Origin of the sequence: Streptomyces decoyicus, assembly GCF_019880305.1 — a bacterium.
Classification (GTDB): domain Bacteria; phylum Actinomycetota; class Actinomycetes; order Streptomycetales; family Streptomycetaceae; genus Streptomyces; species Streptomyces decoyicus.
In genome coordinates this window covers 2,399,488-2,514,269 of the sequence record NZ_CP082301.1, presented here as the reverse complement: position 1 = coordinate 2,514,269, position 114,782 = coordinate 2,399,488, and the positions used below count along the sequence as shown (strand labels likewise).

Annotated in this window: 94 protein-coding genes, 1 other RNA gene and 2 pseudogenes (2 of these 97 only partly in view); 43 read left to right on the top strand and 54 right to left on the bottom strand. The window is 71.9% G+C overall.

Annotation, left to right across the window (positions count from 1 at the left end; all coding sequences use genetic code 11):
* A protein-coding gene (locus K7C20_RS10995; protein WP_030077029.1) for a MerR family transcriptional regulator crosses the window boundary here: on the bottom strand, positions 1–3 show its beginning. The gene continues 810 nt to the left of window position 1, outside the view; only the first 3 of its 813 coding nucleotides appear in the window; it begins with the start codon at positions 1–3; the stop codon falls past the left edge of the window.
* A 138-nt stretch (positions 4–141) separates the two neighbouring features.
* Here K7C20_RS10995 and rnpB point away from each other — a divergent pair.
* An RNA gene (gene rnpB / locus K7C20_RS10990) (RNase P RNA component class A) lies at positions 142–542 on the top strand.
* Between the two features lie 830 nt (positions 543–1,372).
* Positions 1,373–2,059: a helix-turn-helix domain-containing protein gene (locus K7C20_RS10985; protein ID WP_222892585.1), complete on the top strand. Its 687-nt coding sequence runs from the start codon at positions 1,373–1,375 to the stop codon at positions 2,057–2,059.
* Positions 2,060–2,121: 62 nt separating this feature from the next.
* On the opposite strand, the gene K7C20_RS10980 is transcribed toward K7C20_RS10985, so the two are convergent.
* The 4 genes from K7C20_RS10980 to K7C20_RS10965 form a co-directional block, all read right to left on the bottom strand.
* Entirely contained in the window at positions 2,122–3,030 is a 909-nt protein-coding gene (locus K7C20_RS10980; RefSeq protein ID WP_030077032.1) for a phytoene/squalene synthase family protein, read from the bottom strand.
* Positions 3,031–3,160: 130 nt separating this feature from the next.
* On the bottom strand, positions 3,161–4,489 hold the full coding sequence (locus tag K7C20_RS10975) for an NAD(P)/FAD-dependent oxidoreductase (protein ID WP_053210454.1): 1,329 nt from the start codon (positions 4,487–4,489) through the stop codon (positions 3,161–3,163).
* Positions 4,490–4,641: 152 nt separating this feature from the next.
* Positions 4,642–5,928: an MAB_1171c family putative transporter gene (locus K7C20_RS10970; protein ID WP_048828866.1), complete on the bottom strand. Its 1,287-nt coding sequence runs from the start codon at positions 5,926–5,928 to the stop codon at positions 4,642–4,644.
* Positions 5,921–6,538 (bottom strand): hypothetical protein, encoded by a 618-nt coding sequence (locus tag K7C20_RS10965; RefSeq protein WP_048828867.1) that lies wholly within the window; start codon positions 6,536–6,538, stop codon positions 5,921–5,923. Before K7C20_RS10965 ends, K7C20_RS10970 begins: the two co-directional genes overlap by 8 nt.
* A gap of 705 nt (positions 6,539–7,243) precedes the next feature.
* Here K7C20_RS10965 and K7C20_RS10960 point away from each other — a divergent pair.
* Positions 7,244–8,968 (top strand): CocE/NonD family hydrolase, encoded by a 1,725-nt coding sequence (locus K7C20_RS10960; protein WP_053210456.1) that lies wholly within the window; start codon positions 7,244–7,246, stop codon positions 8,966–8,968.
* A 53-nt stretch (positions 8,969–9,021) separates the two neighbouring features.
* Here K7C20_RS10960 and K7C20_RS10955 read toward each other — a convergent pair whose 3' ends face one another.
* The 3 genes from K7C20_RS10955 to K7C20_RS10945 form a co-directional block, all read right to left on the bottom strand.
* Positions 9,022–10,062, bottom strand: a complete 1,041-nt coding sequence (locus K7C20_RS10955; RefSeq protein ID WP_107083539.1) for a trypsin-like serine peptidase — start codon at positions 10,060–10,062, stop codon at positions 9,022–9,024.
* A gap of 218 nt (positions 10,063–10,280) precedes the next feature.
* Positions 10,281–11,213 carry an SDR family oxidoreductase gene (locus K7C20_RS10950; RefSeq protein WP_078953629.1) on the bottom strand — a complete coding sequence of 311 codons (933 nt, stop codon included), beginning with the start codon at positions 11,211–11,213 and terminating at the stop codon, positions 10,281–10,283.
* A gap of 52 nt (positions 11,214–11,265) precedes the next feature.
* Positions 11,266–12,207 carry a DUF4429 domain-containing protein gene (locus K7C20_RS10945; RefSeq protein WP_222892584.1) on the bottom strand — a complete coding sequence of 314 codons (942 nt, stop codon included), beginning with the start codon at positions 12,205–12,207 and terminating at the stop codon, positions 11,266–11,268.
* A 165-nt stretch (positions 12,208–12,372) separates the two neighbouring features.
* Between K7C20_RS10945 and K7C20_RS10940 the strand changes: the two genes are divergently transcribed.
* On the top strand, positions 12,373–14,004 hold the full coding sequence (locus K7C20_RS10940) for an alkaline phosphatase D family protein (RefSeq protein WP_030084429.1): 1,632 nt from the start codon (positions 12,373–12,375) through the stop codon (positions 14,002–14,004).
* Between the two features lie 74 nt (positions 14,005–14,078).
* On the opposite strand, the gene K7C20_RS10935 is transcribed toward K7C20_RS10940, so the two are convergent.
* Complete coding sequence (locus tag K7C20_RS10935; protein ID WP_048829790.1) at positions 14,079–14,771, bottom strand: TetR/AcrR family transcriptional regulator; 693 nt, start codon at positions 14,769–14,771, stop codon at positions 14,079–14,081.
* 173 nt (positions 14,772–14,944) lie between these two features.
* Between K7C20_RS10935 and K7C20_RS10930 the strand changes: the two genes are divergently transcribed.
* Positions 14,945–16,228: an MFS transporter gene (locus tag K7C20_RS10930; RefSeq protein WP_078953540.1), complete on the top strand. Its 1,284-nt coding sequence runs from the start codon at positions 14,945–14,947 to the stop codon at positions 16,226–16,228.
* A gap of 76 nt (positions 16,229–16,304) precedes the next feature.
* Here the strand turns inward: K7C20_RS10930 and K7C20_RS10925 are convergent, their stop codons facing one another.
* From K7C20_RS10925 to K7C20_RS10855, 16 genes are all read right to left on the bottom strand, one after another.
* Positions 16,305–17,330 (bottom strand): Gfo/Idh/MocA family protein, encoded by a 1,026-nt coding sequence (locus K7C20_RS10925; protein WP_053210241.1) that lies wholly within the window; start codon positions 17,328–17,330, stop codon positions 16,305–16,307.
* Positions 17,331–17,374: 44 nt separating this feature from the next.
* Positions 17,375–18,973, bottom strand: coding sequence for a carboxylesterase/lipase family protein (locus K7C20_RS10920; protein ID WP_053210240.1), 1,599 nt, complete (start codon positions 18,971–18,973; stop codon positions 17,375–17,377).
* Positions 18,970–19,953, bottom strand: a complete 984-nt coding sequence (locus K7C20_RS10915; protein ID WP_063781311.1) for an LLM class flavin-dependent oxidoreductase — start codon at positions 19,951–19,953, stop codon at positions 18,970–18,972. Before K7C20_RS10915 ends, K7C20_RS10920 begins: the two co-directional genes overlap by 4 nt.
* Positions 19,954–19,959: 6 nt before the next feature.
* Positions 19,960–21,540 carry an FAD-dependent monooxygenase gene (locus K7C20_RS10910; protein WP_053210239.1) on the bottom strand — a complete coding sequence of 527 codons (1,581 nt, stop codon included), beginning with the start codon at positions 21,538–21,540 and terminating at the stop codon, positions 19,960–19,962.
* Positions 21,541–21,625: 85 nt separating this feature from the next.
* Entirely contained in the window at positions 21,626–22,423 is a 798-nt protein-coding gene (locus K7C20_RS10905) for an arylamine N-acetyltransferase family protein (protein WP_030084448.1), read from the bottom strand.
* 149 nt (positions 22,424–22,572) lie between these two features.
* Positions 22,573–23,589, bottom strand: coding sequence for a 3-oxoacyl-ACP synthase III family protein (locus K7C20_RS10900; RefSeq protein ID WP_053210238.1), 1,017 nt, complete (start codon positions 23,587–23,589; stop codon positions 22,573–22,575).
* A 125-nt stretch (positions 23,590–23,714) separates the two neighbouring features.
* Entirely contained in the window at positions 23,715–23,993 is a 279-nt protein-coding gene (locus K7C20_RS10895) for a hypothetical protein (RefSeq protein ID WP_048829791.1), read from the bottom strand.
* Positions 23,994–24,042: 49 nt separating this feature from the next.
* Complete coding sequence (locus K7C20_RS38145) at positions 24,043–24,609, bottom strand: NADPH-dependent FMN reductase (protein ID WP_030084456.1); 567 nt, start codon at positions 24,607–24,609, stop codon at positions 24,043–24,045.
* 38 nt (positions 24,610–24,647) lie between these two features.
* On the bottom strand, positions 24,648–25,871 hold the full coding sequence (locus K7C20_RS10890; RefSeq protein WP_048829792.1) for an FAD-dependent monooxygenase: 1,224 nt from the start codon (positions 25,869–25,871) through the stop codon (positions 24,648–24,650).
* Between the two features lie 68 nt (positions 25,872–25,939).
* Positions 25,940–27,328 (bottom strand): dihydroorotase, encoded by a 1,389-nt coding sequence (locus K7C20_RS10885; RefSeq protein ID WP_053210237.1) that lies wholly within the window; start codon positions 27,326–27,328, stop codon positions 25,940–25,942.
* On the bottom strand, positions 27,316–28,446 hold the full coding sequence (locus K7C20_RS10880; RefSeq protein WP_245171761.1) for an acyl-CoA dehydrogenase family protein: 1,131 nt from the start codon (positions 28,444–28,446) through the stop codon (positions 27,316–27,318). The genes K7C20_RS10885 and K7C20_RS10880 overlap by 13 nt, the downstream gene beginning before the upstream one ends.
* Entirely contained in the window at positions 28,416–29,423 is a 1,008-nt protein-coding gene (locus K7C20_RS10875) for a PrpF domain-containing protein (protein ID WP_245171757.1), read from the bottom strand. The genes K7C20_RS10880 and K7C20_RS10875 overlap by 31 nt, the downstream gene beginning before the upstream one ends.
* 44 nt (positions 29,424–29,467) lie before the next feature.
* Entirely contained in the window at positions 29,468–31,282 is a 1,815-nt protein-coding gene (gene asnB / locus K7C20_RS10870) for an asparagine synthase (glutamine-hydrolyzing) (protein WP_053210236.1), read from the bottom strand.
* Positions 31,283–31,315: 33 nt separating this feature from the next.
* Entirely contained in the window at positions 31,316–32,215 is a 900-nt protein-coding gene (locus K7C20_RS10865) for a PLP-dependent cysteine synthase family protein (protein ID WP_107083511.1), read from the bottom strand.
* A gap of 177 nt (positions 32,216–32,392) precedes the next feature.
* Positions 32,393–33,208: an HpcH/HpaI aldolase family protein gene (locus K7C20_RS10860; protein WP_409351304.1), complete on the bottom strand. Its 816-nt coding sequence runs from the start codon at positions 33,206–33,208 to the stop codon at positions 32,393–32,395.
* Positions 33,205–34,065, bottom strand: coding sequence for a TauD/TfdA dioxygenase family protein (locus K7C20_RS10855; RefSeq protein ID WP_030084476.1), 861 nt, complete (start codon positions 34,063–34,065; stop codon positions 33,205–33,207). The genes K7C20_RS10860 and K7C20_RS10855 overlap by 4 nt, the downstream gene beginning before the upstream one ends.
* 377 nt (positions 34,066–34,442) lie before the next feature.
* Here K7C20_RS10855 and K7C20_RS10850 point away from each other — a divergent pair, with 377 nt between their 5' ends.
* The 5 genes from K7C20_RS10850 (at position 34,443) to K7C20_RS10830 (ending at position 38,855) form a co-directional block, all read left to right on the top strand.
* Positions 34,443–34,997: an NADPH-dependent FMN reductase gene (locus K7C20_RS10850; RefSeq protein ID WP_048829793.1), complete on the top strand. Its 555-nt coding sequence runs from the start codon at positions 34,443–34,445 to the stop codon at positions 34,995–34,997.
* A gap of 439 nt (positions 34,998–35,436) precedes the next feature.
* On the top strand, positions 35,437–36,045 hold the full coding sequence (gene epsC / locus K7C20_RS10845) for a serine O-acetyltransferase EpsC (protein WP_030084480.1): 609 nt from the start codon (positions 35,437–35,439) through the stop codon (positions 36,043–36,045).
* A gap of 161 nt (positions 36,046–36,206) precedes the next feature.
* The gene (locus tag K7C20_RS10840; protein WP_030084482.1) at positions 36,207–37,157 is read left to right on the top strand and encodes a PLP-dependent cysteine synthase family protein; all 951 of its coding nucleotides are present in this window, start codon (positions 36,207–36,209) and stop codon (positions 37,155–37,157) included.
* Positions 37,158–37,272: 115 nt separating this feature from the next.
* Positions 37,273–37,896, top strand: a complete 624-nt coding sequence (locus tag K7C20_RS10835) for a ScbR family autoregulator-binding transcription factor (RefSeq protein ID WP_030084484.1) — start codon at positions 37,273–37,275, stop codon at positions 37,894–37,896.
* Positions 37,893–38,855, top strand: coding sequence for an NAD-dependent epimerase/dehydratase family protein (locus K7C20_RS10830; protein WP_030084486.1), 963 nt, complete (start codon positions 37,893–37,895; stop codon positions 38,853–38,855). The genes K7C20_RS10835 and K7C20_RS10830 overlap by 4 nt, the downstream gene beginning before the upstream one ends.
* 125 nt (positions 38,856–38,980) lie before the next feature.
* Here the strand turns inward: K7C20_RS10830 and K7C20_RS10825 are convergent, their stop codons facing one another.
* Entirely contained in the window at positions 38,981–39,922 is a 942-nt protein-coding gene (locus K7C20_RS10825; protein ID WP_048829794.1) for a ScbA/BarX family gamma-butyrolactone biosynthesis protein, read from the bottom strand.
* Between the two features lie 308 nt (positions 39,923–40,230).
* Entirely contained in the window at positions 40,231–41,454 is a 1,224-nt protein-coding gene (locus tag K7C20_RS10820; RefSeq protein ID WP_053210243.1) for an IS701 family transposase, read from the bottom strand.
* A 373-nt stretch (positions 41,455–41,827) separates the two neighbouring features.
* Here K7C20_RS10820 and K7C20_RS10815 point away from each other — a divergent pair, with 373 nt between their 5' ends.
* From K7C20_RS10815 to K7C20_RS10800, 4 genes are all read left to right on the top strand, one after another.
* Entirely contained in the window at positions 41,828–42,457 is a 630-nt protein-coding gene (locus tag K7C20_RS10815; protein ID WP_048829795.1) for a TetR/AcrR family transcriptional regulator, read from the top strand.
* Positions 42,458–42,601: 144 nt separating this feature from the next.
* The gene (locus K7C20_RS10810; RefSeq protein WP_048829796.1) at positions 42,602–43,936 is read left to right on the top strand and encodes a multidrug effflux MFS transporter; all 1,335 of its coding nucleotides are present in this window, start codon (positions 42,602–42,604) and stop codon (positions 43,934–43,936) included.
* A gap of 56 nt (positions 43,937–43,992) precedes the next feature.
* Positions 43,993–45,069 carry a serine hydrolase domain-containing protein gene (locus K7C20_RS10805; protein WP_053210235.1) on the top strand — a complete coding sequence of 359 codons (1,077 nt, stop codon included), beginning with the start codon at positions 43,993–43,995 and terminating at the stop codon, positions 45,067–45,069.
* A 40-nt stretch (positions 45,070–45,109) separates the two neighbouring features.
* Positions 45,110–46,063, top strand: a complete 954-nt coding sequence (locus K7C20_RS10800; protein ID WP_053210234.1) for a small ribosomal subunit Rsm22 family protein — start codon at positions 45,110–45,112, stop codon at positions 46,061–46,063.
* Between the two features lie 39 nt (positions 46,064–46,102).
* Here K7C20_RS10800 and ddaH read toward each other — a convergent pair whose 3' ends face one another.
* Positions 46,103–46,951 (bottom strand): dimethylargininase, encoded by an 849-nt coding sequence (gene ddaH, locus K7C20_RS10795; protein ID WP_030084499.1) that lies wholly within the window; start codon positions 46,949–46,951, stop codon positions 46,103–46,105.
* Between the two features lie 120 nt (positions 46,952–47,071).
* Positions 47,072–47,245, bottom strand: coding sequence for a DUF6243 family protein (locus K7C20_RS10790; protein ID WP_167352546.1), 174 nt, complete (start codon positions 47,243–47,245; stop codon positions 47,072–47,074).
* A gap of 120 nt (positions 47,246–47,365) precedes the next feature.
* On the opposite strand from K7C20_RS10790, the gene K7C20_RS10785 reads away from it, so the two are divergent.
* Positions 47,366–47,965: a TetR/AcrR family transcriptional regulator gene (locus K7C20_RS10785; RefSeq protein WP_030084501.1), complete on the top strand. Its 600-nt coding sequence runs from the start codon at positions 47,366–47,368 to the stop codon at positions 47,963–47,965.
* Between the two features lie 163 nt (positions 47,966–48,128).
* Positions 48,129–48,875 (top strand): bifunctional DNA primase/polymerase, encoded by a 747-nt coding sequence (locus K7C20_RS10780; protein ID WP_030084503.1) that lies wholly within the window; start codon positions 48,129–48,131, stop codon positions 48,873–48,875.
* 97 nt (positions 48,876–48,972) lie between these two features.
* Here K7C20_RS10780 and K7C20_RS10775 read toward each other — a convergent pair whose 3' ends face one another.
* Genes K7C20_RS10775 through efeO form a run of 4 tightly spaced genes read right to left on the bottom strand, consistent with a single transcriptional unit; the run spans position 48,973 to position 53,377 of the window.
* Positions 48,973–49,848, bottom strand: coding sequence for a hypothetical protein (locus K7C20_RS10775; protein WP_245171755.1), 876 nt, complete (start codon positions 49,846–49,848; stop codon positions 48,973–48,975).
* Positions 49,835–50,827 carry an iron uptake transporter permease EfeU gene (gene efeU / locus K7C20_RS10770; RefSeq protein WP_030084509.1) on the bottom strand — a complete coding sequence of 331 codons (993 nt, stop codon included), beginning with the start codon at positions 50,825–50,827 and terminating at the stop codon, positions 49,835–49,837. The genes K7C20_RS10775 and efeU overlap by 14 nt, the downstream gene beginning before the upstream one ends.
* A gap of 57 nt (positions 50,828–50,884) precedes the next feature.
* Positions 50,885–52,198: an iron uptake transporter deferrochelatase/peroxidase subunit gene (gene efeB, locus K7C20_RS10765; protein ID WP_053210233.1), complete on the bottom strand. Its 1,314-nt coding sequence runs from the start codon at positions 52,196–52,198 to the stop codon at positions 50,885–50,887.
* A 24-nt stretch (positions 52,199–52,222) separates the two neighbouring features.
* Positions 52,223–53,377 (bottom strand): iron uptake system protein EfeO, encoded by a 1,155-nt coding sequence (gene efeO, locus K7C20_RS10760; protein ID WP_030084514.1) that lies wholly within the window; start codon positions 53,375–53,377, stop codon positions 52,223–52,225.
* Positions 53,378–53,680: 303 nt separating this feature from the next.
* Between efeO and K7C20_RS10755 the strand changes: the two genes are divergently transcribed.
* Complete coding sequence (locus tag K7C20_RS10755) at positions 53,681–54,346, top strand: PhzF family phenazine biosynthesis protein (RefSeq protein WP_030084516.1); 666 nt, start codon at positions 53,681–53,683, stop codon at positions 54,344–54,346.
* Between the two features lie 81 nt (positions 54,347–54,427).
* Here the strand turns inward: K7C20_RS10755 and K7C20_RS10750 are convergent, their stop codons facing one another.
* Both K7C20_RS10750 and map read right to left on the bottom strand, forming a co-directional pair.
* Positions 54,428–55,108, bottom strand: coding sequence for a biliverdin-producing heme oxygenase (locus K7C20_RS10750; protein ID WP_053208739.1), 681 nt, complete (start codon positions 55,106–55,108; stop codon positions 54,428–54,430).
* Positions 55,109–55,311: 203 nt separating this feature from the next.
* Complete coding sequence (gene map / locus K7C20_RS10745; protein ID WP_030084523.1) at positions 55,312–56,169, bottom strand: type I methionyl aminopeptidase; 858 nt, start codon at positions 56,167–56,169, stop codon at positions 55,312–55,314.
* Positions 56,170–56,235: 66 nt separating this feature from the next.
* Here map and K7C20_RS10740 point away from each other — a divergent pair, with 66 nt between their 5' ends.
* A complete protein-coding gene (locus tag K7C20_RS10740) occupies positions 56,236–56,475 on the top strand; it encodes a hypothetical protein (RefSeq protein ID WP_030084525.1) in 240 nt (79 codons plus the stop codon).
* A 100-nt stretch (positions 56,476–56,575) separates the two neighbouring features.
* Here the strand turns inward: K7C20_RS10740 and K7C20_RS10735 are convergent, their stop codons facing one another.
* From K7C20_RS10735 to K7C20_RS10725, 3 genes are all read right to left on the bottom strand, one after another.
* A complete protein-coding gene (locus K7C20_RS10735) occupies positions 56,576–57,913 on the bottom strand; it encodes an MFS transporter (RefSeq protein ID WP_078952953.1) in 1,338 nt (445 codons plus the stop codon).
* Positions 57,914–58,118: 205 nt separating this feature from the next.
* The gene (locus tag K7C20_RS10730) at positions 58,119–58,748 is read right to left on the bottom strand and encodes a hypothetical protein (RefSeq protein WP_053208740.1); all 630 of its coding nucleotides are present in this window, start codon (positions 58,746–58,748) and stop codon (positions 58,119–58,121) included.
* Between the two features lie 141 nt (positions 58,749–58,889).
* The gene (locus tag K7C20_RS10725) at positions 58,890–59,849 is read right to left on the bottom strand and encodes a dihydrodipicolinate synthase family protein (protein ID WP_053208741.1); all 960 of its coding nucleotides are present in this window, start codon (positions 59,847–59,849) and stop codon (positions 58,890–58,892) included.
* A 164-nt stretch (positions 59,850–60,013) separates the two neighbouring features.
* Between K7C20_RS10725 and K7C20_RS10720 the strand changes: the two genes are divergently transcribed.
* The 7 genes from K7C20_RS10720 (at position 60,014) to K7C20_RS10690 (ending at position 65,638) form a co-directional block, all read left to right on the top strand.
* Positions 60,014–60,697 (top strand): FadR/GntR family transcriptional regulator, encoded by a 684-nt coding sequence (locus K7C20_RS10720; RefSeq protein WP_030084535.1) that lies wholly within the window; start codon positions 60,014–60,016, stop codon positions 60,695–60,697.
* 297 nt (positions 60,698–60,994) lie between these two features.
* Entirely contained in the window at positions 60,995–61,279 is a 285-nt protein-coding gene (locus K7C20_RS10715; protein WP_053208742.1) for a hypothetical protein, read from the top strand.
* Positions 61,276–62,610, top strand: a complete 1,335-nt coding sequence (locus K7C20_RS10710; protein ID WP_053208743.1) for an ABC transporter substrate-binding protein — start codon at positions 61,276–61,278, stop codon at positions 62,608–62,610. The genes K7C20_RS10715 and K7C20_RS10710 overlap by 4 nt, the downstream gene beginning before the upstream one ends.
* On the top strand, positions 62,607–63,593 hold the full coding sequence (locus K7C20_RS10705) for a carbohydrate ABC transporter permease (RefSeq protein WP_030084542.1): 987 nt from the start codon (positions 62,607–62,609) through the stop codon (positions 63,591–63,593). The genes K7C20_RS10710 and K7C20_RS10705 overlap by 4 nt, the downstream gene beginning before the upstream one ends.
* Entirely contained in the window at positions 63,590–64,438 is an 849-nt protein-coding gene (locus tag K7C20_RS10700; RefSeq protein ID WP_030084544.1) for a carbohydrate ABC transporter permease, read from the top strand. Before K7C20_RS10705 ends, K7C20_RS10700 begins: the two co-directional genes overlap by 4 nt.
* A 145-nt stretch (positions 64,439–64,583) precedes the next feature.
* A complete protein-coding gene (gene npdG / locus K7C20_RS10695) occupies positions 64,584–65,318 on the top strand; it encodes an NADPH-dependent F420 reductase (RefSeq protein WP_053208744.1) in 735 nt (244 codons plus the stop codon).
* Positions 65,319–65,428: 110 nt separating this feature from the next.
* Positions 65,429–65,638, top strand: coding sequence for a hypothetical protein (locus tag K7C20_RS10690; protein WP_030084550.1), 210 nt, complete (start codon positions 65,429–65,431; stop codon positions 65,636–65,638).
* A 10-nt stretch (positions 65,639–65,648) separates the two neighbouring features.
* On the opposite strand, the pseudogene K7C20_RS10685 reads toward K7C20_RS10690, so the two are convergent.
* Positions 65,649–66,453, bottom strand: a pseudogene (locus tag K7C20_RS10685) (site-2 protease family protein).
* A 155-nt stretch (positions 66,454–66,608) separates the two neighbouring features.
* On the opposite strand from K7C20_RS10685, the gene K7C20_RS10680 reads away from it, so the two are divergent.
* Positions 66,609–70,256, top strand: a complete 3,648-nt coding sequence (locus tag K7C20_RS10680) for a BTAD domain-containing putative transcriptional regulator (protein ID WP_246655294.1) — start codon at positions 66,609–66,611, stop codon at positions 70,254–70,256.
* Positions 70,257–70,308: 52 nt separating this feature from the next.
* Here the strand turns inward: K7C20_RS10680 and K7C20_RS10675 are convergent, their stop codons facing one another.
* The 3 genes from K7C20_RS10675 to panB all read right to left on the bottom strand — a co-directional run bounded on the left by K7C20_RS10675 (position 70,309) and on the right by panB (position 73,655).
* A complete protein-coding gene (locus tag K7C20_RS10675) occupies positions 70,309–71,139 on the bottom strand; it encodes an ABC transporter permease (protein WP_030088389.1) in 831 nt (276 codons plus the stop codon).
* A gap of 73 nt (positions 71,140–71,212) precedes the next feature.
* Positions 71,213–72,241 carry an ATP-binding cassette domain-containing protein gene (locus K7C20_RS10670; RefSeq protein ID WP_030088391.1) on the bottom strand — a complete coding sequence of 343 codons (1,029 nt, stop codon included), beginning with the start codon at positions 72,239–72,241 and terminating at the stop codon, positions 71,213–71,215.
* A gap of 553 nt (positions 72,242–72,794) precedes the next feature.
* The gene (gene panB / locus K7C20_RS10665) at positions 72,795–73,655 is read right to left on the bottom strand and encodes a 3-methyl-2-oxobutanoate hydroxymethyltransferase (RefSeq protein WP_030088393.1); all 861 of its coding nucleotides are present in this window, start codon (positions 73,653–73,655) and stop codon (positions 72,795–72,797) included.
* A gap of 191 nt (positions 73,656–73,846) precedes the next feature.
* Here panB and K7C20_RS10660 point away from each other — a divergent pair, with 191 nt between their 5' ends.
* The 4 genes from K7C20_RS10660 to K7C20_RS10645 all read left to right on the top strand — a co-directional run bounded on the left by K7C20_RS10660 (position 73,847) and on the right by K7C20_RS10645 (position 78,781).
* Positions 73,847–75,466 (top strand): MFS transporter, encoded by a 1,620-nt coding sequence (locus K7C20_RS10660; RefSeq protein WP_030088395.1) that lies wholly within the window; start codon positions 73,847–73,849, stop codon positions 75,464–75,466.
* Positions 75,463–76,122 (top strand): TetR/AcrR family transcriptional regulator, encoded by a 660-nt coding sequence (locus K7C20_RS10655; RefSeq protein WP_030088396.1) that lies wholly within the window; start codon positions 75,463–75,465, stop codon positions 76,120–76,122. Before K7C20_RS10660 ends, K7C20_RS10655 begins: the two co-directional genes overlap by 4 nt.
* Before the next feature lie 255 nt (positions 76,123–76,377).
* Complete coding sequence (locus K7C20_RS10650; RefSeq protein WP_063754069.1) at positions 76,378–77,382, top strand: endonuclease/exonuclease/phosphatase family protein; 1,005 nt, start codon at positions 76,378–76,380, stop codon at positions 77,380–77,382.
* Between the two features lie 163 nt (positions 77,383–77,545).
* The gene (locus K7C20_RS10645) at positions 77,546–78,781 is read left to right on the top strand and encodes an MFS transporter (RefSeq protein WP_053208851.1); all 1,236 of its coding nucleotides are present in this window, start codon (positions 77,546–77,548) and stop codon (positions 78,779–78,781) included.
* 187 nt (positions 78,782–78,968) lie between these two features.
* Here K7C20_RS10645 and K7C20_RS10640 read toward each other — a convergent pair whose 3' ends face one another.
* From K7C20_RS10640 to K7C20_RS10630, 3 genes are all read right to left on the bottom strand, one after another.
* Positions 78,969–80,723: an NAD+ synthase gene (locus tag K7C20_RS10640; protein ID WP_030088399.1), complete on the bottom strand. Its 1,755-nt coding sequence runs from the start codon at positions 80,721–80,723 to the stop codon at positions 78,969–78,971.
* Positions 80,724–80,844: 121 nt separating this feature from the next.
* Positions 80,845–82,479, bottom strand: coding sequence for a multicopper oxidase family protein (locus tag K7C20_RS10635; protein ID WP_030088400.1), 1,635 nt, complete (start codon positions 82,477–82,479; stop codon positions 80,845–80,847).
* Between the two features lie 131 nt (positions 82,480–82,610).
* On the bottom strand, positions 82,611–82,943 hold the full coding sequence (locus K7C20_RS10630) for a hypothetical protein (RefSeq protein ID WP_030088401.1): 333 nt from the start codon (positions 82,941–82,943) through the stop codon (positions 82,611–82,613).
* A 326-nt stretch (positions 82,944–83,269) separates the two neighbouring features.
* Between K7C20_RS10630 and K7C20_RS10625 the strand changes: the two genes are divergently transcribed.
* From K7C20_RS10625 to K7C20_RS10615, 3 genes are all read left to right on the top strand, one after another.
* Positions 83,270–84,187, top strand: coding sequence for an alpha/beta fold hydrolase (locus K7C20_RS10625; RefSeq protein ID WP_053208850.1), 918 nt, complete (start codon positions 83,270–83,272; stop codon positions 84,185–84,187).
* Between the two features lie 344 nt (positions 84,188–84,531).
* Positions 84,532–85,893, top strand: a complete 1,362-nt coding sequence (gene glnA, locus K7C20_RS10620; RefSeq protein ID WP_018090204.1) for a type I glutamate--ammonia ligase — start codon at positions 84,532–84,534, stop codon at positions 85,891–85,893.
* 28 nt (positions 85,894–85,921) lie between these two features.
* Complete coding sequence (locus K7C20_RS10615) at positions 85,922–88,945, top strand: bifunctional [glutamine synthetase] adenylyltransferase/[glutamine synthetase]-adenylyl-L-tyrosine phosphorylase (protein WP_053208849.1); 3,024 nt, start codon at positions 85,922–85,924, stop codon at positions 88,943–88,945.
* A gap of 628 nt (positions 88,946–89,573) precedes the next feature.
* Here K7C20_RS10615 and K7C20_RS10610 read toward each other — a convergent pair.
* From K7C20_RS10610 to K7C20_RS10600, 3 genes are all read right to left on the bottom strand, one after another.
* Positions 89,574–90,317, bottom strand: a complete 744-nt coding sequence (locus tag K7C20_RS10610; RefSeq protein WP_030080215.1) for a phosphatase PAP2 family protein — start codon at positions 90,315–90,317, stop codon at positions 89,574–89,576.
* Between the two features lie 211 nt (positions 90,318–90,528).
* Entirely contained in the window at positions 90,529–91,578 is a 1,050-nt protein-coding gene (locus tag K7C20_RS10605) for a LacI family DNA-binding transcriptional regulator (protein WP_030080217.1), read from the bottom strand.
* 24 nt (positions 91,579–91,602) lie between these two features.
* The gene (locus K7C20_RS10600; RefSeq protein WP_053208848.1) at positions 91,603–93,276 is read right to left on the bottom strand and encodes a glycoside hydrolase family 13 protein; all 1,674 of its coding nucleotides are present in this window, start codon (positions 93,274–93,276) and stop codon (positions 91,603–91,605) included.
* A gap of 224 nt (positions 93,277–93,500) precedes the next feature.
* Between K7C20_RS10600 and K7C20_RS10595 the strand changes: the two genes are divergently transcribed.
* The 5 genes from K7C20_RS10595 to K7C20_RS10575 are packed head-to-tail and all read left to right on the top strand — an operon-like array spanning position 93,501 to position 99,291.
* Positions 93,501–94,778 (top strand): extracellular solute-binding protein, encoded by a 1,278-nt coding sequence (locus K7C20_RS10595; RefSeq protein WP_030080221.1) that lies wholly within the window; start codon positions 93,501–93,503, stop codon positions 94,776–94,778.
* A gap of 53 nt (positions 94,779–94,831) precedes the next feature.
* On the top strand, positions 94,832–95,710 hold the full coding sequence (locus tag K7C20_RS10590) for a carbohydrate ABC transporter permease (RefSeq protein WP_380916056.1): 879 nt from the start codon (positions 94,832–94,834) through the stop codon (positions 95,708–95,710).
* 2 nt (positions 95,711–95,712) lie between these two features.
* The gene (locus tag K7C20_RS10585; RefSeq protein WP_245171009.1) at positions 95,713–96,642 is read left to right on the top strand and encodes a sugar ABC transporter permease; all 930 of its coding nucleotides are present in this window, start codon (positions 95,713–95,715) and stop codon (positions 96,640–96,642) included.
* Between the two features lies 1 nt (position 96,643).
* Positions 96,644–98,230: a glycoside hydrolase family 13 protein gene (locus tag K7C20_RS10580; protein WP_053208847.1), complete on the top strand. Its 1,587-nt coding sequence runs from the start codon at positions 96,644–96,646 to the stop codon at positions 98,228–98,230.
* Positions 98,215–99,291, top strand: coding sequence for a LacI family DNA-binding transcriptional regulator (locus K7C20_RS10575; protein WP_409351344.1), 1,077 nt, complete (start codon positions 98,215–98,217; stop codon positions 99,289–99,291). Before K7C20_RS10580 ends, K7C20_RS10575 begins: the two co-directional genes overlap by 16 nt.
* 15 nt (positions 99,292–99,306) lie before the next feature.
* On the opposite strand, the gene K7C20_RS10570 is transcribed toward K7C20_RS10575, so the two are convergent.
* A complete protein-coding gene (locus K7C20_RS10570; RefSeq protein WP_048829293.1) occupies positions 99,307–99,660 on the bottom strand; it encodes a DUF1266 domain-containing protein in 354 nt (117 codons plus the stop codon).
* A 206-nt stretch (positions 99,661–99,866) separates the two neighbouring features.
* On the opposite strand from K7C20_RS10570, the gene K7C20_RS10565 reads away from it, so the two are divergent.
* The 5 genes and pseudogenes from K7C20_RS10565 (at position 99,867) to pulA (ending at position 108,725) form a co-directional block, all read left to right on the top strand.
* The gene (locus tag K7C20_RS10565) at positions 99,867–100,166 is read left to right on the top strand and encodes a trypco2 family protein (RefSeq protein ID WP_030080235.1); all 300 of its coding nucleotides are present in this window, start codon (positions 99,867–99,869) and stop codon (positions 100,164–100,166) included.
* Between the two features lie 5 nt (positions 100,167–100,171).
* Positions 100,172–103,162, top strand: a complete 2,991-nt coding sequence (locus tag K7C20_RS10560) for an NACHT domain-containing protein (RefSeq protein ID WP_048829294.1) — start codon at positions 100,172–100,174, stop codon at positions 103,160–103,162.
* Complete coding sequence (locus tag K7C20_RS10555) at positions 103,126–104,064, top strand: DUF6801 domain-containing protein (RefSeq protein WP_342452557.1); 939 nt, start codon at positions 103,126–103,128, stop codon at positions 104,062–104,064. The genes K7C20_RS10560 and K7C20_RS10555 overlap by 37 nt, the downstream gene beginning before the upstream one ends.
* Before the next feature lie 491 nt (positions 104,065–104,555).
* Positions 104,556–105,956 (top strand): annotated as a pseudogene (locus K7C20_RS10550) (alpha-amylase); the annotation flags it as partial.
* 132 nt (positions 105,957–106,088) lie between these two features.
* The gene (pulA, locus tag K7C20_RS10545; protein WP_245171008.1) at positions 106,089–108,725 is read left to right on the top strand and encodes a pullulanase-type alpha-1,6-glucosidase; all 2,637 of its coding nucleotides are present in this window, start codon (positions 106,089–106,091) and stop codon (positions 108,723–108,725) included.
* A gap of 469 nt (positions 108,726–109,194) precedes the next feature.
* Here the strand turns inward: pulA and K7C20_RS10540 are convergent, their stop codons facing one another.
* The 5 genes from K7C20_RS10540 to K7C20_RS10520 all read right to left on the bottom strand — a co-directional run.
* Complete coding sequence (locus K7C20_RS10540; protein WP_030083625.1) at positions 109,195–109,710, bottom strand: GNAT family N-acetyltransferase; 516 nt, start codon at positions 109,708–109,710, stop codon at positions 109,195–109,197.
* A gap of 587 nt (positions 109,711–110,297) precedes the next feature.
* Entirely contained in the window at positions 110,298–110,984 is a 687-nt protein-coding gene (locus tag K7C20_RS10535) for a TetR/AcrR family transcriptional regulator (protein WP_053208843.1), read from the bottom strand.
* A 209-nt stretch (positions 110,985–111,193) separates the two neighbouring features.
* Positions 111,194–113,164, bottom strand: coding sequence for a hypothetical protein (locus K7C20_RS10530; protein WP_053208842.1), 1,971 nt, complete (start codon positions 113,162–113,164; stop codon positions 111,194–111,196).
* 170 nt (positions 113,165–113,334) lie between these two features.
* Positions 113,335–113,565, bottom strand: a complete 231-nt coding sequence (locus tag K7C20_RS10525; protein WP_030083635.1) for a DUF397 domain-containing protein — start codon at positions 113,563–113,565, stop codon at positions 113,335–113,337.
* Between the two features lie 49 nt (positions 113,566–113,614).
* Positions 113,615–114,782, bottom strand: partial view of an alpha-N-acetylglucosaminidase gene (locus K7C20_RS10520; protein WP_053208841.1) — the end only. The gene runs 1,994 nt beyond the window's last position; 1,168 of the gene's 3,162 nt are visible here — the last part of the coding sequence; its start codon lies beyond the right edge, outside the window — the gene reads right to left on this strand; the stop codon is at positions 113,615–113,617.

The following is a 114,782-nucleotide window of genomic DNA, read 5'->3' as shown; positions in this document are numbered from 1 at the left end:
CATGTGCCCAGTACAAACGTTGCCGCTGCGACAAGGTCAAGGGCGAATCCGGGGGAGCGCCGGAAAGAGCTTCGGGAGGGAACCGGGGGCAGCCCGGCGAGGGGCGGTGCCCCCTACGGGTAGCATGGTCGGCACGGCGGACGAGCCGGCCGGACGGCCGCGTGGGGATCTACGGTCCCCCCGAGGAACGTCCGGGCTCCACAGGGCAAGGTGGTGGGTAACGCCCACCCGGGGTGACCCGCGGGACAGTGCCACAGAAAACAGACCGCCCGGACCGCAAGGACCGGGTAAGGGTGAAACGGTGGTGTAAGAGACCACCAGCCTCCGAGGTGACTCGGAGGGCTAGGTAAACCCCACCTGGAGCAAGGTCAAGAGGAGACATCGGCTGATGTCTCTGCGCGGACGACTGAGGGCTGCCCGCCCGAGTCCGCGGGTAGACCGCACGAGGCTGCCGGCAACGGCAGCCCTAGATGGATGGCCGTCTCCCCTCGGCCCGCAAGGACCGGGGGCGACAGAACCCGGCGTACAGGCCGACTCGTCCGCCGCCACCACGGCCCTGAACAGGAAAACTCCCTGGGCAGGGCCGTCGGCACGTCCTGACGGCTGCCACCGTCGATACCGCGAGCCAGGGGGCTCTCCGCCGCCCCGTCAGGCCCCGTGAGCGGCCGGCTGCCACTCCGCCTACGGTCCCACCGTGCGCAACGCACGGGCATCCGGGAGGAGCCCGCGTCGAGTACCTGCAAGTTCACGCGAGTTCACGCGAGTGCACGCGAGTGACGAGGACAGGGTGAAGGCCACGTGGTCCATGTCGCCCACGAAGAGGCCGGCGTGCGTCGCCTCGTGGGCGAGGCCGCCGTGTCGCGTGGTCGATGACGCCCCGAAGAAGAATGTGGTGCCGGGCTCTCCCCTGTGGAGCCCGGCACCACCGCTGGGAGGGACGGCAGTTGCGGTGCCGTCGACCGGGTGCGGTGACGTATGCGGTGTCAGCGGGCCGTGGCGGGCCACGACATGAAGGGCACTCCTGTGACTCATGAACGACTCGTGCTCGGGTGCAGTCGGCACGAGACCGGTGCGATCGGCCCCGCGCAGACGTGAACGCCCCGTCGCGCGGCGCCACCGTCCTGGCGAGGATCCTTCAACCAAACCACCGTTGTCAACAATCGTTTAATCCAGGAGCGTCAGCGACGGTTATCCGGGGCGCCGGTAGACTGCTCTGACACAATTGTTGTGACGCTCATGGCGTAACGTACTTGCGACCGTTAACCTCGGAGCGGCGGCGAGTGCGCGGCCGCCCGCCTGTCTACCGACCAGGAGTCCACCCATCGCCATGGATGCCTCAGACGCGCACCCGGCGGATGGTCTCCAAGCCGTCGTGGCATCGATCGACGAGCTTCTGAGGGACCTGGACCTCGGACGCGACGTCATCGACCTGGACCACATCTCGCACCGGACGGGCATCGCGGTCCCTCGCGTACAGGCGTTGCTCGATCACGATGGCAACGAGTCCGAGAGCGTGCAGGACTCCTTCCAGGAGCGCCTGGTCTTCCTGCGGGAGACCCGCCGCAAGCCCGACGGGAAGATGTACACCCTCGACGAGATCGGCGCGGGGGCCGGTATCTCCCACGGTCAGGTCGGCTACCTCCTGAACGGAAAGCGCAAGAGCCCCGGACTGGACGTCACCCGGAAGCTGGAGAAGTTCTTCGACGTGGAGCCCGGCTTCTTCACCGCCACCGAACGTCAGGCGCTCTACCGGGCGTTGCAGTCGACGCACGAGCAACTGACCCATCTCGCGCTGCTCAGGGGCAAGGGGATCAACCGGCTGGCGATGCGGAGCGGCACCAGCGGCGACAGCAAGATCGACCGGGAACTCCGGGAGGCGCTTTCCGAGGCGCTGAGCCAGCCGGAGCGCGAGGATCCCGAAGTGCGGGAGCTCACGGACAGAATGCGCTCCCTGCCGTCCAAGAGCAGAAGACGGGTCTTTCCGCTGATCCAGGGGCTGTTGGGCCTGGCGCGGCCCGAGAGCGACGACCGTCCGCCCCCCGGCCGGCGCGGCAACTGAACGGGCCGGGAAATCCTGCCGTCGGCCCCGGACCTTCCCGCCCGTTCCCGGCGAGGTGCCCGCTACCGCTGCCGACGCGCTGCCACGTATTCCCGGACGAGAATCCGCAGCGCCGCATCCACACTCGGCCGGGCGGACCCCTGGAGCAGCGCGGTGCCCTTCCTTGCCGCGGCTCGCAGCGTGAGGCCCTGGATGCCGATCAGAGCGCGCACGAACGGCCGGCTGTGAGCCTGCACCAGATCCACGAGCCCGTACGAGGCTGCCAGCCCTGAACGGGCCTGCTGGGCCTGGTCACGGAGGAGTGCCCGGAACCCGTCGGGGGCGCCGTCGTTGTTGCTCAAGTCGCTGCGGGTCAGGCCACACCGGGCGAGGTGCTCTTCCGGGATGCCGAGGCGCCCGTTGCTCAGGTCTTCGGCGACATCGTTCAGGAAGTCGAGGCGCTGACTCGCCTCGATGAAGGTCCGGCAGCCGGCCACGTACTTCTCCGCGGGCGCTCCGCCGAGCAGGCAGGCGATGAGCAGGAACGCGGGCAGCGAATAGCCGTCGACGTAGTGCTGGAAGTCGCTCTCCGACGCAAAACCTTCCGTCCGCACCTCCAGGGGCGCGCCGGCGAGGAAGTCTTCGACGTGCTGCCGGAGTTGCGGCTGCCGGGCGATGGTGTCGACGAGTGTCCGCAGGACGGGCTGGTCGGCTTTGCCGCTCTCCAGGGCGGCGTGCACCTGGCGTTCCCAGTCGCCGAGCGCCGCGATCCGCGTATCGACCGGCCCTTGGTCGATGAGGTTGTCGCTGTGGTGCATGAACGCGGTCGCGGCGATGATGTCGGGCACGAGCCGTGCGGGGAGCAGCAGGCGCACGGCTGTGTACTCGGGGCGGGCGTACCGTGCCACCAGCCGGCGCTGCTCGTCGTAGTCGCGACGCAGTGCGGGGTCCGTGATCTCTGCCTGGTCGAGAGCCTTCGGCCATGTGGCCATCGTGGTGCTCCCCTCCTTCTTGACGGTCCAGCCTTACCTTAGGGGGTGTCACCCCCTGGGTACCCGCGCCCGAGGGCCCGGTCCGTCCCGGCATCGCCGCACCGGACCAGGGCCGGTGCGACGCGGGGCCTCAGCGAGTGGACAGCACCCGTGCCGCTCTGGCCAGCAGACGAGGGTGGGTCAGCGTTTTCGGGTGCCGGCGCATGTGTACGACGTCCATGAATGCCTGGTTGACGCGGGAGTCGATGACGGAGGCTTCCATGATCTTGTCGCCGGCCCAGCGGACGAGCCGGTAGCCACGGGGGTAAGGGCCCGTCACATGCGGCTGGGCGAGGTCCGCGGTCGCCGACACCTGCCAGGCCGCCTCGACCACCACACCGGCTCGGCGGAAGTACTCCCAGGCCGGCTCGTGCGGAGCGGCCCCGGCGCGCAGAGAGGCGGCGAGGCACGAGGCCTGGAGGGCGGCGAGTGTCAGGCCCTGCCCGTAGATCGGGTTCACCGAGGCGACGGAGTCTCCCACCGCCACCAGCCCCCCGGGGAACCGGCTCAGCCGGGTGAAGTCGCGGCGTCGGCTCTCCTGGAAGTGGAAGGTCCGGACGTCGCCGTCCAGGGCGCAGCGGTCTGCTATCTCGCGCAACGGGCCGACACAGCGCCGCATCCGGGTCAGGAACTCGCCCGGATCGCGCCCCGGGCGGTGGCCGGTGTAGCCGGCCAGTACCACCATCCAGCGGTTGTCCTCCACCGCGACCATCGCGCCTGGTTCGCTGAGCGTGGGCTGGTACCCGCTGGCGGGCCCCGGGGACGCGTGGGCGACGACCGTGTCGGGGAGTTCGTCACCGCGCCGGAAGTCGGCGGTGGCGTAGCCGAGGTCGATCCTCATCCGGTCCAGCGGGGCATGGTCCCACCCGCCGCCCAGCAGCCAGGTGCCCAGGCGGCTGGAGCGCCCCATGGCGTCGACCACCAGGTCCGCGTCCAGTTCGCTCTCGTGGCCGGCATGGGCCGAGGTGTCCTCAGCCGTCGAGTAACGCACGCCCCGGACCCGGCCGGCGCCGAACAGGAGGCCACGGGCCCGCCCCGGCAGGACGTGGACGTTCGGCAGGGCCGCCACCCGCCGGCGGACGTGGCTTTCGATGAACGGCCGAGTGGCGCCCAGCATCCGGATGTCGGCCACGGGCGCCTTGAGCGCTCCGTCCACGTAGAACTGCACCTCGGGGCCGGTCCCCAGGCGTGCCCCGCCGGCGACGAGTTCGCCGGTGATGCCCGGGAACCAGCGCTCGAGTTGGGTGTGTCCCATGGACAGCAGCGCATGCAGTTGCTGTCGCTGCGGAGCGCCGCGGCCCGTGCCGTCTTCCCCCGTGGCGTCCGCGTCGAGAACGACGACGTCGTCGGCGTGGTCGCCCAGAACGCGAGCGGCGAACAGCCCCGCAATGCTCCCGCCCAGGACAACAGCGCGTCTCACAAGATCCCCCAGTTGACTCGGTGATTCCCCGCGCTCAAGGGCGCCGGGCCTGGTCCGGGCACCGGCGCCGGCACGGGGCGGGCCCATTCTGCCGTAGCCGTCCGGCGGGGGCGGCGGCACCGGGTTCCGTCCGAACTCCGCGCTCCGGCCGGCTACTTCCGCTCGGCCACCTCGGTGCGGGAACGCTGTTCCTGCACGTCCTGAAGTGCCGTGGCGACCAGTGGGGCCGTGAGCGCCTGGGCGACGCGCAGCAGCCGTTGGCGTTCGCCGGAGGCAGGGGTGTCCTCGCCCGGCAGGGCCACCTGCGGGCCCGCGGGCGCCTGGGGGTGACCGGTGCTGTGCAGCGCCGCCGCACGCCGGGCGGCTTGCAGGCGCTGTGCCGCGTCCCGCAGGGCAGCGGCCGTGGCGGCCGCCTGGAGTTCCTGATCCGTGAGGCGCCGGGCGTCACCGGCGCCCTGGGACGTGCCCTGCTCGTGCAGGGCGTACACCGCGGCCGCGGGCAGCGGCGACAGCCAGGGCCGTAGCGCTCGCATCCCGTCGAGAATCTCGATCACGCGGCGGTGCAGGTTGAATCCCACGTTCCATGCCAGGCGATGGCTCCGTGCGCTGTCCACGCTGAACGCGAGGTCTTCGTCGACTCCTTCGACGACGAGGTCCCACAACGGCTGCAAGGCCTTGATGTCACGACGTTCGCGCAGCCATGCGCCCACAGCGGCTCCCGAGAGGCCGTAGCTGGTGATCAGGGCGCCGATCGAGCCGAAGGTGGAGCCGAGCACCCCCACCGCGTCCAGGGCGTGGTTGCCGAGGGCGGCCAGAATGATCGCCGGGACCGAGCACACCACATAGCCGAAGACGAACAGCATGGCGGTGCCGAAGGAGCGCAGCGCATGCTGGAACCGGGGGTCCTCGAACTTCAGCTTGCGGCACTGCCGGTAGGTGCTCAGGGTTCCGCAGGCCAGCGTGGTGAGGAAGACCCCCAGGAACACCTGGATCAGCGGGTCGCCCGCGAAGTTCGTGTTGAATTCGAGGGGGTCCGTCGGCCCCGACAGGTCGGCGGAGCAGAACGTGACGACCATGACGGCCGGTGCCACCAGGTACGTCGCGGACCACGTCGTGACCTTGCGGCGCAGCACCGCCGGGCTCTCGCGCAGCCGGGGGTCCCACAGCATCGTGAGCAGGTGGAGAAGCGAGAAGCAGCTCAGGATGCCGATGTATACGGGAAGGGTGGCGAAGCTGGGGCTGCCGGTGAGGTCCCCCAGCATCCGGTACCCCGCCGGAGCGGCCATCGCGAACACCAGGCCGGACGCCACGAAGTTCACGGTGATCAAGGACAGGGTGGGTGTGGGGTCGCGCAGAAGTGCCAGGCACTTCCAGCCGGCGATCACGAAGTCGATGATCGCGATGGCCAGGTAGACGAAGTTCGAGGTGCTCTCAGACACCAGACCTCCTGTGGGAGAGAGCCGATGAGAGAAACCCGTTGTTGCTCTGGTCGCGCCGCAGCTCCAGGTGGCGTTGGAGCATCACGGTGGCGAAGGCCTCGGCCCGTCGCTCATGAGCGCTGTCGTAGTGCGACCGGTTCAGGATCTGGAGCACCGGCCCCGCCTTGAGACCGGGAAGGAGTTGCCGCACGGTTTCCTCGGTCATGGGCTGGTCGGAGGAGCCGCTGTCGGTCGGGTGCTCCTCCCACAGGTGGAACAGCTCGTGGAGGCTGGCGTGGAGGCGGGTCAGCTCGTTCGCGGTGGAGTCCACCACGATGAAGTCACGGTCCTTGCCCCGGGCGCAGAAGCCGGACACCTGCTGAGGCAGCGGCACCTCGGTGATCGTGATCGGCTTGTTGCGCCGCACGGCCACCGCGTCGACGAGGCCCTGCATGTCCCGTACGCCGGAGAGCCCGAGATCGCGGTGGACGAGACGGGTCACGGACCAGGTGGCGAAGAAGACCGCCGACTGCTCGCGGAGCGAGGTCCACGGGGAGCTGGGAGCCCGGCGACGAGCGGGCTGCGGCAGCTCTGCTTGCTGCGCTGAACCATTGCGGCGGGGCCACCACATGAACGGATACTCCTACGGCTGTTGCTGCGCGCGGGGCGAGGACAAAACGGTACGGGGCCCGGAACGGCGTCGAGCTCGGTGGGTGTCGGGTGGTCGGTATGCCATGGCACGGCCGGCCTCCCCGGCCGGCACTGCCGCCGGCCTGCCGCCTCGCCGGCGACGAGGGCCGGTGACGAGAACTGGGCGCGCCACGGCCCCTCCTCTGATCGGGCGTCGTGCAGGTGCGTACCACCTCAGCCGCAGTGACTGTAAGGCTACAGAGGGATACCGTGCGGAATGTTCCTTGCGGGCCGGGAAAGAGGAAGCCCCTCGCAAGCCAAAGATGGTGCCGACTCGCACAAGGCCCTTCCTCCTCGCCGAGGGCCTTGGGGATGTCCGTTGGCCGCCGAAACGCCCGGATCACCCCGCAATTCGCTGCATGTCAAGCGCATTTCGCCTCGCGCGAGTGTAGTGCAGCTCTCCTGTTCCTCCGTGATGGAAAAGTTACCCGGCGGTTGGGTGAGTTTGCCGTGGTCAGAGCGGTGCGTCGGCCGAGCGCGCACCGGCCGGACCGTCCGCCGCCGTCGCCGTGCCCGCTCCGCGCCGTTCACGCCGTGGCGCCGCCACGGATACCCGCGGACAATGGGAGGAGGGAACGGCGGCCGACCGTCGGCGGGACGGCTGCTGCCGCGGTAGTGCTTCGGGGGATGCTCCGAGGGCGGTGTGATGCTCGTCGACTGGGATGCGCCGATCACGATGGACGACGGGGTCGAGCTCCGCGCCGACGTCTTCCTGCCGGACGACGGCGAGACCCATCCCGTGATCATGAGTCTGGGGCCGTACGCCAAGGGGCTTGCCTTTCAAGAGGGGTTCGCCCCCATGTGGCGCACTCTGGAGGCCGAGCACCCGGATGCGGTCGCAGGGTCCTCGAACCGCTACCAGAACTGGGAAACGGCCGATCCGGAGAAGTGGGTGCCCGACGGCTACGTCGTGATCCGGGTGGACTCGCGCGGCGCCGGACGGTCGCCCGGATACCTGGACATCTTTTCGCCGCGCGAGACGCAGGACTACTACGCATGCATCGAGTGGGCGGCGGCCCAGCCCTGGAGCAACGGCAAGGTGGGGCTGCTCGGCATCTCGTACTACGCGGTCAACCAGTGGCAGGTCGCGGCGCTGCGGCCGCCGCACCTCGCCGCCATCTGCCCCTGGGAGGGGGCCACCGACTTCTACCGTGAACTCACCCATCACGGCGGGATCCTGCACGTCTTCCTCCCGCAGTGGTATCCGGTCCAGGTCGCCTCGATGCAGCACGGTGCCGCCGACAGCCCGCGGCACCGGGTCACGGGGGTCCCGGTCACCGGCCCGGGGGTCCTGAGCGAGGAGGAGCGGGCCAAGAACGCCGCCGACACCGTCGCCGCGTTGCACGACCATGCGCTGCTCGACGCGTACTACCGGGAGCGGAGCGCGGACCTGGCGCGGATCACCGTCCCCGTGCTGTCCGCGGCCAACTGGGCGCATCATCTGCACACCCGGGGCGGGTTCGAGGGGTATGCGGGCGTCGCGAGCGAGCAGAAGTGGCTGGAAGTGCACGGGCTTCAGCACTGGGTGGAGTTCTACACGGACTACGGGGTCGCGCTCCAGAAGCGCTTCTTCGGGCACTTCCTCAAGGGGCAGGACACCGGCTGGGACAAGCAGCCGCCGGTCTTCCTCAATGTGCGGCACGCCGACGGAAGCTTCGAGCAACGCGCCGAGCAGGAGTGGCCGTTGGCGCGGACGCAGTGGACGGCGTTCCACCTCGAACTCGACCGTCGCGCGCTCGCGCCGGCGGCGGACCCCGGTGAGCGGAGCGCCGATTTCGAGGCGCTCGGGGACGGTCTGACCTTCTGGACGGAGCCGCTGGCCGAGGAGCTGGAGCTGACCGGGCCCGCGTCCGCGTCGCTGCGGGTGGCCTCGTCGACCACGGACGCCGATCTCTTCCTCACCCTCCGGGTGCAGGACCCCGACGGCCGTGATGTCACCTTCGTCAGCGCGATGGACCCGCACGGGGCGGTCGGACTGGGCTGGCTGCGGGCCTCGCTCCGCAAGCTCGACCCCGCGCGCAGCGAGCCGTACCGGCCCTGGCACACCTTCGACGAGCGGCAGCCGCTCACCCCCGGCGAACCCGTCGATCTGGAGATCGAGATCTGGCCGACGTCGGTGGTCGTCCCGGCGGGCCACCGCCTCGGCGTATCGGTGCTGGGCCGGGACTTCGAGTTCCCGGGCGCGGGGCCGTGGCCGTCGGCGTTCGGGGTGGCCATGCGGGGCAACGGCGCCTTCGTCCACACCGATCCCGAGGACCGGGGCTCGGACGTCTACGCGGGCCGGACGACGCTGCTCAGCGGCGGGGAGCACCCGTCCTTCCTGCTGCTGCCGGTCGTGCCGGCCGGTGCGGGGCAGGCGGGTTCCGGCTGAGGGCATGCCCGAGGGGCCGCACGGATGGCACCGTACGGCCCCCGGGGAGCGGGTCAGGACGACTGGGCCGTGGTGTAGAGGTTCTTGGCGTCGTCGCCGAAGTACGGGCCGAACATGGTGTTGGGCCAGAACTGGTAGCCGAAGCTGTTCACCGAGGACTGGAGGCCGGTGCCGGTCTTCTCGTCGAACGTGGTGAACCAGGGGCCGCCGCTGGAGCCGCCGGTCATGTTGCAGGCCAGACCGTGGTCGGTGGAGAACAGCGGGTCCTTGATGGTGGTGCCGCTGCAGTAGATCAGCTTGCTGCCGTCGTACGGGGCGGCCGCGGGGAAGCCGAAGGCGTACATCGCCTTGCTGTAGCCCGAGTTGAAGGACAGGCCCTGGCCGCCGACGACATCGGTGAGCTTCTTGCCGTCGAGCGGGGCGACCACCGCCGCGCCGACGTCGTAGTTGATGTCCTCACTCGCCGTCCACTGGGGAGTGGAGAGCGTCTTGGCCGCCGGCCACTTGCCGTACGGGGCCTCGCCGTCGTGATAGCCGGGGACGAAGACCCAGTTGGTGTGCCAGGCGCCGCCCAGCTTCACACAGTGCCCCGCGGTGATCACGGTGCTCTTGTTGCTGCTGGTCACCGCGTCGCCGGAGCAGGAGGCGGTGCGGCCCTGGTAGGTGAAGAACACCCGTCCTGTGGTCTTGGTGACCGCGCCGCCGCCGGTCCAGGGCCCGCCGGCCTGGGGGAGGGTGCCGGGGAGCAACGAGGCGGCGGGCACCGTCGGGAGCTGCGGGAGGGTGGGGGCCACCTTGAGCGGGGCGCTGCGCGGGACCGCGGTGGTGTTCGCCTTCTTCGCGGGTGCGGCGAGGTCCGGGGGAGCGGCGGCGCGCATCCGGTCCGCGGTCCAGAAGGCGCCGGAGGTGGTCTGCGGGGTGGGGGAGTGGTGGGAGTGCTGCGGGGTGGCGGCGCCGGCCGAGCCGGTGGGGAGCAGCAGGGCGAGCAGCGTACCGGCGGCCGTCAGAGTGCCGAGGGCGACCCGGGACCTGCGCACGGGGTGCGGCGCGGATATGCCGTGAACTGCCGGTATGCCACGAACGGTTCGTCTCACGCGTGACTCCTTCTGCGGGGCCGCGCACGGCAGGGCGCACGCGGTCGCGGGGGAACGGGGCCGCGCGCGGGCGGCCCCGGCAGACGAGTGGTGCGGATCCGAGGTAAGGGTGCCACCGGAAGCGGCAGGAGGGCAGGGGTCGTACGGGGATTCGATGTCCGGGCCGGGCGCCGGGTCACCCTCGTCCGGTGAGTGCCGCCGTCCGGCCCGGTGCGGTTTCAACCGCGCCCGATGTAGGGCATGTTGGTCGCCATCACCGTCGCGAACTGCACATTGGCGGCCAGCGGCAGCCCCGCCATGTGGACCACCGTGCGGGCGACGTCCGCCGCGTCCATCACGGGCTCCACCGCCAGTTGGCCGTTCGCCTGGAGAATGCCGGTCTGCATCCGGCCGGTCATCTCGGTCGCCGCATTGCCGATGTCGATCTGGCCGCAGGCGATGCCGTACGGGCGGCCGTCCAGGGAGAGCGACTTGGTCAGTCCGGTCATCGCGTGCTTGGTGGCGGTGTACGCGACGGAGTGCGGGCGCGGGGCGTGCGCGGAGACCGAGCCGTTGTTGATGATGCGTCCGCCCTGGGGGTCCTGGTTCTGCATGGCGCGGAACGCGGCCTGGGCGCAGAGGAAGGAGCCGGTGAGGTTGACGTCGACGACCGTGCGCCAGTCGTCGTACGTCAGCTCCTCAAGCGGCGCCGCCCGGCCGAACGTGCCCGCGTTGTTGAAGAGCAGATCGACCCGGCCGAACCGTTCGCGGACGGTGGCGAAGAGGGCGTCGACCTCGTCGGGGCGGGTGACATCGGTCGGCACCGTCAGGATCGCGGGGCCGTCGGCGTCCACCGGGCCCGCCAGCCGGGAGGTCTCCGTCAGGGCCTCGGCGCGCCGCCCGGCAAGGGCCACCGTCCAGCCGTCGGCGACCAGCGCATGGGCGACCGCCCGCCCGATGCCGGAGCCTGCGCCGGTGACCACGGCCACCTTCCGGGGCGGCGTACCGCCCTGCCGTGCCTCCTGTGCCGCCGGTGCCGTCTGCGCGCTCTGCCCGCCCCGGGAGGTGGGCGCCGGCAGTGTGGGCCGCGCCGCGGTCGCCGTGCCGCCCACCTGCCCGGCCCGCGCCACCGGTGTCGTCCGCGCTGCCCGTCCCGCTGTGTTCTCTGCCATGGCGGCAGCGTAAACGGCGTACGGGGAGCGGACCGGCCGCAGCCGCCGCGACTCAGCCCGTGGTGTGGAAGCGCCGGAGGACCGCCGCCTTCGTGGCGGTGAACTCCTCCTCGGTGAGGATGCCCTCGCGGCGCAGCCCGCCCAGTTCGCGCAGCCGGCGCAGCAGCGCGTCATGGTCGTCGGCAGCGGCGGTGCTTCCGGTGCCCGCCGGCTGCGGGGACGCCTCGGGGGCGGGCGGGGCGAGCGCCGCCGAGGCGGGGGTGCCCGCCGTGAGGGTCTTGTCGGGGCCGGCCGAGGGATGCGGCAGCCGTGCCGCGACGGCGGCCGCCAGCAGCGCGGTCGTGCCGCTCTCCTTCTTGAAGCCCCACAGCTCGATGGAGTTGGGGTCGTTCTCCGGTGCGAACCGCTCGGTCGTGCCGTGCGTCCGGAAGCGGAGATAGCCGGACTCCAGCCCGGCGGCGGCCCGCCACTCCACCGCTTCCAGGTCGGCCAGCGCAAAGTCCCTGGGGCCCCAGTGGCGCTTGGTCTCGCTGGTGTTCCAGCGCCATTCGAGATGCACCCGCTCCCCGTCGAAGGAGGCGATGCCGTCCACCCCGGCGGCCGACAGCGGGACGGACGGGCCGGGCAGCAGATAGCGGTCGGCGGGCCCGTCCGGTATCTGCTCCAGCATCAGGGCCTGCCGCACCGCGTCCACGAAGTACTCCGCGACATCGACCCGGGCGGCGTCCACGGCCATCTGGTACGGGTTCGCCTCGTCCGGCAGGCCGCCGCCGGTGACCTGGAGCAGCGGATCCGCGCCGTCTCGCAGCCGCAGTCGCAGCCGGCCGCCCTTGCGGGCCGGTTCGTAGGCGATCCCGGCCATCGCGGCCAGCGGCACCGTGAACTCCCCCAGATCCTGGCGCAGTTTGTGCACCCCGCGTTCACGCCCCGGAACGATGCGTACAACCTCGTCGTCGAAGGTCCAGGTGCCGTCGCGCCCCATCAGTTCAGCCATGCCCCGAATCCTACGGAGGCACCTGGGGTGCCGCGATTGTCCGGCAGCGTCCGGTGCGGGCCCAGTCCTCATCCACCTGTCATGCATGTGTCGTGCACGGGACAGCGCCACGCCGTCCCGCGCCCCTCCAATCGCTGGGGACAACCACCGCCAGGGGAGGGCCAGATGACGCATCACGCACCGCACGAGCAGGAGATCCGGGCCGCTGCCGCGCACTTCGGCCGCCGTCGCTTTCTCACCGCCACCGGGGCCGCCGCCGCGCTCGCCTTCGCGACCAACCTTCCGGCCGCGGGCGCCGCGTACGCCGCCGAGGCCGATGCGCGGAAGATCACCGAGAACCCCTTCACGCTGGGCGTCGCCTCCGGGGACCCGCAGCCCGGCTCCGTTGTGCTGTGGACCCGGCTCGCCCCGCGTCCGTTCGAGCCCGGATCGGGGATGCCGAACGCCCGCGTCACGGTCCGCTGGGAAGTCGCCTACGACGAGCACTTCAAGCGGCTGGCCGGCCAGGGCCGTGCCGACGCGCACCCGGAGTTCAACCACTCCGTGCACATCGAACCCACCGGCCTCGCGCCCGACCGCGTCTACTACTACCGCTTCCGCGCCGGCAGCTGGATCAGCCCGGTCGGCCGCACTCGCACCGCGCCCGCCCGCAGCGCCCGGATCTCCGCCCTGAAGCTCGCCGCGGTCTCCTGCCAGGCCTACCACGACGGCTACTTCACGGCCTACGAGCACCTGGCCGAGGAGGACCTCGACGTCGTCTTCCACCTCGGCGACTACCTCTACGAGTACCCCGTCAGCGCGGCCGGCGGGGCCCGCAACTACACCGACCGCAAGCTGCCCGCGGTCTTCAACCGTGAGACGGTCACGCTGGAGGACTACCGGCTGCGCTACGCCCTCTACAAGTCCGACCCGGACCTCCAGGCCGCGCACGCCGCGCACCCCTTCATCGTCACCTGGGACGACCACGAGGTGGAGAACAACTACGCCTCCGACATCAGCGAGGACCACCTCCCGCCCGCCGAGTTCCTCGTCCGCCGCGCCGCCGCCTACCGGGCGTACTGGGAGAACCAGCCGCTGCGCCGCCCGCAGCGGCCCCAGGGCGCCGACGCCCGGCTCTACCGCCGCCTCCAGTACGGGCAGCTCGCCCAGTTCGACATCCTCGACACCCGCCAGTACCGCTCCGACCAGGCCTACGGCGACGGCTGGCACGCCCCGGGCCCGCAGTCCCTGGACCCCGGGCGCACCCTGACCGGCGCCGCGCAGGAGCGGTGGCTGATCGACGGCTGGCGGCAGTCCTCCGCACGCTGGAACGTGCTGCCGCAGCAGGTCACCTTCTCCGAGCGGCGCAATGCCACCGGCGCCGGCTACCAGCTCAGCATGGACGCCTGGGACGGCTACGCGGCCTCCCGTGACCGGGTCCTGGCGGGCGCGGAGTCGGCGGGCGTGGACAACCTCGTCGTCCTCACCGGCGATGTGCACGTCCACTACGCCTTCGACATCAAGAAGGACTTCCAGGACCCCGGTTCGCGCACCGCCGGGGTCGAGTTCGTCACCACCTCGATCGCCAGCGGCGAGGACGGCGCGGACAAGCCCGCCAATTGGGCCACGTACCTGGCCGCCAACCCGCACCTGAAGTTCTACAACGGCCGGCGCGGCTACCTCACCGTCGCCCTGGACCAGGACACCGCCCGCGCCGACTACCGCACGGTGTCCGCCGTCACCACCCCCGGGGCGCCGGTCCGCACCGCCGCCTCCTTCGTCACCGAAGCGGGCGATCCGGGGCTCAAGCCCGCCTGAACGGGGCGTCCGCACCGGGGCCCCGGGACGTCCGTCCCAGGCCCCCGGGGTGTCCGTCCTCATCTGACGACGTCTTACGGGCTGCCGGGCCCGTCCCGGTGCGTCGGCGCGGCGGGATGCGTCCCGTACAGGCGCAGGAAGGTGTCCACGCCGCTCGTCACGATGCCGGCCGTCTCGGACTCCGGCATCGGAAGGGCGCCGTAGAACGTCCGCTGGTTGACGTCCGTGATCGTCAGCAGATTGAAGTGGTTCGCGGCGCTGTCGGCGTCGTCGAACGCGAGCAGGCCCCGGTCGGCGATGCGCTGGAGATACGGCGCGAGCCGGAGGTGGCCGGACAGCGGTCCGGCCTCCTTCCAGTCCTCCAGCAGTGCGGGCGGAATCCGCGTGACCTCCGCCTCGATCGTCCGGACCAGTGCGAAGTGGTCCGGGAATTCCGTCACCGCGGCCGCCCGCTCCATGGCGAAGGCGACGAGATCGTCCCGCAGGTTCACGATCTTCCGCAGGTGCCGTTCCATGATCTCCGCGATGGCCTCGGTCACCTGGTGCGCGCCCTCCAGGGCCACCGAGTGGAACAGGTGCTCCTTGTCGGTGAAGTGGTTGTAGATCGTCCGCTTGGAGACACCGGCCTCGACGGCGATGGCGTCGACGCCGGCGCGGGAGTAGCCCTCGCGCCCGAAGACCACGCGGGCCGCCTGCGCGATCGCCCTGCGCTTCTCCGGCATCCCGCGCCGCTCTCCCGGTTTCCCGTCCCGCACGTGCTGCTTCACTCTCTCCCTTTCCGCCGCGGTGGGGGCCTGGGCACGGCGCCAGGACTGCGCGTCCTCGGTTCCGGACCCCGGCTCAAACTTACACTATGCGGTTTACTGGCTACACTGCACGGTGTAGTTTCATGTGTCATCCGGCCAGGCGCACACGCCCTGGCACGCCAAAGGAGGCACCGATGACACATGCGGCCGGCCACGACACGTTCACCGCCCCGGACTCTCCGGACCCCGAGCGCAGTTCACCGCCCCCGGGCGGCACGGCCCCGGCCCCGCCCCGTGCGCGCCGGCATCCCTACGAGGTGCCCGCGCTCTTACTCGGCCTGCTGGCCACGCCCGCCGCCCTGAGCGCCAACAGCGCCACGACGACGCTCCCGGACATCGGCGCGGACCTCGGCGTGTCGGTGAGCTCGGCGACGTGGATCGCCACCACCTTCGGCCTGCTGATGGCCGTGTGCACCCCGCTGATGGCCGCGCTGCTCAAGCGCCGCGGGGTACGAACCGTCGTCCTGGCCTGCGCCGCCCTCGTGGCCGCCGGCACCCTCCTGGTCATCGTGGCCGAGTCGATGCCACTGCTGATACTCGGCCGCGGCGCCCAGGCCATCGGCGGAAGCGGACTGGTCACCACGGCCATCAACCTCGCGGGCACCCCTCGCCGCATGGGCGTGGTGACCGCCGGCAGCGGCATCCTCGGCGCCCTCGGCCCCCTCGCGGGCTCCCTGCTCACCCAGTACGTGTCCTGGCACGCGGCGCTGTCGCTGTCCGCCCTCGCCCTGCTGGCCGCGCCCGGCGTCATGCGCACCGCGCCTGCGCTCCCCGCGGAGGGCTCGCGCACCCCCTTCGACGCCATCGGCGCCGTCGTCCTGATGGCACTGGTCAGCGCGCTGGTGTTCATCCCCCGCTTCCCGCTCCCGGCGCTCGTCTGCGCCGCGGTCATCGCCGCGGTTCTGGTGGTGCGCGTGCGCACCCGCCCGGACGGCTTCGTCCCCGTGGCGGTCCTGCGCACGCCGGTCTTCCTGATCGCGAGCGCCGTCGTGTGCGCCCTGTCGACCTCGTACTTCTCGCTGCTCTACATCGTTCCCCGGGCCCTGAAGGACAGCGAGGGCTGGGACGCCGGCCTCGTCGGCACGGGAACCCTCGTCGCGCTGCTGATCGGCTCGGCCGCGTCCTGGCTCCTGGCGGCGTTCTCGACGCGCATGAGCCGCGCCGCGGTCCTCGCCGTCCTCCTCGTCCTCGGCGTACTCGCCCCCGTCACGGCGGCCGTCGCGCCCTGGGCGGCGCTGATGCTGGTCGCGTCCGGCGTGTCGGTCTTCGTCAGCTCCTCGGGACAGGCGACGCTCTCGGTGTACGCCGCCGACTCCGTCCCCGCCGGCCAACGCCCCACCGCCATCGGCCTGTTCACCCTCTGCTACCAACTCGGCGGCGCCTTCGGCCCGGCCCTGGCCGCCCTCCTCGTCATCTGACGGCACCCACCCCACTGAAGATCGCCGGCCGGTGGGCGGAGACTCCGCCCACCGGCCGGCGATCGTTGACGTGCGGTCAGCCTTCCAGCCGCACGGGCGCTTCCCCGGCCGCGGACGCGAGGAGCGCCTCGATGACGCGGGCCTGCTCCACGGCGTCCGTGCGGCCGTACGGGAAGGGGGTGCCGTGCGCGATCGCCGTCGACAGCGCGTCGAGCTGGATGCGGGAGACCGCGTACTGCTCACCGCAGCGGTAGGCGCCCTCCGGGTCCACGTCCAGGTACTCGCTGACCGGGTCCAGGTGCGGCGGCGGGCCCTGCCGCTGCACCTCCAGGCGCGTGATGTCGCGGCAGAACCACGGGTCCTGGAAGACCAGGCGCCCGGTGGTGCCGACGACCTCCAGGGCGTCGCCCCGGCACACCTCCTGGCCCACCTCGAACTGGGCCAGCACGTCGCCCGGCATCCGCAGCGTGGCCGCGAAGTTGTGGTCGCAGGCGCCCTCCCGGCGGGCCTCCTCGGCGTAGACCCGCTCGGGCGTCCCGCCGAACAGCCGGATCGCGGTCAGGGCGAAAGAGCCCAGGTCCAGCAGGCCGCCGCCGCCGCGCTCGGGGAAGCGGCGGAAGTAGTTCGCCGGCAGACCGGCGGTGCAGGCGGCGTAGATATAGCGCAGCTCGCCGATGCGGCCCTCGTCCACGAGCTTCTTGGCCAGCAGGAACTGCGGGTGGTGACGGGGCATCACGCCCTCGATGCACTGCCGGCCCGCAGCCTCGGCCGTGTCGAAGACCCACTCGGTGTCGGCGGCGGTGAGCGCGAACGGCTTCTCCACCAGCACGTGCTTGCCGGCCTGAAGCGCCCTGACCGCCCACTCGGCGTGGTCGACCGGGTCCAGGGCGACGAAGACGGCCTCCACCTCGTCGTCCTTCAGCAGCTCCTCGTAGCTGCCGTAGGACCGGGCGATGGCGTGGGTCTCTGCGTAGGCGCGGGCCGTCGGCTCGTCGTCGTGCGCGACGGCGACGAACTCGGTCGTGGTGGAGGCCGCCTTGGCCTTCATCGCGACGTCCGCGTAGCCGCTGGTGACCAGCAGCCCCCAGTTCACCTTTCTCATGTGCGTGGTCCTTTCCGGGCCCGTGGGCCCGTGTATGCCGGGGTTCAGGCCCCGGGGAGCCAGTCGATGCCGTCCCAGAAGCGGAGCCGGCGGAGTGTGGAGGTGTCGCCGATCCGCGCGATCGGTGGCCCGCCGAGGATCAGGGTGCTGGGGCGGCCGGGGGTGAACTCGGGCCAGTGGGGGACGTGCGGGCTGCCGGGCGTCCCGCAGCGGGCGAAGGACGCCACGAGGTCGACGAAGGCGTCCGAGACCCGCCGCTCCAGCGGGCCGTCGCCGAACTGGCCGACGAGGGTGGGGTGGGCGTGCGTGCCGAAGAGGAACTTCGACGTGGCATCGTGCGGGGTGCCGAAGTGCGGCGGGCGCACCGGGTGGGCGAACTCCATGACGTACTGGGGCGTTCGGCCCTCGGCGGCGTGCCGCTCGGCCAGCCGCACGATCTGGTGGCGCAACAGCGCGTCGCCCCACACCTCGGTCCACAGCGAGAGCGGGTCCCCGGGCAGCCCCTCGACGGCCGCGGCCGCCCGGTACGCCTCCACGCACGCGGCCACCTCCTCGTCGGGTACGTGCGCGGTGCACTTGAGCAGTACGTCCCGGACGGCGGCGCGCAGCTCGTGGTCGTTGGCGGGCGCGGGCGGGGCCGGCGGGAAGGAGAGGCTGTGGGGGTCGGTGAAGAAGGAGCCCTCGGTGCGGCAGTGCACGGACATGACGGGTACCGGCGGCAGCGGCGGGTCCCCGGCGGCCACGGTGCGCCCGTCCACGACCGGCCCGCGGTACTCCCGGCCGCTGGCCAGGAGGCGTTGCTCGGGAGGCCCGCCGAACAGCCCCAGCCACGCCGTCTGGAGCTCCTCGGCGGGCACGTACCGCAGCCCGGCGACGGTGGTGCCGGACCCGGCGGCGAGTTCCTCGTACGCGGTCCTGGCGTCGTCGGTGGTCAGGCTCAGGGCAGGGGCCCACGGCAGGGCCGCGCTGACGGCGACGAGCCGCTTGACGATGCCCTCGGTGCGCGCGGAACCCGCCAGCAGGCGGGCGGAGACGGCGCCGGCCGAGGTGCCGCACAGCGTGACCGCGCCGGGGTCGCCGCCGAAGGCCTCGGCGTTGTCCCGGACCCAGTGCAGCAGGGCCGTCTGGTCCTGCAGCCCCCAGTTGGCGCAGTCCCCGGTCCGCGGGTCGGTGAGATCCTCGTGCAGCCCCCAGCCGAAGGCCCCGAGACGGTAGTTGAAGGTGACGACGACGAGATCGCCCCGGGCGGCGGGTTTGGCCCCGTCATAGGCCGGGGCGTCGGCGGCGCCGACCTGGAAGCCGCCGCCGTGGATGTACACCAGCACCGGGCGGCGGCCCCCCGGGCCCGGGGTCCACACGTTCGCGTACAACGCGTCCTCGCTGCCGCCGGGTGGCCGCGGCTGGAGGAAGGGCGGGGAGAAGGCCGTGGCGTCCCGCACCCCCGTCCAGGGCCGTACGGGCCGGGGCGAGGAGAAGCGGAGGGGGCCGACGGGCGGCCGGGCGTAGGGCACGCCCCGGAACACGTACAGCGTCCGCCCGTCGTACTCCTCCTCCGTGCCCCGCAGGCACCCGGCGCGGGTGCGTACCGCGGGCGCCGGGCGGGAGGGCCGGGGCGTGACAGGAGAGGTGGCGCCGGTCGTCATCGGGCCGGCGCCCCGTCTCCGGCGGGCGCGCCGTCGTCAGCGGGTGCGCCGCCCCCGGCGGCCGCTCCTTCGTCGAGCAGCAGGGAGCGGGCCTGTGCGAAGAGGTCGTACTGCTGGAGGGCGTCCGTGCCGAAGGGCACCAGCACGACGGTCCCGGCGCCCGCGTCCGCGTACTCCCGCAGGCGCTCCGCCACTTGCTGCGGGCTGCCCCCGAGGGCGACCGCGGCGGCCTGTTCGCGGTCGATCCCGTATGCCGTGGCGAGGTAGTCGGCGATCTTCGCGGCGGGGTTCGTGCCGGGGCGCTCGGACACCCTGGTGAAGACCAGGATGCCGGTGCGCGGGGCGGGGACGCCGCGTTCGGCGGCCAGGTCCGCCAACCGCGCCGCGCCGACGGCCAGTTGCCCCGGCGTCTTCATCGCCGCCAGCCAGCCCCGGCCGTGGGCCACGGTGCGCCGCAGCGCCGCCTCGGCTCCGCCGCCGATCCAGACCTCGGGCATCGGAACGCGGGGCGTCAGCGTGACCCGGGCGCCCTGCGGTGCGTCGGTCACGGTGGTGGGCTGCCCGGCCAGCAGGCCCGGCAGCGCCTGGAGGAACCGGTCGGTGCGCCGGCCGCGCTCCTTCGGCGGGACCCCGGCCACCGTCCATTCCTCTCCTGCTCCCGACCCCACGCCCACGCCCAGCAGGACGCGGCCGCCGGAGAGGTGCTGCAAGGTGCCGATCTGCTTGGCGGCCCAGGCCTGCGGCCGCAGGGCAGGCAGCAGCACGCCGTAGCCCACCCGGATCCGCCGGGTGGCGGCCGCGGCGGTGGCCAGCACCAGCGAGCTGTCCAGGACGGGGAAGCCGGCGGACAGGTGGTCGCCGGTCCACACCGACTCCAGGCCCACCTCCTCGGCGTGCCGGGCCACCCGCGCGAGGTCGATGTCGTCCCCGTAACCCCGGTCGGAGTTGACCGGGAGCTGGGCACCTATGTGGATCCTCACGAAGCCTCACCGGCCCCGGTGGAGTGCGACGCCCAGTTCCTGCTCCAGGCGGTCCAGGTCCTTCTCGTGGCCGTGGGCGGCGATGTGGCCGTCCGGACGCACGAGGTGGTACCCGGGGCGGTGGCAGCCGGTGGCGGTCGCCGCGTCCCGCCGGGACATCGAGACGACACGCACCCGCTGCCGCAGCGCCGCGATGTGCTCGACCTGGGTGATCCATGCGGTGTCGTGCGCGGGCTCGCTGACGGCGATGGTCCAGGCGAGCGGGTCGGTGCCTGGGCCCGAAACGCCGTACGCGAGCGCCGGTTTGCGGGGGAGGAGGCCACCCGGCCGCACGCCGGCGGGGAGTTTGCCGAGAGCCCGGCAGGGGGCCAGGCCCGACGGCCACTGCGCGGCGCGCTGAGGGGTGTACGACTGGCGGCGCCCGGCCAGGACGGGGGCGTAGAAGCGGGCCGCCCCGCCGGTGCGCTCGGCGAGCCGGAAGCCGGCGTCGCGGGCCCACACCTTGGCCCGGCCGCTGACCATCCAGGCCCGGGTGTGCAGGTCGGTGTCGCGCACGGTGCGCTGGGTGGCCTCGGCGCGCTCCAGCCCGTACGTGGCCAGCAGCGAGGACGGTGACACGCCCTTGATCACCGAGGCCAGCTTCCAGCCGAGGTTGTTCGCGTCCTGAAGGCCGTTGTTCATGCCCTGCCCGCCGGCCGGGCTGTGCACGTGGGCGGCGTCGCCGATGAGGAACACCCGGCCCAGCTGGAATTCGGAGGCCAGCCGGGCGTGCACACGGAAGACCGTGGTCCACACCGGCTCGGTGATGCGGATGCCGCGCGGGCCGCGCTCGTCCACGATCTCCTGCATCATCTCGACGCCCGCCGAGCTCGAACCGCGCGGCAGCACCGACAAGAAGCGGAAGACGCCGTTCGGCTGCGGCACCACCGCCAGCGTGCCGCCGGCCCCCTGGTAGTAGAGGATCTCCTCGGGCGACAGGTCGCCCTCCGCCTTGGCGTCGACCAGCGCGAACTCCAGCCCGTAGGTGGATCCTTGGAAGCCGATGCCCAGCTGGCCGCGCACCGCGCTGCCCGCCCCGTCGGCGCCGACGACGAACGGTGCGAAGGCCCGCTCGACCACGCCGTCCGCCGTCTCCAGGACGGCGGTCACGCCGGATGTGGCCCCGATCCTGCCGGAGTAGTCGACGCCCTCCAGGGCCAGCAGGCGGATGCCGCGCTCCACCTTGCCGCCCAGGGACTCCACCTTCTCGGTGAGGAGGCGCTCGGTCTCGTACTGCGGCAGCACACGCGGGGCGTACTCGGCGGGCAGACGGAACGAGGCGAGGTGGTTGCGGTCCGAGAAGTAGCTCAGCGTGCGCACCGTGCCCGACACGCCGAGCACCTCGTCCCGCAGCCCCCGGTCCTCCAGGATGTCGAAGGCCCGCGGATAGATCGACAGCGCCCTGGGGACCCGCGTCGGCTCGGGCAGCGCGTCGATGATCCGGACACGGACCCCGCGGTCGAGCAGCTCGCAGGCGAGGAGCAGACCGGACGGCCCCGCTCCGACGACAAGTACATCGAAAACATCGGATTGTGTGCTGCTCTTCATCGCCTTCAACTTTCTGGATTCTCGTCGCGAACGGCGGTCGCCGGGCGGGGTGTGGGCGAGGACTCGACGGGCTCGCGGGCGCCGGTCAGGAAGCGGTGCCCGCCGGCATCGGGGGCAGCTCGGGCAGCTGGTCCAGCTCGATGCCGAACCACCGCTTGATGGCCGCGGGGAACGCTTCGTCGTCGAGCACCTCCTTGATCCGCTCGCCGTGCTCGTAGCGGGTCAGCGTGCGATCCAGCAGGGAGGCGCGGCCCTCCGGCCGGACGAGCGAGGCCCAGATGGTGCCGCCGGTGACCGGCGAGTCCGGGCAGGTGCAGAACCACCACATCGTCGGAACGAAGTCGCTGAGGTCGCGCACCCGGGTCTCCAGCCGGACCCGGTGGACCCCGTCGTGGACGAGCTCCACGTCGCCGTCGGGTGTGTCGACGATGCGGTACTCGCCGTTCTCGTCCTTCTGCGGCCCGCGCTCGGCGAACCGCAGCGGACGCCAACTCGCCCAGCGGAAGCCGACATCGACGAGCCAGAACTCGCCGTCGAGCTCCACCCGCAGCAGCATGTGCCCGAAGAAGGCGCCCAGCAGCGCCTCCTTGCCGTTGTGCAGGCTGCGCCCCGCCAGCAGGCTCACCCGGTAGCCGAGTGCCGTCAGCAGCGCGGCGAACGCGGTGTTGAGCTCGTAGCAGCCGCCTCCCCGGCGCCGGTCGACGATCTTCTCCACCGCGCCCTCGCCGATCCTGACCGGCAAGCCGAGGTTGAAGTCGAACGTCTCGAAGGGGACGGACCTCAAGTGCCGTTCCTGTAAGTACGCCAGGGTCTCCAGGTCTGCCTTCTCGGGGCGCTCGGCCCCGATCCGCTCCAGGTAGGCATCCACGTTGACTGCGGTCATCTCCCGCTGCTCCCTACTCTGCTTCCGCTGCTCTCGCGCTTCTGGGGCGCTCTTCTGCGCTTTCTCGCGCTGCCAAGTCCGGGCCGTCCGCGGCGTTTTCACCGGCCGGCCGGTGCCGCCGCGGGCTCGTGCCCCTGGGCGGCCGGGGCTCACCAGTCGATCAGGGCGAACCCGAAGGTGAATCCGCCTCCGAAGGCGGTGAGGAGGACCTTTTCGCCCTCCCGCAGGGCCCCCGCCCGCGCCGCGTCGTCCAGCGTGACCGGGATCGACGCCGCGCCGGTGTTCCCGTAAAGGGCGACCGTGGTGTGCATACGGGCCCGGGGGAAGGCCAGGTCCTGTTCCAGGGTCCGCAGCATCATGCCGTTCCCCTGGTGCGGAACGATGTGCGCGACGTCCTCCTTGGACACGCCGGCCTCGTCGAGGAAGTCGGACAGCAGGCCCGGCAACTTCGTGCGGACGATGTCCACGACACCGCGGCCGTCCATGGCGAAGTAGTGCAGCCTGTCGTCCACGGTGGCGTGCGAGGTGCCCAGCCGGGTGCCGCCTGCCGGGACCTTCACCAGGTCCAGGCCCTCGCTGAAGTTCAGCAGCCGGGTGGCCAGCACCCGCCCCGGGCCATGGGTCGGTCCGACGACGACGGCCCCCGCCCCGTCGCCGAGGAGCACACGGGTCCGGCGGTCGGTGGGGTCGGTGTACCGGCTGTACATGTCGGCGCCGATGACGAGCGCGTAGCCGCCGTCGGCGGCCGCCACGCGGTGAGCCATGGCGAGCGCGTAGGTGAAGCCGCTGCACACGGCGTTGAGGTCGAAGGCGGCCGCGGTGGGGGGAGCGTCGAGGTGGTGCGCCACGTGCGCCGCCGTGGCCGGCTGCGGGGAGTCGGGAGTGGACGTCGCGACGATGATCTGCGAGAGCTGCGCGGCGCTCACGCCCGCCGCCTCCAGCGCTTTGCGTGCCGCCATGACCGCCATGTCGGAGGTCGCCTCGTCGTCCTTCGCGAAGCGCCGCTCGCGGATGCCCGTCTTGCGAGTGATCCACTCGTCGTCCACGCCGGCCGGCGCGCCGATCTCGTCGTTGCTCACCACGTAGGAGGGCAGGTAGGAACCGGTGCCCAGGATTGCCGTGGCCGCCGTACTCGGACCTGCCTGTCGGTAGGAGATATCGCTCATGTTCGGCTCCTTGGTTCTGCGGGCCAGTGGGGGACAGCTCGCCGGCGTTCCGAGGCGGCTGTGAATGCCGTGCCGCACTGTGGCGGCTGCACGCGGTGCACGGGATATTGCGGGGAAGGCGGTGATCAGGCCTGGTCGAGGACGCGCGCGACGGTCTCCTGGTCGAAGTTGACGGCGCTGCACCAGCCGCCGATGGCCAGCTCGAACCAGAAGTGGCTGACGATCACGCCCTTGGGGTTCTCGCCCTCGACGACCTCGTCGCCCTCGGTCCAGCCCACGGCGTCGTAGCCGGTGGTGCCGTCGGGGAGGAGGAGCCGCTGGACGGGGCTGTCCAGGGAGGGGCCGGAGCGGACGTTGGAGTCGCGCCAGATGGGGCCGAGGGAGAAGGTCTTGGCGGTGGGCATGGAGTGCTCCGTCGTGGTCGTGGGTGGGGTGGCCGTGGTGTCCGGCGGGTTACAGGGCCGCCGGGGCCGGGGCCGGGGTCAGGGTGAGGACCTGGCCGAGCATGGCGAGCATGCGCTCGCGGTGGCTCGGATCGGCCAACAGGCCGTCCGGCAGCAGGGAGTTGGAGTGCGGGACGACGACGCCCAGCGGGGTGGGCCAGGCGCGCAGCGCGTGGCCGATCGTGCGCAGCGTGGCCAGGGTGGAGGCGTTGCCCTGGGTACCGGCGCCGACCGCGACGCAGCCGACGGTCCGGCCGTCCAGGAAGGGCCGGGGACCGTCCAGGTCGTTGGCGTAGTCCAAGGCGTTCTTCAGGAGGCCGGAGACCGTGCCGTGGTAGGTGGGGGAGATCAGGACGACGCCGTCGGCGCGGCCGAGTTCGTCGAGGAAGTCCCGCAGGCCCGGGTGGGTTCCGGAGAGACCGGGGCGGTAGAACGGGAAGTCGATCTCCCCGCCGGTGAAGGTCCGGGTGGTGGCTCCTCTTTCCTGGAGTTGCTCGGCGCACCAGAGGGCGACGCGGTCCGACGTGGAACCGACGCGGAGTGAACCGCTGATCAGCACGGTGTGTGGGGTGGGCACTGGTCCGGCGACCTTCCTTGAGGTGTGGGTTACGGGTCTTATTGCGCGGCGGACAGGGGGGAGTCGGCGGCGGCCAGGCGGATGTCCTCGGGGGTCCAGGCGACGATGCCGGGGGTCGCCTCGTCCTTGCGGCCGTGGGATTTCATGAAGTCGTTGCGTGCGCGCTCCTGGGCCTGGCTGGCGCCCTGGTCGAGCGAGCCCTGGCGGCGCGAGTGGAGCACGACCGCGGAGACGCGCCCGATGCGCTCGCGCTCGTACGCCTTCAGGGCGGTGGCCACCTCGTCCGCGCCCGGGTGGGCGCGCAGGGCGGCGGCCAGGACCACCGCGTCCTCCAGCGCCGTGTTCGCGCCCTGGCCCAGGGCCGGGACCATCGGGTGGGCGGCGTCGCCGAGCAGGGCGACGCGGCCGTCCGCCCAGTACGGGGCCGGGTCGCGGTCGTGGATGTCGGTGACGGCGACGTCGTCCGGGTCGGCCTCGCGGATCAGGCCGGCGACGGGGGCGTGCCAGTCGGCGAGCCGTTCCAGGAGCGTGCGCAGCGCCGTCTCACGGCCCATCGCGGGCCATTGCCCGGCCTCGGCGGTGATCTTTGCGGCCCAGTACATGGTGTCGTTGCCGACCGGGGCGGCGAAGAGCTGGATGCCGCGGCCGTTGGCGACGAACGGCTGGGGGCAGAGCGCGGAGCCGGTCGTACGGCCGCGCACGGAGGTGTAGCCGCGGTACTGCGGCGGGCCGTCGCCCAGCATGCGCTGCCGCAGGGCGGACTTGATGCCGTCGGCCGCAATGAGGAGGTCGGCGGTGCGGGTGGTCCCGTCCGACAGGCGCACGCTCACGGACGCGTCGTCCGCGGTGTAGTCCTCGACCGTGGTGTTCAGCAGTACCGTCGCGCCGGCGGCGGCCGCCTCGTCGAAGAGCGCGTTCTGGAGGGCGGTGCGCAGGATGGGGATCTGGGGTGCGCCGAGTCGCGTGCCCGCCTGGCCGATCGGCTCCTTGGAGAGCACGGCGCCGGTGGAGTCCATCAGCAGCCGCACCGCGTCGTCCGGGGTGACCCAGCCGTCGGTGCGGATGCGCTCGCCGAGGCGGGCGCTGAGGGCCCCGGCCGCCCGCACGCCGTTCGCGTACAGCATCAGGCCGGAGCCGACGTCGTTGATGCTCGGGGTGCGCTCGATGACCGTGACCTCGGTTCCGGCGCCGGCCAGGGCGGCCGCGGCGGCGAGCCCGCCGATGCCGCCGCCCGCGACGACGGCGCTGCGCTTGGGGGACATGTGTGTGCTCCTTGCGGATGGGGGGAGTGGAGATCAGGGGTCCGTGCGGGTCCGGCGCGGGGCCGCGGTCAGCGGGGCTCGGTGGCGGACAGGCGGCGCCCGTCGTAGGAGCCGAAGGTCTGCGTCGCGGCGTCCCAGACGACCTGTCCGGCGCGCAGGGTGCGCTCGACACGGCCGGTCATGGTCCAGCCCTCGTACGCCGACCAGCCGCACTTGGCCCGTACGTCGTGGGCGGAGAGCATCCACGTGACGTCGGGATCGAAGAGGACCAGGTCCGCGTCGGCGCCCGGTTCCAGGCGGCCCTTGCCCGGCAGGCCGAACAGGTCGGCGGGGCCGCTGCCCAGGTACCGGACGAGGCGGGCGGCGGCGGTGTCCGGGTCCTCCTCGGGCCGGCGGCGCCGCATGCCCGTCCACACCGCGACGGCCAGCTCCTGCACGCCGGGCAGGCCGGGCGGGGAGGCCTGGACCGTGCGGGTCTTCTCCTCGACGGTGTGCGGGGCGTGGTCGGAGCCGATCGTCGCCGGCTGGCCCGCGTACACCGCCTCCCACAGCCGGTCCTGGTCCGCCTGCCCGCGGATGGAGGGCGACAGGCGGGTGCGGGCGCCGAGCCGCTGGGTGTCCTTGTCGGTGAACGACAGGTGGTGGCCGGTGACTTCGAAGGTGACCGGCAGCCCGGCGGCCTGGGCCGCGCACACCAGGTCGGCCTCCTCCGCGCTGGACAGATGGAGGATGTGGGCCTTGGTGCCGTGCCGGCGCACCAGCTCGATGACCTTGGCCACCGCGGCGATGCCGCCGCTGCGCGGCCTGCGGGCCTCGTACTCGCGGTAGCTGCCGGGTTCGCCCCACCATTCGTCGAGGAGGGAGAACAGCTCGCCGTCCTCGGCGTGCAGCACCAGCTGTACCCCGCCCTCGGCGGCTGCCGCGAACGCCTCCTCCAGCACGGCCGGGTCGCGCACGACGGTCGGCGCGGTGTGGTGTCCGGCCATGAAGAGCTTGGCGCTGGTGGCGACCGAACGGTCCAGGCCGGCCAGCAGTTTCGGGTCCTGGGGGTCCACGCCGATGTGGAAGGCGTGGTCGGCCAACGAGTGGCCCTTGACCATGTCGGCCTTGTCGGCCATGGCCTGCGGGGTCAGCGTCGGAGGCAGGGTGTTGGGCATGTCCATCACCGTGGTGAAGCCGCCGGCGACCGCGGCCCGGCTGCCGTGCTCCCAGTCCTCCTTGTGCGTCAGGCCGGGGGTGCGGAAGTGGACGTGGGTGTCGATGAGGCCCGGCAGGACATAGTGGTCGCCGGCGTCCATGCGGGGCACGGACGGGGCGGCGGTGTCCTCGTCGGTGAGGGCGGTGATGCGTCCGCCGGAGACCAGGACGTGGCCCGCGCGGACCCCGTGCGGGGTCACCAGCCTGCGTGCCGAGACCACCAGATCCGGGTCGGGCAGGGGGGCGTTCAGCTCCGCCATGTCAGGGCCACCAGCTCTCGGGCGAGGTCGTTCGTCGGTCCCATCAGCGCCACCGCGCGGGCATCGGCCAGCAGCAGGTTCAGCCGCGAGCTGGTCACATAGCCGGCCGAACCGAGCATGCGGGCCACGTCGAGGCAGATCTCCTCGGCCGCCGTGGACGCGTAGAGCTTGCTGTGCAGGGTGGTCATGCCGGGGTCGGACGAGGTGCGGGCGCCGGCCCGTTCGACGAGGGCGCGCGCCGACTCCAGGCGGGTCGCCAGGTCGACCAGGCGGTGGCGGACCGTCGGACGCTCGGTCAGTCCACGCCGCTCGGCGTGGTCGACGGCGAGGTCGAAGGCGGCCCGGGAGGCGCCGATGGCCACCGCGCCCAGTGTCGCGCCCGAGTCGCGGACCCCGGCGATGATCTCGGTCGCCCGGCCCTCGGGGCCCAGCCGGTTCTCGTCGGGCACCACGCACCGCTCCATCGACACGAAGCCGGTGGCCGAGCCGCGCATTCCGGCCAGGTCCAGGCTCAGGTCCGGCACCAGGCCCGGGGTGTCGGCGGTGACCAGGAAGAAGGTCTGCCCGGCCGCCCCGTACGCGCGGCGCGGCTCCTGGTCGGGCTGTTCGGTCTGGACGAGGACGAGGTAGAGGTCGGCTATGGAGGCGCCGGTGGTGAAGGACTTGGCGCCGTTGAGCTCCCAGCCGCCCTCGGTGCGGCGGGTGCCGGTGCTGCTGAGGTTCTGCTTCGCCGCGCCCGCGCCGGTCTCGCTCCAGGCCGATGCGGCCAGGTGGGTGCCGTCCGCCAGCAGCGGCAGCAGGTCCGACTTCTGCTGCTCGGTGCCCCATTCGGCGATGCGGCTGCTGACCGCGAAGTGCTGGAAGGCGATGATGGCCACCGACGGGTTGACGGTCGCCAGCTCCTCGACGACGCGGTTGACCTCGCGGGCGTCGCCGCCGGCGCCGCCGTACTCGGCCGGGACGGCCGTGGCCGTCAGGCCCGACTTGCGGAAGTCGGTGAGGACCTCGTGGTCGGGCTCACCGGTCAGCGCGGTCCGCTCCGCCGACTCGCGCAGCTTCGCCCGCAGGTCCGGGGTGAGCTGTGGCCTCACGCGGAGGCCGCTGATAGTGCCAGGCATTGGGCAATCTCCTCGAATTGCAGATGGGCGAGCGGTTCGAGCACGAAGGAGCCCTGGTGGGTGACGTGCTTGCGCCCGACCCCGACCCAGGTGAGCGCGGGCTGTCCGCCGATGTCGTGTGTGGCCGCGGTGACCGCGGTCCGGCCGCCGGGGGTGGTGATGCCCAGCGGCCCGTCGCTGCGGCCCGCCTCCTGGGCGATCCGCCAGGGGACGGTGCCGGGGATGCGGGCCGCGGCTCCCAGACAGACCGCCCCGGTCAGGGCGATCGTCGGGTGCCAGCCGGGCACCGAGATCGCGCGGGCCGCGATGCGGCCGGACGCCTCCGGGAGGGTCGCCGCGATCTTGGGGAAGGCGCCGTCCGGGGACCAGCCGAGCCGGCCGGCCGCGGCCACGCGCAGCCGCGCCATCTGCTCGAACAGCGCGTCCCCGGCGGCGAACAGCTCGGTGTGGTCCCGTATCCCCAGGTCCCGCGCGTCGACGAAGACGTAGGGATTGCCGGTGGAGACCAGCGAGACGGTGCGCAAGACGCCGTCCGCCTCCAGCTCGGTGCGCGGCTCTCCGGTCAGCAGGAGCTCCGGCAGCGGTACGCCGACGGGCTGGACGAAGTAGACGGTGAACCGCACCTCGTTGAGCCCGGTCTCCTCCATCTCGCACACCACGCTGTCGCCGTTGTTCAGGACGTTGACCCTCACCCGGCCGCCCGCCGTCAGCGCCGGCAGCATCCCGGCCCGCTCGGCCGAGACGACGGCGGAGAGGATCGAATGCCCGCACGAGCCGCGGAAGTCGAAGCGGTCGGGCCCGTCGGGCAGCGCCTGGACGAACCGGTAGTCGAGGTCGAACAGCGGGTGTGCGGACGGCCGCACCAGCGCGATCTTCAGGACGTGGGAGCCGCCGGCCTCGGTGAGGTAGCGCCGCATCTCGGTCAGCTCCCGGCGCAGCGTTTCCTCGTCCGCCGACAGCCGGCGTGCGTCGAGCACGACCGTCGGGCACGGGCTCCCCGTCGCGTACGCGAGATGTCCGATCACGCGGCAACCGCCGCGGGTTCGGGCCGGCTCGCCGGCCTGCGGAACAGCTCGCGCCACACCTCGTGCACCAGCAGCGCCCACAGGGTCAGGGAGGTGGTGTCGTCGGGCCTTTCGGCCTGTGCGGCGAAGAGCGCGTCGAGGGCGGCCGGGTCGAGCTGGCCGCCGTCCTTCAGCCGCGGGGCGGCGAGCATGTCCCGGGCGTACTCCCACAGGCGGGTGCCGGGCGCCAGCATGGCCGTGATGGGCAGGGTGAAGGGCTGCTTGGGGCGGTGGAGCACGGTGTCGGGCACGAGCCCGGAGGCGGCCGCGTACAGCGTCCGCTTCACGCCCCCGCCCTGGATGCGCAGCGCGTCGGGCAGCGCCCGGCCCGGGGCGATGATGCTGCGCTGGCAGAACGGCAGGCGGGCCTCGACGGAGCTTGCCATGCTCAGGTGGTCCACCCGGCGCAGGTGGTAGGCGGGCAGCCGGTGACCGAGCTCGAACGCGCTGATCCGCTCCAGGACCGTGCCCTCGCCCTCGCGCAGCCGCTCCAGGGCGTCGGCGGGGACCGGCGGCACGTCCTGGACGAACGCGCGGTAGGCGTCGGTGTAGAGGGAGTGGCGGCGGTGGGCGGGGAGGACGCCCAGCGCGTCCAGGTAGTCGCCGTACCACGCCCGGCCGGAGCCGGCGGCCTCGGCGGCCGCGCGCATCCGTCCGTAGCCGCCGAAGACCTCGTCGGCGGCGTCGCCGGTCAGTGCGACCTTGAAGCCCGCGTCGCGGACGGCGGCGAAGAGCGCGTAGGTGCTCAGGGTGATGGGGTCCGCGTTCGGCTGGCCCAGGTGCCAGACGGTGTCCTCCAGCAGGTCGGGGAAGCCGGCCGGGTCGATCTCGACCTGGTGGTGCGTGGTGCCCGCGCGCTCGGCCGCCTGGCGGGCGAAGTGCCGTTCGTCGAAGGGCCAGTCGCCGCGGTAGGCGATGTTGAAGGAGTGCACCGGCCCCCGCTCGGCGGCCAGGGAGGTCACCAGGCTGGAGTCGAGGCCGCCGGAGGTGATGACGGCGACCGGCACGTCGGCGACGAGCAGCCGGCCGACCTCCTCGCGCAGGCGTTCGCGCACCAGGGCGCCGGCCTGCTCGACGCCGGTGAAGCCGTGGTCCTCGGGCTTGTGGGGGCGGTGCACGGTGCGCGGGGTCTCGCCGAGCTCGCAGGTCATGGTGGTGGACGGGGGCAGGACCCGGACGCCGTCGAAGAGGGTCTGCTCGCCGAAGGGGGTCTTGGTGGCGAGGTAGGCGTCGAGCCCGGCGTCCCAGATGCCGTCGGACATGCCGCCGAAGCCGAGCAGGGCCGGCAGCTCGGAGGAGAAGTGCAGCGAGCGGGCGGCCGCGTCCCAGCGGTAGTACAGCGGCTTCATGCCGACGTGGTCGGTGGCCAGCAGCAGCCGGGGCCGCTCGCCGCGCAGGTCCACGACGGCGAGGGTGTACATGCCGTCTAGGTGGTCGGCGAAGCCGGCGCCGTACTCGGCGTACAGGGCCGGGACGACGCCGCCGTCACAGCGGTCGGGGAAGGTGTGGCCCAGCCCCCGCAGGCGGGTGCGGAGTTCGTCGTGGTTGTAGATCTCGCCGTTGAAGACGACCCTGATGCGGCCGCCGTCGATCTCGTACGGCTGCTGCCCGCCGTCCAGGTCGACGATGGCGAGGCGGTTGTTGCCGATGCCCCAGCCGGCACCCCGGGTCGAACCGCTGGCGTCCGGGCCTCCGTGCCGCTGCAGCGCGGAGGCTGTCCTCAGGTCGTTGGGGGAGGCTGTCGCGTTGAAGTAGCCGAAGATACGGCACATATGAGCTATCCGTTCCGGTGGCAAACGTGGGTGTTACTCGGCCGACAGCGACAGATACCGTTCGCCGGTGTCGGGGAAGACGGTGACGATCGTCGAGCCCGTCCAGCGCTCCCGCCGGGCCAGCAGGCGGGAGGCGTACGCGGCGGCGCCCGAGGAGATGCCGGCCAGCAGGCCGGTGGCGCGGTTGACCTCGCGGGTGGTGTCGGCGGCGGCTTCGTCCGGGACGGCGATGGCCTCGTCGATCAGGTCCAGGTCCATGATTTCGGAGACGTAGCCGGCGCCGATGCCGGGAATGCCGTGCGGCCCCGGCTCGCCGCCGTTGAGGACCGCGGCACGGGCCGGCTCGACCGCCACCACGTGCACGTCCCGGCGTTCCTTGAGGTAGCGGGCCACGCCGGTGAGCGTGCCGCCGGTGCCCACGCCGCACACCAGCACGTCGACCTGCCCGCCGGTGGCCTCCCAGATCTCGGGCCCCGTCGTCTCGTAGTGCGCGCGGGAGTTGGCCGGGTTCTCGTCCTGGTGGGCGAGCCAGGAGCCGGGGGTGTTGCGCTGGAGTTCCTCGGCGCGGCGCCAGGCGGCGGGCAGCCCGTCCTCATGCGGGACGAGGACCACCTCGGCGCCGAACTCCCGCAGGATCTGGCGGCGTTCCTCGGTGGCATTGTCCGGCATCAGGATGATGCAGCGGTGGCCGCGCCGGGCGCTCAGCGCCGCCAGGGAGATGCCGGTGCTGCCGGAGGAGCATTCGATGACCGTGCCGCCCCGGGCGGGCAGTGCCCCGGAGGCCTCCGCCTGGCGCATCATGTACAGCGCCGGGCGGTCCTTGACGTTCAGCAGCGGGTTGAACATCTCCAGTTTGGCCAGCAGCCGGACGGAGTCCGGGAGGTGCGGAAGCCGGACCTCCATGAGCGGAGTGTTGCCGACCAGCTCTTCCATCGACCGGACGATCCGGCCGGCGGCGGGGGTGACGGGGGCAGTCGCTGTTTTCAAAGGTCCCACTTTCGTCGAATTCCTCGCGTGCGTCGCGTCGTGCCCGCGTCGAGGGCGGCCGGGCCCCGGGAGGCCGGGCTGGGGGAGGGGTGTCTCCCGGGGCCGGCGGGGCAGCCGTGCCGCTCAGGCGGGGACGGCTGCGCCCCGTGCGGCGCCGAGGTGGTCGGCCGCGATCTGCTGGAGGTGGGTGATGTCGCTGGAGACCGTGGCGAAGGTGAAGTTCTCGCCCAGCCGCTCGGCCGCGGCGTCACCGGTCAGGCAGTGGATGCCGCAGGCGATGCCCGCACGCTCGGCCGCCGCGGTCACCCGCCGCAGCGCGGCCTCCAGGTCCTCCGACACGTCCGGGTCCCCGAAGTAGCGGGCGCCCAGGGCCACGGACAGGTCGGCGGGGCCGACGTAGACCGCGTCCAGCTCCGGCGTGGCGCAGATCGCCTCCAGGTTCTCCAGCGCGGCGGCCGTCTCGATCATCACGATGCAGGCGACGGCCTCGTCGACCTCGTCCGGCACCGATCCCAGCCGCACCTCGCCGCGGACCGGGCCGCCCAGGCTGCGGGTGCCCTTGGGCTGGTGGCGGCAGGCGCGGGCGGCTACGGCGGCCTCCTCGGCGGTGTCGACCATCGGGACGATCACGCCCCGGGCCCCGGTGTCCAGGGCCATGCCGATGGCGATCGGGTCGCCGGAGGGGACGCGCAGGACGCCGGCGGAGCGCTGCCGGGAGTCCACCGCCATCAGCGCCGACTGCCGGCCCGCCTGGTGCAGGATGCCGTGCTGGCCGTCGATGCCGATGTAGTCGTAGCCCAGGCCCGCGATGCGCTCGGTGCCCGTGGGGTTGTCGCAGGCGATCCAGTAGCCGACCATCCGCTCCCGGCGGCGCAGCCGCGCGGCGAACGCGGCAGGGTCCCGGTGCTGTTGGCCCGTTCCGGGTGCGGCGGCGGTCACTCGCCCTCCTCGATGACGTAGCTGGACTTGCCGTCCAGGCCGACCGGCACGTCGCCGGTGATGGAGACGCGGTGCAGGACGCGCTTGTGGTGGTCGTAGTCGTCCACGCCGTAGTGCTGGGTGCTGCGGTTGTCGAAGATCAGGACGTCGCCGGGACGCCAGGTCCAGCGCGCGGTGTTCTCCGGGCGGCGCACGTAGGCCTGTAGGACGTCGATGAGGGGACGGGACTCGCGCAGTTCCATGCCGACCAGGCGCTGGGCGAAGCCGCCCAGGAGGAGGCTGGGCTCACCGGACTCGGGGTGGACGCGCACGACCGGGTGCGCGGTCTCGAACCGTTCGGCCAGGAATGCCTTGCGCACCTGCCGGCCGCGCTCGGTGCCCAGGCGGGGCTGCTCGGCGTGGTTGGTGTGCACCGCCCACAGCTTGTCGGCGATCTCCCGCAGCTCGGCCGGGAGGTCCTTGTAGCCGGCGGCGCCGTTGGCGACCAGCGTGTCACCGCCATACGGGGGCAGGGTGACACTGCGCAGGGTGGTGCCCAGGGACGGGGCCCGGGTGAAGCTGATGTCGACGTGCCAGTGGTTGGCGCGCTGGTCCTCGCCGTCGATCGGGATGACCTGAGGGGCGCCGTCGACCGTGCGCATCATCGGGTGCGTCTGCGTCAGCGGTCCGAAGCGGCCGGCGAAGGCCAACTGGTCCTCGTCGCTGATGTCCTGGTCGCGGAAGAAGAGCACCTTGTGCTGGAGAAAGGCCTCGTGGATCTGGGACCACACCGAGTCCGACAGCTCGCTGCTCAGGTCGACGCCGAGCACCTCCGCGCCGATTCTGCCGCCGACCTTGCGTATATCGAAGTGGGACACCGTGCATTCCTTTCATGGCACGCCGGGCCAAAGGCATCGCGCGCCATTCGGAGGTGGGGGGTCTCATCCGCGGGAGGTTCGAGAGGGATTTCTTTTCGCGCCCACGGTCGCGGAAGTCCGGGGTATGCGTGCACTGCCTCGCTGGAGCGCGGACCGGCAGGCCGCTCAGACGGATGGAAGCCAAGCACGGGCGGTTCGGCCGTGACAAGGAGGTCCGGCCACGGCCGCGGCGACTTCAGGAACTTGCCATATCTGTCGCAGTAGTTCGGCAACTCGCCGAAGTCGCAGGCACCCTGGAGCCTGTTGTTGTTCGGGAAGAGCCCGGCGTGATTGGCTCCGCGAGTCAGTGCGGAGCCCGCTATGGAAGGGTTGATGAAATGGCCAGGATTGCCCTGATCTCCGGCAGTCTGCGCGCGGAGTCCTCGAACTCCGCGGTAGTCGCCACGATCGGGAAGGTCATCGAGGGGCGGGCCGGCGGCCACGAGGCCACCATCGTGCCGGTGCGCGACTTCCCGCCGTTCGACGAGGACGTGGAACGTGCGGGCCACTCCGCGCCTCTGGCGGCCGCCCGCGGCCAGGTGGCCGGTGCCGACGCCCTGATCGTCTGCTCCCCCGCCTACAACGGCTACCCCTCGGGCGTGCTGAAGAACGCGCTGGACTGGCTCTCCCGCCCCGGTGGCGAGAGCCCGCTGACCAACCTGCCGACGGCGGTCCTGAGCGCCTCCCCGGGCCAGGCCGGCGGTGCGAACGTGCAGCCGCACGTGCGCCGGATTCTCGCCAACTGCGGTGCCGCCGCCGTGGAGTGCGACGAGGTCGCCGTGGGCGACGCGATCAACTTGCGCACGCCCGAGGGCCTCATCGAGGACCCCGCCGTCGTGAGCGAGCTGGAGAAGCTGGTCGACGCGGTGCTCGCGGCGGTGGCGGCGCGCTGACGCCGGCCCGCTGAACTGCCGCCGCGCGCCGCCACGCAGTCAAGAGGAGGTCCGGCGAGCCCCCCGCTCGCCGGGTGCGTGTCCCAAGTTGCGCTGCCTGCCGGCGAATTCGTCGGAGGCGGGCGGCGGTATATACGTCCCGGTGCCCCCTGCTCTGCTTCCACCGCGTCGTGGGGGCTGCCCCTGGGGCAGGCGGGCACCGGGATGCCCCTCGCGGGGCCGGTGCACCGTCCCGCTGGTCTGCGGGCTGCTGCTGACGACGGTCCTTCACACCGGGGGCGGCTGGCACCCAGCCCTCCTCCGGTGCCCTGTCCACCGACGCGGCCCCCGACTCCTGCGCGGCCGCCGGCCGGCGGTTCACTGCATGCCCGGCAGCCACGGCGCGGGCGACGGGGACGCACCACATGTCACGGCCACCGTGGCAGGAGGAGTTGAAGCCATGCACACTGTCCCCGGACTGCTGCGCCAGATGCGCGAGGACCTCGACGTGGTCATCGAGCGCGACCCGTCCATCAGCACCCGCCGGGAGGGCGTCCTGCACCCCGCGCTGCCCGCCCTGTGGGCCCACCGCGTCGCCCACCGCATGCACCGCCGCGGCCGCCGCATGAGCGCCCGGGTCATCGCCTACTTCGCCCGCCGCCACACCGGCGTGGAGATTCACCCAGGCGCGCGGATCGGCCGCCGGGTCTTCATCGACCACGGCTCGTCGGTCGTCATCGGCGAGACGGCGGTGGTCGGCGACGACGTGACCATCTTCCACCAGGTCACGCTCGGCGCAGTCGGCTGGTGGAACGACAACCACCGCGCCCCGGGCGAGCGGCGGCACCCCATCGTCGGCAACGGCGTCGTCCTGGGGGCCAACGCGACGGTGCTGGGGCCGGTGACCCTCGGCGACGGCGTGCTGGTCGGCTCGATGGCCACGGTGACCCAGGACATCCCGCCCGGCGGCCGGGTCTACGCGCCCGCGTCCGTGGTCAAGAGGGCGAGCGGCTCCGCCGGCCCGGCCAACGACCCCGTACGGCTCCTCGCCTCGGCCGGCTCGTGGTGATTCCCCCGCCCCGCTGAGCCGCGCCCGCCGAGGCGAGGCCGCCGCCCCCACCTCGCCTCACCCCCCGCGCCCGGCCCCCCGGCCGGGCGCGGGGGCCCGCCCCGCCATCCTTCCCGCCTCTTTCGTCACGCAGTACGCGTACATCTGACAGGAGTTCACTCATGGTTGCCCGTACCGCCGAGCGCCGGATCGCGGACGGTCTTGAGGACTTGATCGGCAATACGCCCCTGGTGCGGCTGCAGTTGGAGGGCGCCCACCCTGGCGTGGAGGTGCTGGCCAAGGTGGAGTCGGCCAACCCCTTCTCCAGCAGCAAGGACCGCTCGGCCCTGCACATGCTGCGGGGTGCGGAGGCGCGCGGCGAACTCGCCCCCGGGGGCACGGTCATGGAGGCGACCTCCGGCAACACCGGCGTTGCGCTGGCCGCCCTCGCCGCCGCCCGCGGCTACCGCTGTGTCATCGTCCTGCCCGACAGCGCCATGCCCGAGCGGATCGGGCTGCTGCGCGCGCTGGGCACCGAGGTCGTGCAGACGCCCAGCAAGGACGGCTTCCAGGGCGCCATCGCCAAGGCCGAGGAGATCAACGCCCGTACGCCCGGCTCGTGGTACGCCCGCCAGCACGAGAACGACGACAACGTGCTGGCCCACTACGAGACGACAGGCCCGGAGATCTGGGCCGACACCGCCGGGGCGGTCGACGTCCTGGTCGTCGGCGTCGGCACCGGCGCCACCCTCACCGGCGCCGCCCGCTACCTCAAGGAGCACAACCCCGCCCTGAAGGTGGTGGCCGTCGAGCCGGAGTCCTCGCCCGTCCTCTCCCGCGGCTACGGCGGGCTGCACCGCATCCCCGGCCTGAACGGCGGCTTCGTCGCCTCCACCACCGACCGCACGCTCATCGACCACGTCTTCACCTGCACCGACGAGGACGCCATGGAGGCCGCCAAGTCCCTGGCCGCCCGGCAGGGCCTGTTCGTCGGGGTCTCCTCGGGCGCCGCGGTCCACGGCGCCGCCCGGCTGGCCCGCATGCCCAAGTACGCGGGACAGACGATCGTGACCGTCCTGCCCGACACCGGTGAGCGCTACGTCAGCCTCTGGAACGAGGAGGCCACCCCGTGAGCTCCCTCGGCCGTCCCTTTTGACCGCCCTGCGAACGCGGGTACCGGCGAAGGCCGTTCCGGACATAACATAGAGGTCGTTCTTTTTGCACTATTCAGAGATCGAGGACGGGCACGTGACACGCCAAAGGCAGGAACGGGCAGTCCGGACACGCGAAGCGCTCGTCCAGGCAGCTGCCGAGACTTTCGACGAGTGCGGCTTCTCCGGCGCGGGTATCAACAGGATCCTCGAACGCGCCGGAGTCACGCCGGGGGCCCTGTACTTCCACTTCAAATCGAAGGAGGACCTGGCCAGGGCGGTCATCCTGGAGCAGGCGGCCGGGCTGCACCTGCCCGAAGAGCCGAGCGGCCTACAGCAGTTGGTGAACCTGACTCTGTACCTCGCCGGACAAATGCAGCGCAACGTGCGCTTCAGGGCCGGCGTGCGGCTGGCGGTCGATCAAACCGAAGGCGGTGTCCAGGACTTCACGGTGTACGAGTGGTGGGCCGAGAAGTTCCGGCAGGAGCTGCTCGCCGCCCGCGCCGGGGGCGAACTGCTGGAGGGTGTCGACGAGGCGGAGTGCGCACGGGTCCTGGTGGCGGCCTACACCGGGACCCAGCTGATGTCCCAGCTCTCCACCGGCCGGGCGGACCTTCCCCAGCAGATCGTCGCGATGTGGCGTTACCTGCTGCCCGGCATTGCCGATCCGCGGGCGGTCTCCGGGGTGACGGTCGATGCCGCTGCCGGCGCGGACGCATGAGGGCGTGGCGGGTAGCGCTCACCGGCGCCACGGGCTTCATCGGGTCGGCGGTCCTGCGGACGCTGCTCGAAACCCCCCGGGCGGGCAGGGACATCACGGTGCGGGCGCTGGCCCGCACACCACCCGCGGGCTCAGCCGTACCGGGCCTGGACTGGGTCCTCGGAGACCTGACCGCCGCGGGGTCCTTACGCGGGCTGGTGGCCGGGGCGGACGTACTGATCCACCTGGCGTCGTTCATCGGCGGCGACGAGTCCCGCTGCACACAGGTCAATGTCCACGGCTGCGCGGCCCTCATGGCCGAGGCGCGGCGCGCCGGGGTGAAACGGATCATCCATCTGTCCACGGCGGCGGTGTACGGGATGGGTCCGCACCGTGGGATCGGCGTGAACGAGGTGGCGCCCGCACCGGTTTCGCCGTCCAGCAGGACCCGGCTGGAAGGCGAAGGAAAGGCGCTGGCCGCTGGTGGGACCGTGCTGCGGCCGGGCCTGGTTCTGGGGCGCGGCGACCGGTGGGTGGTTCCCGCCTACGCGGAACTGCTGGAGAGGGTTCCGGCGCGCTGGGACGGTGGACGCGGCCTGCTGTCGCTCGTGGACGTCGGTGACCTGGCGCGGTTGATCACGTCCCTGGCGTGTCTGGCGGAGCCGCCCCGCGGAATCTTTCACGCCGGCCATCCGGTTCCGGTCAGCAACGGCGAGCTGCTGGCGGCGCTGGCCGCATGCAAGGTACTGCCGCCGGCCGGCAGCGAAAGCTGGCCCTGGCAGACCTGCCTCGAACAGCTGCGAAAGCGTCCGGGCAAGATGAATGAGCGCCAGTTCTCGCTGCTCGCACGCGATCACTGGTATCGCAGCGAGGCGGTCTGGGAGGCGGCCGGATGTCCTGCGGGCCCCGGAGCGCTCGCCCGTCTCGGGGAAGCCGCGGAATGGTACCGGGCTCACCTGGCCGCGTTGCCCGCCCGGTGAGGCCGCAGGGCGGGCCGGCCGTCCAGCCGGCCGCCCGGCCCGCCCCCGAAGTGCACGATGATGCGCCGACCACAGAGTTCAGCGAGGTCGGTGGGGCCCCGTGGTGCCGGAGCCCGCAGGCGCCATCAGGCCTGCACGGTGTGCTCGGCCGTGGTCATGGCCGAGAACACCTCCCGGCCGGACTGACGGGCGACCACCTTTACCGCGAGGCGGCCCATCAGCTCGTTGCTGATCGCAGAGGTCTCGATCCAGCACGGGGCGTCGAGTTCCGCATAGAGCGAGAAGATGCAGTTCATTCCTGTGAGGACCACCTCATGCGGGTGGGCGACAGCGTGCGTCGCCTGGCGTGCGGCCTCCAGCAGAAGCATGCCCGGGGCGTGGTCGACCGGGTGGTCGAAGAGGACCGGGTGGGCCGGGTCGACGCGCAGTTGGGACGTATGCGCCGAGTTGGTCGGCGAGAGGACGACATCTCGGAACCGGCTGCGCTGTACTTGCTTCGGGGCCATCGGCGGGGCCAGCGGAATGGTCCGCGACATCGCGGCCTCGAGGTCGGCGTACTCGCCTCGCAGGCGCTGGTAGACGGCCGGGGGCTGGTTGGTGAAGCGCGTGTGTGCCACCCCCATGCATGCGCCGTCGCGGATCAGGCGCACCTGCATCGTCATCGCGGCAAGCCTGCTGCCGCGTCGTCGTACATCGGAGCAGGAGATGTCCAGCTCGATGGGGGCCGGTCCTTCCCCGGCGGACAGCGCGTCGCCGTGGAGCGTGCAGGCGAAGTGCTCCCATATCTGACGGTGCCCCAGGGGCACACCGTAAGCGCCATGGCACAGTAACGGGATCGCCTGGCGCACCGACTCGGCAGCTAAGAGGGGGTCGTGGGCCCCCGCCACCGGTACGTAGAAACTGTGCTGCTCCGGCCATGATGCCGTGACGGCGAAGTGGTCGTCGGCTTGTTGACGCCAGCCGGTGAGCAGCACTTCGTCGGGTGCTGTCTTGTGCACCAGTTCCTGGGGCACCCGACTGAACAGAGTGGTGCCGGATGCAGTGCCATGGCGTGCGGAATGGAACATGCCCTTGCTTCCCCCTTAGGCAGATCACACGCGGCGCGCCCCCGTCCCCCGTGGGCGGGTGACCTGATCGCCGCGCAAATAACATAGAGGGTGTTCTTTTTGTTTGTCGAGGAGATTGCGGCACCGTCCATGGCGGATCCGCAGTACAGACCCGTCCGGACTCGCCTGGAGCGCCGGACGGCACGAGGCGCCCCACCGTCCGCGATCCGAGACGGACACGGGTTGAGGGGCTGATCCGGCCGGTGCCGCCTGCCGTCGTCGACCCTGACGGGACCTCAGGGTCCTCAGGGGTCTGAGGGCTGTGGAGTTCAGGCGGAACGCAGGCCGGACGCGTGGACGTACGGGGCCAGGAGCGCCGAACCGGCGAGCCGGCGGTAGGCGTACGCGGCAGAGATCAGCGTCATGTGGTGGTGCCAGCCGGGGAAGGAGCGGCCTTCGAAGTCGAGGAGGCCGAAGTGGGTCTCGAGATCGTGCAGGGTGGCGGCCGTCGCGGTCGGCAGGCCGGTGAGGGCGAGCAGTTCGTCCATGCGCCGGTTCGCCATGTTGGTGACCCACATACGGGAGAGCCGTCCCCCGGCGGGCCGCCATTCGGTGAAGACCCGGTAGGCGGGCCGGTGGTCCGCCGCGCCGGGCCGGGTCTGCGGCAGCTGGGCCAGGCCGCTCAGAATCCTCACGAGCCGGGGTGCTCCGTCGTGGGTGCTCACGGTGGCGGTGTGCGGGTGGCGGCGGCCGCTGAGAGTGAGCAGCCGACGGACGCCGAGCGGGGAGGCCGGTCCCGGTCCGCCCGGCTGCCGGCCTGTGAAGTGGGCGCAGGGCAGGACGGGGAGGGAGCCGGGCACCGCGATGACGAAGTCCTGCCCGCGCCGGCTGAGCCCGTCCATCAGCGCCGCCGCGTCCGTGCCTTCACTCATGTCCGCCACCAGCGGCGGCAGAGCCGTACGTGTGCGTGAAGCCAGTGCATCGGCCAGGTCCAGAATGTGCGACCACACCTGACGGCCGTGGGCGGCGGTGTCCGGGATCCGGGCGCGCAGGCGCCGCTGCGGATCCTGGCACCACTGGTCGGGAAGCAGCAGACGCCAGTCGACCGGTAGCCCCGTTCCGCCGGTCGACAGGAATGCCCCGATGCCCACCTGGCAGTTGAGGGTGCGCCCGGACTCCGGCACGAATCTGCGGTGCACGCCGACGGAGTGCTCGCCACGCTTGGGCAGGACCGCCAGACCGATCGTCCATGCACTGGCCTGTGCTCGTTGTTCGATCCACCGCAGAAGTTCCTGACGGGCGGGTTCCCAGTCCCAGGGGCTGGCGTTGATGAACTGGTGCAGCGACTGCGAGGCCGTGGGCGAGGCGGAGACGGTGGCGGCCAGCCGGCGCACCGACTTCTTGCCCGGTGTGCTCAACAGCCCCTGGATGCAGGCGAGGGCCCAGCGCCGCTGATCGGCTCGCGGCAGGTGCCCGAAGAGTTCCTCGACGAATGTGGCGGCGGGTACCTGGCCGTGAGGCGCCGGCAGTTGACCCGAAGCGTACGCAGCCATCGTGTGCATTCCCTCCCTGGTGCTGGCCGGCGGCACGACCGGACCATCGCAAGACCCAGAAAAGAATAGAGAACAATCTCTTTGTTTTCACCTCCCGGGCAGCGGCCACTCCTACTTCGGCAGGTCATATGCGCTCACCGCGGCTGACCAAACGTGACATAACACTTCGTCAAGTCGGTGTTGTCACCTGGCCACAGAGCGTGCACGCTGTCCGTCTCACCAGCTGGCATGACCGAAGGAGAGCTGTTTTGGTGAATGCGCGACGCGTGCGCCGGCCCGCCCCGCCGTTCGCAGTGGCCACCGCATGTGACCCCACTGCGGCGCAGGCGGCCGACCGCCCGACGAACGGCGTTCCGCACCCCGGAGCGCAGCCGTGGTGAGGCAGGAGCGGGCGGCCCGCACGCGCGCTGCTCTGGTGCGGGCCGCAGCCGAGGAGATCGACCGCAGTGGCTACGACGGCACCTCGCTGAACAGGGTGGTCAACGCGGCCGGCATCTCCATGGGCGCGCTGACCTTTCACTTCTCCACCAAGGGCGAACTCGCCGACGAGGTCCAGTCGCAGGGGTCCCGCGCCGCCCGCACCGTGGCGGACCACGCCACGGGGGGATCCGGGCCCGCCCTGCACGCCGTGATCGACCTGACCCTCGGCCTCGCCCGGCTACTGGAAGAAGACCCCGTCGTCCGGTCGGCGGCACGGCTCGCCCGCGAACGGCCGGACAGTCCCGCGTGGTCATCCGCCTGGCTGCCGGCCGTCCACAGTCTGCTCGCACAGGCCCAACGGGACGGCCAGCTCCACCCGGCCGCCCTGCCCGAGACCATCGCCGCACTCGTCGTCCATCTGGTCGCCGGCACCGAGACCTACGTCCGGGCACGGCCGGCCGTCGCCGAGACAGCGCGGGTCAGCACCGTCGTACAACTGGGCAAGATCTGGCAGCTCGCCCTGACCGGCATCAGCCCACACGAGCCACCCGACGAGCCGCCCGCACCTCACAGCCGGTCTTGACCGGTCCGTCCTGGGGCTGCGGGACGTCGGTCCCAGGCCCCCCGGGACGTCCGTCCTAGGTCCAAGGGACCGGGCCGGAAACGGCCGGGAGCCGTCCCGTGCATGACACCATGGTGCAGCCCTCGATGACCCATGGAGACACCTATGACGGAGCCCGGCGCGGCCGATCCCAAGGACCTTCCCGCGATAGCCGAGCGGGGCGCAGCAGCAGAACCGGCCGCACCGGCCGCACGTGCCGCGTCCCGCCGCACCGGACTCCTCGTCACCCTCGTCCTCGGCGGCCTCACGGCGGTCCCGCCGCTCTCCATGGACATGTATCTGCCGGCCCTGCCGCAGGTCACCGCCGCCCTGCACAGCCCGGCCGCCACCGTCCAGCTCACCCTCACCACCTGCCTGGCGGGCATGGCGCTGGGCCAGATGATCGTCGGCCCGATGAGCGACAAGTGGGGGCGCCGCCGCCCGCTGCTGGCCGGCATGGTGATCTACATCCTGGCGACCGCCCTGTGCGCGGTCGCCCCCACCACCGAACTCCTCATCGCCTTCCGCCTGTTGCAGGGCCTGGCGGGCGCGGCCGGCATCGTCATCGCGCGGGCGGTGGTGCGCGATCTGTACGACGGCGTGGCGATGGCCCGGTTCTTCTCCACCCTGATGCTGATCTCCGGAACGGCGCCGGTCGTCGCCCCGCTCATCGGCGGCCAGATCCTCCGGATCACCGACTGGCGCGGGGTGTTCGTCGTCCTGACCGCCGTCGGGGTGGCGCTCACCCTCCTGGTGTGGCGCAGGCTCGACGAGACCCTGCCGCCCGAGGGCCGGCACTCCGGCGGCCTCGGCCAGACCCTGCGTACCATGCGCGATCTGCTCGCCGACCGGGCCTTCTCCGGCTACCTCCTCGTCGGCGCCTTCGCCTTCGCCGCCCTCTTCGCCTACATCTCGGCCTCGCCGTTCGTGATCCAGGAGATCTACGGCGCCTCCCCGCAGACCTTCAGCCTGCTCTTCGGCATCAACTCCGTCGGCCTGGTGTGTGTCGGCCAGTTCAACGGCAAGGTCCTGGTCGGCCGGGTCGGTCTCGACAAGGTGCTCGGCACCGGACTGGCCGTGATCGCGCTCGCCGCGGCCGGTCTGCTCCTGATGTCCTCCGGCGTCTTCGGCCGGGTCGGCCTGGTCCCGGTGGCCGCCGGCCTCTTCGTCCTCATGGCCGCGATGGGCCTGGTCATGCCGAGCACCAACACCCTGGCGCTGCTGCGCACCCGGCACGCGGCCGGCTCCGCCTCCGCGCTGCTGGGCACCTCGACCTTCCTGCTCGGCTCGGTGGCCTCCCCGCTGGTGGGCATCGCGGGCGAGCGGACGGCCCTGCCGATGGCCCTTGTACAACTCTCCTGCGCCATATTGGCGCTCGTGAGCTTCCTGGGGATGTGCCGCCCGTGGCAGCGTAGGGGGGAGGACAACGGGAGCACGGCGGGCGAGAGGACCAGGCTCTGAACGCACCGAGACTCACCTATGGCACGCCGGCCCGGGCGGGGCTGGATCCCGCGTGCATGGAACGGCTGGTCCGCGGCGTGCGGGCGCTGCCCGAGGGCCGGCCGCCCTGGGCGCCCGGAGCCGTCGTCCTGGCCGGCCGGGGCCCGGTCGTCGCCGCCGAGGCCGCCGCGGGCTGGGCGCTGCGCTTCCGGGCCTACGACCCCGGACTGGACCGCGGCCTCGACCTGCCCCGCGATCTGTGGGAGCCGATGCGGGTCGGCACCGTCTTCGACCTCGCCTCGCTCAGCAAGCTCTTCACGGCCATCGCCGCCGTCCAGCAGATGGAACGCGGCCGACTGGCCCTCGACGACGAGGTCCGGGCCGACCTGCCCGCCTTCGCCCGCGGCATCACCGTACGGCAGCTGCTCACCCACACCTCCGGGCTCGCCCCCGAGCTGCCGTTCCACGACCACCGGGACCGCAGCGACCAACTGGCGCTCCTGTGGGCGGAGGCGGCGGCCCCGTCCGGCAGGCCCGGCGCCGGGCACCTCTACTCCGACCTCAACCTCATCGCCCTCCAGCTGATCCTGGAGCGGCGCACCGGGCAGCGGCTGGACGCCTTGATCCGCGACGGCATCACCGGCCCGCTGGGCATGTCCAGCACCTCCTACGGCCCGCTGGCGCCGCAGGGCGTGGCGGCGACGGAGGACCAGCGGCGGCCCTGGGCCAAGGCGGACCGCGGCATGGTCCGCGGTGAGGTGCACGACGAGAACGCCTGGGCGCTGGGCGGGGTGGCCGGTCATGCGGGCCTCTTCTCCACCGCCCAGGACCTCGCCGTGCTGTGCCGCACGCTGCTCAACGGCGGCGCGTACGGCCGTGCCCGGATCCTCGGCGCCGACGCGGTCGCCGCGCTGCTCGATCCGCCCGGCCTCGGCTTCGGCGTCGACCAGCCCTACTTCATGGGTGAGTTGGCGGGCCGCGGCGCGGCCGGGCACACCGGCTTCACCGGCACCAGCCTGGTCCTCGACCGCGCCACCGACACCTTCCTCGTCCTCCTCGCCAACACCGTCCACCCCCGTCGCCGCAACAGCGGCAGCGCTCCCCGGGCCGCGGCCGCCACCCGGCTGGCCCGTGCGGCGTCCCGCGCCACCTGACCAGGCAGGGCACCCCCGCGGGGCCCGTAGAATTTCGGTCATGCACGAGGAACTGCGCGCCGCGCTGGCGGGCCTGCTCGACGGCCTGCCGCCCAAACAGGCCGCGCAGGCCGTGGAGCGGCTGATCGCCAACTACCGGGGCCGTACGCCCACCGACGCCCCGGTGCTGCGGGACCGCGCCGATGTCGCCGCGTACGCCGCCTACCGGATGCCCGCCACCTTCGAGGCGGTACGGGCCGCGCTGACCGCGTTCGCCGCCCGGGTCCCGGACTGGTCCCCGGCCACCCATGTGGACATCGGTGGCGGCACCGGCGCCGCCACCTGGGCCACCGCCGCCACCTGGGAAGGCCACCGCAGCACCGTCCTGGACTGGGCGCAGCCCGCCCTCGACCTCGGCCGGGAGCTGGCCGCCAAGACCCTGCCCGACACCGAATGGCGGCGGCAGACCATCGGCGAGGGCTTGACGATCCCCGCCGGCACGGACTTGGTCACCGTCTCCTACGTCCTGGGGGAACTCCGTCCCGAGGACCGCCGCGCCGTCGTCGCGGCGGCGGCCACCGCGGCCGAGGCCGTCGTCCTGATCGAACCCGGCACCCCCGAGGGCTACCTCCGCATCCGCGAGGCCCGCACCCAGCTCACGGAAGCCGGTCTGCGCATCGTCGCCCCCTGCCCGCACAGCGACACCTGCCCCATCGTCCCGGGTCAGGACTGGTGCCACTTCGCCGCCCGGGTCAACCGTTCCTCCCTCCACCGCCAGGTCAAGGGCGGCTCCCTCCCGTACGAGGACGAGAAGTTCAGCTACGTCGCGGCCACCACCCTCGACGCCACCCCCGCCCCCGCCCGCATCGTCCGCAAACCCCAACTCCGCAAGGGCCAGGTCCTCCTGGACCTGTGCACGACACAGGACGGCCTGCAGCGCACCACGGTGACCAAGCGGCACGGCACCCACTACCGCGAGGCCCGCGACGCCTCCTGGGGCGACGACTGGTCCTGACCTGGGGCTGCGGTGACGCCGCACCCGACCATGTGGGATTCACCCCAAACGCAGCTCCGCCGTCACACACTTCACGCTCCCCCCGCCCTTCAGCAGCTCGGTCAGATCCATCCCGATCGGCTCGTACCCCCGTTCCCGCAGCGGTGCGAAGAGCCCCACCGCCGCCTGGGGCAGCAGCACGTGCAGGCCGTCGGAGACCGCGTTCAGCCCAAAGGCCGCCGCGTCGGCCGCGCCGGCGATCAGCGCGTCGGGGAACAGCCGGGCCAGCACGGCGCGGCTCCCGGCGGAGAACGCGCCGGGGTAGTACATGACCTCCGCCGCGCCTGCGCCCGGCTCGCCGCTGCCGGCGTCGAGCACGCACAGCGCCGTATCGAGGTGGTAGTAGCGCGGGTCGACCAGATCGAGGCCGATCACCGGGCGGGCGAAGTATTCCTGGGCCTCCGCATGGGAGAGCGGACTGCTGCGGAAGCCGCGGCCGGCCAGCAGCCAGGAGGCGGTGACGGCGAAATCCCCCTCGCCCTCGTTGACGTTCTGCGGTGTGCGTACGTCGGCGAAGCCGTGCTCGCGGTACCACCGGGCGTGCACCGCGGCCTCTCCGTGCCGCTCGGCGAAGGCGAACCGGGCGCCGAGCACCCGCCCGTCCACGACGGTGGCGCCGTTGGCGGCGAAGACCATGTCGGGGAATCCGGGGTGCGGCGCCAGCTCCTCGACGGTGTGGCCGAGCGCGCGGTAGCGGTCGCGCAGATCCTCCCACTGGGCCTGCGCGAGGGCGAGATCGACGGGCTTGTCGGGGTTCATCCAGGGGTTGATGGAGTAGCTGACCCGGAAGTGCGCCGGCGGGCACATCAGGTAGCGGCGGGGGGTGGCGCTGCGCCGGGGGATACGCAAGGAAGGCTCCTCACGGTGGTGGCACTCAGGGCGGGTACGGGATCCCGTACGCGCTCCCAAATCGTCCACCGCGAAGAGCCCCGGTGCCCCGGGCCGTGCACCGTTCGGGTGGCCCGCTCCCTACTCCTCTTTCGCCCGCTCCTGGAACTTGCGCAGCAGCTCACGGCGCCGGTCCTGGGCATCGGTCCGGCCCCGGCCGCCGCGGTCCGCGGTCCCGCCGCGCAGTGCGCCGCGCGAGAGCTTGTTGCGCGTTCCGCCGACCCCCAGCATCCCGCCGGCATTGCCCTTGCTCATGGGAATCCCCTTCCTTCTCGGCGATCGAGACGAAGCGTCTCGCTCGGGATCCACTATGGGCGAGACGATGCGTCTCGTCAAGACGATACGTCTCGCCTTCTTCTCGCTAGACTCCGCGGTATGGCCAACAAAGCAGCCCCCGACTCCACCCGCCGCAGCGAACGCTCCCGCCGGGCGATCTTCGATGCCGCCCTCGCGCTCGTCGGCGAGGTCGGCTACGAGAAGCTCACGATCGAAGGCATCGCCTCCCGGGCCGGGGTCGGCAAGCAGACGATCTACCGCTGGTGGCCCTCCAAGGCCGCCGTCCTGCTGGATGCGTTCACCGTCGACGCCGACGAGGACTACGCGGCGGGCCTCCCGGACACCGGGGATCTGGCCGCGGACCTGAAGTTCGTGCTGCGGGCGACCGCCGATGAATTCAACGACCCGGCCTTCCAGGCGCCCTACCGCGCCCTCGCGGTGGCCGGCGCGAACGACGAGGAGGTCTCCCGCACCTTCGTCGCCCGGCTGCTGGAGCCCGGCATCCGTGTCTATACCGAGCGGCTGCGGGCGGCGCAGGAGGCGGGTGAGGTGGCCGAGGACATCGATGTGCGGATCGCTGCCGAGATGGTGCTGAGTCCCTTCTCACAGCGCTGGCTGATGCGCACCGGCGAATTGACCTACGACTTCGTGGACACCCTTGTCGACCAGGCACTGCGCGGTCTGCGGCCGCGCGGCTGAGCGCACCGGGCGGCCGGGCGGCAGCGGCGGCATCTTGTCGTCCATGACCTGAATTGCCGGTATTGGCCCCCTCTTCGTTCACCCCGGATCTCCACACCGGTCACCCGAGGAGCAGGATGGTGGCAGCATTGATCCCAGACCACCGCTCGAAGTGAGGGGATAGATGGAACGCAAGAGCAGGTTCTCCCAGTGGCTGCGCCGGCCGAAGAGCGGATCGGACGGCGGCGATACGGACACGGGATCAGCGGCTGCGCGCAGCCGCGAGGACCTGCTGCTGGCGGCGGTCGACGCCGGCTTCCCCGTGGCCCCGGCCGCGCACCCCTCCGGCTACGGCTGTTCCTGTGAACGCATCGGCTGTCCCACTCCCGGCCGGCACCCCATCTCCTTCGGCTGGCAGACCGTCGCCACCACCGACCGCGACAAGGTCGCCGCCTGGGTCCGCACCCTGCCGCAGGCCAACTTCATCACCGCCACCGGCATCAGCCACGACGTGCTGGACGTACCCGTCGAGGCGGGCCGCAGCGCCCTGGGGCGGCTGGACGCGGCGGGCATCGAGGTCGGGCCGATCACCCTCAGCGGCTCCGGTTTCCGCGACGGCCGGATGCTCTTCTTCACCGCCACCCGCGGCACCCCGGACGACGAGGACGAGTGGTGGCCCTGCGAGCTGGACTGCCACCCCGAGACCATGGACGAGCACCCGGGGCTGCGCTGGCACTGCCGCGGCAGCTATGTGCTGCTGCCGCCCTCGACGCTGCCCGGCGAGCAGCCTGCGGTGACCTGGCTGCGCGGCCCCGAGCTGACGCCGCCCGACCCGCTGACGCTGCTGGAGTCGCTCACCGACGCCTGCGCGGAGTTCAACAGCCGCGAGCCCTACCACCACGAAGCGACGGCCTGGCCGATCGGCCGCTGAGCGGGCCCGGCCACCCGCCGCCCCTCCCACGCGTACGCCGAAGGGCCGCCGGGTTCACCCCGACGGCCCTTTCGCACACGAGCGGTTTCCCGGCCGGCTACAGCGGCTTCACCGAGGTCTTCGCCTCGATCCGGTTCAGGACCGTGACCTTCCCCCCGGCGCTCTTGGCCGGCACCGTGACCGCCTGGCCGGAGACGGTGGTGAACGCCATCCGGTTGGTCTTCTTCGGCGGCCCGTCCAGCAGGCCTCGCAGACCCCCGGTCACCGTGATCGTCCCTCCGGCGAACACCGTCTTCTGCTGGTGGTAGACGGTCGAGAAGAACACCAGCGCACCGCCGTCCTTCGTCCGCAGTGCCACCGGCGGATAGCCCGCGGCGGTGTCCTCCCACATGATGCGCTGGCCGGGCCGGTTGGCGTCCTTGGCCCGCCGGGCCCGCCAGCCGTCGGTCTCCGGGCCGGAGGCGAAGGTGCTGCCCTTGCCGGTGTTGAGGTAGTCCGCATAGGTACGGCTGAGCTTGCCCGGATCGACCGCCAGACCGGACTTCGCGCCGGCGGGCACCGCCTCCGCGTAGCCCTTCTCGTCCGTCTCCAGCTCCGGCGCCTTGTTGCCCGCGAACGTCGCCAGATACACCGCGCGCCACTGCTCGTCGATGCCGTTGCGGCTGAACACCAGGAACCAGCGGGTGTTCTGGCCACGGGCGTTCTTGCGGTTGCTGGCCGCGTCCGCGATGAAGTACTTCGGCCAGCCCGCCTGCTTGGGCACGGTGAAGTGCGGATCCGTGAACGCCAGTGCCGTGAAGTTCGGATTGCCCTGCGGCCGGAGGGCGTGTGCCGCCTTTATCCCGGCCTGGTCGATGGCGAGCAGCGCTCCCCCCTCGAAGGAGGGGTTCAGCGCCGGATCGAGCTGCCGGTTGACCTTGTTGAAGGTCTCGGTGAAGTGGGTGAGCGCCTTGGTGCCCTCAGCCTTCGACACCGCCGGCAGCATCTCCCTCTCGCCGTGCACCGTCATGCAGCCGCTCAATATCACCAGCGCCGCCGCTGCCGACGTCAGTGTTGCGGGCACCCGGAACGGCGACCTGCGTGTCATGGGGCTCGGGCTCCTTCGGGGCGACCGGGGCGGACTGGGCGGCCGCCGGGGTGGCACGATTCGGCGCAACCCTACCGGGGGCGAAGAACAACGTGAGCGTGGGGACCAGATACAGAGCCCACACCGTGACCTGAAGGACGGTCGGGTCCGGCTGGAAGTTGAAGATGCCCTTCAGCAGGGTGCCGTACCAGCTGTCGACCGGGATCTGCGCGCTGATGTCGAACGCCTGCGTGGTCAGCCCCGGCAGGATGTCCGCCTCCTGGAGATCGTGGAAGCCGTACGCCAGCACGCCCGCCGCGACCACGACCAGCATGCCGCCGGTCCAGGTGAAGAACTTCGCCAGGTTGATCCGCACCGCACCGCGGTAGAACAGCCAGCCCAGCGCTACGGCCGTCAGCAGGCCCAGCAGCGCCCCGACCAGCGGCCGTACACCGTCGTGGGCGGACTGCGCGGCGGTCCAGATGAACAGCGCGGTCTCCAGGCCTTCGCGGCCCACCGACAGGAACGCGGTGACCACCAGCGCCATGGTGCCCATCTGGAGCGCCGCGTCCAGCTTGCCGTGCAGCTCCTTCTTCAGATGCCGCGCGGTACGCCGCATCCAGAAGACCATCCACGTCACCAGGCAGACCGCAATGATCGACAGTGACCCGCCGAGCGCTTCCTGGGCCTTGAACGTCAGGGTCTGCGACCCGAACTGAAGCGCCGCACCGAACGCGAGCGACAGCACCACGGCGATCGTGATACCGGTCCAGACCGGGCGCAGCGCCTCCCGCCGCCCGGTCTTGACCAGATAGGCGATGAGAATGCAGACGACGAGGCTGGCTTCCAGGCCCTCGCGCAGACCGATCAGGTAGTTGCCGAACACGTCGGTTCCTTCCCTTCCTTCATGAAGTCGATGCCCCGCCTTCCGGCGCCGACGATGTCAGGCGAACAGCTCCCGGCCCCACCAGTCGTCCGCGTTCCGGACGCCCGGCGGCACCGCGAAGACCGCTGAACCCACGTGCTGGATGTACTCGTTGAGCGCGTCGTCGGCCGCCAGCCGCTTCTGGAGCGGGACGAAGCCCTGGCGGACGTCCCGCTGGTAGGCGAGGAAGAACAGCCCCGCGTCCAGCCGCCCCAGACCGTCCGTACCGTCGGTGAAGGAGTAGCCGCGGCGCAGGATCCGCACCCCGCCGTTGGAGTCGGGGTGCGCGAGGCGGACATGCGCGGTCGGCAGCATCGACTTCAGATGCGGGGTGTCCCGCTCGTGCTTCTTGCCGACCGGTGCGCCCTCGCCCTTGTTCCGGCCGAAGATGTCCTCCTGCTCCTGGAGCGAGGTGCGGTCCCAGGTCTCGATGTGCATCCGGATCCGGCGCGCGACGAGGTAGGAGCCGCCGGCCATCCAGCCGGCCTTGTCCTTCGCGTCCCCGTCGGTGACCCAGACGTGCTTGTCGAGCGCGGCGGTGTCGGTGCCCGCGAGGTTGTGGGTGCCGTCCTTGAAGCCGAACATGTTGCGCGGGGTCTGGGCGTCCGGCGTCGTCGAGGACGTCTTGCCGAAGCCCAGCTGCGACCAGCGGATCGCGACCTTGCCGAAGCCGATCCGCGCCAGGTTGCGGATCGCGTGCACCGCCACCTGCGGGTCGTCCGCACACGCCTGGACGCACAGATCGCCGCCGCTGCGGGTCTTGTCGAGGTTGTCGCCGGGGAACTGCGGCAGGTCGATCAGGGCGTCGGGCCGCCGGGCCTTGATGCCGAACCGGTCCTTGCCGTCCTTCTCGAACAGCGTCGGGCCGATGCCGAAGGTCAGGGTGAGCCGGGACGGCGGCAGACCGAGCGCCTCGCCGGTGTCGTCCGGCGGGGCCTCCGCGAGCCCGCCGACCGCACCGTCGCCGACGGCGTCGCCGGCCGTCATCCGCGCCGCCGCCTTCGTCCACTCCTTGAGCAGCGCGATCAGTTCGGCGCGGTCATCGGTGGTGACGTCGAACGAGGCGAAGTGCAGCCGGTCCTGGACGGCGGTGGCGATACCCGCCTGGTGCCTGCCGTGGAAGGGGACCGCGGAGCGCGAGGTCGCGTCCGCGCCGGCCGGCTGGGCGTCGCCGCCGGTGCGCAGCGCCGCCGCCGTACCGCCGGCCGCGACCGCGCCCAGGGCCAGCCCCGCGCCTCCCCAGCCGAGCAGCGAACGCCGGGACGGGGCGTGCCCGTCGGCGGTCTGCGCGGCCTTGGTGTCCTCGGTTGTCGTGCCGTCGTCCTGCGTCATCACGATCCCTTGCCTGGCGGCGGACTACTTGGTGGTGGCCACGGCGGCGGCCAGCTTGGACAGCGGCTCGGCCAGCGCGTTGACGCCGTCGGAGAGCTCCTTGCGCTCGTCCTTGCCGACCGTGTCGTAGGAGGCGAAGCCGTCGGCGGACTTGCTGTCGCGGTGGTCGTCGAGCAGCGAATCGATTGCCTTGAACTGCTTGTCCAGCTCCTTGGCGAGCGCCGGCTCGTTCTTGGCGACGACCGGCTTCAGTAGCTCGTACGCCGTCTCGGCACCCTCGACATTGGCCTGGAAGTCGACCAGGTCGGTGTGGCTGTAGCGCTCTTCCTCACCGGTGACCTTGCCGGTGGCCACCTCGTCGAGCAGCTCCTTGGCGCCGTTGGCCATGCTGGTCGGGGTGATCTCGGCCTTGCCGACCCGCTTCTGCCAGTCCTTCAGGTCGGTGATCAGCCGGTCGGCGAGCTTCTTGTCGTCCCCGGAGATCTTCTTCTCCTCCCACAGGGACTTCTCCAGCTTGTGCCAGCCGGTCCACTTCTGGCCCTTCTCCAGGCCGTCGGCGCGCACATCGACCTTGGGGTCGATGTCACCGAACGACTCGGCGACCGGCTCGGTGCGCTCCCAGCCCACCCGGGAGAGGGCGTAGGCCTTCTTCGCGGCCTCCACATCGCCGCTCTTGACCGCGTCGGCGAACTTCTGTGCCGCCGGGAGGGTCTGGTCGGCCTGCTCCTGGACGTAGGTGCGGTACGCGGCAACGGCGGCATCCAGCTTGGGGTCGCGCTTGGCGGTCGCGCCCTTGCCGCCGGCGGTCACCTTCTGGCGGATGCCCTTGCCCTTCATACCGGGCTTGCAGGCGACCTCGTACGAACCGGCCTTGATCTCCGCGGTGATCTCCGCGCTGGTGCCGGGACCGATGTTCTCCCGCTCGGTCACGATCCGGTCGCCGGGTGCGTAGACATACACCTCGGTGACCTTGGAGCCCTTGTTCTGCACCGCGAACCGGACGTGTCCGGCGGGGAACTCCTTGGCGGAGAGCTCACAGCTGGAGTCGGTCGCGGTCACCTCGATCGCACCCTTTCCGCCGCCTCCCTTGCCGTCGTTCTTCGCGGCGCAGCCGGCGACGGCGGTGACAGCCGTGGCCGCGGCGAGGGCGGCGACGGCGGAGGAGCGAAGGGCTCGCATACGGGGCTCCAGGCGGGCTCGGATGTACGGGGATGACGTACCGGAACGATAGACAGTCACTTTGGCAGCCACTAAGGCGGCCCTAACTTATCTGAGGCTTACCTAGTTTTTCCCGCTCCGTCCAGTGATCCCGCTCTCATGGACAACGGCTTGATCACGGATTGACACGTGCCCGGTCACGGAAGCGTCATGCGTCGGTCAAAGTAAGGGTCATGTGATGCGACGGGTCATGACCAGCGAATACACGGTCCGTGGAGGCCCGTTCGCCGCCCCGGGTCACCGGCCTTGCGGTTCACTGTCCGGATGACCGAACTTGATGTGCTCCGGGTGTTCTGCGGCCCGGACGGGGCCGGGGGCAATGCGCTGGGCGTCGTCCGCGACGGGGCGGCCCTCCCCGACGCCGCCGAGCGGACCGCGCTCGCGGCCGAACTCGGCTTCAGCGAGACCGTGTTCCTCGACGACGTCGCCCGCGGCGCCGTGGACATCCACACCCCGAGCGGCCGGCTCCCGTTCGCCGGGCACCCGTTGGTCGGTCTGGCCTGGCTGCTGCGGAGCCTGGGGCGGCCGCCGCGCACCCTGCGCCCCGCGGCCGGTGAGGTCGCGGTCCGCTTCGAGGGGGACATCACCTGGGTGCGCGGGCGCCCGGAGTGGGTGACCGCCCGCACGACCCGGCACCATGCCTCGGCCGCCGAGGTCGACGCACTGCCCGCGCCGCCGCCGGGGGAGGGCTGGCTCTACGCCTGGGCCTGGCAGGACGAGGCCGCGGGCGTGGTCCGGGCGCGGGCCTTCCCGCGGCGTGGCGACAGCGTCGTCGAGGACGAGGCGACCGGCGCCGCCGCGATGCTGCTGACCCATGAGCGGGGACGCCCGCTCGACATCCGGCAGGGCGCCGGCTCGCGGATCCTCACCCGGACGTATCCGGACGGCACCATCGCCATCGGCGGACGGGTCCGCCCCGCTACCCCGTAGTCGTAGGGCTCGGGGCGGGCGGGGGGCGGCGGCAAGGGGGCGGGCAGGTGCGGCAGGCGACAGGAGCCGGAGAGCCGGCTTCTACGCGCTCAGCGGGAACTCCTCGCCCAACTCCCGGAAGACCGCGCTGTTCAGCCGGAACGCACGCTTGCACTCGTCGACCACCCGCTGCTTTTCCAGGTCGTCCACCGGCAGGGCGTCCAGCAGCGCCCGGTACTCGCGCTTGAAGGCGGCCGGGTTGGCGATGTCCTCGAAGACGTAGAAGCGGACCCCGTCGCCCTTGCGGGCGAAGCCCCAGGTCTTCTCGGCGGTGCCGCGGATGATCTGGCCGCCGGAGAGGTCGCCGAGATAGCGCGTGTAGTGGTGGGCGACGAAGCCGGCCGGCCAGTCGCGGGCGCAGGCCGCCACCCGGTCGGCATAGGCGGCGGTGGCCGGGAGCGGCTCCAGGCCGCTGCGCCAGGACGGCCCGCCGAGATGGGTGAGGTCGCGCTCCAGCGCGGCGGTGCGGGCCAGCTCGGGGCGGATGAAGGGGCCCGCGACGGGGTCGGCGGCGAGCGGCCCGGAGGCGTCCTCCAGCGCGCGGTAGACGAACCACAGCTGCTCGGTGTAGCGCCGGTAGGCCGGGATGCCGAGCCTGCCGCCGAGGAGGTCGCTCATGAAGGAGGAGTTCTCGGCCTCCACGTGCTGCTCGTGGGAGGCGGTGCGGATGACCGCGGAGAAGGGGGTGGACGGGGCGGACGGGGTCGGGCTGGACGCTTCCAAGGCGGACCTCCGGGGACCGAGGGGCGCGGACGGGAACAGAAGCCGGCTCCGCCGAGCCGCTGGCACTGGGTTCACCTAACTACTTAGGCTTACCTAAGTCAACCCCGTTCCCGACGTCCTGTCGGTAACGAGCCTACCCCTGTTCCCGACGCCCTGTCGGTAAAAGGTTCCCACTCTCGCTCTCGCCCCCGCTCCCGCTCCCGTCAGGGCAGCGTGAGGATCTCCGCCCCCGTGTCCGTGACCACCAAGGTGTGCTCGAACTGCGCGGTCCGCTTGCGGTCCTTGGTCACCACCGTCCAGCCGTCGTCCCACATGTCGTAGTCGTAGGACCCCAGCGTCAGCATCGGCTCGATCGTGAAGGTCATGCCGGGCTTGATGTCGGTGGTGTGGTGCGGGCTGTCATAGTGCGGAACGATCAGACCGGAGTGGAAGGAGGAGTTGATGCCGTGACCGGTGAAGTCACGGACCACTCCGTAGCCGAAGCGCTTGGCGTAGGACTCGATGACCCGGCCGATGATGTTGATCTGGCGGCCCGGCTTGACGGCCTTGATCGCGCGGTTGAGCGCCTCACGGGTGCGCTCGACGAGCAGCGTGGACTCCTCGTCCACCTCGCCGCACAGGTAGGTGGCGTTGTTGTCGCCGTGCACGCCGTTGATGTACGCGGTGACGTCCAGGTTCACGATGTCGCCGTCCTTGAGGACGGTCGAGTCCGGGATGCCGTGGCAGATGACCTCGTTGAGCGAGGAGCACAGGGACTTGGGGAAACCGCGGTAGCCGAGCGTGGACGGATAGGCGCCGTGGTCGCACATGAACTCATGGGCGACCCGGTCCAGTTCATCGGTCGTCACGCCCGGCGCGATCAGCTTGGCGGCCTCCGCCATCGCCTGGGCGGCGATCCGGCCGGCGATCCGCATCCGCTCGATCGTTTCGGCGTCCTGCACCTCGGGCCCCGTGTAAGGGGTGGGCGCGTCCTTCCCGACGTACTCGGGGCGCGGGATCGAGGCAGGGACGGGGCGGGTGGGGGAGATCTTCCCCGGGACAAGAAGCGACTGGCCAGACATGCCAGCGAGTGTATCCGCGGGCCGTCGGGCAGGATGGTGGCACAGAAGCATCCACAGGAGGCGGCAATGGCGCTGTTCAAGAGGCGTACGGTCGGCAAGCCCGGCGAGTGGTTCTACTGCCTCGAGCACCGGACGGTCGAGGAGGGGCCCCAGTGCCGGGCCGCCGACCGCCTCGGCCCGTACGACACCCGCGAGGAGGCCTCCCACGCCATGGAGACCGCCCAGGAGCGGAATCTGGAGTGGGAGACCGACCCCAAGTGGCACGACGACCCGCAGAAGGGCAAGAGCGGCGGGGCGGACGCCTAGGGGGTACCTCCCCCTAGGGCGGCGGGGCGGAAGGCCAGGGCTTGCGGGACGGACGTCCGGGGCGGCGGGCCCGGTAGGCGTCCCCGCCGCGTCCCTGGCCTCACGCCGTCGCCGGGTCCGCGTTTGGGGTCTGCGCGGCCGGACCGGCACCCTCGACGCCGCGCGCACCCTCGCCGTCCGGTGGCCCGGCAACGGCGGCCCGGCGCTCCCGCATCCGCCGGGCATGCTCATCGGTCCTGGCGTCGTACGCCATCAGCTTCGGCAGCCCGAGCGCCAGCAGCCCGACCCCCGCGAAGCACAGCAGCCCGCCCCACGACACCGACGCCCGTACGCTCGTCAGCGCCGCCATGCCGCCGATCCGGACCTGGCCCAGCTGCGGGCCCGCCGAGTACGAGAGCAGCTCGATACCTGCCAGCCGGCCGCGCAGTTCGTCGGGGATGGTCTGGTTCCACATCGCCGAGCGGAAGATGCCGCTGACCATGTCGCAGGCACCGGCCACGGTCAGCAGGAGCAGCACCAGCCAGACGTTGCGCAGCTGCCCGGCCGCCGCCATCGCCAGCCCCCAGCTCGCGGCGGCCAGCGCGATCGCGCGGCCCTGCCGGTGGATCCGTGAGGTCCAGCCGCTGGTCAGGCTCACCAGGAGGGAGCCGGCCGGCAGCGCCGCGTACATCAACCCCAGGGCCCAGGGGGCGTCGAGATCGTCGGCGAGGAACGGGAAGATCGCCAGCGGGAAGGCGAAGAGCATCGCGAGGACGTCGATGGCGTAGGTGCCGAGCAGCTCCTTGCGGCTCCAGGCGTAGCGCGCGCCCTCGGCGATCCCGCGCAGCGACGGTTTCTCGGCGTCGTGCGAGGCGGGCGACGGCGCCAGCTTCAGGGCGAGCAGCACCGAGAGCACGAAGGTGACCGCGTCGATGGCGTACGCCCAGCGCAGCCCGGCAAGGGCCAGCAGCCCGCCGGCCAGCGCGGGCCCGGCGATCGCGCCGATCTGCCAGCGCAGCGCGTTCAGGGCGGCGGCCGCGGCGAGCTGCTCGTGCGGGACGATCCGCGGCACGATCGCGTCCAGGGCCGGCCGTTGCAGACCGGTCAGCGCGCTGGTCGCCGCCGCGGCCGCATACAGCGGCCACACCACCGGGTGCGGCAGCAGGCTGTTGAGCAGCAGGAGCACGGAGACCAGGCCCAGCGCGGCCTCGGTCCACAGGACCAGCCGACGGCGGTCGAAGGAGTCCGCGAGTGCCCCGCCGTAGAGACCGAAGACGATCAGCGGGACCAGCTCCACCGCGCCCAGGGCCCCGACCGCGAGCGTGGAGCCGGTCAGCTCCTTCAGCTGGAGCGGCAGGGCCACGAAGGACAGCGAGCTGCCGAAGACCGTGACCGCACCCGCGCACCACAGCAGCCGGAAGTCGCGCGAGCAGCGCCAGGGGGCCAGATCCGGCAGCAGCGCGGAGAGGCGTCGGCGTGCGCGAGGCGCAGGGGGCGAACCGGATGAGCCAGGTGAGTCAGGTGAACCAGATGAATCGGGTGAACCAGGTGAAGGGGATGCGGGGGGAGGAAGCGGGCCGTCCGAAGTCACGGTGCACCATCGTGCGCGCGGACGCGGGGCGGCGCAAAGGGTTTTCACCGGCCTGCGGGGCGGGCCTCGCGGGCTACCAGCGAGGCGGCGGCGGGGCGGTCAGTCCGTCGGCGAGGCGGGCCAGCCGGTCGCGGAAGCGGCGGTGACCTCGGGGCGCGGGCAGGCTGTTCTCCCCGGCGGCCGCGCTCACCAGATGCTGGACCGTGTCGAGGTCGAGGTCCGCGGGCGGCTCGTCCGCACCGTCGGGCACGGCCGGGGGCGCGGCGAGGGCGTCATGGGCCAGGGCGTGCAGATCGCGGTCGCCGCCGTCCAGGGCGAGCACCGTCGCGCCGTTGCGGCGGGCGTCGTGCACCCGCTCCAGCAGCCCGGCGCCCGGCTGCTCCGGCGTGACGACCAGCAGGGTCTCGCCGCGCCCGGCCGCCGCCAACCGGCCGAGCCCCACCGCCAGATGGGGCGGCGCTCCGCCGGGGACACGATGGCGCACCAGGGTCGGCGACAGCTCGGGCAGGCCCGACCAGGCGGCCTCGTCGTCGAGATGGGCGGCCAGATGCCAGGGCTCGTACGCGGCGCTGCCGACCAGCAACAGCCCCCCGCCGTGCGGGGCGACGGCACCGCGCAGCGTCCCCGCGAAGCGGCGGGTGGCCTGCACCCACTCGGTCCCGGCGAGCACCTCACGCAGCAGGGCGACCCGTACGGCATCCATGGCCCGGCATCCTGCCCCAGGGCGGCACCTTCCGGTTGCCGTTTCAACGAGCGTCACCCGTACGGGAGGTGGGGCGGACGGCCGGGACGGTAGGCGCGCGCCGCCCGGCCCGTTGCCGTCCCGGCCGGCCCGCCGGGGTCTCTACCGGACGGGCGGCAGGCCGGCGGCGGAGAGCCGACGTCCAACCTCTGCCACGGCCTCTTCGCTCAGCGGGCGCTGTGGGAAGGCGGTGGTGCCCCCGTCGATCACGCCGAGGAGATGGAGCGCCGCCTTGAACGCGCCCAGTGCGGAGGAGCTGCGGCCCATCTCGGCCTCGGGGCCGGCGTCGACCATGGCGAACAGGGCGGCCAGACGCTCCTGTTCGGCGGCCGCCCGCTCCCAGTCGCCGGACCGGGCGGCGTCGTAGAGGCGTACGTAGGCCGCCGGGTCGACGTTGCCGATGCCGGGGACGACGCCGTCGGCGCCGGCCAGCAGGGCGGCGTCCACGGTCAGTTCGGAGCCGGTGAGGACCGCGAAACCGGGGGCGGGGCCGGTGTGCCGGGCGGTGCGGCCGCCGAGTTCGACGATCAGACGGCGCAGCGAGCCCTCGTCGCCGCTGCTGTCCTTGAGGCCGGCGAGGGTGCCGTCCTCGGCCAGCTCCCGCACCAGTGACGGGGGCAGCTTGCTGTGCACGGCGACGGGGATGTCGTAGGCGAACAGCGGGAGGTCCACGGCCGTGCGGAGGTGACGGAAGTGCGCGGCGATCTCCCGGGGATGGGTGCGGGTGTAGAAGGGCGCCGTGGCGACCAGGGCGTCGACGCCGAGGGCGGCGGCGGTCCGGGCGTGGTCGAGCACCCGGGGCGTGGTGGTGTCGATGACGCCGGCGAGCACCGGGACCCTGCCGTCGGCGGCCTTGAGGACGGCTTCCAGTGCGGTGCCGCGCTGGGCGTCGGTGAGGTAGGCGACCTCGCTGGTGGAGCCGAGGGCGAACAGCCCGTGTACCCCGCCGTCGATGAGGTGGTTCACCAGGCGGGCCAGCGAGGCGGTGTCGATCTCGCCGCGCGGGCCGAGGGGGGTGCAGACCGGTGGGATGACGCCGTGCAGGGGTGCGGGCAGTGCCATGGGGGCTCCGGGGGGCTCCGAGTCAGACATAGGACATGGGATGTCCTATGTCGAGCACAATAGACCTGTTCACAGGCGGTCGGTCAAGGATCCGCGGCCCCGGCAGGGGCGGTGGCGGACGGGCCGGCGGCACGGCAGGCGTGGGAGCGGGAGAGGGAGATTCCATGGCGCGAGGGACGATGGCCGAGGATGTGCAGGCGCAGATCAAGCAGTTGATCCTCCAGCGCGAACTGACGCCGGGCGATCCGCTGCCCACCGAGGCCGAACTGGTCGGCCTGCTCGACGTCAGCCGCAACTCGGTGCGCGAGGCGCTCAAGGCGCTTCAGGCCATGCGCATCGTGGAGATCCGGCACGGCTTCGGCACCTACGTCGGCCCCCTCACCCTGGAGCCGTTCGTCGAGGGCGTCGCCTTCCGTGCCGCGGTCCGCCACCACCAGGGCGAGTCGAGCCTGTACGAGCTGATGGAGGTCCGCGAGGCGCTGGAGGCGGGCCTGATCGGCACCGTCGCCCGCAACCTGCCCGCCGAGGACCTCGCCGTCCTCAAGGGGTTGGTGCAGCGGATGGCGGAGGAGGCGCGCGGCGGGCAGGTGCTGAGCGACACCGACCGGGCCTTCCATCTCGCCCTGTACCGCTCGATGGGCAATCATCTGCTGAGCGAGGTGCTGGACGCATTCTGGGCGGCGCTGCGCCGGGTGCGCGAGGACCTCTCCGACGACGGCCCCGATCCCGACGTGACGTACCGTCAGCACAAGGAGATCGTGGACGCGTTGGAGGCGGGCGACGGCGACCGCGCCGTGGAGGCGATACACCGGCACTTCGACGGCATCCGGCGCCGGCTGACCGAGTAGCGGCGGCAGCGCGGCTGACCGAGCAGTGACGAAAGTGCGGCGGGCCGAGTGGTGGCGGAAGCGCGGCTGACCGGGTAACGACGGAAGTGCGGCGGGCCGAGTGGCGGCGCAAGCGTGCCTGACGGGCGCCCTCATGGGCGCCGCCACGCCCGTTCACCGGGATTTCACTCTGAGTCGACGGTGCCTTTGCCCACACGGAAAGGTGCCATGTGCGGTGCCTTGACGGTCAGTTGGGCACTCCCTATGGTCGCCGCAGGACAAGGGACGTCCTACGTCCTTGCCCGTTGGGGGTGACCCATGGCGTACGAGAGCTCAGTGCCGTACCGGGCCGGGACCGAAAAGGACGCCGGCCCCGGTCCCGCGCAGCCGGCCGCCCGCGCCCCGCTGTCCCGCCGCACCGGCCGCGGCCGCGGCAGCGGCCCGGCCCCGCGGAACGCGCCCGCCCCCGCCAGGCTCCCGGCCGCCTGCTCCGGCCCCGTATGCCTCGACCGCGGGAGCGTCGGACCGCTCCACGGGAAGGGCGGCTTCAGCGCGTACTCGACGATCACCTTCCGCCGCATCCCCGTGGAGGAGCCGGTATGACGAGCAACACCGTGCACCGCAGAACGGTCCTGGGCGGGGCGGCCGCCCTCGCCGCCGGCTTCGCGCTCGCCGGCTGCGGCGACAGCGGGGACGGCGACGGCAACGCGCCCCGGGAGCGCAAGAAGGGGCAGAAGATCCAGCTGACCTTCTGGTCCTGGGTGCCGGGCATCGACAAGCCCGTCGACCTGTGGAACCGCAAGAATCCCGAGGTGCAGGTCAAGGTCGAGAAGGTATCGGCCGTCAACGGCCAGCAGTACGCGAAGATGCACGCCGCCATCAAGGCCGGCAACCCGCCCGACCTGGGCCAGATCGAATTCCCCGTCGTCCCCGGCTTCCTGCTCGACAACGGGCTGCTCGATCTCGCCCCGCTCGGCGCCGCCCGCCACAGGAACAAGTTCTTCGGCTGGCAGTGGCAGCAGTCCGTCTTCGGCAAGGGCGTCTACGCCATCCCGCAGGCCTCCGGGCCGATGGGGCTGTTCCTCCGCCAGGACCTCTTCGACAAGTGGGAGGTGCGGACGCCGCGGACCTGGGACGAGTACGAGACCGCCGCCAAGGCCGTCCGCAAGAAGGGCGCCTGGATCGAGACCTTCGCCCCCACCAACGGAAACCGCTTCTCCGGCCTCGCCTGGCAGGCCGGCGCCAAGTGGTACGGGACGCACGGCGACACCTGGATCGTGCACATCGACGACGAACCCACCCGCAGGGTCGCCGATTACTGGGAATCCCTCGTCAGGCAGAAGCTGGTCAAGACCATCCCGGACCGGCAGAACGCCTGGTACAAGGATCTCCAGACCGGTGCCATCCCGTCCTGGGTGGGCGCGAGTTGGGGCGATGCCCTACTGGTCGGCAACGCGCCGGACACCAAGGGGAAGTGGCGGGCCGCGCCGCTGCCGCAGTGGAAGGCGGGCGAGCAGGCCTTCGCCAACTGGGGCGGCTCGACCACCGCCGTCTTCGCCGGGGCGAGCTACCCCAAGGACGCCCTGGACTTCGCCGTCTGGCTCAACACCGACCCCGAGCCGATCGCGCTGCTGATCGACGGCGGCTACGGCTTCCCCAGCGCCAAGAAGGGCTATGCCACCACCGACCTCGATGTCGACAAGGACTTCTTCGGCGGCCAGGCGTACAGCAAGGTCTTCGCGGACGCCGGAGCGCATGTGGACACCAGCTGGCGGTGGGGACCCGGCGTGGACACCCTCTACCAGCGGCTCGGCGACGCCTTCACCGATGCGCTCGCCGACGGCAGCTCCTTCCGCTCCGTCCTCACGAAGGTGCAGCGCCAGACCCTCGCCGACCTCAAGGACAAGGGCCTGAAGGCGGAGAGCGGCGGGTGAGCCGGGACACGCTGAGCCGGCCGGAGCCGGCCGTACGGAAACGGGCGCGCAAGGACACCGGCAGCCGCCCGCGCCGCGCCTCCCGCACCGAGGCCCGCAACGCCCGCGCCGCGGCAGGGTTCGTCCTGCCCTTCCTCGCCCTCTTCGGCCTCTGCTTCATCGCCCCGATCGGCTACGCCCTCTACCAGAGCCTCCAGAAGACCGAACGCGCCGGACCGCTCGGCCTCGGCGGCAGGGAACAGGAGACCTTCGCCGGCCTCGCCAACTACGCCCATGCGCTCGCCGACGACCGGTTCCTGACCGGCTTCGGCCGGGTGCTGCTCTTCGGCGCCGTCCAGATCCCGCTGATGATCGTGCTGGCCACCGCCCTTGCGCTGCTGCTGGAGAGCGCGAGCGCCCGCGGGGTCGCCTTCTTCCGCAGCGCCTTCTTCCTGCCGTACGGCGTGCCCGGAGTGATCGCCTCGATCCTGTGGGGGTTCCTGTACGTCCCGGGCATCAGCCCGCTGGTGAAGACCGCCGATTTTGTGGGCTGGGACGTCGACTTCCTCTCCCGCGGCACCGTCCTGTGGTCCATCGCCAACATCGTCACCTGGCAGTTCACCGGCTACAACATGCTGGTGCTGATCGCCCAGCTCAAGGCCGTACCGGGGGAGCTGTACGAGGCGGCGCGGATCGACGGGGCGGGCGCCTGGCAGGTCGCCCGGCACATCAAGCTCCCGCTGATCCGGCCGGCGCTCGTGCTCACCACCGTCTTCAGCATCATCGGCACTCTCCAGCTGTTCGCCGAACCCATGGTGCTGCGCCCGCTGGCCTCCTCCATCGACTCCGGCTTCACGCCCAACCTGCACGCCTACAGCGAGGCGTTCGTCGGCAACAACCAGCATGTGGCGGCGGCCGAGGCGGTGCTGCTGGCGGTGGTGGCGTGCGTGCTGTCGTTCGGCTTCCTGCGGCTGGCCGGCGGGCGCGCCAAGGGGCACAGATGACCCGGCCCCCGGTCCGCCACCGGATCATCACCGCCTCGCTGCTGACCGTCGCCGCGCTCTACTTCCTGGTGCCCGTCTACTGGCTGGTGGTCTCCGCCACCAAGAACAGCGCCGACCTCTTCGGCACGTTCGGCTTCTGGTTCTCCGACCATCCGCACCCCGTCGACCACCTCGTCGCCGTCCTCACCTACGACCACGGCGTCTACGCCCGCTGGTTCGCCAACTCCCTCTTCTACGCCGGGGCCGGCGCGGTCTGCGCCACCCTGCTGTCCGCATCGGCCGGCTATGCGCTGGCCAAATTCCCGTTCCGCGGCCGGGAGGCGGTCTTCAACGTGGTGCTCGCCGGGGTGCTGATCCCCGGCACCGCGCTGGCCCTGCCGCTCTACTTCCTCTTCAGCGCGATGGGTCTGTCCAACACCTACTGGGCGGTGCTGATCCCCAGCGTGGTCAGCCCGTTCGGCGTCTATCTGTGCCGGATCTACGCGGCGGCCGCGGTCCCGGACTCGCTGCTGGAGGCGGCCCGGATCGACGGTGCGGGCGAGGCCAGGATCTTCGGCGGGCTCGGGCTGCGGCTGATGACCCCGGCGCTGGTGACGGTCTTCCTGTTCCAGTTCGTGCACATCTGGAACAACTACTTCCTGCCGCTGGTGATGCTCTCGGACTCCGACCTCTATCCGATCCAGCTGGGCCTGACCTCCTGGACCGGCTACGCCGACCGCCAACCGGTGCTCTACCAGTACACGGTGGGCGGCGCCTTTCTGTCCGTGGTGCCGCTGATGGTGCTGATGACGGTGCTCCAGCGCTACTGGCGCACAGGCCTGACCGAGGGCAGTGTGAAGGCGTGACGGTCCGCGGTCACGGCATGACCGGTTCGTCCGTGACCGGATGACGGGTGTGTGCACACGTACGACGGGATCGTCGTGACGGCAGGACCGGATCACTGTGGAGGGACTGGCCGGCTCGCCGTCCATGCGTGACAGGATCGCTGTCATGACTACTCCTGATGATGCCCGGTTCTCCCCGAACGCCGCGACCCGCGCGAAGGCCGCCCTCAAGCGCGACCCCTGGGACCTCCCGGACGTTTCCGGCCTGGTGGTCGGTGTCCTGGGCGGCACCGGAGACCAGGGCCGCGGACTGGCCTACCGGCTCGCCCGGGCCGGCCAGAAGGTGATCATCGGCTCCCGGGCCGCCGAGCGCGCACAGACCGCCGCCGGCGAACTCGGCCTGGGCATCGAGGGCGAGGAGAACGCCGTCTGCGCCCGGCGCAGCGATGTCGTGATCGTCGCCGTGCCGTGGGAGGGCCACGCCAAGACCCTCCAGGCGCTCCGCGAGGAGCTGGCCGGCAAGCTCGTCATCGACTGCGTCAACCCGCTCGGCTTCGACAAGAAGGGCGCCTACGCGCTCAAGCCGGAGGAGGGCAGTGCCGCCGAGCAGGCCGCGGCCCTGCTGCCCGAGGCCCGGGTCACCGCCGCCTTCCACCATCTGTCCGCGGTGCTGCTCCAGGACCCGGAGACCGAGCAGATCGACACCGATGTGATGGTTCTCGGCGAGTCCCGCGCCGACACCGACCTGGTGCAGGCGCTGGCCGCCCGCATCCCCGGCATGCGCGGTGTCTTCGCCGGCCGGCTGCGCAATGCCCACCAGGTCGAGTCGCTGGTCGCCAACCTGATCTCGGTCAACCGGCGCTACAAGGCGCACGCGGGGCTGCGCATCACCGACGTCTGAGCCGTCCGTCCGCGGCGCCGGTGGCGGTCGCCGACGGACCGATGACCGGCGCACACGGGGCATGGGGGACACTGGGGAGGACCGCACCACTCCCGACAGGAGCCGCTCCCATGCCCCTCTTGCCCCCGCCCGGCCCGGGCCGCCGGCTCGCTCTCATGGCCCTCGCCGTGTGTGTCCTCTCGGTCGCCGCGGCCGTCGTCGCGTTCGTCGCGGGCAGCTTCTTCGGCATCGTCTGGATCCTGCTGGCGGGCATCTCCAGCAACATGGCGTGGTTCTACATGCGCCGGGCGAAGGTGCAGCGGGCGCAGCAGGCCGGCTGAGCCCGGCCCGTCAGAAGAGGCCGCCGGTCTGCGGCAGCTGCGGCTCGCCCTGCCAGAAGCGGAAGAACTCGTGGCCGAGGTAGGTGTCGATCGCGGAGACGCCGAGCCCGCGCAGGACCGTGTTCACCAGCTCGAAGAACACCTGGTTGACCTCCGGGACCCACAGCAGCCCGAAGACCGCCAGCAGTCCGAACGGTGCGAACGGCTCCACCTGCCGCCGCAGCTTGTGCGACAGCCACGGCTCGATCACCCCGTAGCCGTCCAGGCCCGGCACCGGCACGAAATTCAGGATCGCGGCGGTCACCTGGAGCAGCGCCAGGAACGCCAGCGCGAAACGGAACGGAGCGGGCACGCCCGCCAGCCCGTTCAGCCAGAACGGCGCCGTGCAGACCGCCGCGAACACGATGTTGGTCAGCGGCCCGGCCGCCGAGATCAGGCTGTGCCGCCAGCGGCCCTGGATCCGGCCGCGTTCGATGAACACCGCGCCGCCCGGCAGCCCGATCCCGCCCATGATCACGAAGATCACCGGCAGCACGATGCTGAGCAGCGCATGGGTGCTTCAGCGGGTTCAGCGTCAGATAGCCCTTGGCCTCCACCGAGATGTCGCCGCTGTGCAGCGCGGTGCGGGCGTGTGCGTACTCGTGCATGCACAGCGACACCACCCAGCCGGACACCACGAACAAGAACACCGCGAAGCCGGTGTAGCCGGGGACCGCTCCGCTCCACACCGCCCATCCCGACCCCGCCATGACGGCGACGAGCGCGAGGAAGACCGGGCTGATGCGGCGGTCGGCGCGTCGGATTGCTGTGGTCATGGTGCGGGGCTCCCGGGGGGTCTGGTGAGGGGCAGCCCTGACCGTAACCGCGTCACGGCGGCCGGCGCATCGGTTCCGTGCCGACGGGCTCGCTCACGGAACCCTGCCCAGGACCCGTGACCGAAAACGACGCCCGGCGCCTGCGGAGTCCGGCCTTGAACGACAATGGGCCGGTGCGCTACGGAATTCTCGGCACCACCCAGGCCGACCGGGCCGACGGCACCCCCGTCGCGCTCGGCGGGCCACGCCTGCGCGCGCTGCTCGCCGCCCTCGCGCTGCGCCCCGGGCGGGCGCTGTCCCCGGACGTGCTGATCGCCGACATCTGGCACCTGGACCCGCCCGCCGACGCGGCCGGTGCGCTCCAGGCACTGGTCGGCCGGCTGCGCCGTGCCCTGGGGCATGCCGCGGTCGTCTCGGCCGACGGCGGCTACCGGCTGTGCGCCGAGCCCGACGCCGTCGACCTGCACCGTTTCGAACGGCTCGCGACCGAGGGCGGCCGGGCACTCGTCGCCGCTGACCCGTCGGGCGCCGCCGCCCTGCTGGACGAGGCCCTGGCGCTCTGGCGCGGCCCGGCCCTCGCCGATCTCCCCGACGCGGGCGTCGAGGCGGCCCGCGCCGAGAGCCGCCGGCTGGACGCCCAGCGCACCCGCCTCGCCGCCGACCTGGCCCTCGGCCGGGCCGAGGGCGCGCTGCCCACCCTCGTCGCGCTGTGCCGGGACCATCCGCTGGACGAGCCGCTCCAGGCGCTGCGGCTGCGTGCGCTGCGCGCCGCGGGCCGCACGGCGGAGGCACTGGCGGCCTACGAGGAGATACGCACCGGCCTCGCCGACCGCCTCGGCGCCGACCCGGGCCCGGAACTGCGCGCCCTGCACGCGGAGCTGCTGCGGCCGCCACCGGAGACGGCTCCGCCGCCTGCGCACCCGCCGTATGCACACCCGGCCCAGGGAGCCGCGGCCGCCGCCCCGTACGGCACCGGCACCTCGAATGGCGCGGGAGTCCCGTACGGCACCGGCACCTCGAATGGCGCGGGAGTCCCGTACGGCACCGGCACCCCGTACGGCACGGGTGACCCGTACGGCACGGGTGACCCGTACGGCACGGGAATGACCCACGCCCCCCACGCCCCCCACGCCCCCCACGCCCCCACCGGTACTCCCCACGGCGCCGGCCCCGCGCACCGGCCGGGCTCCGTCGCCGGCGCCGCCGCCCTCGCGGCCGTCCCGGCCCCCTTCCTCACCCCGGCCCACCCCCGCCCCGGCAACCTCCGTGCCCGGCTCACCTCCTTCGTCGGGCGGGACGCCGATCTGGCGGCGATCCGCACGGATCTGGCCCGGCACCGGCTGGTGACGCTGCTGGGCCCCGGCGGTGCCGGCAAGACCCGGCTGTCGCAGGAGGGCGCGGAGACCGCCGCGGCCGCGCTGCCGGACGCCTGGCCGCACGGTGTATGGCTGGCCGAGCTGGCGCCCGTGGACGATCCGCAGACCGTGCCCGAGGCGGTGCTGACCGCGCTCGGCGCCCGCGAGACCGTCGTCCGCGGCACCACAGCGGACGGCCTGCGGGCCGCCGCCGACCCGACCGCCCTGGACCCGCTCGGCCGGCTCGCCGAGCACTGCGCGGGACGCCGGATGCTGCTCGTCCTCGACAACTGTGAGCATGTGATCGGTGCCGCCGCCGAGCTCGCCGAACGGCTGCTGGCCGACTGCCCCGGTGTGACGGTGCTGGCCACCAGCCGGGAGCCGCTGGCCGTACCGGGCGAGGTGCTGCGGCCGGTCGAGCCGCTGCCCGACCCCGTCGCGCTGCGGCTGCTCGCCGACCGCGGGGCCGCCGCCCGCCCCGGCTTCCGTATCGACGCCGACGAGGAAACCGCGGCGGCCTGCACCGAGATCTGCCGCCGGCTGGACGGACTGCCGCTCGCCATCGAACTCGCCGCGGCCCGGCTGCGGTTGCTCTCGCCGCGGCAGCTCGCCGACCGGCTCGACGACCGCTTCCGGCTGCTGACCAGCGGCAGCCGTACGCTGCTGCCCCGCCAGCAGACGCTGCGCGCGGTCGTGGACTGGTCCTGGGACCTGACCGACGAGCCCGAGCGGGCGGTGCTGCGCCGGCTGTCCGTCTTCGCCGGCGGCTGCGATCTGGCCGCCGCGGAAGAGGTGTGCGCGGGCGACGGCGTCGACGGGCGCGAGGTGGCCGGGCTGCTCGGCTCGCTGATCGACAAATCACTGGTGGTGGCGGCCCCTGCGCCGGACACACAGATGCGCTACCGGCTGCTGGAGACGGTGGGGGAGTACGCCGGCGAGCGGCTGGACGAGGCGGGGGAGCGGGGCGGTGCCGAGCGCCGCCACCTCGTCGCCTACCGCGAACTGGCCCGCACCACCGACCCGTTGCTGCGCGGCCCCGGCCAGCGGGCGGGCATGGAGCGGCTGGAGCTGGAGCACGACAACCTGCGCACCGCGCTGCGCCGCGCCCTCGCCGCACGGGACGAGCACGAGGCGCTGTGCCTGGTGCTGTCCCTCCAGTGGTTCTGGTCGCTGCGCGACCACCGCAGCGACGCACGCCACTGGGCGACGGTGGTCGGCGCACTCGGCCCCAACCCCTTCGCCCCGCCTGCCGAACCGGCCCCCGACCTGCACGAGAGGCCCATCGACAACCCCCCGCCGATGGCTCCCGACCAGCTGCTGGAGGCCCGCCGCGAGGTCCGGCTGGTCGCGCTCTCCAGCAGGGACAGCGATTTCGAGGCGCTGCGCGATCCGGCGATGCAGGAGGAGCTGGCCGGGATGCTCACCGTCTACCGCACCGGCATGCCGCAGACCTGCAAGGTGCCCGGCGCGCTGTGGTACTACGCGGTGATGATCACCGGGCGGTTCGACGAGCTGGCCGTGTTCGTCGACAGCGCGGTGCAGGCCTGCCGCGACTTCGGCTACGAATGGGAGCTGGGCTACCTCCTCCAGCTCCGCTCGAAGATCCTCAACGACCGTCCCGGCGGGCTGGCGCAGGCGGCCCGCGATGCCGACGAAGCGCTGCGCACGTTCCTGCGGATCGGCGACGCCTGGGGCGCGGCCGAGGCGCTGTCGGGGCGCGGCGAAACCCATGAGAGGCGGGGTGCGTACGCGCTCGCGGCGCGCGACTACCGGGCGGCGACGGTGCACGCCGAGAAAGTGGGGGCGCACGGTCAGACCCTGCTGCTGCGCTGCCGCCTGGGTGCCGTGCTGATCGAGGACGGCCAGGAGGAGGCCGGCGAGCGGCTGCTGCGCGAGGTGCTGGCCGACGCCGCGAAGGGCAACTGCGGCCGCGACACCGAGCCGTTCGCCCGGCTGACCCTCGCGATGTGGCTGACGATGAAGGGGGCCCGCCAGGAGGCGCGGGCGGAACTGCAGGTGGTGCGCGAGATCTTCAGCCCGCGCGCCCCGGACCTGTTCACCGGGATACTGGAGATGTCGCTGATCTCGCTGGATCTGGACGAGGGGCACCGCGACGAGGAGCTGCTGACGAGGTTCCGGACGGCCATGGGCCGCATGCAGGACTCCCTCACGCAGATGATCGCGCCGGACCTGCCGGTGCTGCAACTCCTCACCGGTGCGCGGGTGTTGATGGGGGTGCGGGGCGAGTCCGCGGGGCGGGACGCGGCGCGCCTGGTGGGGGCGTACGACGCGCTGCGGGCGAACAGCCATGTCCCGCCGCGGGTCATCCGCGACGACCGGGCCCGTACCGAGGCGGCCGCGCGGGCGCTGCTGGGCGATACGGCCTATGCACAGGCGTACGCCGAAGGCGGTGGCCTCTCCATCGGAGAAGCCACCGCCCTCATCTGACGCGAGCCGGGCGAAGGGCCGTCCCGCAGAGAAGTCCCCTGCAGGACGCGCGTCAGGTCTTCTTGCGGAACTTCGCCACCGCGAGCGGCATGGTGACGGCCGTGATGGCGACCGCCCAGCCGAGCGTGACCAGCGTCGGGTGCGCCACGGCACCGTGGTGGTTGACCAGCGCGCGGGCCGCGTCCGCGAGGTTGGACAGCGGGTTGACCTTGGCGAAGCCCTCCAGCCAGCCGGGCATCGACGTCGGCGGCGCGAAGATCGACGAGCCGAACTGGAGCGGCATCAGCACCAGCATCGCCACGCCCTGCACCGCCTGCGGGGTCTTCATGGCAAGGCCCAGCAGGATGAAGATCCACATCATGGCGGCACAGAAGGCCATCGACAGCAGGATCGAGCCGAGGAACGCCAGTATGCTGCCCCGGACTTCCAGGCCCAGCAGAAAGCCCATGCCGAGCAGGATCGCGGTGGCGAGCAGCATCCGGCCGAGTTCGACGACGATCTTGGCTATCAGGACCGAGGACCGGGCGATGGGCATCGTCCGGAAGCGGTCCATGACGCCCTTGCGGAAGTCCTCGTTGACGCCCGTGCCCACCGCCATGGCGATGTTCACCGCCATGATCCCCATCATGCCGGGCACCAGATTCTGCAAATAATCCTGCTGATGGCCCTTGCCGGCGATGGCGCCGCCGAAGACATAGACGAACAGCAGGATGAAGATGATGGGCATCAGCAGGACGTCCATCATGGACTCCGGGTCCTGCTTGATCTGCAGGGCGTTGCGCCGCACCAGCGCGCCGATGTGCCGCAGATTGGCGCGGATGCCGATCCGGCCCTCATCGCCGTCGGCCTTCACCCGTGGCGCCGTCATCGTCGCGGCGCTCATGCTGAAACCTCGCTCCGCTCGGCCTCGCATGCGCGCGGCACGCACCTTTCGATGATTCGCTCGCTGCGCTCGCTCATGCCGATACCTCCACGTACTGCTGTTCCTTGTCGTCCTCGGATGCCTCGGCCTCGGAGGTCTTCTGGCCGGTGATGGCCAGGAACACCTCGTCCAGGCTGGGCAGATGGGTACTGATCCCGGCGAGCGCGATGCCCTCCCGGCCGAGCACGTTGACCACCGCGGTCAGCTGCTCGTCGCTGATGATCGGTACGTTGACCACACCCCCGTCGTGGTCAGCGGTGGCGCCCGCGATGCCGTCCAGACCGGCTCGGGCGATGGCGCCCGCCATCCGCTCCAGCTCGCCGGGGTCCGACGGCCGGATCTGGAGCGTGCGCCCGCCGACCTTGGCCTTGAGCTCGTCGACCCGCCCCTCGGCGATCACCCGGCCGCGGTCGATGACCGTCAGCTCGTTCGCCAACTGCTCGGCCTCTTCCATGTACTGGGTGGTCAGCAGCACGGTCGCGCCCTCGCGCACCATCCGCTGGACCTCTTCCCACACCTCGTTACGGGTGCGGGGGTCCAGGCCGGTGGTCGGCTCGTCCAGATAGAGGACGGCCGGCCGGCCGATCATCGAGGCGGCCAGGTCGAGCCGGCGGCGCATCCCGCCGGAGTACTTGGCCGCGGGCCGCTTGGCGGCCTCGGTCAGCGAGAACCGCTCCAGCATCTCGTCCGCGCGCCGGCGGGCGTCCTTGCGGGGCAGATCGAGCAGTCGCCCGATCATGTAGAGGTTCTCCCAGCCGGAGAGCTTTTCGTCGACCGAGGCGTACTGCCCGGTCAGGCCGATCGTGCGGCGCAGCGCGCGGGGCTGGCGCACCACATCGAAGCCGGCCACGAAGGCGCTGCCGGAGTCCGGCACAAGGAGGGTGGACAGGCACCGTACGAGGGTCGTCTTGCCGGCGCCGTTGGGGCCGAGCACGCCGAGCACCGTGCCTTCCTTCACGTCCAGGTCCACCCCGTCGACGGCCTTGACCGTGCCGAAGTGCTTGACCAGACCGCGCACCTCCACGGCGTTGCCGCCCTTGGTGGTTATCGTCTGTCGCGTCATGCCCCAAAGGTGCCAGCCGCCACCGACAGCGCACCGACAGTTCGCCGACAACGCGCTGCGCTTGGCTATTGGCCCACGTTTTTGGCTATCCCGCCGTGGTGGTTGCTCGCCGTTTGTCGCCCGCTGCGCGGTGCGCTCGCCGTTGCGCCTGCGGCGGGCGGGTCCGCTGCGCGGGCTGTCGGGTGCGGTGCCGCTCCTCCGGACTTCGTCCTGCGGCGCGTCCCCTCCCGTTGGGGGATGGGGGAAGGCCGGTGGGGTGGGCGTAGGTGGTCCGGTGCTGCTTGTGGATCATTTGGAAACGGCCACGTCGGTGGCCCGCCCCCACCCACGTTTCACCCATCCACTTACGGGAGGGGGCGGGCCGGAGGGGCGTGGTGTGTGGGGCTCTGCTTCCGAAGGCTCCAAGAAAGAGCAAAGGCGGAGCGTAAAGCGAAGCAGTCCACACACCAGGCCCCGGAGGTCCGTCACCGCACCCGCAGCCCCGCGCAGCGGACCCGCCCGCCGCAGGCGCAACGGCGAACAACCACGGCGGGAAAGCTAAAAACGTGGGCGGTTAGTGAAACGTGTGCTCCCCGGCAGGGAACGCGCCGCCGACGACGTCCTCGGCGAACGCCTTGGCCGCTCCGCCGAGCAGCTCGCGCAGTTCGAGGTACTTCTTGACGAACTTCGGTACCCGGCCCGCGGTCATTCCGGCCATGTCGGTCCAGACCAGGACCTGCGCGTCGCAGTCCAGCCCGGCGCCGATGCCGACGGTCGGGATGTGCAGCGAACGGGTGACCTCGGCGGCCAGTTCGGCGGGTACGGCCTCCAGGACGACCGCGAAAGCACCGGCGTCCTGCACCGCCTTGGCGTCCCGCAGCAGCTGCTGGGCCGCCTCCTCGCCGCGGCCCTGTACGGGGTAGCCGCCGTAGGCGTTGACCGACTGCGGGGTCAGCCCGACATGCGCCATCACCGGAATGCCGGACGAGACCAGCAGCTCCACCTGGTCGGCGGAGCGCTCACCGCCCTCCAGCTTGACCGCGCCCACTCCCGCTTCCTTGACCAGCCGGGTGGCGTTGCGCAGCGCCTGCACCGCGCCTTCCTGGTACGAGCCGAACGGCAGATCGCCGACCACGAGCGCGCGCTTGGTGCCCCGGACGACCGCCGCGGACAGCAGGGTGATCTCGTCCATGGTGACCGGCACGGTGGATTCGTAGCCGAGGTGACAGTTGCCCATCGAGTCACCGACGAGCAGAACGGGGATTCCGGCCTCGTCGAAGACGGAGGCGGTCATGGCGTCGTACGCGGTGAGCATCGGCCACTTCTCGCCGCGCTCCTTGGCGGCGGCGATGTCGCGGACGGTGATCCGCCGCGAGCTGGTGCCTCCGTACAGCGACTTGTCGACCGGCTTCTGGGCAGGCGAAAGCTGCGTCATGGTGACGGCTCCTGTTCGTCATCTCGAGGCACCCTGACGGTGTCCCCGGACTCCCCTCCATGCTGGCACGGCCCACGCACAAAGGAAAAGGGAGCGGGGCGGCCGGTCCTTCTGCCCAGGAGAACAAGACGCGTCCGTGCTACTTTTCGATACGGAACGGGCCCGTATCGAAATAGGCGTATGGTGTCGGCATGGCCACCTCCTCCAGCACCCCGGGCGCAGCGCCGGCCCGACAGATCCCGGAACGCATCCACCGCCGCCGCTGGGCGATCCTGTCCACCCTCATGCTCAGCCTGCTGATCGTGGTGCTGGACAACTCGATCCTCAATGTCGCCATGAAGACGATCGCGACCCCGGCTCCCACCGGCCTCGGTGCCACCCAGAGCGAGCTGGAGTGGGCGATCAACTCCTACACGCTGGTCTTCGCCGGTCTGCTGTTCACCGCGGGCCTGCTCGGTGACCGCCTCGGCCGCAAGAAGGTGCTGCTTCTGGGCCTGGCCGTCTTCGGCGCAGGATCGGTGTTCGCCGGTATCTCCCAGTCGCCCACGGAGCTGATCGTCTTCCGCGCCGTGATGGGTCTGGGCGGCGCCCTGGTCATGCCGGCCACCCTCGCCATCCTGATGAACGTCTTCGAGCGCGAGGAGCAGCCCAGGGCGATCGGCATCTGGGCCGGCGGGGTGGGTATCGCCATCGCGATCGGGCCGATCGCCGGCGGGCTGCTGCTCGACCACTTCTGGTGGGGCTCGGTCTTCATGATCAACGGGCCGATCGTGCTGATCGCGCTGGCCGCGATGCTGATCCTGGTACCCGACTCCAGGGACCCGCACCCCGGCCGGTTGGACCCGCTCGGGGTGCTGCTGTCCGTCGTCGGGCTGGTGCTGCTGGTCTACGGCATCATCAGGGGCGGTCAGCTCGCCGACTTCACCGGTCCGCAGGTGGTCGGCACGATCGTCGGCGGTCTGGCGGTGCTGATCGTCTTCGTGGTGCACCAGAAGCACAGCGACCATCCGTCGATCGACATCAGCTACTTCCGCAAGCCCGCCTTCTCGGCCGCCATCGCCGCCATCGCGCTGGTCTTCTTCGCGCTGATGGGCGTCTCGTTCTTCACCGTCTTCTACATCCAGAGCGTGCGCGGCTACACCCCGCTCCAGGCCGGGCTGCTGTTCCTGCCGCTGGCCGCCGCCCAGATGATCTTCGCGCCCCGGGCCCGGCTCGCCGTGGACCGCTACGGGGCCCGCGCGACGTGCACGTTCAACATGCTGGTGGTGGCCGTCACCATGCTGGGCATGCTGCTGCTGGGCACCGACACCCCGATCTGGGTCATGGAGGCGCTCTTCTTCCTCCAGGGCGCGGGCATGGCGCACATCATGCCGCCGGCCACCGTCGCGATCATGCAGTCGCTGCCGCTGGAGAAGGCCGGTTCCGGTTCGGCGCTCAACAACGTCTTCCGGCAGGTCGGCGGCACCCTCGGCGTCGCCGTCCTCGGCTCGCTGCTGTCGACGAGCTACCGCGACGGCATGCAGGACAAGCTCGACGCGCTGCCGGGCGTACCGGCCGCCGCCCGGCACGCGGCCGGTGAATCCATCGAGGCGACCCACGGCCTCGCGGACTCGATGGGACCGGCCGGCCGGTCGCTGACCGCCGCCGCCGACGACGCCTTCATCCACGCCATGCACATCACCGCGCTCGGCTCGGTCGTGGTCGCACTGATCGGGGCCGTGGTGGCCATGGCATTCCTGCCGGGCAAAATGGCACCGGCGCCGCAGGCCGCGGAGCCGCAGGACGAGCGGAAGGCGGGCGTGGAGCGATGAGCCGGGCGGCGGCGGACTCCGAGGTGGCGGCCGGGGAGCGACCCGGTCCGGCAGCCCCCGAGCGCCGTGGCCGGCCGCGCAGCGCAGCGGCCGACTCCGCCATCATCGAGGCCGTGCTGCGCCTGATCGAGGACGGTGTCTCCATAGGCGAGCTGTCCATGGAACGCATCGCCCGCGAGGCAGGCGTCGGCAAGGCCACGGTCTACCGCCGCTGGCCCGGCAAGAGCGCCCTGATGCTCGACGTCATGCGTTCCCTGGACGTCCCGAGCCCGCCGCTGGACGGCACCTCGGTACGCGACGACCTGGTCGCCCTGCTGGAGTTCCTGCGCCGCCGCGGACTCGCCAAGCGCAGCTCCGCACTGCTGCGCACCGTCGTCAGCCATGTCCAGGCGCAGCCCGAACTCTGGGCGGAGTACCACGAGACGGTCGTACGGGCACGCCACGAGGCGCTGCTCGGGGTGCTGCGGCGCGGTGTGGCGAACGGTGAGATCCGCACCGACCACGACCTGGAGACCATCGCCGACCTCTTCGTCGGCCCGATGCTGGCCCGCGCCATCCTCCACGAGTGGAAGGAACTCCCCGAGAGCCTCTCGGCGGACATCGTCGACATGGTCCTGGAGGGCGTACGGCCCGGGGCGGACGCGGCGGCGGGCTGAACTCCGCGGCTCTCCGGCGGCGTTGGGCGCGGCGGGACTCCCCGCGGGACGGCGCGCGCAGGCGCCACCGTATGACCGGATCATGCCCGTTCTGTCACAGCCGCTGTCATGAACCCCGTGGCCGGAACCCCGACCCGTCACCGCGCCGTCCTCACTTCTAAGAAAGCCCATTACGGGCCATCGCCTAGGGTCGATGACCACAGGTGAGGCGCAGCGGAGCAAGGTAGTGAGGACAGCTAAATGGCGCAGGCATACATGACGGAGCCGGGACAGGGGCACAACCCCGGACAGGCTGGTTCCCGGGCCGAACGCCTGCGGAACTGGTGGCGTCCCGAGGGCATGTGGCGGCGCGGCCTCGTGCTCGCGGTGCTCGCCGTCCTACTGGGCCTGGTCATGCTGCTGCACGCTCAGATCCCCAACGCCGTGGGGAACTTGGGCAGTCTGCTGGAGACCTTCCTGCCGTGGCTGGGGCTGGGCATCCCGGTGCTGTTCGTCGTCGCGGTGCTGCGCCGCTCGGCGACCGCGCTCGTCGCGCTGGTGCTGCCCGTCTTCGCCTGGGTCAGCCTCTTCGGCGGACAGATCACCGACAAGGCCGGCGGCGGCGGCAACCTCACGGTCGCCACGCACAACGTCAACGCCGACAACCCCGACCCGGCGGCCACCGCCAGGGACATCGTGGCCTCCGACGCCGACGTGGTGGCGCTGGAGGAGCTGGCCGGCGATGCCCTGCCCGTCTACCGGCAGGGACTGGCGAAGGCGTATCCGTACCACACGGTCGAGGGCACCGTCGGGCTGTGGAGCAAGCGCCCGCTGTCCGACACGAAGCCGGTGGACATCAAGATCGGCTGGACCCGCGCGCTGCGGGCCACCGTCACCGCCGCCGACGGCCAGAAGATCGCCGTCTATGTCGCGCATCTGCCGTCGGTACGGGTCAACGTCAAGGCGGGCTTCACCGCCAACCCGCGCGACGGCAGCGCCAAGGCGCTGGGCGAGGCGATCGCCGCCGACCCGGTGAAGAAGGTCGTGCTGCTCGGCGACCTCAACGGCACCATGAACGACCGCTCGCTGGCGCCGCTCACCTCCCAGATGCGCTCCGCCCAGGGCGCGGCGGGCGACGGCTTCGGCTTCAGCTGGCCGGCGGCGTTCCCGATGGCCCGGATCGACCAGATCATGATGAAGGGGATGGCCCCGGTCAAGGCCTGGGTGATGCCCTCGACCGGCAGTGACCATCTTCCGGTCGCGGCGTCGGTGAAGATCTGACCAGCGCCGACGCACTGCCGACGGTGATCTGACGCGGGCCGGTAACGCCCCGTTCCCACGCCGGAATACTGCGCCTGAGAGACTTTGTTCCGTAAGAGAACTTAAAGCTTACGGTCCGCGCGCTGCGTGCACGTCCGCACGCAACACCCTGGAAAGGTCTTTCATGCCCTTGGCTCTGCTCGCTCTGGCGATCTCGGCCTTCGGTATCGGCACCACGGAATTCGTGATGATGGGCCTGCTGCCCAACGTCGCGGACGATCTGGGCACCTCCGTGCCCACCGCCGGCTACCTCGTCTCCGCCTACGCCCTCGGCGTCGTCATCGGCGCCCCGCTCCTGACCGCCCTCGGCTCCCGGATGCCGCGCAAGCGGATGCTGGTCTGCCTGATGGCGGTCTTCACGGTCGGCAACCTCGCGTCCGCCCTCGCCCCCACGTTCGGCCTGCTGGTCGCGGGCCGGCTGCTCGCCGGGCTCCCGCACGGTGCGTTCTTCGGCGTGGGCGCGGTGGTCGCCGCCCGGCTGGTGCGCGAGGGCCGCCAGGCCCGCGCGGTCGCCACGATGTTCCTCGGCCTGACCATCGCCAACATCATCGGCGTCCCCGCCGCGACGCTCCTGGGCCAGCAGCTCGGCTGGCGCGCCACCTTCCTGATCGTGGCCGCCATCGGCCTGGTCGCGATGGCCTCCCTGGCCCGGCTGATCCCCCCGCTGCCGGCCGAGGAGCGCACCGGCCTGGGCCGGGAGCTGCGGGCGCTGGGCAACCGGCAGGTGCTGCTCGGCCTGCTCACCACCGTCTTCGGATTCGCCGGGATCTTCGCCGTCTACAGCTATCTGGCGTCGATGATGACCGAGGTCACCGGCTTCGCGGCGGGCTCGGTCCCGCTGGTCCTGGCCCTCTTCGGCATCGGGATGACCCTCGGCGCACTCGCCGCGGGCCCGCTCACCGACCGGGCCCTGCGCCCGACCCTGTACGGCTCGCTGGCCGCCCTGGCCCTCGTGCTGGCCGCCTTCCACTTCACCGCCCAGGTGAAATGGGCGGCGCTGGTGACGGTCGTCCTCATCGGCGCCGTCGGCTTCCTGACCACCACGCCCCTCCAGATGCTGGTCATGAACAAGGCCCAGCAGGCCCCGACCCTGGCCGCCGCCTCCAACCAGTCCGCCTTCAACCTCGCCAACGCCGGCGGCGCCTGGATCGGCGGCCTGGTGCTGGCGGCCGGCTGGGGCTGGACGTCCCCGACCCTGGCCGGCGCGGTCCTGGCCGCCCTCGGTCTGGCCGTCGCCGTCACGGCCGGCCTCCTGGACCGCGGCACCCACGACGCCTCGCGGATCGTGGCCCGCAGTGGCGGGGCGGACGCGGAGTCCACCACCGGCCCGGCGGTGCCGGCGGGGGACCGCACGGGCTGACCGTCCACGGCGGGCCCGGACGACCGGGCGGCCGGGGGCGATCGGGTGGCCTGCCGGCCGGACGCCGAGAAGGCGGGACGCCCAGGGCGAGAGGGCGTCGCCGGCCCTGCGGTGTCCCGCGTGGCAAGCGGCCCCGGCAGGCACTCCGCTCGCTCGACGCCCTTCAGAAGGCCTGGCGGACCGACCGTCAGGACCCCTCCCGCCAGTGGTTCGTGATCGGCAGTCGGCGGTCCTTGCCGAAGCCCTTTGCGGAGATCTTGGGGCCGGGCGGGTACTGGCGGCGCTTGTATTCGGCGTGGTCGACCATGCGCAGGACGCGCGTCACCAGCGCCTCGTCGAAGCCCTGGGCGGTGATGTCCCCCCAGCCGCGGTCCTGGTCGACATAGAGCTCCAGGATGCGGTCCAGGATGTCGTAGTCGGGCAGCGAGTCGGTGTCGACCTGGCCGGGGCGGAGTTCGGCGCTCGGGGGCTTGGTGAGGGTGTTCTCCGGGATGGGCGGGGTCTGGCCGCGGTCGGCGGCGGCCTGGTTGCGCCAGCGGGCGAGCCGGTAGACGACCGACTTGTACACGTCCTTGATCGGGCCGTAGCCGCCCACCGAATCGCCGTAGAGGGTCGAATAGCCGCAGGCCAGCTCGGACTTGTTGCCGGGGGCGAGGACCAGATGGCCCTCCTGGTTGGAGAGGGCCATCAAGGTGGTGCCCCGCAGCCGCGACTGGAGATTCTCCTCGGCCAGGCCGGTCAGGGGCAGCGCCGCCATGTAGGCGTCGAACATCGGGCCGATCGGCACCGTACGGAAGGACAGGCCCGTACGGCGCGCGAGTTCGGCGGCGTCGGTGAGCGAGTGCTCCGACGAATAGCGGGAGGGCATCGCCACGGCGTGGACGTGCTCCGCCCCCAGCGCATCGCAGGCGAGCGCGGCGACCAGCGCGGAGTCGATCCCGCCGGAGAGGCCGAGCACCACGCTCCGGAAGCCGTTCTTGGCGACATAGGCGCGCAGGCCGACGACCAGCGCGGTGTAGATCTCCTCCAGGTCCGTGAGGCGTTCGGCCACACCGCCGGGGCCCTCGGGAGGGTAGGGCGGCAGCGGGTCGGGGCTGAGAGTGAGGTGGTCGACGCGCAGCCCGTCGTCCAGGACGCCGGAGGGAGGCACGGGCGCCGCGGCCGGCAGGTCCAGGTCGACCAGCACACAGCCCTCCGCGAACTGCGGTGCCCGCGCGATCACGCTGCCGTCCTTGTCGACGACGACCGAGTCGCCGTCGAAGACCAGCTCGTCCTGGCCGCCGATCATCGCCAGATAGGCGGTGGTGCAGCCGGCCTCCTGGGCCCGCTTGCGGACCAGCTCCAGCCGGGTGTCGTCCTTGTCCCGCTCGTAGGGCGAGGCATTGACCGAGACCAGCAGTCCGGCGCCCGCGCTGCGTGTCGCCGGCACCCGGCCACCGTCCTGCCACAGGTCCTCGCAGATGGCGAGCGCGACATCCACCCCGTGCACCCGTACGACGGGCAGGGTGTCGCCGGGGACGAAGTAGCGGAACTCGTCGAAGACCCCGTAGTTGGGAAGGTGGTGCTTGGCGAAGCTCAGTGCGACCTCGCCCCGGTACAGCACGGCGGCGGCGTTCTGCGGGGCGCCCGCGGGGCGGCCGTAGCGCGGTTTGGCCTGCGCGCCGCGGTCGAGATAGCCGACGATCACCGGGAGGCCGCCCATGCCCTGATCGGCCAGCCGGCCGGCCAGGGCCCGCAGCGCGCCGCGGCTCGCCTCGACGAACGAGGGGCGCAGCGCGAGGTCCTCGACGGGGTATCCGGTCAGTGCCATCTCGGGGAACGCGACGAGGTGTGCGCCCTGGTCGGCGGCGTGCCGGGTCCAGCGCAGGATCGTCTCCGCGTTCTGGGCGAGATCGCCGACACAGGAATCGATCTGGTTGAGGGCGAGACGAAGTTGAGGCACTCCGCCAGTGTAATCGTCTTTCTGACGCAATGGGGGTCGGAGACGTGTCGGCGGCGCTTCGGGCGTGTGACGGACGGCCCGGGAGAGGTACGCGGGCCGCCCGCCGCACGCCCCCGGGCGCCTACTTCTTGCGGTAGCCGATGATCGTCATCATCCCCGACTCCGAGTGGTAGATGTTGTGGCAGTGGACCATCCACAGGCCGGGGTTGTCGGCTTGGAAATCGACCTCGACCCTGCGGCCGGGCAGCAGGATCGTGGTGTCCTTGCGGGGGCCGCCGTCCGGCAGCTCGAAGGTGTGGCCGTGCAGATGCATCGGGTGCCACATCCTGGTGTGGTTGCGGAAGATGATCCGGACCCGCTCACCGGCCTCGACGGGGTACCGCTGGTCGGGCGTGTACGGGCTCCCGTTGATCGCCCAGTCGTACTTCTCCATGGTGCCGGTGAGGGTCATCTTGAGGGTGCGGTCGGGGCGGCGCGACACGGACCGTACGGACTCGGCGGCGCGGAGCCGGTCCGCGGTCATGATCCTGCCGTACAGGTTCCTGGGCCGGGCGGACGGGCCGGGCGCCTCGCCGCTCCCGGTGCGCAGCAGGCCCAGCGCGGAGCGCCCCTTGCCCTCGGCGAGCACGGTGAGCGGGAAGACGCCGTCCCCGGCCGTGACCATGACGTCGTAGCGCTCGGCCATCCCGATGAGCAGCGCATCGGTCTCGGTGTGTTCGACGGGGAAGCCGTCGGTGTGCGTCACGGTCATCCGGTGGTCGCCGAGCGCGACGCGGTAGGCGGTCTCGCTGCCCGCGTTGATGAAGCGGATCCGGATGCGGTCACCGGGTCTGGCGCGGAAGGTCCGCGGGTCACGGGAGGTGCGGCCGTTGACGAGGTGGTACGGGTGGTCCACGTCCCCCGCGTCGTGGCCGAGCAGTCTGCTCCGGGCGCCTTTGAGGATCCGCGACGGGCCGTCGGCGGGGACGCCCCCGCCGTGCCTGGCGTGTGCGCCCCCGCCGCCCTTTGCGTCGTCGTGGGCCATCTCGGTCGCGCCATGGGCCATGGGCCCGCGGTCCACGCCCCCGTGGAGCTCCTTGAGCACCGATTCGGGAGTGCTGCCGTCCACCCCGTCGACCCAGTCGTCCAGCAGGACGATCCACTCGTCGTCGTAGGAGAGCGGCTCCCTCGGGTCGTCGACGATCAGCGGCGCGTACAGCCCGCGGTCCAGCTGGAGGCCGGAGTGCGGATGCACCCAGTGCGTGCCGGGGTTGGTGACCGCGAACAGGTAGTCGAACGCGGCGCCGGGCCTGATGGACCGCTGGGTCACGCCCGGTACGCCGTCCATGTCGTTGCGCACCGTCAGTCCGTGCCAGTGCAGCGTCGTGGACTGCGGCAGGTGGTTGGTGAGGGTCAGTGCGATCCGCTCGCCCGCGGTGACGCGCATCTCCCTGCCGGGCAGCTCATCGCCGAACGCCCAGGTATGGACCGTACGGCCGCCCAGGTCGAGCCGGCTCTCGGTGGCTTTCAGCGAGAAGCGGCGTACCGGGCCCGAGCCCCGTCTGCGCTCGGCCTCGGCGACCTCCGGACCGTCGGGGGACACATAGCCGGACGGGGTGTGGCCGCCGGAGTCGGGGGAGGGGGCCATGCCGTTCATGCCGTCCATGCCGGCGTGCGGGCCGGAGCCGGTGGTGCCGGTGGCGCAGGCGGACAGCAGGCCGCTGCCGGCGGCGGCGATGCCCGCACCGAGCAGGGCGCGGCGGGAGTGCGTACGCATGGGAGAAACACCTCGTGACGATGTCGGTGGTGATCTGGGGCGGGGGTGAGGGGCACTGCCGCGGACTCCGGTGGGCGTCGGCGGCGGGGGGCGCGCTCCTGCACGCGCAGCACCGACAGTCGGGCGAGGAGTTAGTGACGCGGCGGCGCGGATATCGGCCACAGGCCGCGCGGCGGACGGGCGCACAGCAGGCGGGCGTACAGCAGACGGGTGCGCGGCACACAGGCGTGCGGCAGACGGGTGCGCGGCACACGGGCGCGCAGGGCCGCGAGCAGGCCGGTCCCCCGGCGTCCGGTCAGTGCACCGGCGTCCCGGCGGGGCGTCAGGGCGAGCACGGAGAAGGCGCCGGGGCGGCCGTGCCCGGCCCTCGGGGGCCCGAACGTGGGCGGGGTGACGGCGCCGGCGGCCGGCGCGGTGAACAGCAGCAGGCCGCACCACATGGCGGCCTTGCCCTGTTCATGCATCGCGGACCTCTCGACGGAACGGCGAAGCGGCGGACGCGCGGGGAGGTCCGCCCAAAACGCACCCTACCCCCTAGGGGTATGGGTCCAGCGGTGGCCCGCCGGGCGGAGCGCCGTTGCACCGTTCGCCGCCGGGCCGGGAGTCTCCCGGACCGGCCGCTTGCGGTGCTGTGCGCCGGTATCACCGCTTAACTTTCCACCACCCGCCTACGCTTGACACTCCACGCCACCCGCGTGCCCGGGGTACGGCCCCGCCGCCTCCCGGCTCCCGGCGCGAGGAGCCGGCGCTCCGGACCGGGAAACGGAGCCGGAGAAGGAGAAGGAGACCGATGAGCCGCTTCCTCCGCGTCCCCCACCGCCTCCCCGCCCCCGGCAGGTTCCTGCGCATCGACGGGGTGCCGCTGCACGTCCTGGCCGAGGGCCGCGGCCCGGTCTGTGTCCTCAGCGGCGGTCTCGGCATGGCGTGGTTCGACTGGGACGCGGTCGCCGCACTGCTCGCCCCGTACCGCACCGTGGTGCGCTTCGACCGCCCCGGTCTCGGACTGAGTGCCCCGGCGCCCGAGCCGCCCACCCTCGCCGCCGAGGCCGGCCGGATCGCCCGGGTCCTGGAGGCCCTCGGCCATACCGGCCCGGCCACCGTCGTCGGCCACTCGCTCGCCGGATTCCACGCCGAGGCGTTCGCCCGGCTGCACCCGGACCGCTGCGCCGGGATCGTGCTGGCCGACAGCAGCATCGAGGACGACCCGCGGCCCCGGCTGCCGCGCGCGGTGCGTACCGCATGGGCGGGCACGGTGGCCGGGCTCGCGTGCGCCGCCGGGCTGCCGCGCGCCCTGGGCCCCGCCACCCGCCGGCTGATCGGCCACGCCTCGACCGTCGGCAGCCACCCGCCGCACCCCTGGGAGCAGGCCGGTTACCGCACCAGCCGGGTGCTGCGGGCCTGTGCGCTGGAGAACGCGAGCTACTCCTACCAGGCCGCGGAGCTCGCCGCGCTGCGCCGGGACCACCCGCTGCCCGGGGTGCCGGTGGCCGTCCTCGCGGCGTACGACGGCAGCGAGTCGGCGCGGCAGCTGCGCGCGCTGGAGCGGCAGCGGGGGCTCGCCGCGGAACTGGGCGGCCGGTTCGCGGTGGCCGCCCCGGCCGGCCATCTGGTGATGGCCGATGTGCCCGAGTCCGTGGCGGGGGCGGTGCTGGACCTGGCGGGGACGGGGAAGGAGACGGAGCGGGGCGCCGCGGTGCCGCCGGCCTAGGGAGTCTCCGCTCCAGGGCCTGATCCAAACGACAGGCCCTGGAGCGGACACTCCCTAACGGGCGAGAGAAGGGGGGGAAGGGCAGGGAAGGGGCCCTTCAATGCCGGGTCGAGGGGCGCTCGGGTCCGCTTCAAGACTGGGCCAAGCCCCCCGATTGCCTCTTTCCGCTGCGCTGGGCCCGCTCGCCGCGGGAAGGATGCCAGGTGACGGTTACGGGACGGCGGTTCTGATTCAGGCCAAGGGTGCGTAATGTGACGGTAACCCCCTCACGTGATACTGGTGTGCCACGTCGCGTGATCCGGCGCGTGTGGACAGGCCGATTGACCTGCAAGGATTGGTGACCCATGGACAAGCAGCAGGAGTTTGTGCTCCGCACGCTCGAGGAGCGCGACATCCGCTTCGTACGGCTGTGGTTCACCGACGTGCTCGGGTTCCTCAAGTCCGTGGCGGTGGCCCCCGCGGAGCTGGAGCAGGCCTTCGACGAGGGCATCGGCTTCGACGGCTCGGCCATCGAAGGGTTCGCCCGGGTGTACGAATCCGACATGATCGCCAAGCCGGATCCCGGCACGTTCCAGATCCTGCCCTGGCGCGCCGAGGCCCCCGGCACCGCCCGGATGTTCTGCGACATCCTGATGCCGGACGGCTCCCCCTCCTACGCCGACCCGCGCTATGTCCTCAAGCGCATCCTGGCCAAGACCTCCGACCTCGGGTTCACCTTCTACACCCACCCGGAGATCGAGTTCTTCCTGCTCAAGGACAAGCCCGTGGACGGCCAGCGGCCGACCCCCGGCGACTCCTCCGGCTACTTCGACCACACCCCGCAGAACGTCGGCATGGACTTCCGCCGGCAGGCGATCACGATGCTGGAGTCTATGGGCATCTCGGTGGAGTTCAGCCACCACGAGGGCGCCCCCGGCCAGCAGGAGATCGACCTGCGCTACGCCGACGCCCTGTCGACCGCCGACAACATCATGACGTTCCGGCTGGTCATGAAGCAGGTGGCGCTGGAGCAGGGCGTCCAGGCGACGTTCATGCCCAAGCCGTTCTCCGAGTACCCCGGCTCGGGCATGCACACCCACCTCTCCCTCTTCGAGGGCGACCGCAACGCCTTCCACGAGTCCGGCTCGGAGTACCAACTCTCCAAGGTCGGGCGCTCGTTCATCGCCGGTCTGCTGCGGCACGCGGGCGAGATCTCCGCCGTCACCAACCAGTGGGTCAACTCCTACAAGCGCATCTGGGGCGGCGCCAACCGCACCGCCGGCGCCGGCGGCGAGGCCCCCTCCTACATCTGCTGGGGCCACAACAACCGCTCCGCGCTGATCCGTGTCCCGATGTACAAGCCCGGCAAGATGGGCTCGACCCGGGTCGAGGTCCGCTCGATCGACTCCGGCGCCAACCCGTACCTGACGTACGCGGTGCTGCTCGCGGCCGGTCTCAAGGGCATCGAAGAGGGTTACGAGCTGCCGGCCGGCGCCGATGACGACGTCTGGGCGCTGTCCGACTCCGAGCGCCGGGCGATGGGCATCGAGCCGCTGCCGCAGAACCTCGGCGAGGCCATCGAGCTGATGGAGCGCAGCGAGCTGGTGGCCGAGACCCTCGGCGAGCACGTCTTCGACTTCTTCCTGCGCAACAAGAAGCAGGAGTGGGAGGAGTACAGGTCGGAGGTCACCGCCTTCGAGCTGCGCAAGATGCTGCCCGTGCTCTGAGCCACCGCGCCACCGAGAGGCTGCACCCATGGCACTACCCGCTCCGCAGGGACGGCGGAGCAGCACCTTCGCCCGGCTGCTGAGACACGGTTTCACCGACCCCTCAGCGGCCGGGGAGCTGCTCGACGCCCCCGAACTCGCCTCCGTACGCGATGACTCGGTGCTGCTCGAAGCGCTGGGCGCCACCGCGGACCCGGACCTTGCGCTGCACAGCCTGGTCCGGCTGGTGGAGGCGCAGGAACCGGACGAGCAGCAGGCGCTGCTGAGCACGATCGTGGCGGCGAAACCGCTGCGCGACCGGCTGCTGGGAGTGCTGGGCGCCTCCGAGGCCCTCGCCGACCACCTCGTCCGGCACCCGTACGACTGGCAGTCGCTGGTCACCTACGAGTCGGTCGATCTGCACCCCACCACCCCCGAGTTCGAGCTGGCACTCGCCGAGGGGATCTGGGGCGGCCAGAACGCCGAACGGCCGCGCGCCGATGCGCTGCGCACCGCCTACCGCCGCTCCCTGCTGGGCATCGCCGCCCGCGATGTGTGCGGCACGACCGATGTCGCCGAAGCCGCGGCCGAGCTGGCGGACCTGGCCACCGCCACGGTCCGGGCCGCCCTGGAGATCAGTTACGAAGAGGCGCCCGGCGACGCCGCGGTGTGCCGGCTGGCCGTCATCGGCATGGGCAAATGCGGTGGCCGCGAGCTGAACTACGTCTCCGACGTCGACGTCATCTTCGTCGCCGAGGCCAAGGAGGGTGTGGACGAGGCCAAGGCGCTCCAGGCCGCGACCCGGCTCGCCGCCCGCATGATGCGCCTGTGCTCGGACAACACCAGCGAAGGCACGATCTGGCCGGTGGACGCCAACCTGCGCCCCGAGGGCCGCAACGGCCCACTGGTGCGCACCCTCTCCAGCCACCTCGCCTACTACCAGCGCTGGGCCAAGACCTGGGAGTTCCAGGCGCTGCTCAAGGCCCGCCCGATGGCCGGTGACCTCCAGCTGGGGCAGGAGTACGTGGATGCGCTGGCGCCGATGGTGTGGGAGGTCGCCGAGCGGGAGAACTTCGTCGCCGATGTGCGCCAGATGCGCCGCCGGGTCGTCGAGAACATCCCCGCGTCCCAGGTCGAGCGGGAGCTCAAGCTCGGCCCCGGCGGCCTGCGCGACGTCGAATTCGCCGTCCAGCTGCTGCAACTGGTGCACGGCCGCAGCGATGCCACGCTGCGCAGCGCCACCACCCTCGACGCCCTCGCGGCACTGGCGGCCGGCGGCTACGTCGGACGCCAGGACGCCGCGGCCCTGGACGCCGCCTACCGCTTCCTGCGCACGCTGGAGCACCGTATCCAGCTCTTCCGGATGCGCCGTACGCACCTGATGCCGGAGGGCGAGGGCGAACAGCGGCGCCTGGCACGCTCGTTGGGCCTGCGCACCGAGCCGGTCGACACCCTCCGCAAGGAGTGGAAGTGGCACGCCAGGGAAGTGCGCCGGCTGCACGAGAAGCTCTTCTACCGTCCCCTGCTCGACGCCGTCGCCACCCTGGAGCCCGGCGAGACCCGGCTGTCCGCCCGGGCCGCCGGCCACCGTCTCGAAGCGCTCGGCTACGCCGACCCGGTGGCCGCGCTGCGGCATCTGGAGGCGCTGGCGTCCGGCGTGACCCGCAAGGCCGCCATCCAGCGGACGCTGCTGCCGGTGCTGCTGGCCTGGTTCGCGGACTCCGCCGACCCGGACGCCGGACTGCTCAACTTCCGCAAGGTGTCCGACGCCCTCGGCAAGACACCCTGGTATCTGCGGCTGCTGCGCGACGAGGGCGCGGCCGCCGAGAACCTCGCCCGGGTGCTGTCCGCCGGCCGGCTCGCCCCCGATCTGCTGCTGCGCGCCCCCGAGGCGGTCGCCCTGCTCGGCGCCCCCGACGGCCTGCAACCACGCGGCCGGGCCGCGCTGGAGCAGGAGGTGCTGGCCGCGGTCGGCCGCGCGGAGGGTGCCGAGGCGGCGGTCGCGGCGGCCCGCGGGGTGCGCCGCAGAGAGCTGTTCCGTACGGCCGCCGCGGACGTCATCGGCGCGTACGGCACGGAGTTCAGCCCGGCCGCCAACGATCACGGCCGCTCCGTCGACGCCGTAGGCTCCGCGGTCTCCGACCTCAACGCCGCCACCCTCGCCGGCGCACTGCGCGCCGCGGTCCGCGAGCACTGGGGAGACACCCTGCCCACCCGCTTCGCGGTGATCGGCATGGGCCGGTTCGGCGGCCACGAGCTGAACTACGGCTCGGACGCCGATGTCCTGTTCGTCCACGAGCCGCGCGAGGGCGCCGACGAGCAGGAGGCCGCCAAGGCCGCCCAGGCCGTCGCCAACGAGATGCGCCGGCTGCTCGAACTCCCCTCCTCCGACCCGCCGTTGCTCATCGACGCGGATCTGCGCCCGGAGGGCAGGTCGGGGTCGCTGGTGCGGACGCTCGCCTCGTACGCGGCCTACTACCGGCGCTGGTCGCTGGTGTGGGAGTCACAGGCCCTGCTGCGCGCCGAACCGGTCGCCGGCGACATCGAGCTGGGGCAGCGGTTCATCGAGCTGATCGACCCGCTGCGCTATCCGGCCGAGGGCCTGGGGGAGGACGCGGTCCGCGAGATCCGCAAGCTCAAGGCCCGGATGGAGGCCGAGCGGCTGCCCCGCGGCGCGGACCCGACCACGCACGCAAAGCTGGGGCGCGGCGGGCTGAGCGATGTCGAGTGGACGGTCCAGCTGCTCCAGATGCAGCACGGCTGGGAGGTCCCCGGCCTGCGCACCACCCGCACCCGCGAGGCGCTCGCCGCCGCGCACGCCGCCGAGCTGATCGGCACCGAGGACGCCCAGACCCTGGACGAGGCATGGGTACTGGCGGCACGGGTGCGCAACGCCGTGATGGTGGTGCGGGGCCGCCCCGGCGACACCTTCCCCGTCGACGGCCGGGAGCTTGCCGCGGTGGGCCGCTACCTCGGCTACGAGGAGGGCCACATCGGCGAGATGATCGACGACTACCGCCGGATCACGAGGCGGGCGCGCAGCGTGGTCGAGGAGCTGTTTTACGGGGCGTAGTCCCCGTACGTTTTTGTCTTTCCCGCCGTTCCGCTGCGCTTGGCCTCCGGCCCACGTTTTCGGATTTCCCGCCGTGGTCGGTTGCTCGCCGTTGCGCCTGCGGCGGGCTGGGTCCGCTGCGCGGGGCTGTCGGGTGCGGTGCCGCTCCTCCGGACTTCGTCCTGCGGCGCGTCCCCTCCCGTTGGTGGGTGGGGAAAGGCCGGGGAGGGGCCGGTAGGTGGTCCAGTGCGCCTTGCGTCTCGCACGTAAACCCGCGGGCCGAACGCCCGCCCCCACCCACGTTTCACCCATCCACTCACGGGAGGGGACGGGCCGGAGGGGCCTGGTGTGTGGACGTAAAGCGAAGCAGTCCACACACCAGGCCCCGGAGGTCCGTCACCGCACCCACAGCCCCGCGCAGCGGACCGGCCCGCCGCAGGCGCAACGGCGACAAACCACCACGGCGGGAAAGCCGACCACGTGGGGCACAAAGCAAAGCGCAGCGGAACGGCGGGAAAGCCGACCACGTGGGGCGCAAAGCAAAGCGCAGCGGACCGGCGGGAAAGCCGACTACGTGGGGCACAAAGCAAAGCGCAGCGGACCGGCGGGAAAGCCGACCACGTGGGGCGCAAAGCAAAGCGTGGGAAGGCTAGGCCACCGCAAGGCGCCGTGTCAGCCGATGCGGCAACGACCCGAACCACACGCTCGCCAGCGCGAAGCCGAAGCTCAGGCATACCACTCCGCCGAGTGCGTCCAGCCAGAAGTGGTTGGCGGTGGAGACGATGACCAGCAGGGTGAGGGCGGGGTAGAGCAGCCCGAGGACCTTGGCCCACAACGGCTTTGCCAGCAGGGCGATGGTGATGCCGCACCACAGCGACCAGCCGATGTGCATCGACGGCATCGCGGCGTACTGGTTGGACATCGAGGCGAGATTGCCGGACGCCATCGAGCCCCAGGTCCCGTGGGCGATCAGGGTGTCGACGAAGCCGCCGTCCGGCATCAGCCGCGGCGGGGCCAGGGGGTAGAAGTAATAGCCGATCAGGGCGATGGCGGTGGTGGCGAACAGGGCCATCCGCGCGGCGGCGTAGCGGCCCGGGTGCCAGCGGTAGAGCCAGACCAGCACGCCGATCGTCACGATGAAGTGCAGTGTCGCGTAGTAGTAGTTCATCGTCACGATCAGCCATGTCACGGAGTTCACCGCATGGTTGACGGTGTGCTCGACGGCGATGCCGAGCGAGTGCTCCGCCTGCCAGATCCAGTCGGCGTTCCGCAGGGCTTTGGCCTTCTGCTCGGGCACCGCGTTACGGATCACCGAGTAGGTCCAGTAGCTGACCGCGATCAGCAGGACTTCGAACCAGAGCCGGGGTGTGCGAGGAGCACGCAGACGGGCCAATCGCCTCTCGGGCGCCGGGTGGTCCGCGTGGTCCCCCCTGGGTGGCGGGGTGGTCGGCGGGCCGTCCAAAATCCTCGTATTCGCATCACCCATAGGCAGACAGTCTGCCAGAAAGGGGTGTGTCGCAGATCATTCTTCGGTCGGGTATTCGAGGCCTCGTATCGGCCTTGAGAGGGAGGAAGGACCCCCGTACTTCTGGGGGACACGGCCCTTAGGTGGCCCGCAGCGGCTTCGGGATCCTGGCCGGCTTCGGGGCCGAGGCGGTCGATCCGCGCACCACCAGCTCGGGGTGGAAGACGAACTCGCTGTGCGGGGCCGGGGTTCCGCCGATCTCCTCCAGCAGCGCACGCACCGCCGCCTGACCCATCGCCGTGACCGGCTGCCGGATCGTGGTCAACGGCGGGTCGGTGAAGGCGATGAGCGGGGAGTCGTCGAAGCCGACCACCGAGATCTCGCGCGGCACATCGAGCCCGCGCTGCCGGGCCGCGCGGATCGCGCCGAGCGCCATCATGTCGCTGGCGCAGACGATCGCCGTGGCGCCCCGCTCGATCAGTGCACCCGCCGCGGCCTGACCGCCCTCGAGTGTGTAGAGGGAGTGCTGGATGAAGGGCTCCGCCTCGGCGGGGCCGATCTGGAGCCGCTCCTGCATGGCGCGTACGAAGCCCTCGATCTTGCGCTGCACCGGCACGAAGCGCTTGGGGCCGAGCGCCAGCCCGATCCGCCGGTGGCCGAGCGCGCTGAGGTGGGTGACCGCCAGATCCACCGCGGCCCGGTCGTCGGGGGAGACGAAGGGTGCCTGCACCTTGCCGGAGAAGCCGTTGATGAGGACGAACGGCACGCCCTGGCCGCGCAGCTGCTCATAGCGCTGCATGTCGGCGGAGGTGTCGGCGTGCAGCCCGGAGACGAAAATGATGCCGGCCACCCCGCGGTCCACCAGCATCTCGGTCAGCTCGTCCTCCGTGGAGCCGCCCGGGGTCTGGGTCGCAAGGACGGGCGTGTAGCCCTGGCGGGTCAGCGCCTGCCCGATGACCTGGGCGAAGGCCGGGAAGATCGGGTTCTCCAGCTCCGGCGTGATCAGCCCGACGAGCCCCGCGCTGCGCTGTCGCAGCCGCACCGGGCGCTCGTAGCCCAGCACATCGAGGGCGGCAAGCACGGACTGGCGGGTGGTGGCGGAGACACCGGGCTTCCCGTTGAGAACCCGGCTGACGGTGGCCTCGCTGACACCCGCCTGCGCTGCGATATCGGCCAGCCGGGCGGTCATGGGTGGGACTGTACCGGTCTGCTGTCAGATTGCCCACCAGGTACAGCTGTCACCGGGGAGCCGGGCGGTGGCATCGTCGACGGTCACCGGGGCGCTGGACAACAGCGGCGTTCCGGGCGCGGGCAGCCCGACGTCGTGCCCCAGGGTGTTGACGGTGCACAGCAGGCCGGGGCGGGTGAAGGCGAGCACCCCGTCGGGCGCGGGAGCCCAGCTCATCGGGCCGTCGCCCAGCCCCGGCAGCCGGCGCCGTAGTTCCAGGGCGGTGCGGTAGAGCTCCAGGGTGGAGGCGGGGTCGCCGGTCTGGGCCGCGACGGTGAGGCCGCCCCAGTCGGCGGGCTGCGGCAGCCAGCTGCCGCCGGGCCCGAAGCCGTACGGGGGCAGCTCGCCGGACCAGGGGAGCGGTACCCGGCAGCCGTCGCGGAAGCCGTCCTGGCCGCCGGCCGTGGCGACACCGTCGGGGGCGGACTCGGTGTCCGTGCCGGGGCCGGCCGGGCCCGTCTCCCGGCCGCCGCGGAAGAACGCCGGGTCCTGACGGACCTCGTCGGGCAGGTCGGTGACCTCGGGCAGGCCCAGTTCCTCGCCCTGGTAGAGGTAGGCGGAGCCGGGCAGGGCCAGCATCAGGAGGGTGGCGGCGCGGGCGCGGGCGAGGCTGCCGCCGAGGCGGGTGGTGTGGCGTACGACGTCGTGGTTGGACAGCACCCAGGTGGTGGGGGCGCCGACCGAGGCGGTGGCGGCGAGCGAGGCGTCGATCACCGAGCGCAGCCCGTCGGCCTGCCAAGGGGCGTTCAGGAACTGGAAGTTGAAGGCCTGGTGGAGCTCGTCCGGGCGGACGTAGAGGGCGAGCCGCTCGGCGGTGGGCGCCCAGGCCTCGGCGACGCCGATCACCTGCTTGCCGCGGGCGTCGCCGTAGCCGTCCAGCAGCCGGCGCCAGGCGCGGTGGATGGCGTGCACCCCGTCCTGGTCGAAGAACGGCAGCACCTGGGCGCCGATCAGCTGGGCCTGGGCGCCGTGGCCGATGTCCGGCAGGCCGGGCGCCTTGATCATGCCGTGGGCGACATCGATCCGGAAGCCGTCCACCCCGAGGTCGAGCCAGAAGCGCATGATGGCCTCGAACTCGGTGTGCACCTCCGGGTTGTCCCAGTTCAGATCGGGCTGCTCGGGGGCGAAGAGGTGCAGATACCAGTCGCCCCGGTCGGTACGGGCCCAGGCCGGGCCGCCGAAGACCGACTCCCAGTCGTTGGGCGGGAGTTCGCCGCTCTCGCCCTTGCCGGGGCGGAAGATGTAGCGCTGCCGGGCGAGTGCGGGGTCCTGGAACCACGGGTGCCGGTCGGAGGTGTGGTTGGGGACGATGTCGACGATCACCCGCAGGCCCAGGTCATGGGCGGTGCGGATCAGGTCGTCGGCGTCCTGGAGGGTGCCGAAGAGCGGGTCGACGGCACGGTAGTCGGCGACGTCGTAGCCGCCGTCGGCCTGCGGTGAGGCATAGAACGGGGTGAGCCAGACGGCGTCCACCCCCAGGTCCTTGAGGTACGGCAGCCGCTCGCGGGCCCCGCGCAGATCGCCGATGCCGTCGCCGTCGCTGTCGGCGAAGGAGCGCACGTACACCTGGTAGATGACGGCGTCGCGCCACCACCCCGGACCTCGGCCCGTTCCGGGGGCCTGGGGGGCGGGGCTGGGGGAAGTGAGCTCCTGGGTCATCTGCCGTCCCTGTCGAGATCAAGAGGCGTCGGTGCCTTCACGGAATCAACGCTCGGACGGGCGCGGGGTGACGGTGACGAGGGCGTCCGGAGGGTCCCGTTCCAGCCATCTCGTTGCAATTCGTTCCCACAGTCTTGCAGAAAATTGCCGCAAGGTCTTTCGGTTTGTTTTCAGCGCTGTTACGTTCCTGACCGCCATCTGAGGCATTTCCCTAAGGAGTTCACATGCGGCGTGGCATACGGGGCGTAACGGCCACCGCGCTGGTAGCGGGCCTGGCACTGGCAGCGACGGCGTGCGGCGGAGGTGACAGCAGCGACGGCGCCGGCTCCGGGGGCGAACTGTCCGGAACCGTTACCTTCTGGGACACCTCCAACGACGCCGAGAAGGCGACGTACCGCAAGCTTGCCGAAGGTTTCCAGAAAGAGCACCCGAAGGTCCACGTCAAATATGTGAACGTGCCGTTCGGCGACGCCAACGCCAAGTTCAAGAACGCGGCCGGCGGCAACTCCGGAGCCCCCGACGTGATGCGTACCGAGGTCGCCTGGGTCGCCGACTTCGCCAACCTCGGCTACCTCGCACCCCTCGACGGCACCCCCGCCCTCGACAAGACGGACGACTACCTCCCGCAGGCCGTCGGCTCCACCAGATTCAAGGGCAAGACCTACGCCGCGCCGCAGGTCATCGACACCCTCGCCCTCTTCTACAACAAGAAGCTCCTCAAGGACGCCGGCGTCGAGGTGCCCAGGAACTTCGCCGAGCTGGCCACCGCCGCCAAGAAGATCAAGGCCAAGACCGGCGCCACCGCCCTCTATCTGCGCGGCGACGACCCCTACTGGTTCCTGCCCTACCTCTACGGCGAGGGCGGCAACATGGTCGACGCCCGCGACAAGGTCGTGGAGATCGACGACGGTGCCGGCGTCAAGGCGTTCAAGACCATCAAGAGCCTGGTCGACTCCAAGGCCGCGGTCACCGACGCCACCGACGGCCAGGAGAACCAGCTCAGGGCCCTCAAGGACGGCACGGTCGCGATGGCCGTCGACGGCCCCTGGGACATCGAGGGCGCCCGCGCCGGCAAGTCCTTCAAGGACAAGAAGAACCTCGGCGTCGCCCCCGTACCCGGCGGCAGCACCGCCCAGGGCTCCCCGCAGGGCGGCTGGAACCTCTCCGTCTACGCCGGCAGCAAGAACTTGCAGGCCTCCTATGCCTTCGTGAAGTACATGAGCTCGGCCAAGGTCCAGCAGCAGACCAACGAGAAGCTCAGCCTGCTGCCCACCCGCAAGTCCGTGTACGAGGTGCCGGCCGTCAAGAACAACGAGATGGTCAAGTTCTTCAAGCCCGCCGTCGACGGGGCCGTGCAGCGCCCCTGGATCGCCGAGGGCAACTCCCTCTTCGAGCCGATCAAGGTGCAGATGAACAAGGTGCTCACCGGCTCCGCCACGCCCGAGCAGGCCGCCAAGGCGACCGGCGACGCCTACCGGAAGCTGCTCAAGGACTACAAGTGACCTTTGCTGTACGGGTGCGCCGGGCGCTGGGCACCCACTGGTACGCATGGACGATGGTCGCCCCGGTGGTACTGGTCATCGGGGTGATCATCGGCTATCCGCTGGTGCGCGGCGTCTTCCTCTCCCTCACCGACGCCAATGAGGCGAACGTCGAGCGCAACATCGGCGTCAACCACCTCCCCGCCACCTACAAGTTCACCGGCCTGGACAACTACCGGGCCGTGCTCTCCGACAGCGTCTTCTGGGACCGCCTCGGCTGGACCGTCCTGTGGACCGTCGGCTGTGTCTCGCTGACCTTCCTCATCGGCCTCGCCCTGGCGAACATGCTCAACCGCACGCTGCGCGGCCGCACCTTCTACCGCCTAGCCCTGATCCTGCCGTGGGCCATCCCTGCCTTCATCTCGGTCTTCACCTGGCGGATGCTCTACAACGAGAAGAGCGGCATCCTCAACAAGCTGCTGGCCGGCGGCGGTATCGACGCGGTCCCGTGGCTCAACGACCCGACCTGGGCCAAGCTCTCGGTCATCGCCGTCAACGTCTGGCTGGGTGTGCCCTTCATGCTGGTCGCGCTGCTCGGCGGCCTTCAGTCCATACCCGGCGAGCTGTACGAGGCCGCCGAGATGGACGGCGCGGGGCCCTGGCAGCGGTTCCGCAACATCACCGTGCCCGGACTGCGCGCGGTCAGCAGCACGGTGATCCTGCTCTCCACCATCTGGACCTTCAACATGTTCCCGGTGATCTTCCTGCTGACCCGGGGCGGCCCCGGCGACGCCACCGAGATCCTGGTGACCTACGCCTACCGGCTCTCCTTCATCGACAGCCCCCGCAACTTCTCCGAGTCCGCGGCGTGGGGCGTACTGATCCTGGTCCTGCTCTCGGTCGTCGCGGTCGTCTACCGCCGGGCGCTGCGCAAGCAGGGAGAGGTGTGGTGACCATGACCCCCACGAGCACGAACCCCACTAGCACGACCCGCATAACGGGAACAGCGGAGACGAGCACGACGGGCACGAGCACGTCCCGTACGAGCACGCCCCGTAAACGCAACGAGCGGTCCCGCCCGGCGTCCCTGGGCCTGCACGCGGCCCTCGCCGTCGCCGCGGTCGTCGCCGTCTTCCCGCCCCTGTGGCTGCTGGTGACGTCCTTCAAACCCAAGAACGACGCCTTCTCCACCAGCATCGTCACCCACTTCACCCTCGCCAACTACACCCATGTCCTGGCCGACACCGAGTTCCTGACCTGGTTCAAGAACTCCGTGATCGTCGTCGGACTGACCACCGTCCTCGGTGTGTTCATCGCCGCCACCACCGGCTACGCCGTCAGCCGCTTCCGCTTCCCCGGTATGCGCCCGCTGATGTGGCTGCTGCTGATCACCCAGATGTTCCCGGTCGCGGTGCTGATCGTGCCGCTGTACAACCTGCTGGCGAGCCTCGGCCTGCTCAACCAGCCCGCGGGCCTGGTCATCACGTATCTGACCATCGCCGTCCCGTTCTGCGCCTGGATGATGAAGGGCTACTTCGACACCATCCCGGTGGAGATCGACGAATCGGGGCGGGTCGACGGCCTCAACCCCTTCGGCACCTTCTGGCGGCTGGTCCTGCCGCTCGCCAGACCGGGGCTGGCCGTCACCGGCTTCTACACCTTCGTCACCGCCTGGGCCGAGGTCGCCTACGCCTCCGCCTTCATGACCGGCGAGGAGAACCTGACGCTCGCGGGCGGCCTGCAGACCTTCGTCAACCAGTACACCAACGACTGGGGTTCGATGACCGCCGCCGCCGTGATCATCGCCGTGCCGGCCGCGCTCGTCTTCGCCTTCGCCCAGCGACACCTCGTAGCCGGACTGACCGCCGGCACCACCAAGGGTTGAGATGACTTCACAGCACCACAGCACTCCTGCCACCGACTGGTGGCGCGACGCGGTGATCTACCAGGTCTATCCGCGCAGCTTCGCCGACGGCAACGGCGACGGCATGGGGGACCTGGCAGGCATCCGCAGCCGGCTGCCGTACCTGCGCGACCTGGGCGTGGACGCCGTCTGGCTCAGCCCCTTCTACGCCTCGCCGCAGGCCGACGCCGGGTACGACGTCGCCGACTACCGGACCATCGACCCGATGTTCGGCACCCTGGACGACGCCGAGGCCGTCATCCGCGAGGCGCACCGGCTGGACCTGCGGATCATCGTCGACCTCGTCCCCAACCACTGCTCCGATCAGCACGAATGGTTCCGCCGCGCACTCGCCGAGGGCCCGGGTTCGGTACTGCGCGAGCGCTTCCACTTCCGCAAGGGCCGGGGCCAGAACGGTGAGGAGCCGCCCAACGACTGGGAGTCCCTCTTCGGCGGCCCCGCCTGGACCCGGGTCCCCGACGGCGAGTGGTACCTCCACCTCTTCGCCCCCGAACAGCCCGACTTCAACTGGGACCACCCCGCCGTCCAGGACGAGTTCCGCTCGATCCTGCGCTTCTGGCTGGACCTGGGCGTCGACGGCTTCCGGGTCGATGTGGCCCACGGTCTGGTCAAGGCGCCCGGCCTGCCCGACATGGGCCGGGGCGAGCAGCTGAAACTGCTCGGCAACCAGATCCTGCCGTTCTTCGACCAGGACGGCGTCCACGACATCTACCGCTCCTGGCGCACCGTCCTGGACGAGTACGACGGGGACCGGATCGCGGTCGCCGAGGCCTGGACCCCCAGCGCCGACCGCACCGCCCTCTACCTGCGCCCCGACGAACTCCACCAGGCCTTCAACTTCCATTACCTGAGCACGGGGTGGGACGCGGCCGCCCTCCGCGAGGCGGTCGACTCCTCCCTCGACGCCATGCGCCCGGTGTCGGCGCCCACCACCTGGGTGCTGTCCAACCACGACGTCGTACGCCACCGCACCCGCCTCGGCGGCGGCCCGGACCGCGCCCGCGCCGCCACCCTCCTGATGCTGGCGCTGCCCGGCTCGGCCTACGTCTACCAGGGCGAGGAGCTGGGCCTGCCCGAGGTCACCGACCTGCCCGACGAGGTCCGCCAGGACCCCTCCTTCTTCCGGGACGCCGGCCAGGAGGGCCTGCGCGACGGCTGCCGGGTCCCGCTCCCGTGGAGCGGCGACGCACCCCCGTACGGCTTCGGCGACGGCGGCAGCTGGCTGCCCCAGCCCGACGACTGGGCACCGCTCACCGTCGAGGCCCAGACCGGCGACCCCGCCTCCACCCTGGAGCTCTACCGCACCGCGCTGTCCCTGCGGCGCACCCACCCCGGCCTCGGCGCGGGCGACGCGGTCGAGTGGCTGGACGCACCCGACGGCGTCCTGGCCTTCCGCCGCCCCGGCGGCCTGGTCTGCACGGTCAACACGACCGAGGCCCCGGCCCGCCTGCCCACTCCCGGCCGGCTGCTGCTCGCCTCCCGCCAACTGGACACCTGCGCGGGGGACTTCACCCTTCCCGCCGATACCGCCGTCTGGTGGGAGGAGTGACCCTGACCGATCCCGGCGGTACCCCGGCCACCCCCCGGCTGTCCGACATCGCCGCCCAGGCGCTGGTCAGCGAGGCGACCGTCAGCCGGGTCCTGAACGGCAAGGCGGGCGTGGCGGCGAGCACCCGGCAGCGGGTGCTCGCCGCGCTCGACGTCCTCGGCTACGAGCGCCCGGTACGGCTGCGGCGGCGCAGCGCCGGGCTGGTCGGCCTGGTCATCCCCGAGCTGACCAACCCGATCTTCCCCGCCTTCGCCCAGATCATCGAGCAGTCACTGGCGGGCCACGGTTACACCCCCGTGCTCTGCACCCAGATGCCGGGCGGCGCCACCGAGGACGAACTCGTCGAACAGCTGGAGGAGCGCGGCGTCACCGGCATCGTCTTCCTCTCCGGCCTGCACGCCGACACCCGCGCCGACCCGTCCCGCTACGCCCGCCTGGCTTCGCGCGGCGTCCCCTTCGTCCTCATCAACGGCTACAACCCGCAGATCGACGCGCCGTTCGTCTCACCCGACGACGGCGCGGCGGCCCGGATGGCGGTGCGCCACCTGGCCGAGCTGGGGCACGAACGGATCGGGCTCGCCGTGGGCCCGGCCCGCTATGTGCCCTCCCGCCGCAAGGCCGAGGGCTTCGCGGCGGCGCTGGGGGAGTCGTTCGGCCTGTCGAGGGGGCAGGCCGAACGGCGCACCCGGCACACGCTGTTCAGCGTGGAAGGCGGCCATGCCGCAGCCGCCACACTGCTCGACGACGGCTGCACCGGCATCGTCTGCGGCAGCGACCTGATGGCACTCGGCGTCGTCCGCGCGGCCCGCCAGCGCGGCCTGGACGTCCCGGGTGACCTCTCGGTCGTCGGCTTCGACGACTCCCAGCTGATCGCCTTCACCGACCCGCCGCTGACCACGGTGCGGCAACCGGTGCAGGCGATGGCGACGGCGGCGGTGGGGGCGCTCATCGAGGAGATCCACGAACGCGCCCAGGGCCGGCAGACTCCGCCGCAGCGCACGGAGTTCGTCTTCCAGCCGGAGTTGGTGGTGCGGGGGTCCACGGGGTCGGTGCGACAGTGAGAGCGGGCCCCTCCGTCAGCGTCCGCCGATCCGCTGGTCGACCTGGTAGATGGCCTCCCACGGCACCTGCTGCCAGGGGCTTTCGCCGTTCGTGGGATCCAGCAGGCCTCGCACCGCGCTGACAGCGTCCTCCTGCGAGCCGGACCATTCGCCGCCCGCCGTGCGCATCCACAGCTCCCGCCCGGCCACGAAGTCCTCGGCGAACTGCTGCCAGGACCGGTAGGTGTGAGCCACGGGCGCCACCGCGCTGCCCGGCAACTGCCACGCACCGGGTTCGTCGGCGTACCCGGCGGCGAACCCCGCGCGGACGACCGAGACGTAGCGGCCGACGTCCCACGCGACCGGCGGACGCCCGAGCGCCGGGGTCATCTGGGTCCGGTGGCCCTCGGTTGCCAGCCATTGCAGTCGTCGGCCGGGACCGGTCGGCAAGGTGCTGGTCCGAGTCGGACCGGACCTCTGGAGGCCGGATTCCGAGGGGTTTCGTGGTGATAGGCGGCCGGTGCCCGGATCGCGGGACTACAGTCCTCGGTGACCGGCCGGTTACGGGCGGTGGGCTCGGGGTGAAGGGGCGTGGAGTGATCGAGCTGGCCAGTGTGATCAGGGATCTGCGGGAGGAGTTGGAGCAGGCCGTCGTCGCGGCGGAAGGTGCGGCGCTGCGCTTCGAGTTGGGGACGATCGAGCTGGAAGTGTCGGTCGCTCTGGAGCGAACCGGGCACGCCGGGGCGAAGGTACGGTTCTGGGTGGTGGAGTCCGGTGCGGACGCGACGGTGGGAGCCACCGCGACCCAGCGCATCACCCTGGCCCTGCAACCGACCCTCACACGGTCGGGCAACCGGGCCTACGTCTCCGGAATCACCGGCGATAACGAGCAATGAACCCCGTGGGCAGCAGGGCGGCCGAGCCGGACGGGCTCGACGCGGGGCGAGTGGTCCAGGTCCTCACCACACGGCGGGCGGGCCCGGGGCGGCGCGGGTCGGGCTACCAGGTGAGTGGGCACACGGTGCTCACCGCCGCGCATGTGGTGAGTGAGGCGGTCTCGGTACGGCTGCGCTTCTTCACCGAGGACGGTGGCACGACGGAGTTGCCCGCCGAGCCGGTCTGGGCGGACGAGGCGATGGATATCGCGGTGCTGGAGATCGCGTGGGACGCGAGCGCGGGCGACGCGAGCGCGGGCGGACCGGGCGGTGCCGGGGTCCCGCCGGTGCGGTTCGCCGCGATCACGCAGCCCGTGGAGTGCGAAGCGCTGGGTTTTCCGAGGTTCCGGCTGCGTCCCGATACGGCGTCGACGGACCGTGACGATCCCCCGTGGTACCGGGATTCTCACCACGCACGCGGCACGACCACACCGTTGTCGTACCTGCGCGCGGGCAGCCTGGAGATCTCCGTGGAGCCTCCCGAGTACGACCCCGAGCCGGGCCGTTCCCCTTGGGAGGGGATGTCGGGGGCGGCGGTGTGGAGCGGCGGGTATGTGATCGGGGTGGTCAGCGAGCATCACCGCTTCGACGGGCTCGGCAGGTTCGCGGCGAGCCAGGTGAAGCGCTGGTACCGCCTCGCTCCGGACCGGATCGGCGCACTCAGCGATCTGATCGGCCTGCCGGCCGATGCCGGCCGACTCACGCGGCTCCCGCTGCTGTCGCCTCCGCGGCCACCGGAAACGCCGGAGCCTGACGACGCGCCGGAGGTGCAGGAGTCGGCCGGGAAACTCGCCCGGGATGTGTACGAGCAATGGCGTCGCGAGGGGCAGTGGCAGCAGGTGGGGGACCCGTTCCCGCTCGCCGTGCGCTTCGGGTGCACCGGGCGCAATGTGTTCGATCACTGGGCCAATATCCGCCGGGCTCCGTTCGGGACGGTCTCAAAGCCGCTCCCGCTGGACGGCCCTCTCGACCGGATCGTGGAGGTGTACGAGTCCGTTCCGTCCCGTCGGCTGGTGGTGCTGGGGGAGGCCGGGTCGGGCAAGACGGTCCTGACGCTGCGTTTCGTCCTCGACCGGCTGCGGGCCCGCGCCGCCGGCGACCGGGTGCCGGTGATCTTCGGACTGGGGTCATGGGATCCGGTCACCACCTCACTGGACGACTGGCTGTGCAGCCAATTGGTGCGCGACTACCCCTTCCTGGAAGCTCCCGCCGGGCACGGAGGGAACCTGGCCGGCCTCCTGCTCGACGAGGACCAGATCCTTCCTGTTCTCGACGGTTTCGACGAGATCGCAAGCGGCCTGCACGGTGCGGCGCTCCGCGCGCTCAACCGCACCACCATGCCGCTGCTGCTCACCAGCCGCCCCGCGGAGTACAGCCGGGCGGTGGAGGACAACGGTGTGCTCACCGGAGCCGCCGTCATCGAGCTGGCGGATCTCACCGTGGACGACTACGCCGAATACCTGCACCGGGGCAGCCGGCCGGTCAGAGACGGCGGCGAGGACACTACCGCGTGGGAACCGGTCCTGGCCCGGCTGCGCAACGAGCCGGACGGTCCGGGCGCGGCGAACGTCGCCGAGGTGCTCGCGACCCCGCTGATGGTCGCCCTGGCCCGCACTGTCTACAGAGGCACTCCCGGGCACCGGCCCTCAGATCTTCTGGACGTCAAGAAGTTCCCCTCCCCGGAAGCCCTCCAGGACCATCTCCTGGCCGCCTTCATCCCGGCCGTCTACGACCCCACGCCGACCGGCCGCGGCACCAGCCGTCGCCGTCGCCGGCACCCCGAACGCGTCCAGCGCTGGCTCGGCTACCTCGCCGCGCACCTGCACGAGCTCGACACCCGCGACCTCGCCTGGTGGGAACTGGGCACCACCATGCGCCTTTCGTCGCGCATGCTCGTGGTCGGGTTCCTGGCCGCACTGGCCTTCGGGGTGACGGCCGGGATCGGGAACGTGCCCGTGGACCTGGTCGCGACCGAGCACGGGCTCGGGTTCGCGCTCGGTCGGGGGCTCATCGTCGGGCTCCTGCACGGGCTCCTCGCCGGGCTGGTCTTCGGGTTCGTGTACGGCTTCGTGTCCGGGGGCGCGCCACGTGAGCCCTCGCGCGTACGCATACAGCTCTTCGGCGGGACCAGGCAGACCCGTGCCAGGTTCGTCCCCAGGTCCCTGCTGGGGCTCGGCTTCGGGGTCCTGGTCGCGCTTGCGCTGGTGCTCGTGGACAGGTGCGTGGTCGCGCCGCTGGGGTTCGACGACGGACTCGACGGCGGGCTCGTGGGCGCCATCCTGTTCCCGCTCGAACTCGGGCTCGGGGCCGGGCTCGTGCTCGGGATCATGGCCTGGCTGGAAGCTCCCGTCGAGATCAGATCTGCGGTCAGCGCCTCGGAATTGTTGAGCACGAACCGCAAGAACGTGGTCTTCCACATGCTCGTGTGGATGCTCGTGATCGGGCTCCCGGCCGGGCTCGGCTTCGGGCTCGTGCCCGGCCCGGTGGGCGGGCTCATGCCCGGGCCGGTCCGCGGGCTCCTGGCCGGGCTCGTGTTCGGGATCGAGGCGGCGTTCGGGGCCGGGCTCGGATACGGGCTGAGTTTCACCGCATGGGGCCAGTGGGTGGCCCTGGCGCGTATGTGGTTGCCGCTGACAGGCCGGCTGCCCTGGGCAGTGATCGCATTCCTGGACGACGCTCACCGGCGAGGTGTGTTGCGCCAGGCCGGCGCGGTCTACCAATTCCGCCACGCTCGGCTCCAAGACCACCTGACCCAGGTTTCCCAGCCGCACCACGCCTCTCGCCGATCGGGTTCGGCGGGCAGGGCGGAACCGGAACATACCGGGAACCGTCCGGGACCGGGAGGGCGTCTTGATTCCGGTAACACCCGCCAGTCGCGTACCGATGGGGCACACGGCGGAACAACTCACGGGGGTACCACATGGCTGCCAGGCGCAGGATGGGAAGGCCAAGGGTGAGGATCGCCCTTGGGGTGGTGACGGCATTAGGGACTGCCGTCGGAATCGTGGGAGTTTCCGGAGCCGGAACCGCGGCCGCACAACCGGCTTCTCGCACACTGAAATACACCTGCAAAGTCCCGGTGATCAAAAACCAGCCTCTCACGGTGAAGATCGACACGGATATCCCGGAGTCGGTCGCGGTCCGCGAAGCCAGCCGGAAATTCGCCATCGGTGCGCGGACGACAGTGGACGCGGGCCTCACGGCAAAGGTCCGCATGATCGGTGTGAAGACCGTCGAGGGCACGGTGGCCGCGGAGATCGGCGTCTCCGCGCCACAAGGTGACAGGCGCATCAGGGTTCCCCTCGGCATCACCAAGACCCGCATCCCGGCATCCGGTTCCTTTACCGTCGCGGCGACCGGCGCCGCGCCCGCTCTCACTTTCAGCCGTCCGGGCACTGCGCGGATCACCGCCGGCGACATCGCCCTGCACGTCGTCGGAAAGAAGGCGGGCGGCGGCGTTCTGGGCGCGGCCGACGTGCGGTGCAGGCTGAACGCCGGGCAGAAGAAAGTCGTGGGGTCGTTCGAGATCACGGGGCCGGGGAAGGCCGCCGACTCGACCACGTCCGGCACCTCGGCCACGTCCGGAACCTCTGGCACGTCCGGCAGTTCGACCACGTCCGGAACCTCTGGCACGTCCGGCACTTCGGGCGCGAACGCCAAGGGCACGACGGCCTCGGGCGCCACGCCCGAGCGGACCTCCTTCGCGACCCACGGTGGGGCGACGGATAACACCGCGACCACCGGCCAGGACACCAGTGACCTGGTTCTGCCGATCGTCGGCACCCTTGTCGCGGGCGCCGTCGCCTTCTGCCTCGGCGCGTGGCGGAAGAGCCGGCGCCGCGCCGCCGACGGCAGCTGAGGAGACCCCATTGCAGGATCCCGGCATCGGGATCCTGCCTGCTCCCCGCTTGCCCCCTTTTTCTGCCTGCCCCCGCGGACGCACGCCGAGGCCCCTGGCCCGCCGTCACCCGCGCGCGAGGTCCCTGGTTGGACGCCCCCCGCGCCGTCTTCGCCCGCAGCGGCGGGGGTTGGCCCCTCACCTGCCAGGCGTATGCCGAGGAATCACCTGCCAGGCGTATGCCGAGGAACTGCCTGCGAGGGGAGCCGTCAGCCGACGCCGGTCCGACCGTCCGGGCGCGTGGACCCGCAGGGCGGGCCTCCGGTCGGCCGGACCGGCTGCCAGGGAACGTAACACCCTTGCAATGTCTTGCGTAAGGTCTTGCAACAACCGATTCCGGCAGCTAGAACCGTCAGCAACACCGGCGTCGTCGCCCCCACCGACGCCGTTCAACGGCCTTCCGGGCACGGCGCGTTGCCGAGCAAGGTCACTCCACCCCCTCAGGAGGAACCATGCTCCACCGGATCAAAAACGCCGCGCGCAGACCCGCGGCTGCCGCCCTCGCCCTCGTGGCGGGTGCGGCGGCCTTCGTGATGCCGCAACAGCCCCAGCAGGCCCAGGCGGCACCCCCCGGCGCCAAGGACGTCACCGCGGTCCTCTTCGAGTGGCGCTACGAGTCGGTCGCCGCGGAGTGCCGCACGACCCTGGGGCCCGCCGGATACGGCTACGTCCAGGTGTCGCCACCCCAGGAGCACGTCCAGGGCGGGCAGTGGTGGACCTCGTACCAACCGGTCAGCTACAAGATCGCCGGGCGGCTCGGCGACCGTACGGCCTTTGCGGACATGGTCGCCGCCTGTCACGGCGCGGGGGTGAAGGTCGTCGCCGACGCCGTCATCAACCACATGACGTCCGGATCCGGCACGGGTACGGGCGGCTCCTCGTACACCAAGTACGACTACCCGGGCACCTACTCGGTCTTCGACTTCGACGACTGCACGGCCCAGGTCGGCAACTACGCCGACCGCTGGAACGTGCAGCACTGCGAACTCGTCGGCCTGGCCGACCTCGACACGGGCGAGCCGTACGTCCGTGGCCGGATCGCCGCCTACCTCAACGATCTGCTGTCCCTGGGCGTCGACGGCTTCCGCATCGACGCCGCCAAGCACATTCCGGCCGACGACCTCGCCGACATCAAGAGCCGGCTGAGCGATCCGCAGGCCTACTGGAAGCAGGAAGCCATTTACGGCGCGGGCGAGGCCGTCTCCCCTGACGAGTACCAGGGCACCGGTGACGTCCAGGAATTCCGCTATGCCCGTGACCTCAAGCGGGTGTTCAAGGACGAGAACCTCGCCTATCTGAAGAACTACGGCGAGGGCGGGGGCTATCTGCCGACCGCCGAGGCCGCCGTCTTCGTCGACAACCACGACACCGAGCGCGGCGGCGACACCCTCACCTACAAGGACGGCGCCGGCTACACCCTCGCCCACGTCTTCATGCTGGCCTGGCCCTACGGCTCACCGGATGTCCACTCCGGCTACGAATTCACCGACCGCGACGCCGGGCCGCCCAACGGGGGGAAGGTGAACGCCTGCTGGCAGGAGGGCTGGAAGTGCCAGCACAAGTGGCCCGAGACCGCGAGCATGGTCGCCTTCCGCAACGCCGTGCGCGGCGGAGCCGTCACCCACTGGTGGGACAACGGCGCCGACGCCATCGCCTTCGGCCGCGGCAGCAACGGCTTCGTGGTGATCAACCATGAGACCACCGCGCTCAGCCGCACCTTCCAGACCTCGCTGCCGGCCGGCGGCTACTGCGACGTGCAGAGCGGCCGGCCGGTGACGGTGGACGGCTCGGGCCGCTTCACCGCGACGCTGGGCCCGGACACCGCACTGGCCCTGCACACGGGGGCGCGCACGGGCTGCGCCTGAGCCGGTCCCGGCCGGACGCCACCCCGGCCGCCTCGCGACATCCGGGGCGTGCCCGTCTGCACGCCTCGTACCCCCCCTCACCCTCCCCACCACTCGTACGACCTCCGAAGGAGCCTCTTCGTGAACGGCCCCCTCCGCAACGGCCCACTCCGCCGTACCGTCGCCGCCGTGGCCATGGTCCTGTGCGCCGCCGCACTTCCCGCCGCAACCTCCGCGACCGCCGCCCCGGCGCCCACCCCGGCCGACGCCCGCGCCCAGTGGATCGACCGGGACACCGTCATCTGGAAGGGCGCCGAACGCACCGCCGCCCAGCTGGAGTTCGGGACGCACGGCAAGCGCATCCGGCTCACGCCCGGCACCCTGAGCCCGTCCGAACGCCTCGCCCATCCGCATCTGACGGGCTACCCGGCCTTCACCGTCGACCCCCGCGACCGCGGCCTGGCCCGCACCGCGCTGCGCGACAAGCTCCTCGCCACCCAGCGCAGGGCCGACGGGCAGCGCGCCCTCACCGGCGTCCAGATACCCGGCGTCCTGGACGACCTCTACGGCGCCCGCGCCCGGCACGCCGCACTCGGCCCTGTCTTCCACCACGGCCGCCCCACTCTCTCCGTCTGGGCGCCCACCGCCCGCACCGTCGCCCTCGAACTCGACGGCCGTACGGTCCCGATGCGACGCGAGGACGCCACCGGTATCTGGCGCGTCCAGGGCACCCGTGACTGGGCCGGAAAGCCGTACCGCTACCTGGTCACCGTCTGGGTGCCCACCGTCGGCAAGACCGTCACCAACAAGGTCACCGACCCCTACTCCACCGCCCTGACCGCGGGCTCGGCACGCAGCCTGGTCACCGACCTCGACGACCCGGAGCTCGCTCCGGCCGGCTGGTCACAGCTGACGAAGCCCGCCGCGGTGCCGCTGCGCCGCGCGCGCATCCAGGAGTTGCAGATCCGCGACTTCTCCGTCGAGGACCGCACCTCCCGCCACCCGGGGCAGTACCTCGCCCTCACCGACCGGCGCTCGGACGGAATGCGGCACCTGGCCTCCCTCGCCCGGTCCGGTACCTCGTACGTCCATCTGCTGCCCGCCTTCGACTTCGCCACCACGCCCGAACGACGCGCCGACCAGGAACGTCCCGGCTGCGACCTGGCCTCGTACGCCCCCGACTCCGACAGCCAGCAGGACTGTGTCGGCAAGTCGGCCGCCCACGACGCCTACAACTGGGGCTACGACCCGCTCCACTACACGGTCCCGGAAGGGGCCTACGCCTCCGACCCCGAGGGCCCGGCCCGCACCGTCGAGTTCCGCCGCATGGTCCAGGGCCTCAACGGTGCCGGACTGCGCACCGTCATGGACGTCGTCTACAACCACACCGCCGCGAGCGGCCAGGACCCGCACTCCGTCCTGGACCGCATCGTCCCCGGCTACTACCAGCGCCTCCTCGACGACGGCAGCGTCGCCACCTCCACCTGCTGCTCGGGCACCGCACCCGAACACACGATGATGGGCAAGCTCGTCGTCGACTCCGTCGTCACCTGGGCCAAGGAGTACAAGGTCGACGGCTTCCGCTTCGACCTCATGGGCCACCACCCCAAGGCCAACATCCTCGCCGTCCGCAAGGCGTTGGACGCGCTGACCCCGCGGAAGGACGGCGTGGACGGGAAATCCATCGTCCTCTACGGCGAGGGCTGGGACTTCGGCGAGGCCGCGAACGATGCCCGCTTCGTCCAGGCCACCCAGAAGAACATGGCCGGGACCGGCATCGCGACCTTCAGCGACCGGGCCCGTGACGCGGTACGCGGCGGCAGCCCCTTCGACGGCGACCCCGGCATCCAGGGCTTCGCCTCGGGCCTGTACACCGACCCCAACTCCTCCACCGGAAACGGGAGCCGCGCCGAACAGCGCGCCCGGCTCCTCCACTACCAGGACCTCATCAAGGTCGGCCTCACCGGCAACCTCGCCGACTACACCTTCACCGACACCACCGGCCGCCGCGTCAAGGGCTCCCAGCTCGACTACAACGGCGCCCCGGCCGGCTACGCCGCCGCTCCCGGTGACGCCCTCGCCTACGCCGACGCCCACGACAACGAGACGCTCTACGACGCCCTCGCCTACAAACTCCCCCAGCGCACCGGCGCCGCCGACCGCTCCCGCATGCAGGTGCTCGCCCTCGCCACCGCCGCCCTCTCGCAGGGCCCGGCACTCTCCCAGGCCGGCTCCGACCTCCTCCGGTCCAAGTCCCTGGACCGCAACTCCTTCGACAGCGGCGACTGGTTCAACGCCCTCCACTGGAACTGCGCCGACGGCAACGGCTTCGGCCGCGGACTGCCCCCGGCCGCCGACAACAAGGACAAGTGGCCCTACGCCAAGCCCCTGCTGGCCGACCCCGCCCTCCGCCCCGGCTGCGCCGCGATCAGCGACACCTCCGCCGCCTACCGCGATCTGCTCCGCATCCACGCCACCGAACCGGCCTTCGGCCTGGCCACCGCGGCCGCGGTACAAAAGGCGCTCTCGTTCCCCCTGTCGGGGAAGGCCGAGACACCGGGCGTGCTCACCATGCGCCTCGGGAACCTCGTGGTCGTCCTCAACGCCACCCCGCACCGCCAGGACCAGACCGTCCGCGACCTCGCGGGCGAGCGCTACGCCCTGCACCCCGTCCAGGCGCACGGCGCCGACCGGACCACTGCCACCGCGTCCTACGCACGGCCGTCGGGCACCTTCAGCGTCCCGGCCCGGACTGTCGCGGTCTACCGTCGAGGCTGAGCGGGGGCGGGGGACGGCACCCGTCACGGGGGTCCGCTGCACGCCCCTCGCCGCCAAGGGCTTCCACGGGGAGAAGCAGCTCGCCAAGGCCAAGAACACCGCTTGGCCGCACGCCCAGCAGATCACCGCCGGCCGCTACTCGGCCAACCAGCAGCGTGACGATCTGCTCGTGACCTGGGACGACGGCCGCGTCACGCTCCACCCCGACCTGGGCACCAACGGCGTGGCGGACAAGACGCAGAAGCTGCTCGCCAAAACGAGCACCTGCACGCACGCCAGCCAGGTCAGTGCCGGGGAGTGCACCGGCAAGAAGACCATGGACGCTGCCGGCACGCGCTGCTCCGGACCGGCGCAGCGCGTACCGGCAGCCGCACGGGCTTCCACCGCGACACCTTCGCCCCGCTCGCCGTTCTCGATCGTGACGACGGCGACCCGGGACGAGCGACTCATCCGTTCGGCGAGTCCGACGTCAGAGGGCCAGCCGCTTTTCGAGGAGGGTGACGGCGTACGGATTGCCGCCGTCGCCCTTCTTGGCACGCTGCTCACCGACGAAGGTGTAACCGGCACCCTCGTAGTACGTCCGCAGCCGCGGATTGGAGGAGACGCAGTCCAGCCGGGACCACGTCCGCCCTGCCGCGGTTATCCGCCGCTCGGCGTGCGTCAGCATCGCCCGCCCGGCCCCGGCCGGCGCCCCTTCGCGGTCCACCATCAACCGGTGTACATAGCCCGCCTCCGGCGGCTGCGGCCCCCACGCGGGCTCGTCCCGCCACCACAGTTCGAAGGCACCCACTGTCCGCCCGCCGGCCTCCGCGAACCACACTTCGCCCTCTTTGACCCGCAGCCGGAAGTGCTCCTCGTCCTTTCCGCCGGGCTTCCACTGGTCGATGCCGTTCTCCTGCATCCAACGGGCTGCGCTGTCGTACAGCGCAACCAGGGCCGGCAGATCGTCGCCCTCGGAGGCGAGCCGGAAGGTGATCTCGTTCATGGGGCGATTCTGTCTTCTTCCGACGTTTTTGGCTTTGCCGACCGTGGTTGTTGCTCACCGTTTGTCGCCCGCTGCGCGGTGCGCCCGCCGTTGCGCCTGCGCGGGCGGGGTCCGATGCGCGGGGCTGTGGGTGCGGTGACGGACCTCCGGGGCCGGTGTGTGGGACTGCTTCGCTTTACGCTCCGCTGCGCTCCGCCTTTGCTCTTTCTTGAAGCCTTCGGAAGCAAAGCCCCACACCCCGGCCCCTCCGGCCCGTCCCCTCCCGTGAGTGGATGAGTGAAGGTGAGGGGGGCGGGCGAGCGTCTCGGCCGCTGGTTTTCGTGCGCGACACAAGGTGCACCGGACCACCAACCGGCACCCCGACCAAGGTTTTTCCACCCCCAACGGGAGGGGACGGGCCGGAGGGGCAGGGTGTCCGGACGTAAAGCGAAGCAGTCCGGACACCCTGCCCCGGAGGTCCGTCACCGCACCCCGACAGCCCCGCGCAGCGGCAACGCCCGCCGCAGGCGCAACGGCGGGCGCACCGCGCAGCGGGCGACAAACGGCGAGAAACCCCCACGGCGGGAAAGCCAAAAACGTGGGAAAAACTAAGCGAAGCGGCCCACGCGAGAAGCCAGATCCGCGAACATCCCGTCCCTCGGGTCGTCGGCCAGGATCTGGCGGACGACCTGGGCCATCCGCTCGTCGTACGCGGCGCTCACCGTCGCCAGCGCCGCGAAGTCGTGCACCAGCTGCCGCTCCAGCTCCTTACGCGGGATCGGCCGCCCGTCCAGCCACAGCAGCGCGGTGGTCTCGGCCAGCGAGATCCAGGAGCGGACCACCAACTCCAGCCGGGGGGCGGGGTCGGGGATGCCGAGATGGGCGAGGATCTGCACGTAGGCGGCCTGCCGGACGCCGTCGATCATGGCGCTGGTGCGGGTCGAACCGATCGCCGGGCCGCCGCGCATCAGCGCCGAGAAGCCGGGGCCGTGTTCCTCGACGAAGTCGAAGAAGCGTTCCATGACCCGCAACAGCCGGGCGCCGAGCGGGCCTTCGTGCGGCTCCACGAACCGGGCCGTGAGCTCCTCGGCGGCCCGCCGCAGCGCGGCCTCGTACAGCTGCTGCTTGCCGGGGAAGTAGTGGTAGACCAGCGGGCGGGAAATGCCGGCCGCCTCGGCGACCTCGTCGATCGACACGTCCTCGGGGGAACGGTGGCTGAAGAGGTCGAGTGCGACGGCGATCAGCTGCTCACGCCGCTCCTCGACGCCCATCCTGCGGCGTGTCCCGGTGGTCATGCGAACCAGCCTAACGACCCGGGGCGCTCCATGGAATCGCAGGTGAAATCACAGATCGAGCACGAGTTGGCCGGGCCTCTACGGACGGACGAGGACGCGCACGAGGCCGCTCACGAGGCCGCGCACGAGGCCGCGCACGAGGCCGCGCACGAGGACGCTCACGAGGCCGCGTTCGGCGGGCAGGGAGCGGCGGTTACCGGGATGCAGGGTCAGCCCAGCCCCTTGATCCCCTTGCCGTTCGCCAGTTGTCCCTTCAGCTCCGCGCGGTCGCCCGCCTTCGCCGGGAGGGACAGCAGGCGGCCGGGGGTCTGGCCGTGCACGCCGCCGGTTGCGGTGATCGAGGTGACCTGGCTGCTGCCCGCCGCCAGCAGCCACCACTGGCCGGTGGTGGCCTTCCACAGCACCCCGGCCAGGGCGCGCGGCGCCCGGGGGCCGCAGGCCGTACCGCCCTCGGTGCGCGCCGCCACCGTGCCGGCCGCATACGGCCGGCCGTCCGGTGCCGGTGTCTGGATCTGTGCCATCGTCCGGCTGCCCGCACCGCGCCAGGTCTCGGCGCGGGTGCACAGCCAGGCCGCGTCGCCCGCGCCCCCGGGCAGCGGCTGGTGGGCGAACTCCCAGGCGTTCACGGCGCGGACGCCCAGCCCGCGCGCCGCGGGCAGCTGGCAGGCCGTGCGCGCCCAGGCCGTCCTGGCCCGCGGTGCGGCCACCTCGCCCGGCTTGCGTGGGGGGCCGTACGTCAGCCGGGCCGGGGTCAGTTCACCGAGATCGGTGAGCAGATGGCCGCCCATCCGCAGGGCCGGCCAGGTCGTGCACTTCTCCGCGGGCTGCGGAGTGGGCACCGCAGTGGTCATCCCGCTCGCCCCGATCGTCACCGGCCGGTCCGCCGCGTCCGGCTTGACCAGATCGGTCAGCCGCGCCGACTTCACCCAGGGGGCGGTCAGATACCGGATGTTGCCCTGTGTACGGCTCACGACCAGCGCGCTCGCCGAAGCGGCCGCCGCGCCGTCCGTGCGCGCGAAGTCCAGCGCCGCGCCCGTGCCGTCGCTCTGCCCCTCGCCGTCCGCCGCCTCCGCGTAGCGGATCACCCGCAGCCCGTCGTGGAGGAGCACCACCACGACATGGTCCACCACGCCGGCGAACAGCAGCTGGGCCGGGCCGGACGCCGGGCCGGCCGGGGTGCCGGGCGTCGCCGAGACCTGTACGCCGGCCCCGGGCCTGGCCCACACGGCCAGCGCCCGCCGCAGCAGCGCCTTGTCGTGGATCCGGTCGCCGCGGGCGGGCCAGGCGGAGAAGTCCTGCCGTGCGGCGTCCTTCCAGGCGGTCGCGGAGGTCACCGCGAGCTTTCCGGGGTCCAGGGCCGCCTCGGCCGCCGCGTTCTGCGCGTACGGCGGGGCGGCGGCGCCGTCCGGGCCCCAGCCTTCGCCCGGCAGCCCCAGCAGCGCCCCGCACACCAGCACCGCCACACCGGCCGTCAGCACCGCCCGGCCGTGCTGCCGCCGCCGGATCAGATCCGTCGGCCGGGCCTGGAGGGCGCACGGGTCGAACTCCGGCGACTCCAGCAGCGACCGGTCCCGGCTGCCGGCCGGTGTCGCGGCCCGCTCCGCCTCCTCCAGCGCCTCACGGGGATGCGCCACCCCGGCGGCTTCCAGCACCCGGCGGGTCTCGGGCGCGCTCAGCCGCTCCAGATCGCGCAGCACGAACGCCGCCCGGCCCGGCCCGGACAGCGCCGACAACGCCTGGTCCAGCGCCAGTTCGTCGGCGCCCCCGGAACGCGGGAAGAGCCGTAGCCCCCAGACCTGGGGGAGCGGGGGCGGCGGCACCGGCAGCCACCGGCGCGAGCGTCCCGCGGCCAGGGCGGCGCGCAGGACCCGCAGCCGTACGAAGGCATAGCCGGGGTCGATCGCCGCGTCCGTGCCGGCGCGCTGGGCGGGCAGTCCGAGGCCGCGGGTGGAGCTGCGCTGCCGCGGCAGGGTCCGCTGCACCACTCCGTGGGCGGCAAGCACCCGCCGGCTGCGGCCCTGGCCCGCCGGCAGGACGAGATAGGCCAGCCGGACCAGCCGGGGGTAGTGCTCGACCAGCGCCGCCTCGGCCTGCTCGACGTCGATGACGTCACCGATGTCCTCGAGGCTGCCGGGTGAGGTGCGGTCCGGACGCTGGGGTGTCGCTTGCTGCTGCTTCACGTTCGGTGAAACGAGTGATTCCTGTGATGGTCACCGGCCCTGACGGGCGCCCTGACGGGTGACCCGCACACGGCTGCGGCCACCGCGGTGCGCCGACCGCGGTGGCCGCCAGGGGGTGTCTCCCACGGAGACCGGGGAGGACGCGCCTCAGATCTGCCGGTCCGGCCGGCTCAGCGCTGTAGGTCGAACTCGCCGTCCCGCGCGCCGAGTACGAACGCCCGCCACTCCGCCTCGGTGTAGCGCAGTACCACATCGGGGTCCGTGGAGTTGCGCATGGCCACCGCGCCCCGCTCCAGGAAGGCGATCTCCACGGCCTCCTCGGCGTCGCCGGGGGCGCGCTGCCAGGTGGCGTCGGAGATGTCGAGGGCGTAGAGCCACTCCTTCTCAGCTGCGGCACTCATACCGTGATCCCCTCGCTCGTGGTCCGTTGCCGGTCAGCGTACGCGGCGCTCAGGCCGGGTTCCACCGGCGGAATTCCGCCGTACCGCGGTCCCCGGTCGCGGAGTTGGCGGCGGACTGGTGCAGACCGGCGTCCTGCCGGGCGGCGGCTGCGGGGACGGTCACGGTGGCGATTTCGCGCCAGGTCGCGCCGTCGTCGGTGGAGCAGGAGCCGGTGTACGTACCGCCGCCCGCGCCGTCCTTCCCGCGGGTCAGGCGGAGCAGGACGGGCGCGGTGATGCCGGTGATCCGCCGGTAGGTGTCCAGGGTGCCGTCGCCGTTGGCGTCGTAGGAGAGCACGACGCCGTTGGCGGGGGTGACGGACAGGTTGAGGAAGCCCAGGGCGTCCGGTGTGCCCGGGGCGGACGGCGGGGCGAGGCGGTTGCGGACGATGAGGCCGGCGCGGGCCCAGGGGCCGGTCGGGTCCTGGGAGGTGACCTCGACGGTGGCCGAGCCGCCGGCGGTGAGCGCGCCCGGCCGGTAGACCGCGCCGAACTCGGCGGTGGCCTTCCACAGGTCCGCGCCGCCGCCGTTGACGGCCAGCCGGTCGCCCAACTGGCCGAAAACCGCCGCATTGGTGGTGACGGTTCTGAGCTCGTCGTCCAGCGGCCCGGCCACGAACAGGGTGCCGTGCCGCGCCGCGCGGACCCGTGGCTCGCCCTTCGGGCCGTAGTCGGCGCTGAGGTCGTAGGGGAGCGGGTGCAGGGGGGCGTTGAGGGGGCCGGCGGGGGCGGTGACCTGCCAGCGGGCCCGGCCGGTGCCGCCGGGCGGGAGCGACGGCAGCGACACCGGGCCCGACGCGGTGGCGTCGATGCCGGTGAGCGCGAAGTCCACCCGGCCGGTCGCCCGCAGCCCGTTGACGTTGCGCAGCGCCGCGGTGACGGTGGCCCGGCCGCCCGGCGGCAGGGCGGACGGATCGGCGGTGACCGTGATGGTGCCCTGGTACGGGGCCTTGGCGAGGGTGTCGTGGACCCGCTGCGCGGTGCGGTACGCGTCGGTGGTCGGGCGCAGGGGATGGCCGGTGCGGGCGCGGGTCCAGGGCTCTTCCAGGGCGTACCAGTCGAAGGTCTTCGGCGGCCGGTCCGCGGCCAGCGCATCCGACAGTTCGTCCAAGTACGCCTGCCACTGCGGCAGATGGACCTCGCCGATCAGGCCGTGCCAGTCGCGGTTGGCGTAGTTG

What these genes read in the sequence shown, in the direction of transcription:
- K7C20_RS10540 (WP_030083625.1), bottom strand. Translation starts at nt 109,710, where the DNA reads ATGAACGAGATCACCTTCCGGCTCGCCTCCGAGGGCGACGATCTGCCG.
- K7C20_RS10605 (WP_030080217.1), bottom strand. Translation starts at nt 91,578, where the DNA reads ATGACCGCCCGGCTGGCCGATATCGCAGCGCAGGCGGGTGTCAGCGAG.
- K7C20_RS10965 (WP_048828867.1), bottom strand. Translation starts at nt 6,538, where the DNA reads ATGTGGTGGCCCCGCCGCAATGGTTCAGCGCAGCAAGCAGAGCTGCCG.
- K7C20_RS10945 (WP_222892584.1), bottom strand. Translation starts at nt 12,207, where the DNA reads ATGGCTGAACTGATGGGGCGCGACGGCACCTGGACCTTCGACGACGAG.
- K7C20_RS10660 (WP_030088395.1), top strand. Translation starts at nt 73,847, where the DNA reads ATGGCCACCTCCTCCAGCACCCCGGGCGCAGCGCCGGCCCGACAGATC.
- K7C20_RS10570 (WP_048829293.1), bottom strand. Translation starts at nt 99,660, where the DNA reads ATGACCCCGGCGCTCGGGCGTCCGCCGGTCGCGTGGGACGTCGGCCGC.
- K7C20_RS10690 (WP_030084550.1), top strand. Translation starts at nt 65,429, where the DNA reads ATGCCCCTCTTGCCCCCGCCCGGCCCGGGCCGCCGGCTCGCTCTCATG.
- K7C20_RS10790 (WP_167352546.1), bottom strand. Translation starts at nt 47,245, where the DNA reads ATGAGCAAGGGCAATGCCGGCGGGATGCTGGGGGTCGGCGGAACGCGC.
- K7C20_RS10635 (WP_030088400.1), bottom strand. Translation starts at nt 82,479, where the DNA reads ATGCGTACGCACTCCCGCCGCGCCCTGCTCGGTGCGGGCATCGCCGCC.
- K7C20_RS10830 (WP_030084486.1), top strand. Translation starts at nt 37,893, where the DNA reads ATGAGGGCGTGGCGGGTAGCGCTCACCGGCGCCACGGGCTTCATCGGG.
- K7C20_RS10900 (WP_053210238.1), bottom strand. Translation starts at nt 23,589, where the DNA reads ATGAGCGATATCTCCTACCGACAGGCAGGTCCGAGTACGGCGGCCACG.
- K7C20_RS10780 (WP_030084503.1), top strand. Translation starts at nt 48,129, where the DNA reads ATGGAACGCAAGAGCAGGTTCTCCCAGTGGCTGCGCCGGCCGAAGAGC.
- K7C20_RS10720 (WP_030084535.1), top strand. Translation starts at nt 60,014, where the DNA reads ATGGCGCGAGGGACGATGGCCGAGGATGTGCAGGCGCAGATCAAGCAG.
- K7C20_RS10715 (WP_053208742.1), top strand. Translation starts at nt 60,995, where the DNA reads ATGGCGTACGAGAGCTCAGTGCCGTACCGGGCCGGGACCGAAAAGGAC.
- K7C20_RS10710 (WP_053208743.1), top strand. Translation starts at nt 61,276, where the DNA reads ATGACGAGCAACACCGTGCACCGCAGAACGGTCCTGGGCGGGGCGGCC.
- K7C20_RS10755 (WP_030084516.1), top strand. Translation starts at nt 53,681, where the DNA reads ATGACCGAACTTGATGTGCTCCGGGTGTTCTGCGGCCCGGACGGGGCC.
- K7C20_RS10725 (WP_053208741.1), bottom strand. Translation starts at nt 59,849, where the DNA reads ATGGCACTGCCCGCACCCCTGCACGGCGTCATCCCACCGGTCTGCACC.
- K7C20_RS10805 (WP_053210235.1), top strand. Translation starts at nt 43,993, where the DNA reads ATGGAACGGCTGGTCCGCGGCGTGCGGGCGCTGCCCGAGGGCCGGCCG.
- K7C20_RS10535 (WP_053208843.1), bottom strand. Translation starts at nt 110,984, where the DNA reads ATGACCACCGGGACACGCCGCAGGATGGGCGTCGAGGAGCGGCGTGAG.
- K7C20_RS10700 (WP_030084544.1), top strand. Translation starts at nt 63,590, where the DNA reads ATGACCCGGCCCCCGGTCCGCCACCGGATCATCACCGCCTCGCTGCTG.
- K7C20_RS10980 (WP_030077032.1), bottom strand. Translation starts at nt 3,030, where the DNA reads ATGGCCACATGGCCGAAGGCTCTCGACCAGGCAGAGATCACGGACCCC.
- K7C20_RS10905 (WP_030084448.1), bottom strand. Translation starts at nt 22,423, where the DNA reads ATGACCGCAGTCAACGTGGATGCCTACCTGGAGCGGATCGGGGCCGAG.
- K7C20_RS10895 (WP_048829791.1), bottom strand. Translation starts at nt 23,993, where the DNA reads ATGCCCACCGCCAAGACCTTCTCCCTCGGCCCCATCTGGCGCGACTCC.
- K7C20_RS10650 (WP_063754069.1), top strand. Translation starts at nt 76,378, where the DNA reads ATGACGGAGCCGGGACAGGGGCACAACCCCGGACAGGCTGGTTCCCGG.
- K7C20_RS10590 (WP_380916056.1), top strand. Translation starts at nt 94,832, where the DNA reads ATGGTCGCCCCGGTGGTACTGGTCATCGGGGTGATCATCGGCTATCCG.
- K7C20_RS10930 (WP_078953540.1), top strand. Translation starts at nt 14,945, where the DNA reads ATGACACATGCGGCCGGCCACGACACGTTCACCGCCCCGGACTCTCCG.
- K7C20_RS10800 (WP_053210234.1), top strand. Translation starts at nt 45,110, where the DNA reads ATGCACGAGGAACTGCGCGCCGCGCTGGCGGGCCTGCTCGACGGCCTG.
- npdG (WP_053208744.1), top strand. Translation starts at nt 64,584, where the DNA reads ATGACTACTCCTGATGATGCCCGGTTCTCCCCGAACGCCGCGACCCGC.
- panB (WP_030088393.1), bottom strand. Translation starts at nt 73,655, where the DNA reads ATGACGCAGCTTTCGCCTGCCCAGAAGCCGGTCGACAAGTCGCTGTAC.
- K7C20_RS10740 (WP_030084525.1), top strand. Translation starts at nt 56,236, where the DNA reads ATGGCGCTGTTCAAGAGGCGTACGGTCGGCAAGCCCGGCGAGTGGTTC.
- K7C20_RS10890 (WP_048829792.1), bottom strand. Translation starts at nt 25,871, where the DNA reads ATGTCCCCCAAGCGCAGCGCCGTCGTCGCGGGCGGCGGCATCGGCGGG.
- K7C20_RS10810 (WP_048829796.1), top strand. Translation starts at nt 42,602, where the DNA reads ATGACGGAGCCCGGCGCGGCCGATCCCAAGGACCTTCCCGCGATAGCC.
- K7C20_RS10940 (WP_030084429.1), top strand. Translation starts at nt 12,373, where the DNA reads ATGACGCATCACGCACCGCACGAGCAGGAGATCCGGGCCGCTGCCGCG.
- K7C20_RS10600 (WP_053208848.1), bottom strand. Translation starts at nt 93,276, where the DNA reads ATGACCCAGGAGCTCACTTCCCCCAGCCCCGCCCCCCAGGCCCCCGGA.
- K7C20_RS10615 (WP_053208849.1), top strand. Translation starts at nt 85,922, where the DNA reads ATGGCACTACCCGCTCCGCAGGGACGGCGGAGCAGCACCTTCGCCCGG.
- K7C20_RS10585 (WP_245171009.1), top strand. Translation starts at nt 95,713, where the DNA reads ATGACCCCCACGAGCACGAACCCCACTAGCACGACCCGCATAACGGGA.
- K7C20_RS10865 (WP_107083511.1), bottom strand. Translation starts at nt 32,215, where the DNA reads ATGGAAGAGCTGGTCGGCAACACTCCGCTCATGGAGGTCCGGCTTCCG.
- K7C20_RS10670 (WP_030088391.1), bottom strand. Translation starts at nt 72,241, where the DNA reads ATGACGCGACAGACGATAACCACCAAGGGCGGCAACGCCGTGGAGGTG.
- K7C20_RS10785 (WP_030084501.1), top strand. Translation starts at nt 47,366, where the DNA reads ATGGCCAACAAAGCAGCCCCCGACTCCACCCGCCGCAGCGAACGCTCC.
- K7C20_RS10910 (WP_053210239.1), bottom strand. Translation starts at nt 21,540, where the DNA reads ATGAAGAGCAGCACACAATCCGATGTTTTCGATGTACTTGTCGTCGGA.
- epsC (WP_030084480.1), top strand. Translation starts at nt 35,437, where the DNA reads ATGCACACTGTCCCCGGACTGCTGCGCCAGATGCGCGAGGACCTCGAC.
- K7C20_RS10625 (WP_053208850.1), top strand. Translation starts at nt 83,270, where the DNA reads ATGAGCCGCTTCCTCCGCGTCCCCCACCGCCTCCCCGCCCCCGGCAGG.
- K7C20_RS10825 (WP_048829794.1), bottom strand. Translation starts at nt 39,922, where the DNA reads ATGTTCCATTCCGCACGCCATGGCACTGCATCCGGCACCACTCTGTTC.
- K7C20_RS10675 (WP_030088389.1), bottom strand. Translation starts at nt 71,139, where the DNA reads ATGAGCGCCGCGACGATGACGGCGCCACGGGTGAAGGCCGACGGCGAT.
- K7C20_RS10555 (WP_342452557.1), top strand. Translation starts at nt 103,126, where the DNA reads ATGGCTGCCAGGCGCAGGATGGGAAGGCCAAGGGTGAGGATCGCCCTT.
- K7C20_RS10525 (WP_030083635.1), bottom strand. Translation starts at nt 113,565, where the DNA reads ATGAGTGCCGCAGCTGAGAAGGAGTGGCTCTACGCCCTCGACATCTCC.
- K7C20_RS10645 (WP_053208851.1), top strand. Translation starts at nt 77,546, where the DNA reads ATGCCCTTGGCTCTGCTCGCTCTGGCGATCTCGGCCTTCGGTATCGGC.
- K7C20_RS10920 (WP_053210240.1), bottom strand. Translation starts at nt 18,973, where the DNA reads ATGACGACCGGCGCCACCTCTCCTGTCACGCCCCGGCCCTCCCGCCCG.
- map (WP_030084523.1), bottom strand. Translation starts at nt 56,169, where the DNA reads ATGTCTGGCCAGTCGCTTCTTGTCCCGGGGAAGATCTCCCCCACCCGC.
- K7C20_RS10840 (WP_030084482.1), top strand. Translation starts at nt 36,207, where the DNA reads ATGGTTGCCCGTACCGCCGAGCGCCGGATCGCGGACGGTCTTGAGGAC.
- K7C20_RS10580 (WP_053208847.1), top strand. Translation starts at nt 96,644, where the DNA reads ATGACTTCACAGCACCACAGCACTCCTGCCACCGACTGGTGGCGCGAC.
- K7C20_RS10595 (WP_030080221.1), top strand. Translation starts at nt 93,501, where the DNA reads ATGCGGCGTGGCATACGGGGCGTAACGGCCACCGCGCTGGTAGCGGGC.
- K7C20_RS10655 (WP_030088396.1), top strand. Translation starts at nt 75,463, where the DNA reads ATGAGCCGGGCGGCGGCGGACTCCGAGGTGGCGGCCGGGGAGCGACCC.
- glnA (WP_018090204.1), top strand. Translation starts at nt 84,532, where the DNA reads ATGGACAAGCAGCAGGAGTTTGTGCTCCGCACGCTCGAGGAGCGCGAC.
- K7C20_RS10950 (WP_078953629.1), bottom strand. Translation starts at nt 11,213, where the DNA reads ATGGCAGAGAACACAGCGGGACGGGCAGCGCGGACGACACCGGTGGCG.
- K7C20_RS10730 (WP_053208740.1), bottom strand. Translation starts at nt 58,748, where the DNA reads ATGGATGCCGTACGGGTCGCCCTGCTGCGTGAGGTGCTCGCCGGGACC.
- K7C20_RS10880 (WP_245171761.1), bottom strand. Translation starts at nt 28,446, where the DNA reads ATGCCTGGCACTATCAGCGGCCTCCGCGTGAGGCCACAGCTCACCCCG.
- K7C20_RS10925 (WP_053210241.1), bottom strand. Translation starts at nt 17,330, where the DNA reads ATGAGAAAGGTGAACTGGGGGCTGCTGGTCACCAGCGGCTACGCGGAC.
- K7C20_RS10885 (WP_053210237.1), bottom strand. Translation starts at nt 27,328, where the DNA reads ATGGCGGAGCTGAACGCCCCCCTGCCCGACCCGGATCTGGTGGTCTCG.
- K7C20_RS10850 (WP_048829793.1), top strand. Translation starts at nt 34,443, where the DNA reads ATGGCCAGGATTGCCCTGATCTCCGGCAGTCTGCGCGCGGAGTCCTCG.
- efeB (WP_053210233.1), bottom strand. Translation starts at nt 52,198, where the DNA reads ATGACGCAGGACGACGGCACGACAACCGAGGACACCAAGGCCGCGCAG.
- K7C20_RS10630 (WP_030088401.1), bottom strand. Translation starts at nt 82,943, where the DNA reads ATGCATGAACAGGGCAAGGCCGCCATGTGGTGCGGCCTGCTGCTGTTC.
- efeO (WP_030084514.1), bottom strand. Translation starts at nt 53,377, where the DNA reads ATGCGAGCCCTTCGCTCCTCCGCCGTCGCCGCCCTCGCCGCGGCCACG.
- K7C20_RS10960 (WP_053210456.1), top strand. Translation starts at nt 7,244, where the DNA reads ATGCTCGTCGACTGGGATGCGCCGATCACGATGGACGACGGGGTCGAG.
- asnB (WP_053210236.1), bottom strand. Translation starts at nt 31,282, where the DNA reads ATGTGCCGTATCTTCGGCTACTTCAACGCGACAGCCTCCCCCAACGAC.
- K7C20_RS10820 (WP_053210243.1), bottom strand. Translation starts at nt 41,454, where the DNA reads ATGGCTGCGTACGCTTCGGGTCAACTGCCGGCGCCTCACGGCCAGGTA.